Consider the following 114,437-nt stretch of genomic DNA (forward strand, 5'->3'; position numbering starts at 1 on the left):
ACCAACCAGGCGTAGCCGAGAAGATCCTCCCCGGTGGCGGGGCGGGTCGCGGACAGTGCGGCGATCAGCAGCACCGCCGTCACGCCCACCGCGATCGTCCAGTCCCTGACCGCAGCGCGCCTGAGGACCCGCCCGCACCGCTCGCCCATGGGCGCACCCTAGTCGGCCGGCGCGGCCCGGCGACTCCTGCTCACGGAGGACTGGCCGGCTACCACGTACGCGGTAGTGGAGCGGCGGTCGCGGCGTACGTGGCAGCCGGTCACGCCGGCTGCGGCAGCCGAAAGTGCCTACGCCGGCCGGATGAGCGCCGGGTCGCCGGCCGACATGATCGGTGACGTCGAGTTCACGACCCGCGCACCACAAAGGAGACAGACGTGACGATCGCCAGGCTCATACTCACCACCGTCGCCGCCGTCCCGTCCGGGGCGGTCGGACTCGCCGCACCGGTGACCACGCAGATCGCGGCCGATCCGGCTGTCGCACAGGGCGTCAGCATGGGCGCCGGCCGGATCGGATCGACGGTGGCCGCCCTGTTGGCACTCGCGGGGGTGGTCGTCGGTGGGCTGGCGCTCACCCCCGGTCGTTTCCGCACCGGCCGGGCGCGGGCGGGCTGGAGCGCCCTGGCTGCGGGGGCGTTCGGGATGGCGCTCGGTGGTCTGGTCGTGCTCACCTCGGACGGTGGCGTCGGCACCGGCAACGGGCGGGGCGGCGGCTACGTGGCGCTGGTGGTGGGGCTGATCGCCCTGGTCGTCGGCGGGTTCGTGCTGGCCCGCTCCCGGCGTGCTGGTTGACTGACCAGTGCTGGTTCGGCCCCCGTCGGCGCGAAGGTCGCCGCCACTACGCTCGGGGTTGCCGCGGGGACGAAGTCGATGGCCGGGCGAGGTCGTCGAGTCGGGCGAGGTCGTGGAGTCGGGCGAGGTCGGCGGTGTCGTCCCGGACCACGACTGCGGCCAGTGCGGTGGTCGCCGGGTGGGCCCCGACCCGCTGCTCGGCGGTGGCGAGCCGCACCGACTGCGTCAGATGCGCCCGCAGGTGCCCGGCGAGCCGGTGGTGGAACTGCTGCCCGGTGGCCGAGCGCAGCGCGGACAGTTCCGCGGCGGTGATCATGCCGGGCATGTCGTGGCCCTCGTGTGGGTTGACCACCGGTGCACCGGAGTCGGTCAACAGCCGCCGGGACCGGGTCAGGTGCGCCCGCTCGCTGGTCTCGATCCGGGTGGCCAGCCGCCGCCAGGCCGGGTCGGCGGTCCGGTCCGGCACCAGATCGAGCATCGGCAGCAGCCGTTCGGCCATGGCCACCGTCAGCTGGAGCCAGGCGATGTCGGTGGCGCTGAATTGTCCGGTCGTACCGGAAGGCACTGCGGTGGGCGACGCGCCGGCCGGTGGTGCGAGGGCTGTCGGCGGCCCGGTGCTCGGCGGCGCTGGTCCCGTGGTGGTTGGCGTTCCGATGATGGGCGATGTCCGGCGTCGCACCCGGCGACGAGCAGCAGGGCGGCGAACAGCGCGGCGAGTGGGCCTCCTCGCACGCGACCTCCTTCGCGTGCGCCCGGCGGCGGGCCGGTACGACCGGGCCCGCCGTCGGGTGTCGCCTGTCGACTCAGAGCGGCCTGCCGTCGTGGCCGCACTTGATGACCGGACGGATGCAGTCGCGGACGCGTCGCGCCAGCTCCTCCACCGGCCAGGCGTTGAAGAAGTCGCCGTGCATCGTGTAGCCCGGCCCGGAGGCCAGTCGCAGCCGCGACGGGTCACCGTTGACCGGGTACCGCAGCACCTGCCGCAGCTTCGGCACGTGCACCGGGTGGCTGGCCGGGCAGGCCTGGTTCACCGGGTAGGCCAGGTGGCTCTTGTGATCCGGCGAGTCGAGGTCGCGGCCGTTCCAGCACTGCGGGAAGTCGAGGTACGACTCCAGCATGGTGCCGGCCGGGCAGTTGACGAAGTTCTTCGACGGCGGCACGTGCCCGGCGTGCAGGCAGGACCAGCGGGCGATGCTGTCGCCCGGTCCGGCGGCCCGGGCGTTCCCGGCGACGAGGCGCAGGCCCAGCGGGAACGGCTGCGTCTGCGCGACGACGTCGGGACGCACTCCTTCGCCGAGATAATAGAAGGTGGCGATGGACGGCTCCACCGGCACGTTGTCGCGGTAGAGGGTCGGTACCCAGTAGGACGAGACATCCACCCGGGGATTGCAGGTGGTGGCGGAGCCGACCAGGTCGGGCAGCGTGGTGTGGGCGTTGGTCACGGTGCTGCCGAAGAAGCTGTGCATGTGCGAGGCACCGGGCAGCCCGGGCAGGACGATGGGGTCGTCCGGGAGCCGGTGGCTGTACGTGCAGTCGGCCGGGAACTCCGCTACCCGGATGGCGTTGATGCCCGGGGCGGCGTCGGCCGGCGCGGTGCTGGCCACGACGTAGCTGCCGAGCAGCACCAGCAGGGCACCGATCGCGGTGCCGAGGCGTAGCCGGCCGCGGCCGACGGGTTGGGGTGCGGCGCTTTCCATCTCATGGCTCCTGTCGGGGAGGGTCAGGGTCCTTCCGGCGCCGCCGCCGTAGACATCGGAGCTTCCCTGGCCGGACTGGTGGTGGTCGCGGACGCGATCCGAGAGAGCGCTCTCACACCAGCCTCACCCTTAAGTCGATGGTTGTCAATACATGTCGGGTCGGAGTGACGCACAACGACGGCGGGCCGACCCCCTGAGGGTCGGCCCGCCGCGGATGCCGTTGCCGGCGGCGGGGTGCCGGCTGCGGCCGTCACCCCACCTGGTTCACCAGGTCAACTGCTTGAGCAGGTCGCGGTTGGCGTGGTGTTGTTGCCGTTCTTCCAGAGCGTGATGCCGAAGTTGTTGCCGTTACCGTTCGGCCGTGCGGTGATCGTGCCACTGGAGCCGCTGATCGAGGCGTTCCAGCTGTTCTGCAGGCTCTGGCCACCGTTCGTACGGATGGTGACGGTCCAGTTGTTGCTGCCACTGACCGAGAAGATCGTGTTGAACCGGTCGTTCCAGTCCTCGGCGCGCTGCACGTTGACCGAGCAGTTGCCACCACCGGGCGGCGGGTTGCTCGGCGGCGGGTTGCTCGGCGGCGGGTTCGAGCCCCCGCCTTCCCGGACGGTGATGTCCGAGCTGCCCTGGCTCTGGTAACCCTCGGTCGCCATGATCTGGTAGTAGTGGTTGCCCAGGTTCAGACCAACACGCGCCCAGGCGTCGAAGTGGTTGGCAGTGGTGATGGTCCCGCTGCTGCGCTTCTGCTGCCGGACACTCCAGTACTGGTAGAACGTCTGGGTGCCATCGATCGAGGGCTGGTTGACCCGCTGGCTCCGCAGAATGTCGTAGGTGCCCCCGTCGGTGGTGACGCTACCCAGCCGGGTGGCACCGCTGCTCGGGTTGTAGCTGCCGAAGTTCTCGACGATGTAGTACTCGACCAGCGGGTTACGGGTCCACCCGTACAGCGCGAGGTAACTGTTGTTGTTACCCGGGTTGTAGCTACCCGAGTAGGTGATCGTGCGCCGGGTTCCCGGGTTCCAACCCTTGCCACCGACCCAGTTGTTGGTGCTCCTGCTCCACGAACTGGAGTAGCGGCCGTTCTCACGCAACACCATGCAGGCGTCGCCGCTGTCCTTCCAGAACGAGAAGAAGAACCCGTTGTGGGTGCCCTCCGTGTTCGAGCAGACCTGCCGGTCGGCCTCGGCCTGGGCGGGGCTGGCCGAGATCGCGACGGTGCCGGTGGTGGCCAACACTGCGGCGAAGGCGGCGGCAGCCAGCATCCTGACGCGTCCACGCCTGCGACTTCGTGGTGGGACGGGGACGTTGTTCATGCTTCCTCCTCGTGACGGCTGGCCGGTGGCCAGCAGTGCGCTACGAACCGGCGGTCCCGGTGGCTGGTCGGCCACCATCGACTGTCGACGTCGTACCGGGTGGTGGTCTGCCGGTCGTGATGCACCGCGACCGGCGGAGTAGGTAGCGACAATCGACGATCATCCAGATTCGTCGATGGCCACAGTATTGGCGTGCCGCCGCCGAGCCGTCAACAACTTCCGGAAATACTCTCGAAACCTTCTCGTGGCCGCCCGCCCGGCCCAGGGACAGCGTTGGTGCTGGTCAGCGACAACACGCCGGCGGTTACTCCGCAGCATGGGCATGACCATTAACGCCAGGTCAGGGCCAGTGTCAAGCGGAAGTTCCAGAGACCTTCCGGATGCTCGTCGCGAGCTGGCCGGTCAAGACCACCAGGAGCTCGAAGCGGGCGGCGGGGTCGTCCAGGTCGTCACCGTACAGCTCACGCAGCCGCTTGAGGCGGTAGCTGACCGTCTGCGGGTGCACGAACAGCTCGGTGGCGACCTCGGCGCGCGAGCCCCAGTGCCGGAGCCAGGCGTAGAGCGTACCCAGCAGATTCTCCCGCTGCGCCGGACGCAGTTGCGACAACGGTGCCAGGCGGCGCTCGGTGAGCACCGCCAACGCCCGCTGTTCGCCGCGCAGGGTCAGCGCGACCAGGTGGTCGTCGACGAAAACCGGGCCGGGCGCGGGTCCGACCAGCCCGCCGGCCAGTTCGGCGAGCCGGACGGCCGCCGGCACCTGGGGCCAGCCCAGTTCCGGGCCGACCACCACCGACCGGCCGGCGAACGCCTCGGCCAGGTGGACGCGGACCGCCCGGGCACCCGACCGCAGCAGCAGCACGGCGTCGCGGCCACGCTCGATGACCAGCCCGTCCGGACCGAACCGGAACCGCGCGTCGCGGGCCTGGTCCGGTGGCAGCAGGACCGGCACCACCGCGTCCAGGTCGGCCCAGCCGATCCGGGCCGCCGCCGACTCGACGGCGCTGGGCAGCCCGTCGCCGCGCAGCAGCAGCTCGGCCAGGTGGCGACGGCGGTCCCCCTCCCCGGCCTGCTCCCGCAGTTGCAGGGCGTACCCGTCGGTGCTCGCCGCGGCCAGTTCGGCGATGTACGCGCTTACCGCGTCGGAGAGGTCGATCAGTTCCTCCGGCTCGACCGGGCGCAGCCGGGCCAGTGACCGTGACGCCGTACGCAGCAGCAGCCGTGCCGCCATCCGTAGCGCGGCCAGCAGCGCCTCCGGTCCCCGGTCCTCACGGGCCTCGGCGGCCCCCAACCCGACGAACACCTCCCGGAACCGGGGCGGCAGCGCCGGTTCCCCGGTGCCGACGAGATCGAGGAAGCGGTCGAGCGCCACCTGCACGGCGGTGTGTACGTCCCGGGTGAACTTGTCGTCGGCGATGCCGGCGAAGGCCGGCGTGGCCTCGGTGACGGCGCCCGCGACGGCGGCCACCGTGTCCGGCAGCTGCGGGCGCATCGCGGCGGCCAGATCGGCGGGCAGGTGTCGCCAGGGAGTCGCGGAGACAGGCGAACTCACCCGGCGATTTTGTCACGCTGGGATAAGAAGCACGGTGATTCTCGCTGCCGGCGGGACGGTGTTTCGACCGTCGCGCCCACGCGACGATGAACCGAACGGGCCGGACGGGTGCACCGACCGGCGGCCGACGACCCGACGGAGGAGAACGCCGTGCAGCACCGCCTGTCCCGCCAGCACGTCGTCGACATGTGCCGCACCATGCTCGCCCGGGGCTACCTGAAGGCCACCGAGGGCAACGTCTCGGTCCGGGTGCCCGGCCACCGGCGGTACGCGGTGACCCCGAGCAACTACGACTACGACCGGATGCGCGTCGAGGACATCTGCATCGTGGACTTCGACGGCAGGCACCTGCCCGACGACTCCGGTGCCGACCTCAAACCGTCCATCGAGTGCGGGATGCACGCGAACATCTACCGGGAGCGGCCGGACGTCAACGCGATCGTGCACACCCACCAGCCGTACGCCTCGGCGTTGGCCTTCCTGCGCAAGCCGATCCCGGCGCTCACCGACGAGCAGGTGCGCTTCCTGGGCCGGGAGGTGGCGATCATCGACTACGCCCCGTCCGGCACCGGATTCCTGGCCCGCAACGTGCAGAAGAAGGTGGCCAGCGGCGACAACGCCTTCATCATCGCCAATCACGGGGTGGTCGCCGTCGGCACCGACCCCGACCGGGCGGTGTTCAACATGGCGCTGCTGGAGAAGGTGTCCATCGCCTACCTGCTGGCGCTGACCAGCGAGGCGGGAAAGATCCACACCATCCCGACCGCGATCCGGGAGATCGCCTTCAGCAAGCTGCGGGCCGACGAGAAGCGGATCGCCGCGCAGCTCACCGAGGCGGTCGAGCCGCTGCGGGTACCGGCCGACGAGGAACTGCCCAGCGCCGACGCGGCGGCCGCCGTGATCGCCGGCCGGACCGCCAGCAGCATGCCGGCGGCGAGCGCCGACGACGAGATGGCCGGCACGCCGGGTGCCGAGGCGGCCCGGCTCGGCTACGCGATAACCGAGTACCCCGACGTCGACGACGTGATGCGTCGGCTGAAGGCGCTGACCGCCCAGCCGGTGCGCGGTCTGCGCCACGACGCGATGCTCGACGTGCTGAACTACTTCGACACCAAGTGCCGCGCCAGCAAGGAGATCACCGACCGGGCGCGGCGGCGCATCCCCGGCGGGGTGCAGCACAACCTGGCGTTCAACTACCCGTTCCCGCTCGCGGTGGACAAGGCCGACGGCGCGTATCTGGTGGACCGGGACGGCAACACGTACATCGACTTCCTCCAGGCCGGCGGGCCGACGATCCTGGGCAGCAACTACGGCCCGGTGAACGAGCGCGTCGCCGAGGTGGTCCGGGACTCCGGGCCGGTGACCGGGCTGTTCCACGAGTACGAGCTGAAGCTCGCCGAGATCATTCACCGGTTCATGCCGCACGTGGAGATGTACCGGTCGCTGGGTTCGGGCACCGAGGCGGTGATGGCCGCCGTCCGGGGTGCCCGCGCCTTCACCGGCAGGAAGATGGTGATCAAGGTCGGTGGCGCCTACCACGGCTGGTCCGACACGATGGTCTACGGGCTGCGGGTGCCGGGCACGTACCGGATGAACGCCAAGGGCATCCCCTTCGGGGCGACGGCCCGCACCCGGGAGGCCTTCCCGCACGACCTCGGGCAGCTCAAGCGCAAGCTGATCGAGAACCGGCTGCGCGGCGGCACCGCGGCGGTGGTGGTCGAGCCGGTCGGCCCGGAATCCGGCACCCGGCCCGCGCCACGCGACTTCAACGCCCGGGTCCGGGAGCTGTGCGACGAGTTCGGCGCGCTGCTGATCTTCGACGAGGTGGTCACCGGGTTCCGGCTCGGGCTGGGCGGCGCGGCCGGCTACTTCGGTGTCACCCCCGACCTGACCGTGCTGGGCAAGGCGGTCTCCGGCGGCTACCCGATGGCCGGCGGTGTCGGCGGGCGGGCCGACGTGATGGCGGTCTTCGGTTCCGGGCTGGACGGCAGGAGCGGCGCGCACATCCAGGTCGGCGGCACCCTGTCGGCCAACCCGCTGTCCTGCGCGGCCGGCTACTTCGCCATCGAGGAGATGGCCCGCACCAACGCACCGGTGATCGCCGGCCGGGCCGGTGACCGGCTGACCCGGGGCCTGCAACGGCTGGTCGACTCCTACGGACTGCCGTACGTCGCGTACAACCAGGGATCCATCGTGCACCTGGAGTGCAGCGGCGTGATGCTGTTGGACATGCGCAACCCGGTGAAGCTGCTCAAGGAGAACAAGTCCCGCAAGCGGCTGATGGAGCAGATGGGCGCCGCGTACACCGCGCACGGCATCGTCACCCTGGCCGGCTCGCGGATGTACACGTCGATGGCCGACACCGACGCGGTCGTCGACGACGCCCTCGCCCGGTTCGACCAGGTCTTCGCACTTGTCGAGGGGGTCTGATCCGGTGACCGCCAGCCCGCCGCAGGTCTTCGCGATCGACCTGGGCACCTCGGGTCTGAAGGCCGCGCTGGTCGCCGCCGACGGCACGGTCACCGGCTGGGCCGAGCGGCCGGTCCCGCTGCGGGTGCTGCCCGGTGGCGGCGCCGAACAGGACCCGCTCGCCTGGTGGACGGCGCTCGGCCAGGTCGCCGCCGACCTGGGCCGGGATCATCCCGAGCAGATGCGGGCGGTCGAGGCGGTGTGCGCCTCCACCCAGGGCGAGGGAACCATCGCGGTGGACGCCACCGGCGAGCCGCTCACCGCCTGCATCAGCTGGCTCGACATGCGTGGCGCGCCGCACCTGCGACGGCAGTTCGGCGGCTTCCCCGCGTACCAGGGGATGTCGGTGCGCCGGATCGCCCGCTGGCTGCGGCTCACCGGCGGCATGCCCTCACCCACCGGCAAGGACCCCGCCGCCCACATGCTGTTCGTCCGCGACACCCTGCCGCAGGTGTACGCGCGCACCGCGACGTTCCTCAACGTGCTCGACTGGATCAACCTGAGGCTCACCGGACGCACGGTGGCCACCGTCGACTCGATCCTGACCTCGTGGGTGACTGACAACCGGCGTCCCGGCGACATCCGCTACTCCCCCGCCCTGGTCGCCGACAGCGGCGTCGACGCGGACAAGCTGCCACCGATCGTCGCCTGCACCGAGGTGATCGGCACCCTGACCCCGGCCGCCGCCGCGCACCTGGGCCTGCCGACGACGGTGCGGGTGGTCGCCGGGGCGATCGACAACACCGCCGCGGCGATCGGCGCCGGCACCACCGGCGACCGCCAGCCGCACCTGTACGTCGGCACCTCGTCCTGGATCGCCGCCCACGTGCCCCGGAAGAAGACCGACGTCGCCGCCGGCATCGCCTCGGTGCCCTGCGCGATCGGTGACCGCTACCTGATGACCGCCCTGCAGGCCACCGCCGGCGCCAACCTGACGTGGCTGCGGGACAAGATCGTGGAGTACGACGACCCGCTGCTCAGCGCCGGTCACCTAAGCCGCGACGAGGGCACGATCTTCGACGCCTTCGACACCATCATCCCGACGGTGCCGCCGGGCGCGAACGGGGTGCTCTACACCCCCTGGCTCTACGGCGAACGCGCCCCGGTGGACGACGCGAACCTGCGCGCCGGGTTCTTCAACATCTCCCTCGACACCAACCGCTCGGATCTGCTGCGGGCGGTCTTCGAGGGGGTGGCGTTCAACACCCGCTGGCTGCTCGGCGCGGTGAACCGGTTCCTCGGCGCACCGGTCACCTCGATGGCCATCACCGGCGGCGGGGCACTGTCGGACTCGTGGTGTCAGATCTTCGCCGACGTGCTCGGCGTCGAGATCCGCCGCGACGCCCAACCACTCGCGGTGAACGCCCGAGGGGCGGGCTGGATCGGCGCGGTCGGCACCGGGTGGCTCACCTTCGCCGACATCCCGGGTCTGATGCGTACCGACCGGCTCTTCACCCCGGACCCGGCGCATCGAGCGGGCTACGACGAGATCTTCGACGTCTACCGGACGCTGCACCAGCGGCTGACCCCGGTCTACCGCCGGCTCAACCGCCACTGAACCGTCGCCCGGAAGTTTCGGTGGCCATCGACGATGGCTTTTCTCCTTCCTTCGATGCGACGCTAGTGCCGTGACCACGAACGTTCACGGTGTTGGATGACACGCCGCCCGGCCTGTCGGCCGGGCGGCGTTGTGCCGGTCAGGCTGTGGCGGTGGCAGATCTTGTACGTGTGCGGCGGCTGAGTGATCAGGAAGGTCAGCAGCTACTCAGAATCACCCGCCGGGGAACCGGCTCACCGATCCGACTACGACGGGCGATGGTCGTGCTCGCGTCTGCCGGCGGGAACACGGTGCCGGCGATCGCCCGTCTCGTGCAGGCCGACGAGGACACGATCCGGCAGGTCATCCACCGGTTCAATGAGATGGGGATGGCCAGCCTGGACCCTCAGTGGGCGGGTGGCCGTCCCCGCCAGATCAGTAGCGACGAGGAGCAGTTCATCGTCGAGACGGCCAACACCCGCCCCGAGAAACTGGGGCGGCCGTTCATCCGCTGGAGCGTCCGCAAGCTCGCTGACCACCTGCGCGTTCACTCGACTCGACCGGTCCGGGTGGGCCGGGAACGGCTACGGCAGATCCTGCACCGACACCGGATCACCTTCCAACGGACCAAGACGTGGAAGGAGTCCACCGACCCGCACCGCGATGCCAAACTCGCCCGGATCGAGTACGTCAGCAGCCACTTCCCGCAGCGGGTGTTCGCGTTCGACGAGTTCGGTCCCCTGGTGATCCGGCCGCAGGCCGGCACCGGGTGGGCTCCGGCCGGGCACCCACATCGGCTGCCCGCGAACTACCACAAGCTGCACGGTGTCCGGCAGTTCCACGGCTGCTACTGCGTGGGTGACGACCAACTATGGGGCGTCGTCCGACGCCGTAAGAGCGCCGCGAACACCCTCACCGCCTTGAAGTCGATCCGGGCCGCCCGCCCGGACGGGGCACCGATCTACGTGATCCTGGACAACCTGTCCGCGCACAAGGGCTCGAAGATCCGCAGGTGGGCGGCCCGGAACAAGGTCGAGCTCTGCTTCACCCCGACCTACGCCTCCTGGGCCAACCCGATCGAGGCCCAGTTCGGGCCGCTACGCACCTTCGTCATCGCCGGCTCGAACCACCCGAACCACCCGGCGATGACCCGACGGTTCCAGGCCTACCTGCGGTGGCGCAACGCCAACGCTCGCCACCCTGACGTCCTGGCCGCCCAACGCCGCGAACGAGCCCGCATCCGCAGCGAACGCCAACGACGCTGGGGCCAACCCGCCACCAGAGCGGCCTGACCCCAACACCGTAAACATTCGTGGTCAGAGCACTAGACCGTCCGCGTTGGACATCGACAGGAGGACACGTGCAGGCGATACGTCGGGGGCTGGTCGGAACCTCGTCCGCTGATCGCCGCCAGCCCGACCCCGAGCAGGCAGGATCGGAGTCCCAGCCCCGCCGCGGACAGGGCGTCGTGCGGGCGGCCTCGCGTCTGCTGCGGCATGAATGGACGGTGGCGACAATCGCCAGCGTGGTCGTGGCGGTCGTCCTCACCTGGCCGACGCTCAAGCAACCGTGGACGACCATCCCGGGCGACATCGGCGATCCTCCGTTGCAGGCGTGGCAGGTCGCCTGGGCCGGGCACGCGCTGGTCACCGATCCGCTCAACCTCTGGCACTCCAACACGTTCTTCCCGGATCTGTACACGTACGCCTACACCGACATCGTGCTCGGATACGCACCTGCCGGTCTCTTCGTCAACGGCGTGGCGGCGGCCATCTTCCGCTACAACCTGCTCTACGTGTTCGCCCACGCACTCGCCTGCCTCGGGGCGTACGCCCTGGTGCGCCAACTGGGCGGAATCCGGACGGCGGCGGCCGTGGCCGGCGTCGCCTGGGCCTTCGCGCCGTGGCGGCTCGCGCACAGCGGGCACCTGAACATCCTCTCCATCGGCGGCGTCGCACTGTGCCTGGCGATGCTGGCACGCGGCCACGGCTGGTCCCTGCGCGACGGTCACCGACCGGACCTGCACCGCCCCGGATGGATCCTGGCGGGCTGGCTGGTCGCCGCCTGGCAGCTGACCCTGGGCCTGGCGATCGGCCTGCCGCTCGCGTACTTCCTGGCCGGCACCATGATCGTGGTCCTCGTGGCGGTCGGCTGGGCCCGCTGGCGGACCGGCACCTGGTTGTTGGGGCGCCGGGTGGTGCTCGCCAACCTGCTCGGCGGCGTCGTCTTCGGAGCGGTGTTGATCTGGTTGGGGACCACCTTCCTGCGGGTCGTGGAGCTGAACCCGGAGGCGCACCGGGACCTGTCCTGGACGGAGATATTCTCCCCACCCCTGCGGGGATACTTCGTCGCGCCCGCGGACTCGTGGCTGTGGGGCGACCACTTCGCCGCCGCCCGCGCCCAGTTGTCCTGGCCGCCGGAGATGGCGCTGCTGCCGGGCGTCACATTGATCGTGCTGGCCGTGGCCGGGCTGAGCTACTCGACGTTCCGGGTGCGCCACCGCGTGCTGCTCGCGCTCGGCGTGCTGGTCAGCGGCGCGCTCGGGCTCGGCAGCAACCTCGTCGGTCAGGGCGATCCGGGATACCTGACCCTGTCGCGGCTGCTGCCCGGATGGGACGCGTTACGGACCCCGGGGCGGCTGATGGTGTGGACGAGCCTGCTGCTCGCCATACTGGCGGCAGGCGCGGTAAGCGAGTTCGGACGCAATCGCCCCAGGCTCGGGTGGCCGAGGTGGGTGAGCGCGGTGGTGCTCCTGCTGCCCCTGGTGCTGGTCACGGTCGAGGGTGTCAACCGGACGCCGCACCCCACCGTGCCGACCGCCCCACCGGCGCTGCGGGCGGCGACCGAACCGATCCTGGTCCTGCCCAGCAACGGGGTCGCCGAATCCGACATCATGCTCTGGACCACCGACGGGTTTCCCCGCCTCGCCAACGGTTCGGTGACCTTCCTGCCGGCCAGTCAGCAACAGATCCGTGCGGTGACCACGACCTTTCCCGATCCAGTCAGCATCACGTTCCTGCGGCAGGTCGGCATCCGGTCGGTGGTCGTCCTGCCGGACAGGCTCGCCGGAACGCCCTGGGACGGGCTGCCCACCCGACCGGTCGACGGCCTCGGCATCACCCGGGAGGAGGTGGCCGGCGCGTTGGTGTACCGCCTCGACTGAGGCGGGTCGACGCGAGCGTACCGCTCGTCACTCCCGGGTGGCACCCATCGGCTCGCGGACCAGGGCACCGTCGATGTAGCAGTACCGCCAGTCCTCGCCCTCCTCCAGCGACCGGATCAACGGATGGCCGGTCTGCCGGTAGTGCTCCTCCGCGTGGTTGTTCACCGAGTCGCTGCAACAGCCCACCGCGCCGCAGGTCAGACACATCCGCAGCTGCACCCAGTCGTCGCCGCTGTCCACACACTGCGGGCACGCGTCCGCGTCGGACTCGGTGATGTTGATCCGGTCGAGGTGGGTGCAGGCGGTGCTGATGGTCTCCTCCCGCACGTACCGCCAACTGGCGTGCAGCAGCCGGTCCGGGATGATCCGGGCCAGATAGCGCGAGTTCGCCGCGAGCAGGGGACTCGTCACGGCCAGGACCAGCACGTACAGGGCGATGAACGGGCCGAGCCGGTCGTCCAGGCCGGCGGCGATGGCGAGCGTGGCCAGGATCAGCGAGAACTCGCCCCGGCCCAGCACGGTCAGGCCGACGTTCGCGGCCCCGCGCTGGTTGAGCCCGAACAGCCGGCCGGCGATCAGGCCGGCCACCACGTTGGTCACGACGGTCATCAGTACCGCCAGCAGCACCGGCAGCGCCACCGAGCCGAAGTCACCGACGTCGATGGTCAGCCCGAACACCAGGAAGAAGACCGCCGCGAAAACGTCGCGCAGCGGCAGCACCAGGCGTTCGACCCGCTCGCGCAGGGGGGTACGGGCGATCACCAGACCGATCATCAGCGCGCCGATCGCGTCGGAGACCCCGATCTCGGCGGACACACCGGCGACGAGCACGACCAACCCGACCATCAGGATGGCCAGCAGTTCGTCCTCGTTGCTGTCGATCACCTTGCCGACCAGGCGGGCACCGAAGCGGGCGACGGCGAAGAGCACCACCAGGTAGGCGAAGCTCAGGCCGATGCGCAGCACCAGTTCCCCGGCGGACCCGGCACCGGACAGCAGGGGCGACAGCAGCGCCAGGTACAGCGCGAGGAACAGGTCCTCGATCACGATGATGCCGAGGATGACCGGCGTCTCCGCGTTGGCCAACCGGCGGAACTCGATGAGCAGCTTCGTCACGATCGCCGAGGAGGAGATGCCGAGCGCGCCGGCGATCACGAACGCCTCGTACCCGCCCCAACCGAGGGCGAAGCCGAAGAGCAGGCCGGCACCGACATTGAGACCGATGTACGAGCCGGCGGCGACGAACAGCCGCTTGCCGCTGCCGAGTACCTGGTCGACCGGGAACTCGACACCCAGATGGAACAGCAGCAGAATCAGGCCGAGGGAGGCGAGCAGGCTCAGATCCTCGGGATGGGCGACCAGCACCGGACCGGGGGTACCGGGCCCGAGCAGGATGCCCGCGAGCATGAAGAACGGCACGGTGGGCAGGTTGATCCGGCGACCCGCACGGGCCAGCAGGCCCGCGATCAGTACGAGGGCCCCGAAGCCCACGAGGTCAGCATGCACGGTGAGGACTCCTGGAGCGGACTGAACGAGGACGTTCGACGCGGGACGACTACTCGGAGAAGTACGTGCCGGCCAGCAGGGCGCCCACCTTACGCGCCTGCTCCTCCGACATCTCGATCACGGCGACCGGATCGTCCTTGCCGGCGGCGAAGACGTACAGGTCACGGGTGCCGTCCCGGCGTACCACCACCGAGATCCGCTGGGTGTTGCTACCCAGGTCGACGTCGTACCGCTTGCCGATACCCGGTAGTTCCTGCACGTATATCCCTTTTCCCATGGCCCCTCCCGCTGCGCGCTCCGGAATCCCTGCGCAATGGTACGAGGCGTCCGGCAGCCGACGGTCAGATCACCACCTGCTTGGTCTGCGGCAGCGCCGCCCGGCTACGAGGTGAGGCGGAACGTGGCGTCGGCGCGGGCCTGGGCGTCGTTGATCGGGTCGAGTCGCAGCTGGTAGTTGTAGTGCCGGAGGTACCGGTCGGGGTAGTTGTACGACCGGAACGACGACCAGGACGAGTTGGCGAGGCCGGCGACCTGCCGGAACGTCGCGTCCGCCGCGAAGACCGAGCTGCCGTCGTGTGCCGCCAGCACGAAGTCGAAACCGTAGTGCCGCAGGTAGTGACCGGGGTAGTTGACCGACTCGAACGACACCGCGCCGGCGTCGGCCAGCCCCGGCACCACCCGGAACTGGGCGTCCTGCGCCGGGCTGACGTTCGCGTCGATGCGTACGTCGTAGTTGGCGTGGCGCACGTACCGGTCCTGGTGGGTGTACGCCTGGATCCGGTTGGCCGGCGTCGTGGCGCCCCAGCGCCCCAGCACCGCGCTCTCCTCGGCGGCGGTCAGGTTGAGGATCGAGCCGTGCCGTTTGCGGCTGGCACCGAGCTGGTAGTCCGTGCGGGTCCGGAAGTTGGTGACGCTGCCCAGGTTGGTGGAGGTGACCGGCAGGTAGCCACGACCGGTGGCGTACTGGTCGAGCCAGAGCGCCCACTCGTCACGACCGTTGAACTGCATCCACATCGGCCCTTCGACCACGTTGCCGCCGCCGGTGCCGTTGGAGATGCCGAGGTGGGAAAGGTTGCCCAGGGTCGTCCACGAGCCGAGGATCGAGTTGCTGGCCTCGATGGTGATGTGCCCGTCAGCCGACGCCCGGTAGTAACGGTAGCCGCCGACGGCGTTCGGCACCTCGACTATCTGGGTGTCGATGATGCCCTGGCCGCCGCCCGGTCGTTCGATGTAGAGCTGGGGCGCGGTGAAGCTGCGGAAGTCGCTGGTCCGCACGTACCAGATGCGGTGCTTGGTGACGCCGTCGCGCAGCGAGTTCGTCGCCCAGTAGACGACGTAGTCACCGGTCGCCGCGTTGTAGATGGCCTCCGGTGCCCAGGCGTTGCCGGCACCCGGAATGGCGCCCGCGACGTTGATCAGCCAGGGGGCGGACCAGTTCACCAGGTCGCGGGACTCCCACACCACGAGCGACCTGCTGCCCCGGTTCGCCGCGTCGTTCCACGAGGTGCCGCTGGCGATCCGCAGATCGGTGGCGACGATCCAGTACCGGTCGCCGGAGGGCGAACGGACGATGGAGGGATCACGCACTCCCCGGGTGCCGATCGTGGACAGCAGCACGGGTGCGCCGTTGTTCAGGTCGCGCCAGGTCAGACCGTCGCGGCTGTGCGCGAAGTAGACCTGCTCGCCGGTGGCCGACTCGCCGGTGAAGTGCGCCATCAGGTAGCCGGTGAACGGGTCGAGCGCGGCGGCCTGGGCACGCGGTGCCTGCGCCGCCGGCAACACCAGCAGACACAGGGCGGCGAGCAGGGCACTCAGCCTGGTCAGGACTCTGGACATGCGGCTCTCCGTCCGTCCGGCCCGGCCGACGTTAGCGCTAACATCACGCGCCCCGGACGGCCCTGGTCGCTGTTTCGGGGGTGTTACGCAGTCTCCGCTTCGAATCGACACCCGTCAAGACGGTGACCGCCGCGACGGCGACGGCCAGCGCCGGCCGGAATCAGTCTTCGCACCCGCCGTGACCGGAAACCTGGGTGACGCTGCACAGCGGCACCGACAGAATGGTCGGGTGCGGATCCGAGCGGTACGGCAGGACGAGCTGCCCGTCCTGCAGGGCATCGAGCGCGCGGCCGGACAGTGCTTCCGCGACATCGGCATGCCACAGATCGCCGATGATGAACCGCTGCCGCTGGACGTACTCGGCCGCTACCAGGAGGCAGGCCGTGCCTGGGTGGCCACCGACGCCACCGACGGGCCGGTCGGCTACCTCATCGCCGACCTCGTCGACGGCAACTTCCACATCGAACAGGTCTCCGTACATCCCGCCGTCGCCCGTCGCGGGATCGGGCGTCAGCTGATCACTCACCTCGCCGACCGGGCGATGGCCGACGACATCCGCGCCCTGACCCTCACGACGTTCGCTGACGTGCCGTGGAACGCCCCGTACTACGCCCGCTGCGGCTTCCAGACCCTCCGCGAGCGCGACCTCACCAACGGCCTTCGGGCCATCCGGCAACGCGAGGCAGCGCACGGCCTCGACCGCTGGCCCCGCGTCTGCATGCGTCGAACTCTGTACCCGCCTGCCCACCGCTGGCCGAGATACCCATGAGACTGCCGGGATTGCTGGCCGAGATCCTGCGAGAGTCGCTGTACATGGACGTCCTTGACGCACTGCTGCCGCTGAGGCCCGACGCCGCCATCAGGTACCTGGCCAACACCGTCGACCATGTCACCGTCGACCCCGACTGGGTGGCGGTGTGCGGACGAGCCCTTCAAGTACCCGAAGCGACCCCGTCCGGCTCAACCCGGTAGACACCGAGGACTCACCTGCGCGCGCAGCCAGGGCATCGCGCGGCCGACAGGACGGCAGCTTGTGGGCGATGCTCGGCCACCTCGTCCTGGCAGTCAGTCGAGCGGCTGGTCCTCCGACTCCGCGCAGATCGCGGTCATCTCGTCCAGGTAGGCGGCCAGCGGCTGGAGACCTGCCGTGGCGCGCCGGCTGTCGACAGCGGCCTCGTCCCGGATCGGGGTGGCGGGCACCGGTCCGTGCGCACCACACCGCACCTGTGTCCCGTACGTCTGTGGCTCGCCCTGCGCGACCGCGACCCGATCCTCGAGATAGGCCAGATTGCCGGGAGACGCCTGACCGTCCGCGACGGCTGCCCGAAGCAGTTCGAGCGCCTCCCGACCCGGACCCGGGGGCCGGCTCCGGCGCTGGCCCGGAGTGCCGAGGAGCGGGATCAGGTACGACAAGCCGTCGCCGATCCGACCAGCTCGAACCCTGGTTCCTCGGCACCGTCTGAGAGTCCCCGGACGCCGCCGGCGAACATCAACCCAAACAACCCTTGTACTTTATCTGATACAGTATCTGTTGTGGTTGATAAGTCTTCGACCGTGGAGCCCTCCGCCGACGACGTGCTCGCCGCCGACCTGCTGCGCGGTCACACCGACACGATCGTGCTGGGGCTGCTGCGCCGCACCGACAGCTACGGCTTCGAGATCTTCAAGCGGATCCGGGACCGCACGGGCGGCCGCCACGAGATCAAGGAAGCCACCCTGTACGCCAGCTACCGCCGGCTCGCCCGGGACGGGCTGATCGAGTCGTACTGGGGCGACGAAACCCAGGGCGGCCGCCGGAAGTACTACCGGATCACCGACGCCGGACGTGCGGTCTACCGCCGCAACGTGGCGGCCTGGTCTCTGACCCGCGACCTCATCGACACCCTGCTCGACCTGGCCGACGGTGCCGGCCACCCCGACGAAACGACCGGAGGGCAGTCCGCATGACCACCGCACGCTCCACCCACGACACCGCGCTGGACGTCCACCGGCTGCTCGACGAGGCGTTCGCCGGTGCCGAGATGAGCCCCGAACGGCAGGATCTCAAGGAGGAGATCCGGGCCAACCTGGTCGCCCGCGTCGGCGAGCTGGTCGACGCCGGCCGGTCCCCCGCCGCCGCCGCCCGCGCGGCCATGGCCGAGCTGGGCGACCTCGGCCCGCTGTTGGACGCGGTACCGGCAGCCGGGCCGACCTCCAGCCACACCGAATGGGAGCGCCACCGAATCCGTCCGGCGGCCGGATTCCTGATTCGCACGGCGCTGCTCGCCGCGCTCGGCGTCACCGGAGTCGTACTCTTGGTGCTCACCGTGGCCGGCACCGCCGTACCGTCGGGTTGGTTGCTGGTGGCGGTGGCCGCCGTCGCGGTCGCGGCCGGGGCCGGCACCGCCGACGCGCTGTGCCAGGAGACCTCGACCAGCTACCCGATGCCGGCGGGGCGCGCCGGGGGGTATGGCGCCGCCGTCACCCTGGTGCTCGCCGGGCTCGGCGCCGGCTGGCAGTTCCTGACCGACGGCAGCGTTCCGTGGCTGGTCGGCGGGGCGCTCGCGGTGGTCGTGGCGGTGGTGCTCTTCGCCTACCTCGGTGGCACCCAGACCAACCGGCACAAGCCGTGGGTGCTGAGCATGGAGGCGACCCACCGGGAAACGGTCGACGTGTTCACCCGGGACCCGGCCGCCGCCGCCCGGTTCGGGCTCTACGTGGCCACGCTCTGGTTGGTCGCGATCGCCACGTTCGGAGTGCTCAGCTTCACCGTCGGCTGGGCCTGGTCCTGGCTCGCACCGCTCGGCGGTGTCGTGGTCATGCTGCTGATGCTGGCCCGCATGCAGTTCGGCCACCCCGGGCGCTGAACTCCCGCTCCGTTGATCAAGAAGGTGAGATCGCCGACCGTCGAAACACGACGCGAACGTCTTGATCAACAGGGCGAGCGCCACCGCGGTCACAGGTGGTCGGGGGTGGGGATGCCGAGCAGGTGCAGGCCGGTGCGCAGGGTTTCGCCGGTGAGGTGGCACAGGGCCAGGCGGTTGCCGCGCCTCGGTCCGGTGGCACGCAGCACCGGGCAGTGCTCGTAGAACGTGGTGAAGGTCTGCGCCAGCCGGTACAGGTAGCCGCAGAGGCGGTGCGGCTCGTGACCGGCGACCACCTCGACGAGGGTGTCGGCGAAGGCGTCGAGGTCGAGGATGAGCGCACGTTCCGCAGGTTCCAGCGTCGCCGTCACGTCCACGGTGCTGTCGCCGCCGTCGGCGGCGCGGGCCAGGATGGACCGGACGCGGGCGTGCGCGTACTGGAGGTAGACGCCGGTGTTGCCGGCCAGCGCCAGCATCCGCTCCGGGTCGTAGACGTAGTCCCGGGTCCGGTTGGTGGCCAGGTCGGCGTACTTCACCGCGCCGATGCCGACCTGCCACGCCCGCTCGTCCAGGGCCGCCCCGGTCAGCCCGGGATTCTTCGCCGCGACCACCTCGCGGGCGCGGTCGACCGCCTCGGTGAGCAGGTCGACCAGGCGGACGGTGTCACCGGCGCGGGTCTTGAACGGCCGGCCGTCCGGGCCGAGGACGGTACCGAAGGCGACGTGCACGGCGGGCACGGTCGGTGGCAGCCACCCGGCCCGCCGCGCGGTATCGAAGACCATCCGGAAGTGCCGGGCCTGCCGGGCGTCGACCACGTACAGCAGCCGGTCGGCGTGCAGCTCGACGACGCGTTGCCGCAACGCGGCCAGGTCGGTCGCGGCGTAGCCGAAACCACCGTCCCGCTTGCGGACGATAAGCGGCGTCGGTTCGCCGTCCGGGCCACGCAGATCGTCGAAGAAGACGCAGAGCGCGCCGTCGCTGGTCACCGCGACTCCCCCGCGTTCGAGTTCGTCGGCGATCGCGGGCAGCGCGGCGTTGTAGGCGCTCTCCCCCACCGTGTCGGCGTCGGTCAGCCGCACGCCGAGCCGGTCGTAGACGTCGGTGAAGTAGCGGGTCGACTCGTCGACGATGTCCTGCCACGCGGCCACGGTGCTCGGGTCGCCGGCCTGCAACGCCACCACCCGCCGCCGGGCCCGGTCGGCGAACGCGGAGTCGGTGTCGAACTGCGCCCGCGCCAGCCGGTAGAGCGTGGCCAGCCGACCCATGGTGCCGCTGTCGCCCGGCACCGGTTCGGGGTGTTCGACCTGGTACTGGATGAGCATGCCGAACTGGGTTCCCCAGTCGCCGATGTGGTTGCGCCGCACGACGGTGCCACCGAGGTGCTCCAGGACCCGCACCAGGGCGTCGCCGATGACGGTGGAGCGCAGGTGCCCGACGTGCATCTCCTTGGCGATGTTCGGCTGGGAGTAGTCGATGACGGTGGTCACGCCCGCCTCGGGGGTGCCGACGCCGAGCCGGTCATCGCCCACCCGGCGGGCGAGCTGCGCCAGCAGCGCCCGGTCGGCCAGCTCGATGTTGACGAAGCCCGGCCCGGCCACGACCGCCGTGGCCACGAGACCGTCCTCGGGCAGGTGGTCGACCACCTCCGCAGCGACCTGCCGTGGATTGCGGCGCAGCGTCCGTGCCGCCGCCAACACACCGTCGGCCTGGAAGTCGGCGTGCGCGGAGCGGCGGAGCTGCGGCGCGAGGTCCGCCATTCCCCGGCGGGCCGCGGCGGCGGCGACGGAGTCGGACAACGACGAGGCCAGCGAGGGCACGGTCACGGGTACTCCCTGGGACGGGATGAGCGATCGTCACGAGGTGTGCCGGCCGCACAGCGGGTGCGGGCACGGCGGAAGGAACGCGCGGGTGAGCGGGACGACTATCGTCGTCGCAGGCGTGAGCGGCGGACGGTGCCGAGCACCCGTTCCATCTCCACCGCCTCGAACGCCGGGGCCGCGCAGCGGGCGCGGCCAGATGCCGGAAGTGTACGCGCCGGGCGGTGCGGACGGTGACCGGGTTTTGCGCGCCCGCGTCGTCGAGGCGTGGGGAAAACCCTGATTCCCTGGCCATGGCCACTGTCTAGGGTCGATTCCATGGCCCGACCCCTGGTCCGCGTCGGTATGGCCGGGTCTGACGCCGCAGCTCCGGTGCCGGTGGTTGGCGCCGTCCCGATCCGACGAGGAGTCCCGGTGCGCAAGGTTGTCTCGGCTGTCCTCACCGTGGTCCTGGTGCTGGCCGCGCCCGGTTGCGGCGGCCGGTCCCCGGGTGATCCGGCCGCCGACGAGGACCCGTACAGCGAGTCCGCGCTGCGCTACGGCATGGCACCGGTGCCCCATCCCGACCTGACGTACCAGCCGGACGTGGTCCTCGTCGGCGGCGGCGGCCGCTCGGTCCGGTCGGTCACCGCCGACGGGTTGACCTGGCGGCTCGACGGTGACGCGCCCCGGGCCGACGACCTGGCTCCCGGGAAGGTCATGTTCGTCACCGGTCGTGGCGTCGGCCGGGTGCTCGACGTGCGGCGCGACGGGGGCGACCTGCTGGTCACGATCGGCCCGGTCACCGTGACCGACGTGATCCGCGACGGCACCCTGGAGCAGCGCGGCATCGCCATCGAGAACCCGGTCATCTACCAGGCCGGTGAACCGATCTGGGCGATGTCCGAGGAAGAGGCCGACGCCCTGGGCGCCACGCCCACCGGCCGCGCCGGGCGCGCCGGGCCGCCGCGGCTCGCCCCGCCGCCACCCCGGCCGAACCAGCCACCACCCGTACGCGGCGGCGGCGAGGTCAAGACGGTCGTCGCCAACTTCTCCACCGGTGTCAGCCTCAACGACGGCGCGGAGGTCAGCTTCAACTACCACCGCGACGGTACGAAGCTGTTCGGGCGGGCCGCGCTGACCTTCGCCACGCCGGAGGCGGACTTCCACCTGAAGATCAGCGGCGGTTCGGTGACCCGGGCGGAGCTGTCGATCAGCGGCGGCTTCGGCATCCGTTACTCGTTCGAGGCTGGGCTGCGGGACGGGCAGAACATCCAGGCGGTGCTTCCCATCCCGGTGGATTTCAGCATCCCGATGGGCACGGTGCTCGGCGTACCGCTGGCGTTGACCATCAGCCAGACGGTGAAGGTCACCACCGCGTTCGGCGCGAAGGCGGGCACCATCAAGGGCAAGGGTGAGTTCTCCCTCGCCGGTTCGCTGGGCTACGGCTACGCCAACGGCACCTTCGGTCCGCAGGTCAGCAAGAACTTCAAGCGCAAGGAGAGCCTGATCAACTCGCTGACTGGAGTTCCGGTCGGGGTGATGGGCCTGCTCATCGAGCATCAGGTTCGGTTCGACGTCGGGTTCAGCGCGTTCGTGCTCAAGGCCGGTCTGTTCTTCGAGGTGTCGACCGCGTACGGGACGACGCTCGGATCGGCGCTGGGCGCGCCGCTGGCGGTCTGCCGGGGCGTGGGCATCGGCGTGCGGGCCTCGTACGGCGTCGGCTACACCATCCTGGCCCCGGTGGTGAACGTGATCAACAAGTTCCTCAGCCTGGTGAACATCAGTCCGATCGACCCCTCCGGCAAGCTGGGACCACCGCCGTTCGTCATCCACAGCGACGAGGAGATCATCCCGCCCGGTACCAAGCTCTGCGGCACCCCGAAGCCGGCCGCCGGCTGACCGCGGTACCGGCGGTCCGGTCACCGGCCCGCGTCGGTGCCGAACCCGTCGAGGTCGACCCGCTCGTCGAGCGTACGCAGTTCCTGGAACACGGTGATGTGCAGGCCCGCCGGGGCGTCGAGGCGGGCGTTGACCGAGTGCCACGGTGTGGTGGTGGGTGGTGCCACCGGCTCGGCACCGGCGGCGACCAGCCGATCGGTGGTCGCGGCCGTGTCGTCCACCTCGAACGCGACCCGGATACTCGGCGCCACCTGGCGTCCCACCTCGACGTCGTCGATCATGCGCTTCTGCGCCGGGTTGGCGATCTCCAGCGTCGCCCGCCCGGCGTCCAGGATCACCACCTGGGCGTCGTCCGCGCCGGAGTACGCGGCCTGCTCGGGCAGGCCGAGCACGTCGCGATAGAACCGCACCGCCGCCTCGTAGTCGTCGGCCTGCACCACCAGCCGCAGCTGGCGGACCGTCGACGTGGACTTCTCGGATGAATCGGTCACTGCCACTCCCCTGTGCCGTCGGGTGGTGCCGACGCCGGCACCACCGGCAATGCTGCGTCACGCTCAGTCGGGCAGGTCGGCGATCCGGGTCGAGATCGCGCGCAGCATCGCGAGTTCGTCGGCGCTCACGTGCGCCAGAAAGCGAGATCGCACCGACACGACATGGTGCGGCGCCGCCTGTTCCAGGACAGCGAAGCCGTCATCGGTCAGGTGCAGCAGACAACCACGGGCGTCCTGCGGATCCGGCTCCTTGTCGATGAGTCCCCGGACCTGCATCCGCGCGGCGTGGTGGGACAGGCGGCTGCGCGACCACTCCATCTTGGCAGCCAGCTCCCGGAGTTCCCAGCGGCGGTCGGGTTTCTCCGACAGCGTGCTCAGCACCTCGTAGTCCGCGGCGGACAGTCCCGAGTCGCGGGCCAGGTCGCGGCCGATCCGGGCGGGCAATGCGACGAGCAGCCGCCGGAAGGCTCGCCACGCCTGCTCCTCGTCCGCGCTCAGCCAGGCGGTGTCCATGTCGGTCACCCTACCCTTCGTTGACGTGTCACTGAAACCGACCTACTGTCGTTGAAATGTCATCGAATGACTCCACCCCGCTCCAGGTCCTCGTCATCACCGCCAGCACCCGCCCCGGCCGGCTCGGGCCCGCGATCACCGACTGGTTCGTGCGGACCGTGCGGTCGGACGCCGCGTCCGACGCGATCACCGTCGACGTCGCCGACCTGGCCGACATCGCGCTGCCGTTGCTCGACGAACCGGAGCATCCCGCCAGCGGCAGCTACCGACACGAGCACACCCGCCGCTGGAGCCGCACCGTCGCTGCGGCCGACGCTTTCGTGGTGGTGACGCCCGAGTACAACTTCGGCATGCCGGCGGTGCTCAAGAACGCCTTCGACTTCCTCTATCACGAGTGGGCGTGGAAGCCGGTGGCCTTCGTCAGCTACGGCAACACCTCGGCCGGCACCCGGTCGGCGCAGATGGCGAAGCAGGTCGTCACGACGCTGCGGATGATGCCGATCGGCGCGACAGTCGCCCTGCGCATCGCGGACAGCGTTCACGCCGGTCAGGTGGCCGGATCCGCAGCGCTCGACGACGCCGCCCGCGCGCTGCTGATCGAGCTGAGCCGGGTGGCCCGCGCGCTGCGTCCCCTGCGCGGTGGAAACGACCCGACGGACGTCGACGGGCCGGTCGCCGGTCTCACGCTCCGCGAGGCCCGCCCCGACGACATGGCGGAACTGCTCGTCCTGCAACGGTGCTGCTGGGTCCAGGAAGCCATCGCCAACGACACCCTCGACCTGGCACCGCTGCGGGAGAACCTCGCCGACCTACGGGCGTCGATGGCGACGTGGCGGTGGTGGTGCGTACGCCACGACGGTCGCCTCGTCGCGGCGGTGCGCGCCCGGGCGCACCAGGGTGCCTGGCTGATCGGTCGCCTGATGGTGGCACCCGACCAGGCGGGCAACGGCATCGGCTCCTGGCTGCTGTCCTACGTCGAAGGACAGGCTCCCGGGGAGACCACCCACTGCACCCTCTTCACCGGCCACCGCAGCACCCGCAACATCGGCCTGTACGAGCGCGCCGGCTACACCCGCGCCGCGACCGACGACACCCCACCGGACAGCGTGCGCCTGACCAAGCCACGCTCCGGTCAGCCGACCGGCGCTGTCCACCATGACGCGGGTGTGGTGTGATCTCCAGACATGAGGGTCCGGGTGGTCGGTGCCGGCGTCGTCGGTCTGACCAGCGCACTGCGCCTGGCGCGCGACGGCCATCACGTCGACCTGGTCGCCGCCCGGTTGGGCGACGACACGACGTCGGCGGTCGCCGCGGCGCTCTGGTATCCCTACCGCGCCTATCCGGCGGCGGACGTGACCCGCTGGTCGGCGTCCAGCTACGCGACCCTGCGCGGCCTGGCCGCCGATCCGCGCACCGGTGTGCGGATGCGCCTGGGGCGGGAGCTGTTCCGCCGGCCCGCACCCGAGCCGTGGTGGCGGGACGCGGTGCCGGAGCTGGCCCGGGTAACCGCGGCGAGGCTACCGACCGGCTACGCCGACGGTTTCGAGCTGACCGTCCCGGTGGCGGACATGGCGGTGCACCTGCCCTGGCTGCTCGGCGAGGTGATCGCCGCCGGGGTCGCGGTCCGCTCCGGGCGGTTCGAGAAGCTGGCCGACGCCCTCGTCGGCGTGGACGTCGTGGTCAACTGCACCGGTCTCGGAGCCCGGGAGCTGGTCGGCGACGCCCACCTCACCCCGGTGCGGGGACAGGTGGTCGTCGTCGCCCAGTTCGGCCTGCGCGAGTGGGTGATCGACCAGTCCGATCCCGAGCAGCTGCGATACGTCGTACCCCGCGAGGACACCGTGCTGCTCGGTGGCACCGCCGACGACGGCGACGAGGACCTGACCGTCCGGGCGGACACGGCCAGCGGCATCCTCGATCGCTGCGCCGACCTCGTACCCGCGCTGCGCGACGCGCGAGTCCTCGGTCACCGGGTCGGCCTACGGCCCGGTCGGCCGAGTGTGCGGCTGGAGGCCGAGGTCACCGATCGCGGTCCGGTGGTGCACTGTTACGGCCACGGCGGAGCCGGCGTGACGCTCTCCTACGGCTGCGCCGAGGACGTGGCCCACCTGGTGTCCGGGCTGCGCTGACCGGCTGGTCGTCGCGGCGGGGTCATCGGGTCGGTGCCGACGGCGGCAGTGTCACCGTGACGGTGAGGCCACCGTCAGGGCGTGGTGCTGCCTCGGCGGCGCCACCGTGCGCCCGGGCCACCGCCCGCACGATCGACAACCCGAGCCCGAAGCCCCTCGTGCCCGCCACCCGCTCCCGGCTGAGCCGCCGAAACGGCTGGAACATCGTCTCCACGTCGTAGCTCGGGACCACCGGACCGGTGTTGACCACGACCAGCATGGGGCGTCCGGCCACCTGTCCGGTACGTATCCGCACCCAGCCGTCCGCCGGCACGTTGTGCCGCAGGGCGTTCTCCACCAGGTTGAACGCCAGCCGCTCCAGCAGCACCGGATCGCCGACCGTACGGGCCGGCTCCAGCGAGCGGTGTACCGGAACATCCGGGTACGCCGGGGCGACCTGATCGACCACGTGGGCGGCGATCTCGGCGAGGTCGACCGTCGCGCGCTCGGTCACCTCGCTCTCCGAGTCGGCGAGGGTGAGCAGCCCGTCGATCAGCCGCTCGTGTCGTTCGTTCACCGACAGCAACGCCTCGCCGAGCCGACGAACCTCGGCCGGGGCGTCCGGCCGGCTGACCGCCAGTTCCACGAGCGCCCGGTTCAGCGCGAGCGGTGTCCGCAGCTCGTGGGAGGCGTTCGCCACGAACCGCCGTTGCCCGTCGAAGGAACGGTCGAGCCGCTCCAGCATCTGGTCGAACGTGTCGGCCAGCTCCCGCACCTCGTCGCGGGGGCCGGTCAACGCGATCCGTTCGTGCAGACCACGTCCGGCGGAGTCGGCCCCGGCGATCCGGCGGGCCGTCCCGGTGATCTGGTGCAGCGGTTGCAGCGCCCGGCCGGCGACCAGCCAACCGATCACCACGGCTGCCGCGGAGACCACCACCAGCGCGATGCCGCCCTGGGTGAGCAGCGACTCCAGGGCGTTGCGCTTGGCCTCGCTCTGCACGTCCTGGATCAACATGCGGATCTTGTCGAGGTCCTCCGCCGACGTGGGCAGCCGGGTCACCACGGCGGTGCGGTCCGGCAGGTCGGCGCGCATCGGCTGCGGCATCCGCTGGTCCACCAGCACGTACGTGACGCCGAGCAGGACGATGCCGGCGAGCAGGAGGAGGCCGCCGTAGACCAGGGTGAGGCGGGCCCGCAGAGTCAGGCGCTTCACCGGATCGTGTACCCCGTGCCGGGCACCGTCTCGATCACCGAGGGATCGCCGAGCTTGCGCCGCAGCTTCATCACCGTGACCCGGACCACGTTGGTGAACGGGTCGATGTGCTCGTCCCACGCCCGCTCCAGCAGCTCCTCCGCGGAGACCACCGCGCCGTCGGCGCGCAGCAACTCGGCCAGCACCGCGAACTCCTTGCGCGACAGCGACACGTACCGACCGTCGCGGTACACCTCGCGGCGGCCCGGGTCCACCACGATGCCCGCCCGACGCAACGTCGGTGGCGCGGCGGGCCGGGTCCGCCGGGTCAGCGCGTGCACCCGGGCAGCCAGTTCCACGAGCGCGAACGGTTTCACCAGGTAGTCGTCGGCGCCGAGGGCCAGACCCGCCACCCGGTCACGCACCGCCGCGGCCGCGGTGAGCATCAGCACCCGGGTGTCACCCCCGGAGTCGACGATCGCCCGACACACGTCGTCGCCGTGCACGACCGGCAGGTCACGGTCGAGCACCACCACGGAGTACTCGTTGACCCCGAGCCGTTCCAGCGCGGCGTCGCCGTCGTACGCGACGTCGACCGCGAAGGCCTCCCGGCGCAGCCACTCCGCGATGGCGTCGGCCAACACGTCCTCATCCTCGACCACCAGCACTCGCACCGGTCCATGGTGCCGCGAGCGCGGATAACGCCGCCGTAAACGTGATCGGTTACGCCCCCGATACGTCACCCCGGATGCACTTGTCCGGTGTCCGGCGACCGTCGTCGGACATCGGAGAGGACACCAACGATGCGACGGAGCACACTCACGCTGCCCGTACTGCTGATCCTGGCACTCGCCGGGTGTGCCGGCCAGGACGGCGACCGGACCGGGGTGGCCACCGCCGGCGGCGCCGCGCCCACCGCCTCCGCCACCGGTGACGGTGCGGGCGGCAGCGACGCCGAACGAAGACTGGACTTCGCCCGCTGCATGCGGGAGAACGGGGTGGAGATGCCCGATCCGGAGGCCGGCAACGGACCGATGTTCCGGTTCGACGACAGTGTCGACCCGGAACAGGTCGAGGCCGGCATGGAGAAGTGCCGCCAGCTGTTGCCCAACGGCGGGCAGGCGGCGCAGCTCGACCCAGAGCAGCTCGAACAGATGCGGGTCATGGCCCGCTGCATGCGGCAGAACGGTGTGCCGGACTTCCCCGACCCGGCGGCGGACGGCCGGATCCAGATCCAGCGGGAGGCCCTGGGCATCGACCCGGACGACCCGACGTTCCGCGCCGCCCTGGAGGCCTGTCGTCAGCACGCTCCGCAGTTCGGGGGCGGCCGGTGACCCGTCGAACCCGCCTGCCCGCCGCCGGTGGCGCGGCGCTGATCCTCGTCGCCGGAGCCGGCGTGGCCGCGGCGGTCGGCTTCGGTGGTGGCTCCGGCGACGGGAGCGCCGAGGCCCGCACCGCCGCGCCCGGCAGCGCCGCCGTCACCCGACAGACCCTCGCCGATGCCAGGACCGTCGACGGGGAGCTGGGACACGGGCCCAGTCGGACCGCGACCAGCCGGCTGCCCGGCACCCTCACCACGCTGCCCGACGCTGGCACCACCGTCGCGCGCGGTAAGGCCCTCTACGCCGTCGACAACGACCCGGTGGTCCTGTTCTACGGGCGGCTGCCCGCCTACCGGACCCTGCAACCCGGCGCCGAGGGCTCCGACGTCAGACAGGTGGAACGGAATCTGGAGGCCCTCGGCTACTCCGGCTTCACCGTCGACGACGAGTACACCTGGGCCACCGCCGAGGCGGTCCGTGCCTGGCAGGACGACCTCGGCGTGCCGGAGACCGGCCGCGTCGAGCTGGGTCGCGTCACGTTCGCCGACGGTGCCGTCCGGGTGGAGGGTCACCAGCTGGACGTGGGCGCCGCCATCCAGCCAGGGCAGGCGGTGCTCACCTACACCGGCACCAGCCGGCTGGTCACCGCCGAACTCGACATCGACGACCAGCGCCTCGCCGAACCTGGCACCACGGTGCGGGTCACCCTGCCCGACGGCCGGCGGGTGACGGGAAAGGTCGACACGGTCGAGACGGTGATCCACAACGGATCGGCGGACGCCGGTGGCGACACCAGCGCCGAGACGAGGATCGAGGTGACGGTCGCCGTCGACGACCAGAAGGCGCTCGCCGAGTTCGACCGGGCGTCCGCCGAGATCACCTTCACTGTCAGCGAGCGCGCGGACGTGCTGACCGTGCCGGTGGCCGCGCTGTTGGCGCTCGCCGAGGGCGGCTACGGCGTGGAGGTCCTCGACGAGGGTTCCAGCCGGATCGTCGCGGTGACCACCGGGCTGTTCGCCGACGGGCGGGTCGAGGTCACCGGCGACGGGATCGTCGAAGGCACCACCGTCGGGGTGCCCCGGTGAGCGGCGACGTGGTCGTGCTCGACCAGGTCGCCAAGCGGTACGCCGGCGACGTGGTCGCGCTCGACCAGGTGTCGCTGCGGATCGGGTACGGCGAGTTGGTGGCCATCGTCGGGCCGTCCGGCTCCGGCAAGTCGACGATGCTGAACGTGATCGGCACGCTGGACGAGCCGACCTCGGGCACGGTGGTGATCGACGGTCACGACGTGGCGCGACTGTCCGACCGGCAACTCTCCGCGTTGCGCGCCACCCGGATCGGTTTCGTGTTCCAGCAGTTCCACCTGGCCCCGGGCGTACCGGTGGTGGACAACGTGGCCGACGGGCTGCTCTACGCCGGCGTACCCCGGCGGGAGCGGCGGCGGCGTGCGGAGGCCGCGCTGGATCGGGTCGGTCTCGGGCACCGCCTCGGGCACCGGCCGCACGAGCTCTCCGGCGGCGAACGGCAACGGGTCGCGGTGGCCCGTGCGGTCGTCGGTGAGCCCGCCGTGCTGCTCGCCGACGAACCCACCGGCAACCTCGACACCGGCTCCGGGACGGCCGTGCTCGACCTGCTGTACGAGTTGCACCGGGCCGGCACCACGGTCGTCGTCATCACCCATGACCGGGAGATCGCCGCCGCGCTGCCTCGGCAGGTGCGGATGCGCGACGGGCGGATCCGCGCGGACTCCCGCCTCGTGCCGAGCGGGGTGAGCTGACATGCCGGTGACGTCACAGAACCGGCCGGGCGAGCAACTGACTCCGGCCCGGATGCCGGCCGCCGACGTGGTACGGGTCGGTGGCGTCGGGCTCCGGACCCGTCCGCTGCGGGCATTTCTCTCCGCGTTGGGCATCGCCATCGGCATCGCCGCGATGATCGCCGTCGTCGGTATCTCCTCGTCGTCGCGGGCCGAACTGGATCGGACCCTGGCCACGCTCGGCACCAACCTGCTCACCGTGTCGCCGGGCCGGACCCTCTTCGGTGCCGACGCCCAACTGCCCGACGACTCGGTGGCGATGATCGGTCGGATCGGTCCGGTGACCCAGGTGGCGGCCACCGGGCAGGTCGTCGACGCGAACGTCTACCGCACCGACCACATCCCGTCGGCGGAGACCGGCGGATTGGCCGTGCGGGCGACGCAGCTCGGGCTCCTGGAAACCGTCGGCGGCGAGGTGGCCAGCGGTACCTGGTTGAACGAGGCCACTGCCCGGTATCCGGCGGTGGTGCTCGGCGCGACCGCCGCCGAGCGGCTCGGGCTGGGTGCCGCCGGCGCGGACGTGCAGGTGTGGCTCGGTGCTCGTTGGTTCACCGTGGTGGGCATCCTCGCTCCGGCGCCGTTGGCACCGGAGCTGGACAGCTCGGCCCTGGTGGGCTGGCCGGTCGCCGCGAGCCATCTGGGCTTCGACGGTCACCCGACCACCGTCTACACCAGGACCGAGGCCGACCAGGTTGAGGCGGTCCGCGCGGTGCTCGGGGCGACCGCCAACCCGCAGGCGCCGAACGAGGTCGACGTCTCCCGTCCTTCGGACGCGTTGGCCGCCGCGCAGGCCACCGACGAGACGTTCACCGCGCTGCTGCTGGGGCTGGGCGCGGTGGCCCTGCTCGTCGGTGGTGTCGGGGTGGCCAACACCATGGTCATTTCGGTGCTGGAGCGCCGGGCGGAGATCGGACTGCGTCGGTCACTCGGTGCCACCCGGGGGCAGATCCGCAGCCAGTTCCTCGCCGAGTCACTGCTGCTGTCGGCCCTGGGCGGAGCCGGCGGTGTGCTGCTGGGCATCCTGGTGACCTCCGGGTACGCGCTGTCGCAGGGTTGGCCGACCGTGGTCCCGGCCTGGGCGACGACCGGGGGTGTGCTGGCGACGCTGCTGATCGGTGGCCTGGCTGGCCTGTATCCGGCGATCCGCGCCTCGCGCCTGTCCCCCACCGAGGCGCTGGCGACGACGTGAGGCGGCGGACGACCGGCCCGCCACCTGTCACGGCGGGCACCGACCGGGCGGCAGGAGGCGCCGGCGGCGCGGATCCGTGACCTACGCGGGTGGTCCGTGCTCGGCGGCTGCCTCGGTGAGTCGACGGGCCATCGCGGTGCGGGAGTGCACGTGGAGCTTGGCGAAGACCCGGTTCAGGTGGGACTCGATGGTCCGCGGGCTGAGATGGAGTCGCGCGGCGATCTCCTTGTTGGTCAGGCCGGTCGTCGCCAGGCCCGCGATCTCCCGCTCCCGGGCGGTGAGGGCGCCGTCCCCGGCCGGCCGCCCGGCGCCCGCCGCACCGGCGGCGCGGTGTCCGGAACGCGGGCAGCCGGCGGCGCGGTGCCCGGCGAGCACGGCTGCGGCCCAGACCGCACCACAGGCCCGGTAACCGGTGTCGGCGCGGTCGAACGCGGCGGCACCGGGTCCCGGCCTTCCCGCGCCGAGGTACGCGACACCGGCGAGGTGCCGGGACAGCGCCTCCTCCATCGGGGTTCCGGCCGTCACGAAGCTGGCCGCTGCGTGCTCGGCCAGCACCGTCGCCCGGTCCGGATCCGCCGTCCGGTACGCGGCGAAGGCCCGGGCGAACCGGGCCAGTCCGATCTCGTACGGCAGATCGGCGGCCGCGGCCCGGCGTTCCGCCCGCCTACCGACCCGGGCGGCCGTGGCGTGATCACCCTGCCCGGCCGCGACGACGGTCGCGACCACGTCCCGGGCCACCAGCACCGGTGGATGCCTCGACGGCGGTGTCGCCGGCTCGGTGAGCAGGTCGGCACCGCCGCCCCAGTCGCCCGCGACCGCCCTGGCCAGGGCCAGTTCCACCCGGTTGATCCGCCACCATGCTCGGGAGCGGGGCTGCCCGACGATCACCTCGGTACCCACACTGCCCGGGTCGCCGCCGAGGCGGGCCGGCGCAGGGTCGACCAGGGCAGCGGCCGGGCCGGCGGTCCACAACACCGGGCGCAGGCGGACCGCCGCCGCCATCGCGGCCATCTCCGTGCTGCCCACCCGCTCGGCGGCGGCCCGCGCCTGCTCCGCCGCCCGCACCGCCCGGGTCAGCCGGCCAGCACGGGCGTGCACCAGCGACTCCATGACGAGCAGGTACGGCGAGGCGCTGCTCGGCCCGAGGCCGTCCAGGATCCGTCGCGCCCGGGCGAGATGTCGGTCGGCGTCGGCGTAGTTGCCCAGCTGGATCTCGACAAGCGCCAGTGGTGAGACGATTTCGACGTACGGGCGCAGATCGGCGTCGCCGGTGGCGTCCACGGCGACGACGGCGTCGGCGAGCTGCTCGCGGGCCGACCTGGCGCAGCCGAGGTACAGGGTGGCGAGCGCCCGCAGCGTCAGCGCCGCCGCCACGAGCGCCGACCGGTGCTCGTCCAGCAGTTCGAGGGCCCGCTGCGCGTGGTGCACCGCCGAGGTCGGCTCCTCCCGGAACGCGTCCACCGCCGCCAGTTCCACGTGCAGTTTCGCCTCCTCGACCGGGTCGAGCCCGCCCCGACGCAGTTGTGTGCCGAGCGTCGCGGCCGCCTCGGCGAAGTCGCCGAGCTGCCGGGCCACCGCCACACTGAACGTCTCGGCACGCCGCCGCACCGGCCCGTCGGCACGCCGCAGCCGTTGGAGCACCTCACGGCTGCGGGCCAACTCGCCGCTGCGGCCGAGGGCCCGGGCGTACCACATCGCCACCTCGGCACGCCGCCGGTCGCCCGGACCGGCGTCCGGCATGATGCGCAGCGCGGCGCCGAGCCAGCGGGCCGCCTGGGCGGGGGCCTCGTGCGTGAACGCGACACCCGCGTCGACCAGTGTGGCCACCGCGACCTCGTCGCCGTCGCGGGCGGACCGTTCCGTGTGGTGCGCCACCAGTTGCCGGGACGCTCGGCGGCCACGCAGGTAGTCGGCGGTGCGGGTGTGCGCCTCGAACCGCCAGGCCGCGCCGGTCAACGCGTACGCCGCGGCCCGCATCAGCGGGTGTCGATAGCGCAGCCGCCCGCCGTCCGCGTCGAGCAGGCCGAGCCGCCCGAGCTGGTCCACCGCCGCGGTGACCATGGACATCGGCAGGCCGGCGACGTGTCTGACGAGATCGATGGTGGTGTGGTCGCCGACCACCGCGGCGATGTGGGCGACCCGCTGCACCGGCGGTTGCTGGGCGGTGATCTCGGCGGCGAGTCCGGCCAGCACGGATCGCCGCGATCCGGCGAGGCGGTCGGCGTCGACCGGGTCGTGCCGGTGGGCCAGCCTCGCCAGGGAGTCCAGCTCATCGTCGTCCAGCCGGGACAACGCCTGGATGTACAGCGGATTGCCGAGGCTGGCCCGCAGGATCAGCTCCCGGCGACGACGCGGCACGCCGACCAGCAGCACGTCCAGGCTGGCCGCGTCCAACGGCGGAAGGTCGATCAGGGTGGCGGCCGGGCCGAGCCGCGCGATGGCGTTGACCAGCCGTGCCGGTGGGCAGGCGCTGCGGAACGCCACCGCGAGCAGCACCGGCACCGGTGGTGGACTGCCGAGCAGGTGCTCGGTCAGCTCCAGCGACGCCGAGTCGGCCCAGTGCACGTCGTCGAGCAGCAGTGCGGCGCCCGGTGCCGGTGTCCGGGTGAGCATCCGCCGCACCGCCGCCGGCACCGATGACGCCGCGTCGTCCGGACCCCCGTCGGCCGCCTCCACCATCTCGGCGAAGAGCCCGAACGGCACGCCCTGCTCGTACTGGGTGGCCCGGCCGGTGCGAACCAGCAGCCCCGCGTCGGCGGCCCGTCGCGCCAACTCGCGGAGAATCCGGGTCTTGCCCAGGCCCGCCTCGCCGCACACCTCGACCGCCACGGATCGTCCGGCGCGTACGGTAGCCACCGCCGCGTCCAGCGACTCCACCGCGGCCGCCCGGCCCACCAGCACCGGATCGAGCCGGAATCCCACCTCTCGGCTGGCCGTCATCACGCCTCCCCACGGGGAGTGTCACAGCGACAGCCATCGGTGACCATCAACTATCGGCCGGTTCGTCGGCGGCGGCGCCGGTGCCGGATCGTCGCCGGATCGTCGAGGTCGTCGGTGCGGCCCCGGGCTCGCCGCTTCACTGGATGTCGACCTCGATCTGGGGCGTGTGCAGCAGCGTGTTGTGCACCGTGCAGTGGCTCGCCACGGCACGCAACGCGGGCCACTTGTCCGGTGGCAGGTCGGTCGGTGGTCGTACGGTGATCCGGATGGCGGCGACCCGGGCCGGTCGGTCGGTGGCCAGATCGAACGACGCGGTCACCACCAGACCGGCCCGATCGTGTCCGTGCCGGCTCAGGTAGCGCCCGGCGTAGAACGCGACGCAGGCGGCGAGCGAGGCGGCGAACAGCTCCGTGGGGCTCGGTGCGGTGTCGGCACCACCCGCGTCGACTGGTTGATCGGCGAGCAGTCGGTGATCGCGTACCCGGATCTCGTACGCTTCTCCGGCTCGAAACCGCACGTCGATCGGGTCCAGGCCGACCCTGCCGTCCGTGGTTGTCATGGCTCCTCCTCGGGACGTCGTCACTCCCATCCCATCCCCGAGGAGGCAGGATCGGCAGGGCCGTTGGGCCCGGCGTGACCCGCCGGTGGACAGCCGTCCGACCGGACCGACACGGTGCCGCCTGGTCAGGCGTTGCCCCACTGGCCACGGTGGATGACCGTGCTGGCGGCGCGGCGGCGAGCGGCGACGGCGGGATTCTGCGGTGGCAGGTCGTCGGCGCGGTAACCGACGCAGATGCCGCCGATCGGCGCGTACTCGTCGGGGATGCCGAACTCGGCCTTGAAGGCGGCCGTGTGCGCGGGGACGTCGACCTCGGGCGTGGAGTACTCACCGGTGACCGGCATGATGCCGAAGAAGCAGGCGTCAAGTCCCTCGTCGACGGCCGTGAGCAGCATCATCAGCGCCGCCATGCCGGTGTCGATGTACCAGTAGGGTGCCGGCCAGCGGGCCTCCGACCGGTCGGCCCAGCCCTTGTCGGCCTCGGCGTACCGGGCGAGGTAGGCCGCCTTGTGCGCGAGCGGTACGACCACCAGGGGCGCGTTCTGCATCGTGGGGGTCTGCGCGACACGGGTCGGCACGAAGGGCCAGAATCTGGCCCGGTCGGCCGGATCGGTGAGGGCGAGGAAGGCCCAGCCCTGCGAGAAGCCGGCTGACGGTGCCCGCAACGCGCTGGCCAGGATCGTCTCGATGACCTCGGGACTGAGCGGCCGATCGGCGTAGTGCCGCACCATCCGGCGGCGACGGATAACCTCTGCGAACTGCATGCGGGCGATCCTGCCACCCTTTTCCGGGCACCGCCGCCGCTGGTGGTCGAGGTTCGGCCGGCCGTACGATCGGCTGGTGCGGGAGCTGCTGCGGTCGTGGTGGCACGAGCCGCGGCCCACGGGTCCGGCGCGCGGATGGCGGGACTGGTCACTGGTCGTCGTGTTCATGGCGACGGCTCTGCTGGAGGGTGTCGTACGCGCGGACCTGCCGGCACCGACGGTCGTACCGGTCCTGATCGGCGTCGGTCTCGCCCCGGTGCTGCTCTGGCGACGGACCAGGCCGTTGCTCATGGCGGCGGTCGCCTTCCCGGTCTGCGCCACCGGCGAGGCCGTGGTGGGCGGCGATCTCGGTCTGCACACGCTGGCCTTCCTGCTGATCCTGGTGTTCTCGCTGTCGCGGTGGGGCTCGGGACGCGAGGCGGTACTCGGAGGGGCCGTCGTCGCCGCGAAGATCACGCTGTCCGTGGCGGCCGATCACCTCGGCCCGGGCGACGCGCTGGCCGGGGCCGGGGTGGTGTCGGCCGCGCTCGCGCTCGGGGCCGCGCTGCGTTACCGGGCCCGCGCCCGTCAACGCGAGTTCGAGCAGGTCAAGCTGCTGGAACGGGAGCGGCTGGCCCGCGACCTGCACGACACCGTCGCCCATCACGTGTCCGCGATGGCCGTGCGGGCCCAGGCGGGGCTGGCGGTGCTCGACACGCAACCGGACGCCGCCGCCGACGCGCTACGGATCATCGAGGCCGAGGCGACCCGGGCGCTTGTCGAGATGCGCGCGATGGTGCGGGTGTTGCGCCGCGACGAGCCGGCGGACCGCGCACCGGCTCCCCGCATCACCGATCTGGAACGGCTGGCCAGCCGGTCCGCGCACGGCCTGGCCGTCGAGGTGGAGTTGTCCGGCGACCTCGACGGGTTGCCGGCGCCGGTGGCCACCGCGATCTACCGGCTGGCCCAGGAATCCGTCACCAACGCCCGCCGACACGCCCGGCGTGCGACGCGCGTCGTGGTGCGGGTCGCCCGCGACGCCGAGGTGGTGCGGCTACGGGTGAGCGACGACGGAGAGGTGCCGAGTCCTCGCGGGTTCGGACCGACCGGTTTCGGGCTGATCGGCATGCGCGAGCGGGCCCATCTGCTCGGCGGCTCCGTCGACGCCGGACCGGACGTCGAGCGCGGCTGGACGGTCACCGCGACGCTGCCGTGCACCGTGCCGGCCTGACGCGCCGCGCGCGAGAGCCCTCGGGCCGAACCCGGCATCCAGCCGACCGGGTCAGCTGGGCCGGGGCCCGACCGTCACCTCGTCGCAGTCCACGGCGGAGTCCGGTGTCTCCCATTCGGCTGGTGGTGCGCTCGCCGCCGAGGTGGTGCCGGCGGCACCGCGAACCCCGGCGATCAGGTCGGCGGTGGTGTGGGCCCGGACGCCGAGCGGTGTGCTGTCGGTGAACCGCCCGACGACCGCTCGGACGTGCTGTTCGGCCGGGTGCGCGAGACCGTCGTACACGGCCGCGAACAGATCGCGGGCCGGCTGCCTGAGCCAGCCGGCCGGCAGCAGTTCCACCGGCAGCTGCGGGTCGAGGGTGGGAAAGCGGCGGAAGGTGTCCATCACCTCGGTGCGTGCCCGCACCGCTGCGGCACCGTCCACCTGCCCGGCGCTGACCAGCGGCAACAACGATGTCCAGCGGTCCAGGAACGCCGCGTACTGCCGGGTGATGGCGTCGATGTCCCAGGCCTCGATGGGCGCACGGTCGCTGGTCGACCCCAGCGCGTTCTGGCGACCGCGGAAGACCGTGACGGTGCCGAGGGTCAACTGTTCCAGCTGCGCCCGCGCCCGGGGCGTCAGTTCGGACGGCGAGACCCACAGGCCGTCGTACAGCGGCGCGTATCCGAGCCAGCGGAGCTGGCTGCGCAGCGCCCGGCGCTGGGTGCTGTGATCCTGGGGCAGCGAGAAGGCCACGATCGTCCAGCACCCGTCCCACGGCGCCGCGGTGGTGGTGGAGGTGAGGATCCAGTTGCCTCCGCTGGAGAGGTTGGCGGCGGCGGCGCGGCTGAGTCGGTACGAGCTGCGGCGTCCGTGGCGACTGCCTTCGAGCACACCACGGCGGGCCAGCCGGCTGATCGCGGTACGGGCGCCGGCGGTGGTCACCCCGGACTCGATGAGCAGCGCGACGATGGCGGCGGACGGCAGCGCGGCACGGGTCCGCAGGGTGTAGTCCGCCAGCAGCGTCATGGCGAAACCCTGGGGCGAGTTGCCCACCTGTCGCCGGGGCATCCGCAGCGCGTTGCTCCCGTCGTCGGAATAGATCTCCTCGATGTGGAACGGGCTGTTCACGGGCGCTCCGGAGTCGACTCGGGGACGGGGTTATCGACTGTAGATGGACGCCGATGAACCAGTCCGTCGACCGGGCCGGGAACCACGGCACAGTTGATCGAGGTTCGTCGATTGACACTTCCTGGGCCCAGGAGAACAATATCTGCTACACGACGCCACTCGGAGCCGGGCAGGGCAAGCCAGACGTGGTGGACGAGCGGGGGACTTGGGCGCACCCGCGAGCACACGCGGCGGGCACACGTCACCGCCGCCGTCGCACCGACCGATCCCAGCCTGCATTCAGGCGTTCGAAGGAGTCGTCCGTGAAAATCAGAAGGAAACTACTGCTCGGCGTGGCCATGTCGCTGGTCGCGGCCGGCCTGGTGGTGCCCACGTTCAGCCCCGCGTACGCGGCCTCGCTGACCGAGGTGACCAGTTTCGGTGACAACCCCGGCCGGATGCGCATGCACATCTACGTGCCGGACAACCGACCGGCGCGGCCGGCGACGGTGGTGGCCATGCACGGCTGCGGCGGTTCCGGCCCCGGCTTCTACTCCGGAAGTGAGTTCGCCAGCCAGGCCGACCGGTACGGCTTCATCGTGATCTACCCGTCCGCGACCCAGCAGGCCGGCTTCGGCAACTGCTTCGACGTGTGGTCGGACGCCGCCAAGCGCCGCGGCGGCGGCAGCGACCCGGTCTCGATCATGTCGATGATCCGGTACGCGCAACAGCAGCACAACGCCGACCCCGACCGGGTCTACGCGACGGGCAGTTCCTCCGGCGGCATGATGACCAACCACATGCTGGCCCTCTACCCCGACGTGTTCAAGGCCGGCGCCGCGTTCATGGGAGTGCCGTTCAACTGCTTCGCCAACGCGGCGGACTACCCGCCCGGCAGCAGCCAGTGCACCGGCGGCAACATGAACCGGACCCCGCAGCAGTGGGGTGACGCGGTGCGCCAGGCGTACCCCGGTTACTCCGGTCCGCGTCCCCGGGTGCAGCTGTGGCACGGCACCAATGACACGCTGGTGCCGTTCTCACTGCTCCAGGAGGCCGTCGAGCAGTGGACCAACGTGTTCGGCCTCAGCCAGACGCCCACCTCCACCGACACGCCGCAGGCCAACTGGAACCGCCGCCGGTTCGCCGACAGCGGTGGCACCGTCCAGGTCGAGGCGTACAGCATCCAGGGCGCCGGGCACAGCCTGCCCTCCGGCGGCATGGCCGCGGCCGCCGTCCAGTTCTTCGGTCTGACCAACCCGAACCCGACCACCCCGCCGCCGAACCCCACCACCCCGCCACCCAACCCGACCACGCCGCCGCCGAGCCCGACCACGCCGCCGCCGGGTTCCGGTGCCTGCCGGGTGACCGTCGCCGTGAACGCGTGGAACACCGGGCTCACCGAGAACATCACCATCACCAACACCGGCACCAGCGCGATAAACGGCTGGTCGCTGGTGTTCACCCTGCCCGGTGGGCAGACCATCACCGGCGGTTGGAACGCCACCTACTCCCCCAGCTCGGGGCAGGTGACGGCGCGCAACGTCTCGTACAACGCCAGCATCGCGCCCAACGGATCGCTGACGATCGGCTTCCAGGCCACCCACACCGGTAACACCGCCAGGCCCAGCTCGTTCACCCTCAACGGGGCGTCCTGCACGGTCGCCTGACCCCGTCGGTGCTCCGGGGACGGTACGTTTCGCGTACCTCCCCGGAGCACCCACGCCGACCCGGCGCGTCTACGGCCGCACCCGGGCACCCTGGGCGAGCAGCCCGTCGACGAGGGCCCGGAGGCCGTCGACATAGGTGTCACGGGGGGCCAGCACCGCCCAGCGGTCACCCAGCGCGGCGAGGTGCGGCAGCTTCCCGGCGTCGATGGTGCCGAAGAACGCCCCTTGACGGGTGACGGCGTCGCCCTGACCCCGACGCGCGGTGTGCGACCGGACGAGAATCTCCCCGACGGTGTAGTACCAGATGCTGCGAAAGACGTAGACGGCGTGCTCGGGAGTGCAGCCGTGGTCGACGGCGCCGGCCACGACCGCCTCGACCAGCCCCAGGGGCGAGTCACCGAGCCGGGCGATGAATCCGTCGGTGGTGAGGACCTCGGCGGCCCACGGCCACGCCGCCAGCGCATCGTGGATCGTCGCCGCCGCGACGATGACGCGCTCCCGTGGCTCATCGGGCAGCCGAGGGCGGGAGACCTGTTCCCCGTACTCGTTGATCAGAAGAAGCAGCAGGTCCTCTTTGTCCTGGACATGGTGATAGAGAGTGGTCGCTCCCACACCGATCTCGGCGGCCAGCTTGCGGATGGTCAGCCGCTCCCACCCGTCGCGATCGATGAGGCCACGCGCGGCGGCCAGGATCTGGGCACGAGAGGTCGTCGGCGGTCTGCCAGGCCTGGGGCGCGGCGCATCGGCGTGGGGCACCGCCCCATCATGCCCCTTCGCCGTCCGAGGCCCGTCGAGGTGACGGCGCCGCACCAGGCACGCCCGACGCGGTGGACAGGCTCCAGAAGTCGGCGTAGCGACCGCCACGACGCAGCAGTTCCTCGTGGCTGCCCTCCTCGACGACCCGTCCGTCGTCGAGGAAGACGACCCGGTCGGCGCGCCGGACGGTCCGCATCCGGTGCGTGACCATGATCACCGTCCGTCCCGGCATCAGCCGTTCGATGCCCTCGTGAACGGCCGCCTCGTTGACCGGATCGAGCGCCGAGGTCACCTCGTCGAGCAGGACGATCGGTGCGTCCCTCAGCAGTGCCCGCGCGATCGAGACCCGCTGGCGCTCACCGCCGGACAGCGACGCGCCGCCTTCGCCGACGTTCGCCCCCCAGCCGCCGGGCAGCCGCTCGACGACCTCGTCCAACCGCGCGGCGGTCGCCGCCGCCCGCACCTCGGCGTCGCCGGCGTCGGGGCGACCGAGCCGGACGTTCTCCTCGATGGTGCCGTCGAAGAGATAGACGTCCTGGAACACGATGGCGATCTGTGCCAGCAACACGCCCGGGTCGATCCGCCGCACGTCGACACCGCCCACCCGTACCGCTCCCGACTCCACGTCGTAGAAACGGGCGATCAGCTGGAGCAGGGTGCTCTTGCCCGCGCCGGACGGACCGACGACGGCCATCCGCTGCCCCTGCGGCACCGACAGCGACACACCGTCGAGCACCGTGCGATCACCGTGGCGGAAGGTGACCGCGTCGAACTCCAGATCGAACCGCCGCGGCCGTACCGGCCGATCCGGTTCCGGCAGCGGCTCGGTGCGCAGCACCGTGTCGAGCCGCGCCAGCTCGGCGCGGGCGGCGCGTAGCTTGCCGCCGGTGTCCGACAGGGACAGCAGCGGGTCCGCAGCTCGGGCGGCGAGCACCAGAACGGCCAGGATCTCCGCGCTCCCGATGTCGCCGCCGAGCGCGAGATGGCTTCCCAGGACCAGAAGGGCGGTGAAGACGGCCTGCACGGTCAGGGTCAGACCCACCACGGCGGGCAGCACCGAGATCGTCTGCCGGCGGGCGGCCCGCTCCACGTCCCGCAGCGCGTCGTCGAGCAGGGCGAACCGCTCGCCACCGCGGCCACCGGCCCGCAGCACCGGCTGGGCCTGGAGGTACTCGATGACCCGGGCGCTGGCCTCGTGGTCCCGCGCGGCGTGGTCGGCGTCGTTGGCCGTCATCAGCCGCGCGGTCCACCGCTGGGTGAGTACCACAAGTGGTGCCGCCACCAGCGCGGCCAGCCCGAGTTGCCAGTTGAACACGGCGATCACGGCCACGATCGTCAGCGGTGTCACGCAGGCGGAGATGAACGGCCCGAGCAGGTGCGCCGACACACCCATCGCCGTCAGCAGCCCCCGGCTGGCCAGCACGGACACCTCGCCCACCCGGGCGGCGTCGTACCAGCCGACGGGCAGCCGGGCCAGGTGTTCACCGAGGCCGTGGTACATGCCCCGCAGCATCGTGGTCCCGACGCGCATGCCGGACAGGTCGCTGGTGTAGCGCAGCACCGCGTAGGCCGCGACGGAGGCCGCGAACGCGACCAGCCACGGCCCGGCATCCGACGGGTTGTCCCCGAACAGCGCCCGCAACACCGGCACCAGCAACGCGTAGAGCAGGCCCTCCAGCACCGCGGTCACCGTCATCAGGGCGACCGTACGACGCATCGGCGTGGCGTACTCGTCGCCGAGCACCCGCAACAGCAGACTGATCATCGGGAGAGGTCCTCCTGCCGGGTCCGCCAGAACGCGGCGAACGTTCCGTCCCGGGCGAGCAGGTCGGTCGGTCTGCCCCGCGCCGCGACCACCCCGTTCTCGAGCAGCACGACCTGGTCGGCGTCGGCGACGGTCTCCAGGCGGTGGGCGATGACCAGGACGGTCCGGTCGCGCAGCGTCGACAGGGTCTGCCGGACGGCCTGATCGGTCCTCGGGTCGGCGAAGGCGGTCGCCTCGTCGAGCACCAGGACGGGCGGGTCGGCGGCCAGGGCACGCGCGATGGCGATGCGTTGCGCCTCGCCGCCGGAGAGCGTGGCGTCCTGGCCGAGTACGGTCTCGTAGCCGTTCGGCAACGCGAGGATGCGTTCGTGGATGTGCGCCAGCCGGGCGGCGCGCGTGATCTGCTCGGCGGTCGCGTGCGGGACCGCCAGCGCGATGTTGTCCGCGACCGACGCGCGCAGCAGCCGGACGTCCTGGAGGACGAAGGAAACCCGGCGGTAGAGCTCCCTGGCGTCGATGTCACGCAGGTCGACACCGCCGAGGCGCACCGAACCGTGCGTCGGGTCGAAGAACCGGGGCAGCAGTTGCCCGAGCGTGGACTTTCCGCTGCCGGACGGTCCGACCACCGCGGTGAGCGTGCCCGGCTCCAGCGTCAGGTCGATCCCGCGCAGCACCTCGGGGCCGTCGTCGTAGCCGAACCGGACGTCGCGCAGCTCCACCCGGTTGTCCTGCGGGGTGGCCGGGCACGCGGGCTGCGGCAGCACCCCCACCCCGAGGACCTCGCGGATGCGGCCGACCGCGCGGCCGGCGGCCTGCATGTCGTCGAAGCCGTGGCCGAGGGCCGCGACCGGTGCGGTGAGTCCCAGCCCGAGCAGCAGGAAGGGCAGCAGGTCCACCGGCACCAGGTCACCGGAGGTGATCCGCATCGTGCCGCCGATCAACACCACCAGCAGCACGAAGGGCGGCGACAACGCCAACTGCATGCCGGCGGCGACGGCGGAGACACCGCGTACCCAGTGGGTGAAGATGTCGACGAACTCGTCGGCGGCGGTGCGGAACCGGTGGTGCGCACGCTCGGCGCCACCGAACGCCTTCACCACGGCGATGCCCTGCACGAACTCGACGACGGAGGTGGCGATCCGGCCCATCGCCGCGTCGAAGTCCCGCTGCTCCCGGGTACGGGCCGCGGTCATCAGCAGCGGCACGTGAGCGAGGGCCAGCGCCACCGGGATCAGGGTGATCAGAGTGAGTCGCCAGTCGACGGTGAGCAGGTAGGCGAGCGACACCAACGGCACGACGAAGGCGGAGACCAGTTCGCCGGGAGCATGGGCGATGAACGGGTGCACGGCGGCGACGTCGTCACCGACCACTCTCGCCAGTTCGCCGCTGCGGCGGCGGGCGAGCCAACCGATGGGTGCCTGCCCGAGGCTACGGGCCAGTGCCCGGCGCAGCGAGAGCTGCACCCTGCCGTCGAGGACGTGACCGAGCCCGGACGAGGCACCCGTGAACACCAGCCGGACGAACAGACCGGTCGCACCGAGGGCCACGGCGGTCCACACCCGTTCGGTGTCGACCGGGCCGGGTGACACCAGGGCACGGCCCAGCTCGATCACCGCGAACAGCGGTGCCAGTCCGGCGACGGCGCCGACGACCTGCAGGACCACGACGGCCGCGAAGCTCGGGGCGTGAGGGCCCAGCAGAGCCGCCGTGCTCGCCGGCTGCCGCCCGGTGGGATCGCCGCCCGGTGACGGCGATGACCGCTTCGCGTCCGCAATGGAGTGAGTCGCGCCCATCGCCGTCCCCCGTCCACATTTTCAAACGTGTTCGAGAATACGGTACCCCGAGCCCGCCCACCGTGTGGTCCGGCTGTTGTGGACTCGCTGTCCGCGGCACGGGCGCTGGCACGGGGAACTCCCCCGCCCCCCCGCCGTCAGGGGCGGGCAGCCCGGTCGGCCGAGCCCTCCTCGGGGCCGGCGAGCAGCCGGTCGGGCACGCGCATCCGCCACGCGTCCGTGATCAACTCGTCCAGCCGCTCGACGGTGACCGCCGCCAGACGCACCATCACCAGCGGCAGCCCGTGGTAGGCGGGCGTGGTGAAGAACAGCGACGGTTCGCCGAGCAGCAGTGCCTGTTTCTCGGCCTCGTCGCCGACGTACAACACGGCGATGTCGGTCCGGATGACGCGGGGCTTGCCCGGTCGGCGCTCGGGATAGGACCAGACGAAGCCCTGGTCCGCGACCCGGAAGTCGAAACCGTCACTGTCGATCTCCACGGCGTGCGGTAGCGCCAGGGCCAACCGGCGGACGTCGGCGGCGTCAGCCATCGTCCACCCCTGAGATCACCGATCGCGGCATGCCGAGAGGTTAGCCGCCGGCTCCGACAGCGACGCCGCGTCGGGGCGACGGCCCACCCCGTTCTCGTACGTGGCGGGCCGTCGGCTCAGCGGGCCGTCGCGTCAGCGGGACAGGGCCCGCTCCAGTTCCGCCTTCGACATCGACGAGCGGCCCTTGACGCCACGCTTCTTCGCCTCGTTGTACAGCTGTTCCTTGGTGCGCCCGCCGGCGCCTTGATGCGAACGCTTGCCGCCTCGGTGGCCCGACGAGACATCGTCGATCGACGATCGGCTCGCGGTCCGCGCCTCACCGGAACGGGCCCGCTCCTTGTTCACCGTACGTGCCGCGATCTCCTCGGCCCGGCCGGTGGACACGCCGCGCTTCTTGGCGCTGGCCTTGATGTGTTCGTACTGCCGTTCTCTCTTCGGACTGGATCCCGCAGGCATGGAGTGCCTCCCTCCACCGACAGTGGTCAGTGGTCAGATGCCCCACCGTCGGCCACCGAAACACCCGGCGCGCGAACCCGCCCCGCAACCGGGCGGCGGGGCGGACACGGCCCGCCCCGCCGCCGCGGGTGCCGGTGACTCAGGAGGTGAACTTGTCCAGCGCCAGCTCGATGGCGCCGCTGTCCGGCTGGGCGTACGCCCGCATGGTCTCCTTGTTGTAGGAGATGAAGCTCGGGCAGCGCACCGCCGGGGCGTTGACCCGCCCACCCTCACCGATCTTCTCGCCGGTCCTGGCGGCGTAGAAGGTGAGCGTGTAACGCGAGGAGACGTAGTCGACGGTGACCTGCTTGTCGTCGCGGTCCTTGTACTGGCACTTGCGGGGCGTACCCTCGCTGCCCTGCTCGAAGGTGAGGCAGCCGACGACGGAGACCGACGCCCACTCGGAGGTCTTGGCGTAGTACTGCTTGTCGAAGCCCACCGACTTGCTCAGCCAGGACTCCGGACGCTCCGGCGAGTTGGCGAACGTGTAGACCTTGGTGCCCTTCGCCCCGGTGTAGGGCGCGGCGTTGAGGATCGGGCTACCTTCGCACACGGCGGACATGTCGCTGGAGTTGCGGGCGGTCACCGCGTTGTTGTTGTCGGGCTGCTGCTCGGCGGGGGGAACGATCGACGGCGCGTCGGTCGGGACGACGGGCGCCTCGCTGCGCTGCCCGGCGACCGGCTCCCCCTCGTCGTCGCCGGCCAGCACGAAGAAACCGATCACTCCGCCACAGGCGACGAGCACCGCCATCACGGCGGCACCGATGCCCAGACCGAGCCAGAGGCCCTTGTTCGAGGACTTCGTCGGCTGCGGCCCGTAGGACGGTGGCGGCGGCACCGGCGCCCCGTACGGCGAGGGGTAGCCGGCCGGGGCGACCGGCGAGCCCGGCGGGCCGACCGGAGAGCCGGGTGGTGTGCCCCAGGGGGCGGCGTTCGGATCCGGCTGTTGCCCACCGTACGGAGGGTGGCTGTCACTCATCTGATGCCCTTGTCGAAGTCGAGAGGTTACCTGGCCGATGATCAGGGTCAGGTTAGTGAGCAGCGCAAGTCCGGACGCCATCGACTCCCCGGCCATCCAGTTGACGGACCTCGTGCGTGGGTTGACCGGTGTGCCGACGTCGCGCGGCGGGTACCTGTCGGAGACGCAGAGGAGGACGAGATGACGACCGACCCGAGGTACACGCCGATCGCAATGACCGGGACCGGCAAGCTGGTCGACGAAGACGGCGACACCGGCACCGAGTTGGTCAGCGCGGACGACGCGGCGGCCGACGCCGCACGAGCCGGCGCCGACATCGATCTGACCCCGGCAGACCGGGACTCCGATCCGACCCCCGTCGGCGCGGCCGATGCCGAGGCGGACCGGCGACGCGCCGCTGGCGAGGACTGAGTCGGACCCCGCCCATCTGTGGCCCCGGAACGTGTTCCGGGGCCACAGTTGATCGATCGTTTCGATGTATCGAAATATTGCGTTCTGGTTTCGACCCGTCGTAGGCTGCTGTGGGAGCGCTCCCGGCCTCCTCGTCCACTGCCGCCGGAGTGCCGTACCACCACCACGACCAGATTGCGACGGTCCACCATGAAGCAACCTCCACGCCGCCTGCGGCGCCTGCTGGTCGCGGCCGGCGCCGTCGGCGCGTTGACCCTCGGCGCGTTGACGGTCCTGCCCACCGCCAACGCGATGGCCGCGACCGGCTGCTCCGTGACCTACACGACGAACAGCTGGTCCGGCGGGTTCACCGCGAGCGTCAGCGTCACCAACCTCGGCGACCCGGTCAACGGCTGGACACTCGGCTTCAGCTTCCCCGACAGCGGCCAACGGCTCACCCAGGGCTGGTCGGCCACCTGGAGCCAGAGCGGCAGCTCCGTCACCGCACGGAGCGCGAGCTGGAACGGTTCGCTCGGCACCGGAGCCAGCACCAACATCGGCTTCAACGGCAGTTTCACCGGCGCCAACCCGGCACCGAGTTCGTTCACGCTCAACGGCACGGTGTGCACGGGCTCGACCACGCCGACCACTCCCCCGCCCACGACGCCGCCGCCCACCACGCCCCCGCCCACCACGCCCCCGCCCGCCGGTCAGACTCCGGTGGCCATCAACGGGCAGCTGCGGGTGTGCGGTGTCAACCTCTGCAACCAGTACGGCCGGCCGATCCAACTGCGCGGCATGAGCAGCCACGGCATCCAGTGGTTCGGGAACTGTTACAACAACGCCTCCCTCGACGCGCTCGCCACCGACTGGCGCGCCGACCTGTTCCGCATCGCGATGTACGTGCAGGAGCAGGGCTACGAGACCGACCCCGCGGGCTTCACCAACCGGGTCAACAACCTGGTCGAGGAGGCCACCCGGCGCGGCATGTACGCGATGATCGACTTCCACCTGCTCACCCCGGGTGACCCGATGTTCAATCTGGAGCGGGCCAAGACCTTCTTCGCCGCCGTCTCCGCCCGGCACGCCGCGAAGAACAACGTGATCTATGAGATCGCCAACGAACCCAACGGGGTGAGCTGGTCGACCATCAAGAACTACGCCGACCAGGTGATCCCGGTGATCCGGGCCAACGACCCGGACGCGGTGGTCATCGTGGGCACCCGCGCCTGGTCTTCGCTGGGTGTCTCCGAGGGCGCCAACCACACCGAGATCGTCAACAACCCGGTGAACGCCAGCAACGTCATGTACGCGTTCCACTTCTACGCCGCGTCGCACAAGGACAACTACCGCGCCGAGGTGGAGCGGGCCGCCGCCAGGCTGCCGCTGTTCGTCACGGAGTTCGGCACGGTGGACTACACCGGTGACGGGGGTGTCGACCTGACCAGCAGCGCCCAGTGGCTCGACCTGCTCGACCGGCTGAAGATCGGCTACGCGAACTGGACCTTCTCCGACAAGGCCGAGGGCAGCGCCGCGTTGCGGCCGGGCACCTGCAACGGCAGCTCCTACACCGGCACCTCGGTGCTCACCGCCTCCGGGGCCTTCATGCGCGAGCGCATCCGCACCCCGGACAACTTCCCCACCAGCTGATCCGAGCGCACCACCACCACGCGGCCCCGGCGGTGAACCGCCGGGGCCGCACCAGGTGCGGGGTCGGGCTCAGCTTTCGTCGGGCACCGGACCGATGAGCGAGTCGGCCGGCCCGGTGGAGCCCGCCCGGTACTCCTGCAGCGGCACCGCACCGGCCTTCCAGGCAGCCAGCACCGGCTCCACGATGCGCCAGCACTCCTCGGCGACGTCGGCGCGGACCGACAGGGTCGGATCACCCTCGAAGGCGCCGCGCAGCACCTCGCCGTACGCGGGCAGGTCGCCGGGGCCGAACGCCGCCGTCAGGTTCACCTGTTCCAGTTCGAAGGGATTCCCCGGACCGTTGATGTTGAGGTCCAGGCCGAGCCGGTCCGGTCCGAAGCCGATCCGGAGCCGGTCCGGCCGGTCGTAGCCGGTCAGGCCGTCGGGTACCCGGGTCGGCTGCTTGAAGGTGATGATCGCCTCCTTGCGTACCGCGTCCATCGCCTTTCCCGAGCGCAGCCGGAACGGCACTCCCGCCCAGCGCCAGGTGTCCACCGTGACCGCCAGTTCCGCGAGCGTCTCCGTGCCCCGCGCCGGGTCGACGCCGGGCTCGTCGGCGTAGTTCGGCAGCCGCCGACCGTCGATCTCCCCTGCGGTGTACCTCCCCCGCCGGCTGGCGGCCACCGGATCGTCACGCCACAGCCGGGTGGCCCGCAGCACCTGCGCCTTGCGTCCCCGCACCTCCTCGGACCGCAGGGTCGGCGGCGGGTCCATGGCCAGCAGGGCCAGCACCTGGAGCAGGTGCGACTGCACCATGTCCACCAACGCGCCGGCACCGTCGTAGTAGCCCGCCCGTCCTTCCAGGCCGAGGGTCTCGTCGAAGACGATGTCCACGCAGGCCACGTGTGCGGAGTTGAGCACCGGCTCGAAGATGCGGTTGGCGAAGCGCAGGCCGAGCAGGTTGAGCACCGTCGACTTGCCGAGGAAGTGGTCGATCCGGTGGACCTGGTTCTCCGGCACCAGAGTGGCCAGCAGTTCGTTGAGCGAGCGGGCCGAGATCCGATCGACGCCGAAGGGCTTCTCCAGCATCAGCCGGGTGCCGGGTGGCACCCCGATCCGGGCCAGCGCGGCGGCCGACCGGGCGGTCACCAGCGGCGGCAGCGCGAAGAAGATCACCAACGGCCCGGTGCAGCAGCTCAGCAGCGACCGCAGGTCCTCCTCGCGCGTCACGTCGGCGGGCACGTAGCGCGACTCGCGGATCACCTCCGACTCCAGCGGCCCGACCGCGCCGACGGCGCCGAAGGAGTCGGTCACCCGGCGCCGCCAGCGCTCGTCGTCCCAGCCGTCCATGCCGCTGCCGATCAGCCGCAATCCGGGCACGGAACCGGTGGCCAGCAGCCGGCCCAGGCCGGGCAGCAGCAGGCGTCCGGTCAGGTCGCCGCTGGCGCCGAGCACCAGCAGTGTCTGCCGTACGCCGGAGGCGGCGGTCGCTGCGGGGACAACAGCTGCGGGGGCGCTCGATGCCGGTGTCGTCATGCCACCACCATGCCCTGTCCCGGCGATCGGCAAGCACCGGACCCCGGGGACTCGCCGGCCGTTCGCCCACCGCACCCGGGTACGTGCGGATCGTCACCCTGTGGCGCCGGAGTCGCACCGGTCGTGGTGTCGGGCGGGCGAGCCGATCTTCGTGTGGCAGTCTGGTCACCGTCGGCCGGGACGAGGCCGGCGACGTGCCCGATCCTGCGAGGAGACGATCGATCCGATGGCTGCGGACGTCACCAGCACCGACGAGTGGCAGGCCCTGCGCAAGCACGCCGACGAGCTCCGCGGGACCCACCTGCGTGAGCTGTTCGCCACCGATCACGACCGGGGCCGACGGTTGACCGTCGAGGTGGCCGACCTCTACGTCGACTACAGCAAGAACCTGGTCACCGACGAGACGCTGCGCCTGCTGATCGCGCTGGCCGAGCGGGTCGGGCTGACCGATCGGATCGCCGCGATGTTCGCCGGAGCCCACATCAACGGCACCGAGGATCGCGCGGTGCTGCACACCGCGCTGCGCCTGCCGTCGGACGCCGCCCTCACCGTGGACGGGCAGGACGTGGCGACGGACGTCCACGCGGTACGGCGCCGGATGGCCGAGTTCGCCGAGAAGGTGCGCTCCGGTCAGTGGCGCGGGCACACCGGCGAGCGGATCCGCACCGTGGTCAACATCGGCATCGGCGGCTCCGACCTGGGGCCGGTGATGGCGTACGAGGCGTTGAAGGCGTACCGCGACGTCGGTCTGAGTTGCCGATTCGTCTCGAACATCGACCCCACCGACATCCACGACACGGTCGCCGACCTGGACCCGGCGAGCACGTTGTTCGTGGTGGTGTCGAAGACCTTCTCCACCCAGGAGACCCTGGCCAACGCCGAGCAGGCCCGGCACTGGCTGCTGGCCGGCCTCGACGCCGACGCCGACGCGGTGGCCCGTCACTTCGTCGCGGTCAGCACCAACGCCCAGCGGGTGTCGGACTTCGGCATCGATCCGGCCAACATGTTCGGCTTCTGGGACTGGGTGGGCGGTCGGTACTCGCTGCCCTCGGCGGTGGGCCTGTCGGTGATGCTGTCGATCGGGCCGGCCGGCTTCGACGAGATGCTGGCCGGCTACCACGCCGTGGACGAGCACTTCCGCACCGCACCGCCGGCCGCCAACGCGCCGGTGCTGCTCGGCCTGCTGAACGTCTGGTACACCAACTTCCTGGGCGCGCAGACCCACGCGGTGCTGCCGTACTCGCAGTACCTGCACCGGTTCCCCGCCTACCTGCAACAGCTCACCATGGAGAGCAACGGCAAGTCGGTACGCACCGACGGTCGCCAGGTGTCCTACGACACCGGGGAGATCTTCTGGGGCGAGCCCGGCACCAACGGCCAGCACGCCTTCTACCAGCTGCTGCACCAGGGCACCCGGCTGGTGCCGGCGGACTTCATCGGGTTCAGCGAACCCAACCACGACATCGGCGACATGCACGACCTGTTCATGTCGAACTTCTTCGCCCAGACCGCGGCGCTGGCCTTCGGCCGGACCGCCGAGCAGGTGGCGGCCGAGGGTACCGCCGCCGACCTCGTGCCCCACAAGGTGATGGCCGGCAACCACCCGACCACGTCGATCGTGGCCGACCGCCTCACTCCGGCCACGCTCGGCCAACTGGTCGCCCTCTACGAGCACATCGTGTTCACCGAGGGTGCGATCTGGGACATCAACCCGTTCGACCAGTGGGGTGTCGAGCTGGGCAAGGTGATGGCCAATCAGCTCGCGCCGCTGCTCACCGGCGAGGCGGCCGACCTGACCGAACTGGACTCGTCCACCGCAGCCCTGATCTCCCGCTACCGCGCCCAGCGCAACCGCCCCTGACCGGCGACAGACGTCCGCTCATGGCGGCCACTGCCGCGAAGGGCGTGGTCCGGCGAGGAGACAGTTCCTCGTTCGGGTCTCGCGCTTCGAAAACAGCTTGGACTCCGCTGGCGCGCGTCGGGCACAGTCAGAGCGTGACGAACTCCATCACCGTACGCCACCGCTCCATGGATGAGATCGTGGCAGGTCTGCACCTCGTGCGGCGCTCCCCCCGAGGCGTCGGCACCCTGGCACTGGCCGTCCGCCGGCCGGCCGTCGACGTCCGGGAGGTGCTGTCCCAGGCCGAGCTGGACACCACCGTCGGGCTGGTCGGCGACAGCTGGAGTCAACGGCCCAGCTCACGGACGACCGACCGATCACCGCACCCCGACATGCAGCTGAACGTCATCAACTCCCGATTCGTCGAGCTGATCGCCGGTCCCGACCGGGACTCCTGGGCACTCGCCGGTGATCAGCTCTACGTCGATCTCGACCTGAGCTTCGACGCCCTGCCAGCCGGTACCCGCCTGGCGATCGGTGACCAGGCCGTCATCGAGGTGACCGACCAGCCGCACAACGGTTGTGCCAAGTTCGCCGCCCGGTTCGGGCGCGACGCCCACAAGATCGTCTGGAGCGAGGAGGGCCAGCAACTGCGCCTTCGCGGTCTCAACGCCCGGGTGGTCGTCGGTGCGACGATCAAGGAAGGCGACACCGTACGACAACTGCCCGCCGACCCCGGCCCGCCGGCCACCCGGCTGCCGTGACGGGATCCTGCGGGACGGTGCCGAACGGCGTGGCCGTTCGTGGAGTTGCGTCCGAGCACTGGGTGAGCCGTGCCCGGTCTGCCCGTTGAGCAGGCGATCACCCGTGCCCACCGGGAGGAGTGGGCGCGGGTGGTCGCCGGCCTCGCCCGCCGTTTCGGTGACCTCGATGTCGCCGAGGAAGCGGCGGCCGAGGCGTTCGTGGCGGCCGTGGAGCGGTGGCCGCGCGACGGCGTACCACCCAATCCCGGCGGTTGGCTCGTCACCACCGCGACCCGCAAGGCGATCGATCGACTCCGGCGGGACTCGCAGCGCGACGCCAGGCACCGGGCGGCCAGGATCGCGTACGACGACACCCCGGCCGAGCCGACCGGCCCGGTCGAGGACGACCGGCTCCGGCTGGTCTTCACCTGCTGCCACCCGGCGCTGGCGATGGAGGCTCGGGTGGCGCTCACCCTGCGCCTGCTCGGCGGCCTCACCGTCGGCGAGATCGCCCGTGCCTTCCTGGTGCAGGAGCCCGCGATGGCCCGACGGATCACCCGCGCCAAGGCGAAGATCAAGGCGGCGGGCATTCCCTACCGGGTGCCCTCGGCCGACGACATCCACGAGCGGCTCGCCGGTGTGCTCGCCGTCGTCTATCTCGTCTTCAACGAGGGCTACCTGCCCGGGCAGGGAACCGAGCCGCTGCGCGTCGACCTCACCGACGAGGCGATCCGCCTGGGCCGGCTGCTGCGGACCCTCCTGCCGGACGACGGCGAGGTGGCCGGCCTGCTCGCGCTGATGCTGCTCACCGATGCCCGGCGACCGGCGCGTGTGTCCGCCACCGGGGAACTGGTGACCCTCGACGAGCAGGACCGCAGCGTCTGGGATCGCATCCGGATCGCCGAGGGCAACGCGCTGCTCGGCGAACGGATCAAGGTGATGACGGCCGGCGGTGCCGCACCCGGGCGCTACCAGGTGCAGGCGGCGATCAACGCGGTCCACACGAACGCGCCCACCAGCCGCGACACCGACTGGTCCACCCTGGTGGCGCTCTACGGCAGCCTGGCGCAGCTCGATCCCTCGCCGGTCGTGTGGCTCAACCGGGCCGTCGCGGTCGCCGAGGTCCACGGCCCCGAGGTCGGGCTCGCGGAGATCGACGCGCTCGGCGAGGCCCTCGACGGCTACCACGCCTTCCACGCCGTCCGCGCCGACCTGCTGCGGCGGCTCGGACGTGACGGCGACTCACGGACGGCGTACGACCGGGCCATCGGTCTCGCCGGCAACCCCGCCGAGCAGGCCTATCTCACCCGCCGTCGCGACCAGCTCGCCGGCTGACCGGTGGGAAAATCGTCCGGCACCTTGTCCGATGGGCGGCGGGTCGCTCGTGGATCAGGTGAGAGGCGGCCGGAGGGGCCGCCGGGACAAGGGAGTTCTGCGATGGCCCGGTACTTGATCTCGTTCAACGACGGCGCGATGGACCACATCCCCGACGAGGACTGGCCCGACGTGGGCAGGGCGGCGCACGCGGTGACCCAGGAGGCCGTGAACGCCGGGGTGTTCGTGTTCGGCGCCGGACTACAGCGGCAGCGGGCCAGCGTCGTGGGCACGGACGGGCTGGTGACCGACGGCCCGTACCCGGAGACCAAGGAGGTCATCGGCGGATTCGTGGTCGTCGACGTGGCAGAACGCGAGGAGGCGCTGGCCTGGGCCGCCAAGATCGCCGTCGCCTGCCGGTGCGCGCAGGAGGTTCGGCAGCTCATGCCGGACCCCGAAACCGACGAGATGCTCCGCCAGGCTGGCCGACCAGGCTGAGCTTCCACCGTTCGGTGGTGACTGTCATCCAACTGTCATCCAACCGTGCGGTCGACTCCAAGGTCGTTGCGCAAGGTGGTGGTCGATCGGGACGGCGCGTCGGGTCGCCGGCGTCAACGACGAAGGAGACCGCTGTGGTGATGCCGTGGCCCTGGCCGATGCCCGACGATCACTCCTTCCGCGCGCTGTGGGACGAGCCGCAGCACCACGACGAGGATGTCCGGCTCGCCGCTCTGGTCGCCCAGCGGCTCAGCGCGGACTGGTCGACCCGCCGGCAGCAGATCACGGTGATGGTGCAGAACCGGGTCGTGATCCTCACCGGCCTGGTCGCCAGCGCCGAGACCCGACGGGCGGCCGGCGAGTTGGCGTGGGACGTCGAGGGTGTGACGGACGTCTGCAACGCGCTACGGCTGGCCGGTCACCGGCGCGGGCGCCACTGAGCCTCGGCTCGTCCACGGTGCCCGGCACCGGCGCCGTGGACGAGCCGAACCCGACGAACCGTTTGCGCGTCGTCGACAACGAACTGACCGCCCGAATCACGCACGGGCCGGGCCCGGCATCGTCGGCTACTCGGCGGCGTCCGCACCCGCCGCGCGGCCCTGGAGCCGGGCGAGCGCGTCGGCGCGGGTGTCCGCGACCGGGAACACCTCGTCCAGCCGGGTGACCCGGAGCACCTGACGGATCAGCGGTGACCTCGACGCCACGCAGAGCAGTGCGCCGCGCTCGGCGGCGTGCCGGTGGGCGCGGACGAGCAGCCCGAGTGCGGTGGAGTCGAGCAGGTCGGTCCGACCGAGGTCCACCAGGACATGCCCGCCCATGTCAGCGGCGTGCCGCAACGCGATGCCCAGGGTGTCACCGGTGTCGACGTCGACGTCGCCGGCGACGGTCACCACGGTGACGGCTCCGAGGTGCTCGATGCCGAGGATGCCACCGGGCACACCGGCAGCGGCGGGACCGAGCTCGGTGCAGTGCGCGCAGCGGTGCGGTCCGTGAGCCAACGGGGAACCGCTCCAGCCGTGCTCGGACACCAACGGCCAGACCACCTCCGCGTCGGAGGCCATCCGCGGCCCGGCGACCGTGTCACCGCAGTTGTCACAGGTCAGGGTGACCAGATGGTCATCCAGTACGACGGCCATGGCGTGCTCCTTCCCAGGTCGGAGGGGTCGGGGTCCCACCCTGCCGGGGGCAGGTGGCGGGCACCGCGCGGACACATGACGGTTGGGTGACGAATGGCCCTCCCACCGCTTGCGGGTCGGATGGGCGACGACCCTGTCGCGTACGTCGTCCGCTTTGAGACGATAGACGTAGAGAGATCAGTTGATCCCTGTGTGCGACGGGAGGTCGAAGGATGCGAAAGGCACTACCCACCGACGAACCGGTCGGCACGCTGGAAGTGGTACACCGGTTTTGGGGCCCGATGCCCACCGGGGTGACCGTCTCGCACCGTGGCCGGATCTTCGTCAACTTCCCCCGATGGGGTGACGAGGTGCCCGCGACAGTGGTGGAGCTGCGGCGCGGGCGCGAGGTCCCCTTCCCCGACCTGGCGTGGAACACACCGTCCGGCGACGACGACCCGTCGGCGTTCGTGTCGGTGCAGAGCGTGGTGGTCGACCCGGCCGACCGGCTCTGGGTGCTCGACACGGGCAGCCCGATGTTCCAGCCGACCTCTCCCGGCGGGCCGAAACTGGTCCGGGTGGACCTGAGAACCGACACCGTCGCCCAGGTCATCACCTTCCCGCCCGACGTGGTGCTGCCCACCTCGTACCTCAACGACGTGCGCTTCGACCTGCGTCGCGGGGAAGCCGGCATCGCGTACCTCACCGACTCCGCCGATGGTGCCCCCAACGCCATCATCGTGGTCGACCTGGCCAGCGGGTCCTCATGGCGGCGCCTCAACGACCACCCGTCCACCAAGGCCGCACCGCTGGCGGACTTCCGGCCGGTGGTCGAGGGACGCCCGTTCCTGGTCCGCCCTCCGGACGCTCCCCCGCAGCCGGTGGGCGTAGGTGCCGACGGCATCGCGATCTCCGCCGACGGCGCCCGGCTGTACTACTGCGCCCTCGCCACCCGCCGCTGGTACAGCGTCGCCACGGACGCGCTGGCCGACCGTGCGCTGGATGACGCGGCGGTCGCCGCGACGGTGATCGACGAGGGCGACAAGGGCGGCGGTGCCGACGGCCTGGAGTCCGACGACGCCGGCCGGCTCTACCTGACCAACTACGAGCACAACGCGGTGCTGCGGCGGCGCCCCGACGGCGAGTACGAGACCGTGGTGCACGACGCCCGGCTGCTCTGGCCCGACACGCTCAGCGTGGCCACCAGTCGGCACCTCTACATCATCGCCAACCAGGTGCACCGGCAGCCGCCGTTCAACCGCGGCCGGGACCTGCGTCGCAAGCCGTACGCCCTGTTCCGGACCCGGATCGACGCGGGCCCCGTGCTGCTGCGACCGTGACGCCGACCAGCCCCGATCGGGTGGAAGTGCCGCCCGGTCGGGGCCGGGTGCGTCCCGCCGCACGTAGCGTCGGAGGGCAGTGACCCCGAGGTGAGGAGCCGGTCGTGACCGAGCCGGAGGAAGAGCGCGAGAAGAGCGCGAAGACCGACCCGGTGCTGTTCTCCCCGGACGGCGACCCGCATCACAATCCGGCGCAGACCCCGCTGCCGGACGAGCACCCGCCGGTGACGTACACCCACGACGGCGACACCGACGTGATCGACGGCGAGCAGTAGGACGTAGGTCCGGCGGCAGCGGGGGCCTGCCGGGTGGTCAGGCGGCGACGAGGGCCGGGGTGGGATGGTCGGCGGAGTCGTCGAGCGGGGTGACCGGCGGTGCCGGCTGGCGGCGGTTCGGCAGGGCGAGCCGGAAGACCTTCCGCCATGCGGAGAAGACCTGCCGGGGCAGCGAGCCGGTGGTGTACTTCAGCCCGTACCTGTCGAACAGCGCCCGCACCTCCGGCGCGATCTCCTGGTAGCGGTTGCTCGGCAGGTCGGGAAAGAGGTGGTGCTCGATCTGGAAGGACAGATTGCCGGTCATGATGTGCATCAGCCGGCTGCCGCTGATGTTGGCCGAGCCGAGCATCTGCCGCACGTACCACTCCCCCCGGGTCTCCCCCTCGATCGAGGTCTTCTCGAAGGTCTCCACCCCCTCCGGGAAGTGCCCACACATGATGACCGAGTGGCTCCACAGGTTGCGGACCAGGTTCGCGGTGAAGTTGGCGGCCAGGGTGTGCAGGACCGACGGGCCGGACAGCACCGGGAACAGCAGGTAGTCCTTGAGGAACTGGCGGCGGATCTTCCGGCCGACCGCGCGGACCCGGCGCCGGAACTCGGGATCCTTGTGCCCGCCGTTCTTCAGCTTGTTGCCCAGGTCGAGGTCGTACGCGGCGATGCCGTACTCGAAGAAGCAGGCGTTGAGGAAGTTGTAGAGCGGCTGCCCCAGGTGGGCCGGGTGCCAGGGCTGGTCCTCGTCGACCCGCATGATGCCGTAGCCGAGGTCGTTGTCCTTGCCGACCACGTTCGTGAACCGGTGGTGCAGCTCGTTGTGCGACTGCTTCCACTGGTCGGCCGGGGCGACGTGGTCCCACTCCCAGCTGGTCGAGTGGATCTTCGGATCGCGCATCCAGTCCCACTGACCGTGCAGGACGTTGTGCCCGATCTCCATGTTCTCCAGGATCTTCGCCACCGACAGCCCGGCGGTGCCGACGATCCACGCCGGGGGAAACAGCGAGAACAGCAGCACCACCCGGCTGCCGATCTCCAACTTCCGCTGGGTCGAGATGACCTTGCGGATGTACGCGGCGTCCCGCTCGCCCCGGGAGGCGATGACCCGTTCCCGGATGGCGTCGAGTTCCTTGCCGAGGGTCTCGATGTCCTCGGCGGTGAGGTGGGCGATCGGGTTTACGGCCTTCTTCTGGATCACGGTCACGTCGGTCGGTCTCCGATCAGATCTCGAGTTCACACGGGCCGGCGGCGGCAGACACGCAGGTCTGCACGCGTACGCCGTCGCCCGGCAGGGCGGTGGTGAGCTGGCCGTTGCGCAGGTCGCGCACCGCGCCCTGGCGCAGCGGCAGCACGCAGCCGAAGCAGATGCCCATCCGGCAGCCCGACGGCATCAGCACCCCGGCGTTCTCGCCGGCATCCAGCAGCGGAGTGGCGCCGGCGGCCTCGACGGTCACCGACGAACGGGTGAAGGTGACGGTGCCGCCGTCACCGGCGGTGATCACCGTGGGGCGGAACCGCTCGGTGTGCAACCGCGCGGCGTGGCCGCGGGCCGACCAGTGCTCCTCCGCTGCGTCGAGCAGCCCGAGCGGGCCGCACGCCCAGGTCTGGCGCTCCAGGTGGTCCGGGACCAGGGTGTCGAGTTCGGCCACGTTCAGCAGGCCCTCGACCTCGGTGTGCCGCTCGACCAGGCGGATGGCACCGCGCTCGGCGAGGCCGCGCAGCTCCGCGCCGAAGACCACGTCCGCGGCGGTGGGCGCCGAGTGCACGAGCACCACGTCGCTGCCGGCCAGGGCCCCCGAGCGCAACATCCCGGCCACCGGGGTGATGCCGCTGCCCGCGGTGAGGAACAGCACCCGCGACGGCGCCCGCTCCGGCAGCACGAAGTCGCCGCGCGCCTGGTCGAGCTGCACGATCGTGCCCGGCCGCAGCCGGCGGACCAGATGGTTGCTGACCACGCCGTCGGGGATCGCCTTCACCGTCACCGAGATGGGGTCGGTGCGCCGGCCGGGGGCCGAGGTGACCGAGTAGGCGCGCCACTGGCGCACCCCGTCGACGTCGACACCGAGCCGGACGTACTGGCCGGGGACATGCCCGCGCCAGCTGCGGCCGGGCTGGATCACCAGGGTCGCCGCGTCCGGGGTTTCCGGGTGCACGGCGACGATACGGCCGCGCAGTTCGGCACCGGCGCGTAGCGGCGCGACCAGGTCGAGGTAGTCGCTGGGCAGCACCGGCGTGGTCACCGTCTCGGCGAGCCGCCACAGGCGGCGCCGAAAAGATCTCGTGTCCGGTGGCGGGACGGTGGCGGTCATAAGACGATGGTCGCGGCCCGCTGGCATAAACTCTTGGTCTGCGAAGGTAAAGCGATCCACCCCTTTTGTGCGGAGAGAACAACCGTGGCGGAACCATCCGGAACGACCAATCGGGCGGCCCGCATCGAACTGGACCAGCGGGTGGCCCGCGAACTGCGCGACCGGCTACCGCTGGTCGCCGGGCAGACCGTCACCGCGATCACCGGCGAGGTGCCCAGCTACTCCGGCACCCTGACCGGCCAGATGCGGGACAAGATAGAGAACGCGGTGCAGATCGCGCTGGGCACCTTCCTGCAACTGCTCGAACAGTCCCAGACCGCCGACCGTACGCAGGCCAGCGATCCGAGCACCCCGCTGGTCCCGGCGCTGGAGGCCGCGTACGCGCTGGGTAGCGGCGAGGCCCGGTCGGGCCGCAGCGTGGACGCGCTGCTGGCCGCGTACCGGGTGGGTGCCCGGGTCTCCTGGCGGGAGCTGGCCGCCGCCACCGTGGCGACCGGGCTGCCCGCCGCCACGGTGGCCGAGTTCGCCGAGTTGATGTTCGCCTACATCGACGAGTTGTCCGCCGCGAGTGTCGCCGGGCACGCCGACGAGTTGGCGAGCGTGGGCCGGGCCCGGCGGCGGAACCTGGAACGGCTCACCCAGCAGTTGCTCGCCGGTGAGGCGGAGGACGTGCTGCTGCGCAGCGCCGAGCGGGCCGACTGGCCGGTGCCGCAGACCCTCACCGTGGTGCTGCTGCCGCAGGCGAAGCTGCGCGGGGCGCTCGCCCTGCTGGCCGAACACACCCTGGAGAGCAGCGAGGAGCTGCCGGCCGGGGAGCCCGGCGAGGAGACGGCGGTGCTGCTCGTACCGGACATGCACGGCGACCGGCGGCGGCAGCTCGCCCGGGTGCTGCACGGCCGCCGCGCGGTGCTGGGGCCCTGTCGTCCCTGGGCCCGGGTCACTTCCTCGTACCGGCGGGTGGTCCGGGTGGTCGCCCTCGGTATCGCCCAGCCCACCGACGGCGAGCCCCTGGACACCGAGGCGCATCTGGCCGAGTTGCTGCTCAGCGCCGACGTCGAGGCGCTCGCCGACCTGCGCACCAGGGTGCTGCAACCCCTCGCCGCGCTGCCCGCCGCCACCGCCGAGCGGCTCACCGAGACGCTGCGGTCCTGGCTGCTGCACCAGGGACGGCGCGACGACGTCGCCGCCGACCTCTTCGTCCACCCGCAGACCGTGCGCTACCGGATGGGTCAGCTGCGTCAGATCTACGGTGACCGGCTCACCGATCCGCGTAGTCTGCTCGACCTCACGGTCGCGCTCGCGCTGCCCGCCGGCGGCGCGGCCACCGCCACCGGGTGAGCGGTGCCGGCGTCGGCGTCGAGCCGCCGTTCCACCGTCACTCGGACGGCATCGGGCCGAGCAGGCGGATCTCCTCGACGTCGAGGCGGGCCTGCAACTCCTGCAACACGGTGTCGTCGATCTCCCGCCGGTCACGCATCGCGGTGATCTCACGTCGCTTGTGTTCGAGGGCGGCCAGCCGCAGTTGACGCTCGACCTCCCGGGCGGTCAACGATTCGTCCTCCGGCTCGGCCTGCATCGCGTTCAGATGACCCGCGTACTCGGCCCGGAGCCGGTGCAGGATCTCCGCCTCCGCACCCACCCGGTCGGCGAGGTCGGGCAACGCGTCGAGGGTGGCCTGGGTGGCGGTCACCTGCGCCTGCCGTGACTCCGCGACCCGTTCCGGGTCGCCGCGCAACCCGGCCCAGGTCAGCAGGAACGGCAGGGTGGTGCCCTGCACCAGCATGGTCACCAGGATCACCGTGGCGACACCAAAGATGATCAGGTCACGTTCCGGTACCGGGCTGCCGTCCCGCGCGGTCAACGGCACGGCGAGCGCCGCCGCCAGGGAGACGGCCCCTCGGAAACCGGCCCAGCCGGCCACCGTACGCACCCGCCAGTTGACCTGGCGGGCGAGCTGTGACTCGCGCCGATCGAGCCGGGCCACGGCGGCGATCATGTGCAGCCAGAGCATCCGCACCAGCACCAGCACCCCGGCCACCACCAGCGCGATCACGACGGCCCGGCCCAGGGAGACGCTCGTGACGTTCCGCACCGCCCGGGGGATCTGCATGCCCACCAGCACGAAGAGTCCCCCGTTGATGAGGAAGGTGGTCAGGTCCCAGAACGACAGCGCGAGGATCCGGGACCGGGCCCGGATCACCCGAGGGCTGGCGTAGGAGAGCATCAGGCCGGCCACCACCACCGCGAGCACTCCGCTCTCGTGGATGCTGTCGGCGAGGAAGAAGGCGGTGAACGGGGTGAGCACACTCAGTGCGCCCTCTCGCAGCGGGTCGTCGATGCGCTTGCGGATCAGGATCACCACCGTGCCGACCACCATGCCGGCGGCGATGCCACCGAGGAAGGACAGGCCGATCCGCTCGACGAGTTCGAAGGCGCTCGGTGCGGCACCCCCGCCCAGCAGACCGAGCGCGATGGCGAACAGCACCAGGGCGGTGCCGTCGTTGACCAGGCTCTCCGCGCGCAGGGTGGTCAGCAGGCGACGGGGCATCCGCTTGGCCAGCCCGGCCACCGCCGCGGCGTCGGTCGGGGCGAGCACCGCGCCGAGCACCCAGGCCACCGCCGGGTCCACACCGAAGCGCTGCACGACCAGCGACACCGTGACCATCGTGACCCCGACCAGACCGATCGCCAGCAACGCGATGACCACGATGTTCGCCCTGATCTCCCGCAGGCTGACGACCAGGCTCTCCCGGTAGAGGATCGCCGGCAGGAACAGCAGCAGGACCACCTCGGGCGCGAGGACCACGTGCGAGAACGGGGGCAGCAGCGCCACCAGGGCACCCAGGCAGATGAGCAGCACCGGCGGGGCGACCCGGTAGCGGCCGCCGACGGTGGTGCCGACCACCACGACGACGCCCAGCGTGATGACCAGCAGCAGCTCGCGCACCCCGCCCCCCGTTCGTCGCCCCCCACATGGTGGTACGCCGACGGACCGTCCCGGGCCGATTCGCGCAGGCCGCGAAGCCGGGCTCAGCGGCCGGGACCGGCGCCCAGGTCCTCCTCGATGCGCCTGGCGGTGGCCAGCAACGGCGGCAGCAGCTCCTTGCGGATCATCTCGAACGAGCCGCGGCTGGCGTGGGCGGAGACGTTCACCGCGGCCACCACCGAACCGTTGTCGCCGTGGATCGGCGCGGCCAGTGACCGCAGCCCCTCCTCCAACTCCTGGTCGACCAGGGCGTACCCCTGGCTGGCGATCTTCGTCAGGAGGCCGCGCAGCTTGGCCGGGTCGGTCACGGTTCGTCGGGTCAGCGGGCGTAGCTGCGCCGTGGCGAGATAGTCGTCGAGCCATCGGGCCGGCTGCGCGGCGAGCAGCACCCGACCCATCGATGTCGCGTACGCGGGGAACCGGGTGCCGACACTGATCCCCACCGTCATGATCCGCTTGGTGGGCACCCGGGCGACGTAGACGACCTCGTCGCCGTCGAGCACCGACACGGAGCAGGACTCGTGCACCTGCGCCACCAGCGCCTCCATGTGCGGCTGCGCCACCTCCGGCAGGCTCAGGCTGGACAGGTAGGCGTAGCCGAGGTCGAGGATGCGCGGACGCAGCGAGAACAGCCGCCCGTCGGTGCGTACGTAGCCGAGTTCGACGAGGGTGAGCAGGAAGCGTCGAGCCGCGGCCCGGGTCAGCCCGGTGTTGCGGGCCACCTCGCTGAGGGTGAGCTGCGGGTGTTCGGCGTCGAAGGCCCGGATCACCGCGAGCCCGCGTTCCAGCGACTGGACGAACTCGCCGGGTCGAGCCGTCGCCTCGTCGGTCACCGGCCCTCCTGCCGCAGCGTCTCCTGGGCCACCTTGAACGCCCGGTTCGCCGCCGGGACGCCGGCGTAGACGGCCACCTGGAGCAGCACCTCCTTCACCTCGTCGGGGGTGAGGCCGTTGCGCAGGGCGGCGCGTACGTGCATGGCCAGTTCCTCGTCGTGGTGCAGGGTGGCCAGCACGGCGAGGGTGACGCAGCTGCGGGTCCGTCGGTCCAGCCCTTCCCGGGTCCAGATCTCACCCCAGGCGTAGCGGGTGATCAGGTCCTGGAAGTCGGTGGTGAACCCGTCGGTGCCGGCGACGGCCCGGTCGACGTGCGCGTCGCCGAGCACCTGCCGGCGTACCGCCATGCCGGCCTCGTACCGCTGCTGGTCGGTCATCTGGGCACCACGCCTTCCGGATCGAGGTGTTCCGCGAGCAGTCGGGCGACGGCCTCGGGTTGCTCGACGTTGGCCAGGTGCGCCGCGCCGTCGAGCACCACCAGGCGGGCCGAGGGGATCCGCTCGGCGATGGCGGCGGCCTGCTCCGGCGGGGTCGCCGGATCGTCGGCGGCCCCGATCACCAGCGTCGGGGCGCGCACGGCGGCCAGGTCCGGACGCAGGTCCATCGCGGCGATCGCCTCGCAACAGCCGGCGTACCCGGCGGCGGGGGTGCCCACCAGCATGTTCCGGTACGCGGCGACGGTGTCCGGATTCCTCGCGGCGAAGGCGGGGGTGAACCAGCGTTCGACGATCGCGTCGGCGATGCTGTCCAGCCGACCGGCCCGGACGGTGGCGGCCCGGGCCCGCCAGCCCTCGGCCGGCCCGAGCGACGCGGAGGTGCACAGCAGGGCGAGGCGGTCGATCCGCTCGCCGGCGTGCGCGGCCAGCCACATGCCGACCATCCCGCCGAGGGAGAGGCCGGCGTAGTGGACCCGGGCCACGCCCAGGGCGTCCAGCAGTCGCAGCACCTTCCGGCCGAGCAGGTCGATGGTGTACGGCCCGGCCGGCACCGCGGAACCGCCGTGGCCGAGATGGTCGTAGCGGACCACGCGGTAGCGCTCGGTCAGCGCCGCCACCTGCGGCTGCCACATCGCGCCCGTGGTGCCCAGGGAACTACCGAGCAGCAGCACCGGCGCGTCCGGCGGACCGTCGACGGTGACGTGCAGGCCGCCGGTCACCGCTGCGCCTCACGGTCCGGTCCGGTGGTCGCGGCCGGGCCACGCGTCGCCTCACGGTGCAGGTCAAGGGCGCGGTCGATGAGCTGCCCGGCGCTGCCGAGCCAGCCGGCCGGGTCGAGGGCGGCGTCGACGTCCGATTCCGACAGGTGGGCGCGCAGGTCCGCCTCGGCCAGCAGCGCCGCCCGGAAGTCGGGCCGGGCGGCGGCACGGCGGACCAGGTCGTGGGCGGCGGCACGGCCGAGGGCCGGTGCCAGCCGGGCGGCGACCGCCTCGGCGAGCAGCAGACCGCCGCTGGCGTCCAGGTTGGCACGCATCCGCCGCGGACGTACGTCGAGGCCGGCGAGCATCCGGGCGGTACGGGCGGTCGCCCCTCCCACCAGGTGCGTCAGGTCGAGCAGGGGCTCCCACTCGGCGTGCCAGCCGCCGGTGGCCCGCTCGTGTTCCTGGCCGGCGGCGGCGAACAGCGTGCCGACGAGCCCGGGGCCGCGCCGGGCCGCGGCGGTGACCAGCACCGAGTCCACCGGGTTGCGCTTGTGCGGCATCGCCGAGGAGCCGCCTCGCTCCGCGCCCCCCTCGGCCACCTCGCCGAACTCGGTCTGCGCCAGCAGGCCCACGTCGAGGGCGATCTTGCCGGTGGCGGCGAGCAGCCCACCGAGGGCCGCGGCCAGGTCGAGCAGGGGCTGACGGCGGGTGTGCCAGGGCAACGGGCTCGCCGCCAGGCCCAGGTGTGCGGCGAACCTGTCGACCATCACCGGCCCGGCCGCGCCGTAGCCGGCGAGGGTGCCCACCGCCCCGCCGAGTTGTGCGGGCAGGTCGGCGCACGCCCGGGTCAGCCGGGTCCGCGCCTCGACCAGGCCGACCAGCCAGCCGGCGGCCTTGAGCCCGAAGGTTGTCGGTGCGGCCTGCTGGCCGAGCGTGCGGGCGGCCATCAGGGTGTCGCGGTGGGCCCGGGCCAGCCGGGCGGCGGCGTCGGCGGCGTCGGCGAGGTGCCGCAGCAGCGGACCGGCGGCGCGGACCGCCACCAGTGACAGGGCGGTGTCGAGCACGTCCTGGCTGGTGGCGCCGTGATGCACCCACGGCCGGGCCGGTTCGGCGACCGCGGCGGTCAGCTCCCGCACCAGCGGGACCACGGGGTTGCCGGCCGCCTCGGCCGCGGCACCGAGAGCTGCCGGGTCGTACCGCTCGACGCGGCACTGCCGGACGATCTCCTCGGCGGCCTCGGCGGGCAGCAGCCCGACGTCGGCGCCGGCCCGGGCCAGGGCGGCCTCCGCGTCCAGCAGCGCCCGCAGCAGGGCGTGGTCGCCGAGTTCGGCGTCGACGTCGGGGGTGCCGGAGAGCCCGCGCAGCAGTGCCTCAGACGGCGAAGAAGACGGTCTCATGCTCTCCCTGAAGGCGGATGTCGAACTGGAACCCGTCCGTGGCCGGCCGGGCCAGCAGCGTGTCACGCCGCTGCGGGTCGACGGTACGCAGCACCGGGTCGGTGGCGTTGGCCGCCTCGCCGGAGAAGTAGACCCGGGTGACGAGGCGGTGCAGCAGCCCTCGGCCGAACACCGACAGGGTCAGGTGCGGTGCCTCGGTGTCGCCGTCGAAGGTGGGCAGCGGCCCCGGCTTGACGATGTGCAACGCGTACCGGCCCTCGGTGTCGGTCTCGGACCGGCCGAAACCCCGGAACCCGGGGACCGCCGACGGCCGGGCGCCACGCGGATCGTCGGGGTGGTCGAAGCGCCCGTCGGGGTCGGCCTGCCAGCTCTCCACCATCGCGTCGACCACGGCCGCGCCGGTGCCGTCGACAATCCGGCCCCGCAGCCAGAACGCCCCCGGCGTGCCCTCCGGCACCACGTACGGCCCGTCCGGCCAGCTCAGCCCGATGTGCAGGTACGGCCCGACGGTCTGGGCGGGCGTGACGCCCAGCGGCTCACTCATCGTCGTCCTCGTCCTCGAACACGGTGGCCTCCCGGCCCCGCAGCACGATGTCGAACTCGTAGGCCAGCGCCCACTCGGGGCGGGTCGCGGCGTGGTCGTAGCGGGCCACCATCCGCTGTCTGGCCCGCTCGTCGCGGACCGAGTTGAAGATCGGATCCTGGGAGAACAGCGGATCGCCCGGGAAGTACATCTGGGTCACCAGCCGCTGGGTGAACGCCCGGCCGAAGAGGGAGAAGTGGATGTGCGCGGGCCGCCAGGCGTTGTCGTGGTTACGCCATGGGTAGGCGCCAGGCTGCACGGTGACGAAGTGGTACCGCCCGTCGGCGTCGGTCAGGGCCCGCCCGACGCCGGTGAAGTTCGGGTCCAGCGGCGCCGGCCAGGTGTCGGCGGCGTGCTGGTAGCGGCCGGCGGCGTTGGCCTGCCAGATCTCGACCAGGGTGTGCGGCACCGCGCGGCCGTCGCCGTCGACGACCCGGCCGTGCACGATGATCCGCTGCCCGAGCGGCTCACCGTCGTGCTGGCGGGTCAGGTCGTGGTCCAGTTCGCCGAGGCGGCCCTCGCCGAGCAGCGGGCCGGTGACCTCGGTGAGCCGCTGCGGCAGGTAGGTCAACGGCTGCTGCGGTGCCCGCGCCACGGTCGAGCGGTAGCCGGGACTCAGCAGCGGCGGATGGGCGTCGACGTCGTCGCGTCGGTAGCTCGGCAGGATCAGTTTCCGCTCGGCGTCGTGGGTCACGGCCGCTCCTCCCCGTCAGTCGTTCCGACTATCCGCGCCCCGAAGGAGCCGAGCGTAAGCCGGAGGGTGATCGCGTCTCCCCCGGTGGCCGGACTGCGCCAGTTCACGCCGCCGCCCGCATGGTCGCTTCGAGGGCGCGCAGCACGGCGAGTTCCTCGGCGGTGGGTGGCTCGACGGTGCTCAGATCCCGGGCGACGGCGAGCGGCCAGCCGGTGGCCTCGCGGGCCCGCTCGACGGTCACGCCCGGATGCAGCCGGGTGAGGGTGAGTTCGCAGCTGTCCGGGTCGGCCTCGAGGATGCCGAGGTCGGTGATGACGGTACGGGGTCCACCGCCGCGCAGGCCGAGCCGGGCCCGATCGCCGGGGCCGGCGCCATAGCCGACCGAGGTGACGAAGTCGACGCGTTCGGTGAAGGTACGTCGGCTCTGCCGGACGATCACCACCACCTCGCCGCAGGAGGCGGCGATCTCGGGAGCGCCACCGGCACCGGGCAGGCGCACCTTCGGGTCGGTGTAGTCGCCACCGATGACCGTGGTGTTGATGTTGCCGTACCGGTCGAGCTGCGCGGCGCCGAGGAAGCCGACGTCGATGCGCCCGGGTTGCAGCCAGTAGTTGAACACCTCGGGCACCGGGATCACCGCGTCGGCGGTGTCGGCCAGGACACCATCACCGATGGACAGCGGTAGCCGGTCGGGCTTGGCACCGAGACAACCGGACTCGTAGATCAGCACCAGTTCGGGCGCGTGGGTGGCGCGGGCCAGGTTCGCCGCGGTGCTGGGCAGGCCGATCCCGACGAAGCAGGCGGTGCCGTCGCGCAGCTGTCGGGCGGCCGCCACCGTCATCATCTCGTCGGCGGTGTACTGACGCTCGCTCATGCCTGCACCTCCGCCTTGTGCACGTGCTGGTCGATCCACCGCTGGAACGTGTCCCGGTCCCGGCTGATCTCGTCCCAGGCCACGTAGAAGGCGTTGTCCCGCACCGAGTAGCCCTGGGCGTAGGAGGGATGGGCGCCGCCGGGAACGTGCGCCACGGCGGTCACCGCCCAGCCCGGCAGCACGACCTGGCCCGGTACCGGGGTCAGCTCGTCGACGATCTCCTCGACGGTGACCAGGGACCGGCGGGCGGCCAGCACCGCCTCCTTCTGCACGCCGGTGATGCCCCACATCTGCACGTTGCCGGCGCGGTCGGCACGCTGGGCGTGCACCACCGTCACGTCGGGGTTCAGCGCGGGGACCGCGGTCAGCGTCTCCCCGGTGAACGGGCAGTCGATGCTGCGGATGTTGCCGGTGTGCCGGGGCAGGTCGGTGCCGGTGTAGCCACGCAGCACGGCGAAGGGCAGGCCGGAGGCACCGGCGACATAGCGGTTGGCCATCCCGGCGTGGCTGTGTTCCTCCAACTCGAGCGGGACGGGCCAGGAGTTCTGTACGGCGTCGCGGAAGCGGTGCAGGGAGCCCACGCCGGGGTTACCGCCCCAGGAGAAGACCAGGCGGCGGGCGCAGCCGGCGCCGATGAGCTGGTCGTAGATGACGTCGGGGGTCATCCGCACCAGGGTCAGGTCGCGCCGCTCCTGCCGGATGATCTCGTGGCCGGCGGCGAACGGGATCAGGTGGGTGAATCCCTCCAGGGCCACCGTGTCCCCGTCGCGGACCAGCTCCGCGACGCCGTCGGCAAGCGAGACGAGCTTCGCCATGAGCCTCCCTGCCTCCTGTGTCGAAAGCCTACCGACATGTGTTCGGTATGCGGACCGGCGTACTTATCTCGAACGTAATCGGCATCGGTGACGTTCGTCAACGAGTCCCGGGGCGACCCGCCCCCGGGCCCGCCCCGATTGCAGAAATGTTGCGGCGATCCGTTGACGCGGATCGGGTACCGTGCAAATGTCCTTGATGAGAACGCTTGTTCGGCAGGCGAACAAGCGACGCGCGACCGGCCCGGGTCACCGCCGGGGCCGCCGCACGTGTCAGGCGTGGCCGGACCATCCGCCGGCCACCCGCCCGTGGCTGTCCCACCTGCGGCGCAAGGAGGATCACCATGCCCCTGCTCGACACCGACACCTGGCACGGCCGGATCTACAGCGACGGCTGGGTACGGTCGGCCGGCGGCACCGCTGCCGTCCGCGCTCCAGCCACCGGCGAGGAGATCGGCCAGATCGGCGTGGCGGACGCCGACGACGTCGCGCGGGCCAGCATCCGGGCCGCCGCCGCGCAGCGGGCCTGGGCCGCCACCAGCTACACCGAGCGGGCCGCCGTGCTGCGCCGGGCCGGTGCGTTGTGGGAGCAGCACGCCGCCGAGGTCGGCGACTGGGTGGTCCGCGAGTCCGGGTCGATCCCGCCGAAGGGCGACCTGGAGACCGGCACCGCCGCGCAGGAGTGCTACGAGGCCGCGACGCTGCCCTCACAGTCGCTCGGTGAGATCATCCCGAGCGCTCAGCCCCGACTGAGCCTGGCCCGCCGGCTGCCCGTCGGCGTGGTGGGCGTCATCTCGCCGTTCAACGCTCCGCTGATCCTGGCGATCCGCTCGGTCGCCCCGGCGCTGGCGCTGGGCAACGCGGTGGTGCTCAAGCCGGACCTGCGTACGGCGGTCTGCGGTGGGCTGTCCATCGCCCGGGTCTTCGAGGAGGCGGGGCTGCCCGAGGGACTGCTGCACGTGCTGCCGGGCGGAGTCGCCACCGGCGAGGCGCTGGTGGCCGACCCACGGGTACGGGTGATCAGCTTCACCGGGTCGTCCGCCGCGGGCCGCAAGGTCGGTGCGGCCGCCGCCCGGCACCTGAAGCGGGCGCATCTGGAGCTGGGCGGCAACTCCGCCCTGGTGGTGCTCGACGACGCGGACCTCGACCTCGCCGTCTCGGCCGGGGCCTGGGGTTCCTTCCTGCACCAGGGGCAGATCTGCATGACCACCGGCCGGCACCTGGTGCACGAGAGCCTCGCCGAGCGGTACGTCACCGAGCTGGCCGCCAAGGCCGACCACCTGCCGGTCGGCGACCCCGCCAAGGAGCAGGTGGCGCTCGGGCCGATCATCGACGAGACACAACGCGACAAGATTCACTCGCTGGTCACGTCGAGCGTGGACGCGGGCGCCCGGTTGGCCGCCGGCGGCAGCTACGACGGGTTGTTCTACCGGCCCACCGTGCTCGCCGACGTCACCCCGGACACCCCGGCGTACGCGCAGGAGGTCTTCGGCCCGGTCGCCCCGGTGCTCAGCTTCTCCGACCTGGACGAGGCGGCGGCACTCGCCGGCGCCAGCGAGTACGGCCTGTCGCTGGGCATCCTCAGCCGCGACGTGATGAAGGCGATGGCGTTGGCCGAGCGCATCCCCAGCGGCATCGTGCACATCAACGACCAGACCGTCAGCGACGAGGCGGTGGCGCCGTTCGGCGGGGTCGGCGCCTCCGGCACCGGCTCCCGGTTCGGTGGGCCGGCGGCGAACATCGAGGCGTTCACCGAGACGCAGTGGCTCACCGTGCAGGGTGACATCACCCGCTACCCGTTCTAGGGCCCCAAGGAGGCATGGATGCGTACCCAGGTCGGCATCATCGGAGCGGGACCGGCCGGTCTCATGCTGTCGCACCTGCTGCACCGGCACGGCATCGACTCGGTGGTGCTGGAGAGCCGCAGCCGGAAGTACGTGGAGCAACGGCTACGCGCGGGCGTGCTCGAACAGGGCTCGGTCGACCTGCTGCGCGACACCGGCCTGGGGGCCCGCCTGGACCGGGAAGGGCTGCGGCACGAGGGCATCGAGCTGCGCTTCGACGGCGAGTCGCACCGGGTGCCGATGACCGAGCTGACCGGCCGGGCGATCACCGTGTACGGCCAGCAGGAGGTGGTCAAGGACATGATCGCCGCCCGGCTGGCGGCCGGCGGGACGATCCTGTTCGAGGCACCCGCCGACCGGTTGTCCGGACTGGACACCGCCCCGGTGATCCATTTTCGGCACCAGGGCCGGGCCGAGGAGCTGCACTGCGACTTCGTCGTCGGCTGCGACGGCTACCACGGGATCAGTCGGCCGGCCGTGCCCGAGGGGGTGCTGACCACCTACGAGCGCACCTATCCGTTCGCCTGGCTGGGCGTCCTCGCCGCCGCCCCGCCTGCCGTGGAGGAGCTGATCTACGCCCACCACGAACGCGGTTTCGCCCTGTACAGCATGCGCTCGCCGCAGATCTCCCGGCTGTACCTCCAGGTGCCGGCCGACGAGGACATCGCCGACTGGCCGGACGAGCGGATCTGGGCCGAGTTGCGTACCCGGTTGGAGACGGTGCCGAACTGGACGCTCAACGAGGGTCCGGTGCTGGAGAAGTCGATCACTCCGCTGCGCAGCCTGGTGGTCGAGCCGATGCAGTGGCAGCGGCTGTACCTGGCCGGCGACGCGGTGCACATCGTGCCGCCGACCGGGGCCAAGGGCATGAACCTGGCGCTTGCCGACGTCGCGCTGCTCGGTGACGCCTTCGCCGCCTGGTACGCCGACGGCAGCACCGACCTGCTGGACGGCTACTCGCGTACCGCGCTGCGCCGGGTGTGGCGGGCACAGCAGTTCTCCTGGTGGATGACCTCGATGCTGCACCGGCTCAACGCCGACGACCCGTACGAGGCGAAGCTCCAATCGGCGACCCTGCGCTACGTCACCACCTCCCCGGCGTACGCGACAAGCCTCGCCGAGAACTACGTCGGCCTGCCCGAGGTCTGAACGCCGGAGGCGACGGAGGTCAGCGCTTGCGCGCGAGGATGAGCCGGAACCGTGGGCTGCCGCCGGGGTGCTGACCCAGACCGGTCAGGGCGGTGTCGGTCACGGTGAAGCCGACCGCCGTCAGGTCGTCACGCAGCGCCGACAGGCTGGTGGTGTGGTAGTACATCACGAACGGTGGACGCCACACGGCGTTGCGGACCCGCATGGTCAGGTCGAACCCGCGGGTGACCCAGTGCGAGACCGAGGTACGCGGCGACGGCGTGCCGATCGGAATGGCGAACAGCCCACCCGGCCGCAGCGCCCGGTGGACCCCGGCGAAGAGCGTGGGCCGCTCCTCCGGCAGGAAATGCCCGAGCGCGCCGGCGCTGACCGCGAGATCGAACCCCTCGGTGAACGGCAGCGCCCGAGCGTCGGCCCGCACCCAGCTGGCGTCCGGGAATGCGCGGCGCGCCTGCGCGAGCATCCCGGCGCTGAAGTCCACGCCCGTGATCCGATCCCGACACAGGGAGCTGAGGACCTGCATTCCCGCGCCGGTGCCGCAGCACACGTCCAGCCCGTGGTCGAACGACCCGACATCGGACAGCGCTTGCGTGGTCGCGCGGAGAACGCTGTCCGGCGTACGGAACGGCGTGTGATCGAACTTCGGCGCCAGGAGGTCGTAGCCACGCTCCACCGAGGAGAGCGCCTGGACGCACAGCTCCCGTAGCGACGGGCCGTGAGGCGAGAACACCGGCCGAGGGTACCTCCCGGACCGCCGGCACCCGGCCGACGTCGGGGCGAGTCGGCCGCGAGCGGACGATCGCGCGGAGTCGCCGGTCCCGGGAACCAGCACGGTCCGTCGTCCGACTAGGTGATCGAGCGGCGGGCATCCGGGCGACGGCCGGCAGCACTGACCCGAAGGGCACGGGCCAGGTCCGCAGCATGACCTCCTCACCCGATCGGAACACGCATGTCTCTGACCGAATTGTCCGGCGAGTCCGCGCCGGAGTCCCTCCCCGGCCCGGTACCCGCGGCGCCCGCCCGATCATCACGACGCGGCGCGCCGCTGGCGGCGTTGCTGCTGCGCCTGCACTTCTACGCCGGTGTCCTGATCGCCCCGTTCCTGGTGGTCGCCGCGCTGACCGGCCTGGCGTACACCGTCACGCCGCAGCTGGACCAGCTTCTCTACGGCGACCAGCTCACCGTCGCCAGCGTCGGCGACCAGCCCCGACCGCTGGCCGAGCAGGTGGCCGCCGCCCGGACCGCCCACCCCGACGGCGACCTGGTGACGGTCGCGCCGGGCGCGGGCGACCAGACGACCCGGGTGGTCTTCGCGCTGGAGGAGTTGGGCGAGAAGCAGCACACCGTCTACGTCGACCCGTACACGGGCGCGGTACAGGGGCAGCTCACCACCTGGTTCGGTTCCACCCCGGCCACCACCTGGCTCGACGACCTGCACCGCAACCTGCACCTGGGCGACCTCGGACGGCACTATTCCGAGATCGCCGCCAGTTGGCTCTGGGTGCTGGCGCTCGGCGGGGTCATCCTGTGGTGGCGTCGCCGGCAGAACGGACGCGCTCGCGCCAAGCACCTGCTGGTGCCGGACCTCTCCACCAGCAGGGGCGTCCGGCGGACCCGGGGCTGGCACGCCACCACAGGCGTCTGGCTCACCATCGGCCTGCTGTTCCTCGCCGCCACCGGGCTGACCTGGTCCCGCTTCGCCGGTGCGAACTTCGGCGCCGGGTTGGACGCGCTCGACGCCCGCAGGCCGGTGCTGTCCACCACGTTGGACGGTGCGCCGAGCCCCGGTGGCGGCGAGCACCAGCACGGCGGCGCGGCACCGTCGGCGGCAGCCGATCCGGCCACCTTCGACCAGGTCCTGGCGGTGGCCCGCGACGCGGGCCTGTCCGGGCCGGTCGAGATCAGCCCGGGCACGCCCGGCACCGCCTGGGCGGTCGCCCAGACCGACAACGTCTGGCCGGTGCGGTTCGACCAGGTCGCCGTCGACCCGGGCACCAACACGGTGACCGCCCGCAACGACTACGCCGACTGGTCGCTGCTGGCCAAGCTCAGCGCCCTGGGCGTACAGGCTCACATGGGGCTGCTCTTCGGCGTGGTCAACCAGATCCTGCTGGCCGCGCTGGCCGTCGGTCTGCTCTGCGTCATCGTGTGGGGCTACCGGATGTGGTGGCAGCGCCGCCCGACCCGGGCTGACCGGCGGGCCCCGGTGGGCGCGCCACCGGCGCGTGGTGGCCTGCGCGGTCTGCCCTGGTGGGCAGTGCTGCTCGGCGTGCCGGTGATCGTCGCGGTCGGCTGGGCGCTGCCCTGGTTCGGCATCCCGCTGCTCGGCTTCCTCGTGGCCGACGTCGTCGTCGGCGCGTTCGCCCGCCGACGTGCCGGCCGCCGAGGCGATCCCGCCCCGACCTCGGCCGGGTGACCTCGATGCCGTTCCGGCGGGACGCTCGCCCTCCGGACGTCGACGTTCCGCCGGAACGGTGTCGATCGTGGATTCACCCGCTTCGGGGCATGGCGCACGGCGGCGTTACGGGGTAGAAACATCTCGTCCCCGTTTCTTCACACCGTGATACAAGTCAGCCTGATGAGAGAGCGCTCTCACACGCCCTGGTCCATCGTGTCGTCGGGTCCGCCATTGACCGGCCCGACGGGAAGGACGAACGCATGCCGACCCCACCACCACAGCGGCGACTCGGTCGAGCACTGGCCTTCGGGTTGGTGCTGACCACCGCCGCGGTCGCCACGAACACCCCGGTCAGCGCAGGCTCGCCCCGACCGACCGGCCCCACCTTCGGTCCCAACGTCACGATCTTCGACCCGAGCATGCCGGTCAGCCAGATCCAGGCGACCCTCGACGCGGCGCACGCCGCACAGGTCGACAACGAGATGGGCACCACCCGGCACGCCTACCTGTTCCGGCCCGGCCATTACGGCACGGCCGACCAGCCACTCCAGATCAAGGTGGGCTACTACACCGAGATCTCCGGCCTCGGGGCCTCCCCCACCGACGTGGTCATCAACGGCAAGGTCGAGGCGTACAACCGGTGCCTCACCGAGGGCGGCACCGCCAACTGCATCGCGCTGGTCAACTTCTGGCGCACGCTGAGCAACCTGTCGCTGCGGATCAACGCCGCCGGCCAGGACGACTGCCGTGCCTCGGCCAACTTCTGGGCGGTGTCCCAGGCGGTGTCGATGCGTCGGCTCGACATCAGCGGCGGCGGCCTGTCGCTGATGGACTACTGCACCAACGGGCCGCAGTACGCAAGTGGCGGCTTCATCGCCGACTCCCGGCTGCCGGCCACCACCAACGGCTCGCAGCAGCAGTGGCTAACCCGCAACAGCGAGGTCGAGAGCTGGTCCAACGCCGTGTGGAACCAGGTGTTCGCCGGGGTGGTCGGCGCGCCTGACGACGCCGGGTTCCCCGACCCGCCGTACACCACGCTGGACACCACCCCGCTGAGCCGGGAGAAGCCGTACCTGTTCGTCGACGCCAGGGGCAAGTACCAGGTCCGGGTGCCGGCCGTACGCCGGGACACGCGCGGCATCACCTGGGGTGACCGGATGACGCCGGGGCGGACCATCCCGATCAGCGACTTCTTCGTCGCCCGGCCGTCCGACCCGGTGCACGTCATCAACCGGGAACTCGCCCGGGGCCGGCACCTGCTGCTCACCCCCGGGGTGTACGACGTGGCCCGCAGCATCGAGGTCCGCCGGCCCGACACGATCGTGCTCGGCATCGGGCACGCCACCCTGACCGCGGTCAACGGCGCGGTACCGCTCGACGTCGCCGGGGTGCCCGGCGTGGTCGTCGCCGGGGTCACCATCGACGCGGGCCTGAAGGAATCACCGGTGCTGCTGCGGGTCGGCCGCAAGCACGGCCGCAACCACAGCACCCCGCGCAACCCGATCACGCTGTCCGACGTGTACTTCCGGGTCGGCGGACCGCACATCGGCAAGACGGACACCGCCCTGGAGGTCAACAGCGACCACGTGCTGATCGACCACACCTGGGTGTGGCGGGGCGACCACGGTGTCGAGGGCTTCACCGAAGGCGTCAACGACGACACCGACCGCTGGCGGACCAACACCGGTCGCTACGGCGTCGTCGTCAACGGCGACCACGTCACCGCCACCGGCCTGTTCGTCGAGCACTTCCAGCGGTACAACACCGTGTGGAACGGTGAGCACGGCACCACGATCCTCTACCAGAACGAGCTGCCCTACGACCCGCCCACCCAGGCGGACTGGCACAACGGCACGGTCAACGGGTGGGCCGGCTACAAGGTCGGCGACCGGGTCCGCCACCACACCCTGCACGGTGGCGGGGTGTACGTGTTCAACCAGAACAACCCGTCGATCCGCACCGAGAACGGCTTCGAGGTGCCGGTACGCCCCGGCATCCGGCTGCACCACATCATGACGGTGAACCTCAGCGCCGGCACCATCGACCACGTGGTCAACGGCGTCGGCGAGGCGGCCGGCATGGACCGGGTCGGCGCTCCGGTCTACCTGGAGCAGTACCCGTAGCACCACCGGCGGGGGCCGGCGGCTCGCCGGTCCCCGCGGACGCGGTTCAGTCCACCACCGGGCTGCGGCGTTCCAGCAGGACGACGTCGCGCCAGCGGCCGTGGTGGCGGCCCACCCGCTCGCGGGTGCCGACCACCCGGAAACCGGCCCGCCGGTGCAGCGCCAGGCTGGCGGTGTTCTCCGGGAAGACACCGGACTGGATCGTCCAGATGCCCGCCGCGTCGGTCGACTCGATAAGCGCGTCGAGCAGCAGCCGGGCCACTCCCCGCCCCTGCGCGGCCGGGTCGACGTAGACGGAGTGCTCCACCACCCCGGCGTAGACCGCCCGCGCCGAGGTGGGCGACACGGCGATCCACCCGATGACCGGCCCGTCCCCGTCGACCGCGACCAGCCGGTGCGCCGGCAGCCGGCCGGCGTCGAAGTCGCCCCAGGTCGGTGCGACGATCTCGAAGCTCGCGTTCCCGCCGTCCAGCCCGGCCTGGTAGATCGCCAGTACCCGCTCGGCGTCGTCCGCCGTCATCGGGCGCAGCCGCACCTCGGCCCCCGCCGGCTCGTCTCGGATCATGGGCGAATCGTAGGCGATGGCGCCGGGACGGCCCGCACGGCGATCGGAACCGCACCGCAGCACCGACACCTCGGCCGTTTCGGTCGCGGATCGAAGCACCACTCGCCGTCGGGCCCGACCCCGGCGACCGCTGCGGGCCACCGCACTAGCTTCCGGGCCCCCGCCGGTGCCGCTCACCGCGGCAGCCCAGTCGACGCGAGCGGAGCCGCCGGGCGGTACGCCCCCGGCCGGTGGACGCATCCGGCCTCCCGGACGAGTCGCGCTCCCCCTCCGCCACGTGGACGACCGTGTCGAAGGTGCTGGTGAAGCGCTGGCGCAGGGACGGTGGCAGGGGTGCCCGGCTGACCCAGCGGCGCAGCCGGGGCAGCGAATCCCGGCCCCGGGCCGCGTCGAGCAGCGCCGCGTACATCGCCGACGTGCCGTGGAAGACGGTGACCTGTTCGCGCAGCATGAGATCCAGCGCCGCCGGGCCGGTGAAGCGGCCCAGCAGCACCAGGGTCGCTCCCGCCCGGAAGGTGCCGGTCAGCGTGATGGCCTGACCGAACCGGCCGCCCAGCGGCAGACAACCGAGCACCACGTCGGTGTCGTCCAAGTCCACCTCAGGTCGGCCGGCCGGGTTGACGTCGGCGAACCCGCTGGTCTGGCCCGGTGGCGTGACGCCGAGATCCTCCAACCGGGGCACGTCGGACGGGCCCCGGCTCGGACCGACCGTGAGCAGCGGGACGCCGGCCCGTGCGCTGATCCGCCGCCCGGCGGCCAGGTGCGAGGTGTGGCAGACCAGCAGCCGCGCCTCCCGGGCCAGCTGGACGGCCTGCGGACCGACCGGTACGCCGACCGGTACGGCGACCGCACCGGCGGCGAGGGCACCGAAGTAGACGCGGGGGAAATCCACCACGTTCGGCGCGAGCAGGGCCACCGCGTCACCGCCGCGCACCCCGGCGGCCCGCAGCCCGGCGCCGTAACAGCGGGCCTCCAACCACAGTTCGGCGTACGTGACCCGGACCCGGCCGTCGATCACGGCGACCGTGTCGGCGTGCCGGTCGGCGGAACCGGCCAGCACGGTCGCCGGGGAGAGCGCGGTCATCGGGGCGGGTCCGTGTACAGCCGGCTGACCGTCTCGGCCACGCAGACCGGCTTGCCACCGCCGTCGCCCGCCACGGTCACCGTGGCCACCAGCTGCGCCCCGCCCTCGAACGGGCTGACCTGGTCGATCGTCGCGACGACCCGCACCGAGCTGCCGACGCGTACCGGTGCGGGGAAGCGGACCCGGTTGAGGCCGTAGTTGACCCCCATCCGCACCCCGTCCACCCGGTACAGGCGGCCGACCAGCGCGGGCAGCAGGGCGAGGGTCAGGTAGCCGTGGGCGATGGTGCCGCCGAACGGCCCGGCCGCCGCCCGTTCCTGGTCGAGGTGGATCCACTGGTGGTCGTCGGTGGCGTCGGCGAACAGGTTCACCCGACGCTGGTCGATGGGGAACCACGGACCGGGGCCGAGTCGTTCGCCGACCGCGGCGGCCAACTCGTCGAGGCTGGCGAAGCTTCTCATCCCAGGTGCCCTCCGAGCTTCGTGTAACCGCGCAGCAGGTCGCGGGCGATGATCAGGCGCTGCATCTCGTCGGTCCCCTCGAAGATCCGATACAGCCGCACCTGCCGGTACCAGCGTTCGATCGGCAGCTCGCGGGTGTAGCCCATCCCGCCGTGGATCTGCATGACCCGGTCGACCACCCGGTTGACCATCCCGGCGCCGTAGAGCTTCGCCATCGAGGAGGCGTGCCTCGGGTCCAGACCGGCGTCGACCGTCCAGGCGGCGCGCAGGATGAGCCAGCGGGCCGCCTCAAGTTCGGTCTCCGAGTCGGCGATCATCCACTGGATGGCCTGGTTGGTGCCGATCTTGGACCCGAAGGTCTCCCGGGTGTTGGCGTGGTCGATGGCCATCCGCAGCGCGCGTTCGGCGATGCCGACGGCGTGCGAGGGGATGGTGTAGCGCCCCTTGCCGATCCACTGCATGGCCAGGGTGAAGCCCTGCCCGACCTCGCCGAGGATGTTGCGGTTCGGCACCCGTACGTCGTCGAAGAACAGCGAGGCGGGCCCGCCCTCGCCCATGGTGGGGATGAACTCCGACCGCCAGCCCATCGCCCGGTCCACCAGGAACGCGGTCGCCCCGCCGTTGCGGGCTCCGCGCTCGGGGTCGGTGACCGCGATGACGATGGCGAAGTCGGCCTCGTTGCCGCCGGTGATGAAGGTCTTCTCGCCGTTGAGGATCCAGTCGTCGCCGTCGCGGCGGGCCCGGAACCGGATGTTGGCGGCGTCGGAGCCGGCACCCGGCTCGGTGATGGCGAAGCAGGAGTTCCGCTCCCCCTCGATGGTGGGCAGCAGGAACTCCTGCCGCTGGTCCTCGGTGGCGTGGAAGAGGATGTTGTCCGCCTCGCCGCCGAAACGGAACGGCACGAAGGTGCGGCCGATCTCCGTCCAGATCAGCGACTGGACGACGGCCGGCAGGTCCATGCCGCCGTACTCCGCTGGCGTGGCCAGCCCCCAGAAGCCGAACTTGCGGGCCTTGAGCTGCAACTCCCTCAGCTCGGAGCGTTCCAGGCCGGGCTGGTGGGCTCGCTCGCGGCGCAGCAGCTCCTGCTCCAGCGGCATGACCTCGCGGGTGATGAAGTCGCGGGCGGTGTCGCGGATCGCCCGTTCCTCGTCGGACAGCCCGAAGTCCATGTGCTCACGGTTCCTCTCCCGAATTCAGAAGGCGTTGACGCCGGTGAGCGCCCGCCCGATGAGTAACTGTTGGATCTGGCTGGTGCCCTCGTAGAGGGTGGCGACGCGGGCGTCGCGCAGGTACTTGCCGACCGGGTACTCGTCGATGTAGCCGTACCCGCCGAAGACCTGGATGGCGTCGTTGGCCGCGCGGACGGCGGCCTCGCTGGCGAACAGCTTGGCCATCGACGCTTCGGTGGCGAACGGCTGGCCCCGGTCGATCAGGTCGGCGACCCGCCAGACCAGCAGCCGCGCGGCGGCGGTGTCGACCGCGATACCGGCGAGCAGTTGCTGCACGAGCTGGTGGCCGGCGATCGGCTTGCCGAACTGCGTGCGGGTTCCGGCGTAGTCGACGGCGGCGTCCAGGCAGCCCTGGGCGATGCCGACGCAGCCGGCGGCGACCGACATGCGTCCCTTGGCGAGGGTGGCCAGCGCCAGCTTGAAGCCGGCGCCGCACTCGCCGAGCCGGGCGGTGTCGGGCACCCGGACGGCGTCGAGAACGAGTTCGGCGGTGGCCTGCCCGCGCAGGCCCAGCTTGCCCTTGATCTCCGACCGGCTCAGGCCGGGGCTGTCGGTCGGCACCAGGAACGCGGTGATGCCCCGGTGGCCCGGGCCGCCGGTACGGGCGAAGAGCAGCGCCACGTCGGCGGTGGTGCCGTTGGTGATGAACGTCTTGCGACCGGAGAGCAGCCAGTCGTCACCGTCGCGGACCGCCCGGGTGGTCAGCGCCGCCGCGTCCGAGCCGCTGTCCGGTTCGGTGAGCGCGAAGCAGCCGAGCGCGGCACCGGAGCAGAGCGGCGGCAGCCACCGTTCGCGCTGCTGCGGGGTGCCGTGGGCGGCGATCGACTTGGCGACCAGGCCGAGCGAGACCGACACGATGCCCCGGACAGCGGAGTCACCCCGGCCGAGTTCCTCAAGCACCAGGCAGTACGCGAGGTGGTCGCCGCCGGATCCGCCGTACTCCTCGGCGATGGTGAGGCCGAGGAAGCCGACCTCGCCGAGCTTGCCGACGATCCCGGGGTCGACCGCCTCGCGTCGGTCCCAGGCCGTCGCGTGCGGCACCACCTCGCGGTTGACGAAGTCGGCGGCGAGCGAACGGACCGCGACCTGCTCGGCCGAGAGGTGAAGGTCCATGGCAATAAACTAGCGGTGCAAGTTTTATGCTGTCCAGACCCCGGTGTGGCAAAGTTCCCCGCGAGCCACCCACCAGAAGGAGGACGCCCATGCCCCGGCCGCGACAGGCCCTGCTCAGCCGGGAGCGGATCGTCGAGGCCGCCGCCGCGTTGATCGACGCCGAAGGGCTCGACGCGTTCTCCACCCGCCGGCTCGCCGCCGCGCTCGGCGTACGCGGACCCTCGCTGTACAACCACTTCGCCACCAAGGACGAGATCCTCGACGCGGTCGCGGACAGCATCACCGGCCAGGTCGACGTGTCGTACTTCGGCGAGGTCGACTGGCGTGAGGCGCTGCGCCGCTGGGGTCACTCCTACCGGGCCGCCCTCGCCGCCCACCCGAACATCGTGCCGCACCTGGCCCAGGGCCCGGGCCGACGCCCGGCGGCCCTGGCGATGGCCGACGCCGTCTACGGCGGGCTGGTCGCGGCGGGTTGGCCACCCGCCCGGGCGACGCACATCGGCGCGCTGATGCGCTACTTCGTGATGGGTTCCGCGCTCAGTTCCTTCGCCCAGGGCTTCGTGAAGGATCCGGGGCTCTACGCGGAGCAGTACCCGCACCTGAGTCAGGCCCACCGCCTGGCCGAGCACCAGCACCAGGTCGACGAGGGCGCCTTCGCGCTGGGTCTGGAAGCGCTGCTCGACGGGCTGTCGCACACCTACGAACGCGTCGTCGGCCCGCTGCCGCCCCTCCCGCCGAACGGCCCGGCGTACTAGAGTCCAAACTTGCACCGCTAGTTTTGGTTGAGGTGAGGAGCCCATGGAATCCGTACGGACCGACTTCTACCTCGACGGACGCTGGGTGCGCGCTGCCGGCGGTGAGCCGTTGGAGGTGCACAACCCGACGACCGAGCAGGTCATCGGCACCGTCCCGGCCGGCACGGCCGAAGATGTCGACCGGGCCGTGGCCGCCGCGCGGGCCGCCTTCGAGGGCTGGGCGGCGACCGACCCCGCCGACCGGGCCGCCCACCTCGACCGGCTGCACGCCGCCCTGACCGCCCGCGCCGACGACATCGCCCACACCGTCGCCGCCGAACTCGGCACCCCGCTGAAGGTCGCCACCCGCGTCCAGGCCGGGCTGCCGCTGACCGTGCTGCGCAGCTACGTCGACCTGGCCGCGCACCCGCCCGCGCCGCAGACCGTGGGCAACTCCCTGGTGGTACGCGAACCCGTCGGCGTGGTCGGCGCGATCACCCCGTGGAACTATCCGCTGCACCAGATCGTCGCCAAGCTCGCGCCCGCCCTGGCCGCCGGCTGCACGCTGGTGCTGAAGCCGAGCGAGCTGACCCCGCTGACCGCCTACCTGCTCTTCGACGCCATCGCCGAGGCCGGCCTGCCGCCCGGCGTGGTCAACCTGGTCACCGGCACCGGGCCGGTGGTCGGCGAGGCGCTCGCCGGCCACCCCGGCGTGGACCTGGTCTCCTTCACCGGGTCCACCGCCACCGGCCGGCGGATCACCCACCTGGCCGCCGACCGGATCGCCCGGGTGGCGCTGGAGCTGGGCGGCAAGTCGGCGAACGTGATCCTCGACGACGCCGACCTGGCCGGCGCGGTCAAGGTGGGCGTCGGCAACGCGTTCCTCAACTCGGGGCAGACCTGCACCGCGTGGACCCGGATGCTGGTGCACCGGGACCGTTACGACGAGGCCCTCGACCTGGCCGCCAAGGCCACCGACGGCTACCGGCTCGGTGACCCGCTCGACCCGGCCACCCGGCTCGGCCCGCTGGTCTCCGCCCAGCAACGGGACCGGGTACGCGACCACATCGCGCGGGGCCTGGCCGACGGCGGCCGGCTGGTGGCCGGCGGCCCCGACGCCCCCGTCCCGCAGCGGGGCTGGTTCGTCGCACCGACCGTCATCGCCGACGTCGACCCGGACAGCGCCCTCGCTCAGGAGGAGGTCTTCGGGCCGGTCCTGGCGGTCATCCCGGTGGACGACGACGACCACGCGGTGCGGGTCGCCAACAACTCCCGCTACGGGCTGGCCGGCGCGGTCTGGTCCGGCGACGAGGAGCGGGCGTTGCGGGTGGCGCGCCGGCTGCGTACCGGTGCCGTCGACATCAACGGCGCACCGTTCAACCCGCTCGCCCCGTTCGGCGGCTACAAGCAGTCCGGCCTCGGCCGCGAGCTGGGCGTACACGGGCTGGAGGAGTTCTGCGAAGTGAAGGCGATCCAACGGTGAGGGGCCTGGTGGTCCGGGGCGTCGGCACGCCGCCCCGGGTGGAAAAGGTCGAGCTGCCCGCCACCGGCCCCGGGCAGGTACGAGTCGCGGTCCGGGCGGCCGGCGTCTGCCACTCCGACCTGTCCATGGTCGACGGCACCATCGCCGCGCCGTACCCGCTGCTGCTCGGCCACGAGGCCGCGGGCGTGGTGGTCGAGGTCGGCGCCGACGTCGACCGGATCGCCGTCGGCGACCACGTGGTGCTCGACTGGGCTCCCCCGTGCCGGGTCTGCTGGTACTGCGGGCACGGCGAACCGTGGCTCTGCGAACGCTCCGGCACCCCCGCCGCCACCGTCGGGCACACCATCGACGGCGAGCCACTGCACGTCACCCTCGGCCTCGGCGCACTGGCCGAGCAGGTGGTGGTGCCGCAACAGGCCGTGGTCGCCGTGCCGCCGGACCTGCCCTTTGCCACCGCCGCGTTGCTCGGCTGCGCGGTGCTCACCGGCGTCGGCGCGATCCGCCGTACCGCCGACGTCCGGCCCGGCGACTCGGTCGCCGTCATCGGTCTGGGTGGCGTCGGCCTCTCCGCGGTCGCCGCCGCCCGCGCCGCCGGTGCCGCCCGCGTCATCGCCGTCGACGTCGCACCCGCCAAGGCCGAGCTGGCGCACGCCGCCGGTGCCACGGACTTCCTGCTCGCCGACGACACCCTCAGCCGCGCGGTACGGACACTCACCGACGGCCGGGGCGTCGACCACGCGGTCGAGTGCGTCGGCCGGGCCGCCACCATCCGCGCCGCCTGGCGGGCCACCCGCCGCGGCGGGCAGGTCATCGTGGTCGGCATGGGCGGCAAGGACGACATGGTCGCCCTCAGCGCCCTGGAGATCTTCCACTCCGCCCGGACGCTGCGCTCCTCGGTGTACGGCTCCTCCGACCCGGACCGGGACGTCCCCGAGCTGGCCCGCGCGGTGCTCGACGGCACCCTCGACCTCGATTTCCTGGTCACCGACCGGATCACCCTCGACGCGGCACCGGAGGCGCTGGCCCGGATGGCCCGGGGCGAGGGCGCCCGCACAGTGGTCCTGTTCGACTGAAGTGGGCCAGGACCGTCTCCGGTCAGCCCACCCCAAGGGAGACGGCGAGCTGCGTGACCGTGGTCGGGGCGCGCGGGTCACGGATGATCTCGGCGAGTACTTCCCGTGCGGCGGGCCGATGCAAGACCTCGGCCGGTGCGGTGCGCTCGGCTTCGATCAGCATCCGGGCAGCGTTGGTCGCATCGTCGGCGTGAAGGTAGGCGCGGGCGACGTCGAGCAGGTGCGCGGCGCGGTGTTCAGGAGGTAGCCACCGCCAACCGGGCCGCCTGGTGGCCTTCTCGTGCCAGGCGATCGCAGCACGGGCGTCGCCGGATTCGACGGCGACGGCGGTACGCGCCAAGTCGACGGCGGTGGGTCCGAACCCGGTGTGGTGATGGTCGTGCCCGTCGCCGACCCGTTCGGCCATGCTGGCGGCCTCGTGGATCAGTTCGGTGGCAGCCGTCTCGTTTCCGTGCTGTGCGGCTGCCAGAGCGGCCTGGATGAGCAGGGTTCCACACAGTGACAGCTCCGCCGGCGTGCCGGACTCGATCACCGGCGGGGCGATCCGGTACGCGGCGGCGAGCATCACCGACTTCGCCTCCCGTGCCCGCCCCGACATGCGTAGCACCTGACCGAGTTGAACGGCTGCGGCTGCCACCAGGTGCCGGTCACCGGTGGCCGCGAGCATCGCCCGGTCGGTGGCCAGCCACGCCAACTCGGCGTCGCCGAGCTTGACCAGCAGGGCGGCGGTAATCCGGTACGCCTCCACCAGCGCTGTTCGACCCGGGACCGGGGCTTGGGCGTGAGTGCGCTGTGCATTGGTGAGCAGACCCGGTGCCATGTCGATCACCTGCTGGTAGCGGGCGTACTGAAACGTCGTCCACGCGTGCCCCACCTCCCGCAGCATCCGGTCCACCGGAAGCACCGGCCGCAGGCCCGCCGGCATGCCCAACGGAATCTCATACCGGGACAGCGCAGCCCTGATCCGATCGACACCCTCGGCGCTATGCGTCGCCGCGACAGGTTCGGCGTTCCCGCTGAGCAGGGCGGCGGTGTCGATACGCAGCACCCGGGCGATCTGCTGGAGAGTGGACAGTCTGTCCAACGATCGGGCTCCGCGCTCAACCTTGTCGACCCAGCTCTTCGACTTGCCGAGCCGGTCTGCGAACATCTGCTGCGACAGCTTCCGCCGCCCCCGCCAATACGCCACTCGCCGCCCGACCGGCAACAGCTCAACGCTGTCCACGACGCCACCGCCGGTCCGGTATCGCCCGGGTGATCTCCTCCGCCGGGATCCGCTCCGCCTCAGCCTCGGCGAGAAGCCGCCGCTTGGCCGCCTCTCGCTCGGCTGCCTGGATCTGCTCGCCCCAGCTCACCCCTGGCTCGTCGCCGTCACCCTGCATCCCCACCTCCATCGGCAGACGCGCGGCGGCAAGCCGGCCGTCGCAGGTCTACAGTGACGTCCAGACGTCACCGACTGCGACGGCACAAAGCCCGACAACTAGGCCACATTGGTGGCGACATAAAGGCGACACAGCGCTATCGTGTCGGTCATGGACGCCCCCAACACCGCCCTGCGAGCCATCCGCATCGGCATGCGCATGAGTCAGGACGACTTCGCCCGCGCGCTCCAGGCGGCCGGCCATCGCGTCGGCGAGCCCAACGACGCCAACAAGAGGCTTGTGCAGCGATGGGAGTCCGGCGCGATCGCCGCACCCCGGCCCGTGTACGCCCGCGCGCTGGAGGTCGTCACCGGCCTACCCATCTCGCTGCTAGGTTTCGCCGCTGTTCCCGGTGGACAGATCACAGATGACTCGCACGGCGGCCACGACCTGACATCTCCCATGTCCAGCCTGGCCACGCCGACGCCGAGGTCGACTACGGTTCACCAGTCATACGAGGGGGTCTGGCTCAGCCGCTACCAGTACTACTCCAGCGGCCGGGGGGACTCCTTCGCCGGACAGCACTTCGTCGTGGTGCTTCAACACAGCGACCGACTGACCGCACGCAGCCTGCCCGGCTCGGCAGCCTCATCTCTCTCGATGGACCTGACCATGGACGGCTCTGTCGTCACCGGCACCTGGGTCGAGCAGACCGACCCGGACGGCTACTACCGGGGTGCCCGCTATCACGGCGCGATCCAACTCCTGGCGGAGCCGACGGGTCGACGGATGGCCGGCAAGTGGGTCGGGTTCGGCAAGGACATGGACGTCAACACCGGCCCGTGGGAACTCATCTTCCGCGACGCCTCGACATCCAAAGCAACCCTCGACCGATACAACACGACTGCGACGATTGACGCTGCGAGGTGACGGTGCGCGAGGCCGAGGAAGGCTCCCATCCGCAGGGTTGGGCGGTCCGAGGGCTTCTCCTGCCGACGACGTTGGTCACCTTGCTGGAACAGGGCCTTTGGCGGCATCCCGGAGCCAAGAGGCTCCAGGACGTCATCCCTTGGTTCCGGGATCCCCTGATGTTTCCCGGCACTCTTGACCGGATGCGTTTCGAGAACGAATCCATGGATCTCTTCGCCGACGACGCCCCGTTGTCGCAGCTGTTTCGGGTGACCCGCGGCAGTCGAGCGGATCGTGCTGTCGATCTACCGTGGCTCGACGCTGAGCGAGCAGTCTTCATCGCGGTCAACCGAGACCCCGGAGCCGACGTCGCCCTAGCACTGGACTACCGCACCGATCTCGCCGATCCGAGGGTCGTCGCCAGTGACTTCTGGACCACCCCCAGCCAATGCTCGTGGCGGCTGGTGGCACCCACGTTCACGCACTTCCTCACGGTGCTCCACCTCAACCGACCTGGCGCTGCCGCCCTGGGCGGGACGCTTGGCTGAGCATGAGAGCAACTTCCCTGTTGCTGTCGTCTCCGGGCCTTCCGAGGCGACAACTTCCCTGTTGTTGTCGTCTGCGATCGCGCCGAGGGGACGTTGTGCCATCCGCAGGCACGTTGATAGGCGGCATCATCAGCCGGGCCACCCGTCGAGGTACTCGGCGAAGGAAACGTCGCCCCGCTCGTCGCCGCCGATTTCCCGGAACTGGTCCAGGTCGTCGTAGCCCGGAGTGTCGGGCAGCAGCACCCGCAGGGGGTGCGTGGCGTGATCGGCCAGGAACTTCCACAACGCTCGGGTCAACTCCGGCTGGCCGGAGTTGGCGGTGTAACCGTCCTGGAAATAGCCGATCCGCTGATCCCCCAGCCGGTAAGCGGTGCCCAGCGCCATACACGAGGCGCACTGCGGACAGGCCAACCAGCCGGTGAGCGACACCCGAGAACCCCTCAATCACATCGTCATGCCACGCAGTCCCAGCATGCCAGCTCCGATCCGCTTGCCGTCCGGATCATGCACGGTCACCCAGACACCCCGGTATTTCGCCAGGTCTGCATCGGTGCGGCCGCCCCAGAACCGCTGCAGCAGGCGGCCCACGTCGGTGCCGGCCGGCATCTGCACGAAGACCTCGCCGTCGTACTCAACTTGACGGGCGGCGCGGGACATCTCACCGCTGAAATTGCCCCCCTTGAGACACTTGACCTCCCGCCGGAACGCCGCAGTGCCGCCGGCTCCGAGGAAGGTGACGTCCGCCCCTTCGCCGCCCGGCCCCGCCACCTGCGGTCGGGTGTCCTGTGGGCCGCGCAACGCGGCGTCGGCGTTGGCTTCGCTGAGTCGGAAGTTCTCGTTCGAATCGTCGATGAGCCGCCGGATCGCCGCCGTTCGTTCTGCGGGCGTCAGGTTGATGCTTCTCTGGCCCCGGCAGGTGCCACAAGACTCGGCAGCCAACGTGACATTGCGTTTGAAGACCTCGAGCGGATCGATCGGCAGGGAGGAGGGCCCATCCAACGCGGCCGTGCTCTGCATCGGAACGGAGACGGTAGGTGGGCCAGCGGGCGAATTGGTGGAGCCGCCGACCCCGGCCCCGCCCGCACCACAGCCGGCCAGCGCCGCTGCGACGGCCAAGATCAACACGACCGTCTTGCGCCGCGACATCCCGTGACCCCCCGATCCCTGTGAGTGCAGGGGATCATACCGAGCTGACAGTTCGCACGGGGGGCGACGAACTGCGGCAACAGTGTCTGCACTAGACGTTCCGGGGCGCGATTGTTGGCACGGTGATGCAGATCAGACCACATCGGCGCTCGGATCGTGTGACACTCCAGGCTCGATATCCGATGCAACGTATACCTGGGGGTGCGGCATCATCAGCGGATGAGGGAGGAAACGATCGCCGTGCGGGCGCGGGTTCGCCACGAGCCGGACCGCTCATATGCGGTACTGGTTGACGGACCGGACGGTGAGGTGGAGATCGGTCGGACCTCCAAGACCAGCGAGGTGCTGGCGTTGGCCCGCGCCGGTGCGGCCCGCCTGTTCGGTGTGCCGGCGGACAGCATCCGAGTGGACGCCGGCATCGAGTTCCCTCGACCACCCTACGGGCGGGACGGACAGTGGGTGCGCATCGTTGCAGCGACAGACCCGGACGACCCGTCGGAGGCTGAGCAGGTCGGCCGTCTGGGGCAGGCGCACTGGTTCGGTGCTGAGGGTGCCTGGTTCGTGACAGTGACCGGTTCCGGCACCGGCATACATCCCAGCGAGCACCTCGATTTCGCACCGACCATGCGGGACGAAGAAGTCGCGGCGTTCCATGCCTACATCTCCGCGTCCACCGGGCGGGACAGCTAGCGGCCGTCCCCCAAGCGGTCAGTTGCTCGCGTCTCTCTCGGCGGCGTCGATGTTGACGTCGGTGACCACGAACATGCCGAGCAGCAGGGTCAACGTCAGCAGGCCCAGGATGGCGAAGACCGCGCGGAGGCCGAAGACCTCGGCCAGCAGACCGCCGACCAGCGCGCCGGCCGGCATGCTTCCCCAGGCCAGCATTCGGTAGCCGCTGTTGACCCGGCCGAGCAGCCGGTCCGGGGTGATCCGCTGGCGTAGCGAGATGGTGATGACGTTCCAGGTGGCGAGCAGGATTCCGCCGACGAAGAAGACCGCGCCGATCACGTACGGGTTGATGCTCAGCGCCGGTACGCCGACGACGGCGGCCATCGCCAGCACGGAAAGCGCCAGGGTGCGGGACCGCCCGAGCCGTTGTTCGATCCGTGCGGTGGCGATCGAGCCGAGCACGATGCCGGCGGCGATGGTGGTGAGCAGGAGGCCGTACCCGGGTTCGGTGAGGCCGATGGCCGAGTCGGGGCCGACCGCGTAGAGCACCAGCACGGCGAAGATGCCGCTGGTGATGAAGTTGCTGGTCCCGACCATCGTGGCCAGGGTGCGCAGCAGCCGGTGCCGCCAGAGGAAACGTAGCCCTTCGGCGATGTCGGCGCGCATCGTCGTCGGGGTGTCGCGTTCGATCCGGAACCGGCCGGTGACCAGGAGCAGCGCGGCGACGGCCAGCGCCCACAGCACCGCCGGCCCGGCGAGCGCGAGGGCCACCCCGGCGGCGACCAGGAAGCCGGCGAGTGGTGGGCCGACGAACTGGTTGGCGGCGAGTTCCACGGCGGCCAGTCGGCCGTTGGCCCGGGGTAGCTGGTCGCGGGTGACCACCTGCGGCAGGATCGACTGGGCGGAGGTGTCGTAGAGGGTCTCGGCCATGCCGAGACCGAGCGCCACCAGGTAGAGCAGCCAGATTGACCCGGCGTCGAAGGCCACCGCGAGCGCCAGCCCGCCGACGACAACCGCGCGCAGGGCGTTGGCGGCGAGCATCACCTGACGCCGGTCGAGCCGGTCGGCGAGGGCGCCGGCCGGCAGCGCGAACAGCAGCCAGGGCAGGCTGAACGCGGTGGCGACCCCGGCCACCAGCACCGGTGAGCGGGTGTAGCCGACGGCGACCAACGGCAGCGCGATCTTGACGATCCCGTCCGCCAGGTTGGACACCGCCGACGCGGACCAGAGCCGCCAGAACCGGCCCCCCAGCCCGCCCTCGTCCGGGCGGGGTGATGCATCCGTACGCACTGGTTCCTCGACCCCCGTCACGCCGACGATCATCGCAGCGTCGCGGCGACCGGCGAAAGGCCGCACGGCCTTTCACTGAGTGAAATAGACGCTGCCGATCAGCGGTCGGATCACGGGATCATCCGACCGCACCCCGCTCCCGTCCCGAGAGAGGTTGGGTCACGATGGCGTTCGCCCGCAACCAGTGGTACGTGACGGCCTACAGCAGCGAGGTGGGGCGGGATCTGCTCGCCCGCACCGTGCTGGGTGAGCCGCTGGTGCTCTACCGCACCGAGTCCGGGGAGGCCGTGGCGCTGGCCGACAGGTGCGTGCACCGCCGCTATCCGCTCTCCGAGAGCCGACTGGACGGCGACACCATCGTCTGCGGCTACCACGGTTTCACCTACGACCAGACCGGCACCTGCGTCTTCGTACCCGGTCAGCAACGTATCCCGCGTACCGCGCGGGTCGCCTCGTACCCGGTGGTGGAGCAGGATTCGCTGATCTGGGTGTGGATCGGCGACCGGGACCGCGCGGACCCGACCACCATTCCCCGCGCGCCCTGGCTGGACAACCCCCGGTACGCGGTCGTCCGCGGGATGGAGCCGCTGAACGCCCGTTACAGCCTGCTGGTGGACAACCTGATGGACCTGTCCCACGAGACCTACCTGCACGGCGGCTACATCGGCACGCCGGAGGTGGCGAACACGCCGATCACCACCGAGGTCGACGAGGAGCGGGGCATCGTCTACGTCAGCCGGCACATGGACGACGCCGAGTGCCCGCCGTTCTACGCCAAGTCGACAGGGATCCAGGGCCGAATCACCCGCTGGCAGGACATCGAGTACCACCCGCCGTGCCTGTACCTGCTGCACAGCCGGATCGCGCCGCAGGGCCTCTACCCGCCGGCCGAGGGCGAGGACAGCGACGCCTTCCACGCCGAGATCGTGTACGCCATCACGCCGTCGACGGAGCACACCACCTACGACTTCTGGGCGGTGGCCCGGGACTTCGCCATCGACGACGAGTCGGTGAGCGAGTACCTGCACCAGAGCAACCGCACGGTGGTCATGCAGGACGTGACGGCGCTGAACATCCTGGAGCAGGTGATCGCCTCCGAGCCGGACAAGTACCAGGAACTCAGCATCAACATCGACACCGGCGGGCTCGCCGCCCGACGGCTGATCGCGCGGATGGTCGAGGCGGGGACGGTGGGGGCACCCCGATGACCGAGCCGGCCAGCATGCTCACCGGCGACCGGATCTACCGGATCCACTGGATGCCGGGCACCGACACACTGCGCGGGATCTGCCACTGCGGTGCCGAGCGCGTCGCCGAGGAACCGGTCGAGCTGTGGGAGTGGCTGCTCGCCCACCCGTACGGTCATCAACCGCCGGAGGTGGTCGCGCCGAGCCCGCACGCCGCACCGACCCGGACGCCGGTGGCGGCATGACCGCCGACGACCTGGACGGCGTGGAGCTGGTGGTGGCCGAGCGGGACCGGGCGGCGACGGGTGTCGACGTGTTGGGCCTGTGTCGCCCCGACGGCGGGGACCTACCCGCCTGGTCGCCGGGTGCCCACCTCGACCTGGAACTCGGGCCCGGGCTGGTGCGCCAGTACTCGCTCTGCGGCGACCCGGCCGACCGGGCCACCCTGCGGGTCGCGGTCCAGTTGGAGCCGCAGGGGCGCGGTGGCTCACGGCACGTGCACGAGCGTCTCACCCCGGGCGCGACCGTCCGGGTGCGCGGGCCGAGGAACAACTTCCCGCTGGTGGCGGCGCCGCGCTACCTGTTCATCGCCGGTGGCATCGGCATCACCCCGATCAGGCCGATGGTCGCCGCCGCCGACGCCGCCGGCGCCGACTGGCGCCTGGTGTACGGCGGACGCAGCCGCGCCACAATGGCCTTCGCCGACGCCCTGCGGGAGAAGTACGGCGACCGGGTGGGCCTGTATCCGCAAGACGAGACCGGCCTGCTCGACCTGGACGAGCTGCTCGGGCGGCCGGCGGACGGGCTGGTCTACTGCTGTGGGCCGGAGGCGTTGATCGCGGCGGTGGAGCAACGTTGCCGGACCTGGCCTCCCGGGGCCCTGCACGTAGAGCGCTTCACTCCGCTGGCCCCCACCGAGGCCGTGGACGCCCCCGTCGAGGTGGAACTCACTCTCAGCGGCCGGACGCTTACCGTGCCGCCGGGCACGTCGATCCTGGAGGCGGTGGAGGCGGCCGGCGTGCGGGTGCTCTCCTCGTGCCGGGAGGGCACCTGCGGCACCTGCGAGACCCCGGTGTTGGACGGGGTGCCGGAGCACCGGGACAGCTTGCTCACCGAGGCGGAACGGGCCGCCGGCGACACCATGATGATCTGTGTGTCGCGGTCCGTCACGCCCCGGCTCACGCTGGAGCTGTGACCGGCGGGGCCGGGGTCGGCATGATGGCGGGGTGGACGCGCAGCCCGGACGGTCGGTCACCAGCAAGGTGCTGGCCCTGCTCGACGCGTTCACCCCGGCCAGCCCGGCGCTGACCCTCAGCGAGCTGGCCCGGCGGGCCGAACTGCCGCTGCCCACCGCGTCCCGCCGGGTCGCCGAGCTGGTCGCCTGGGGCGCGTTGGAGCGCGGTGACGACGGGCGGTACCGGATCGGGTTGCGGCTGTGGGAGGTCGGTTCCCTCGCTCCCCGTGGGCTCGGGCTGCGCGAACTGGCACTGCCGACCATGGAGGACCTGTACGAGGTCACCCACGAGAACGTCCAGCTCGCCGTCCGGCAGGACGTCGAACTCGTCTTCATCGAGCGGATCGCCGGGCGGCACGCGGTGCCGGTGCTCACCCGGGTCGGTGGCCGCTTCGCGCTGCACGCCACCGGCGTCGGGCTGGTGCTGCTCGCGTACGCGCCGGCCGAGGTGCAGGAACAGGTGCTGGCAGCGCCGTTGGAGCGGTACACCCCGCTGACCATCACCGATCCCGGGCGGCTGCGACGCGGGCTGGCCGAGGTGCGCCGCACCGGGTACGCGATCAGCGACCGGCAGGTCACCATGGACGCCCTCTCGGTCGCCGCGCCGATCTACGGGCCCGAGGGCGCGGTGGTCGCCGCGATCTCACTCGTGGTCGCCCAGCACCGGGCGGACCCGGTCGCGCTGGCACCGCTGGTTCAGGCGGCCGGTCGGACGATCTCCCGATCCCTCGGCGGCCTGGACGTGGAGGGCAACCGCACGCCGCAACGCACCTCGGTGAGCGTCGCGGCGCTGAACCGGGCATACGCGACCGGCCGGGTCAACCAGTTCGACGGCGGGCTGCGCTGGACCCCGGTCATCGAGACCCGTGGCTACACCGATCCCACCGGAGACTTCCATGACCGGTTCCGCTCCTGGACGATGCGGGAACGCCTGGTGCGGGCCAACGGCAACGCCGACAACCACGTCAGCGTGACCGGCCCGGCAGGAGCGGCCAGCGCAAAGCTCCAGGAGCGGGCGCTGGCCGACATGGACGCCTGGCTGACGGCCCGGACCCGGCTCGCGGCGACCCGGCCGCACCTGCGCGCCGAAGCGCTCACCCGGCTGTCGCGACCGCGCGGCGTGGCCGACGGCTGTGTCACGCCCGAGGGGGAACGGATCGTGGAGCGGCTGACGCTCGACCCGGACGCCCGGTGCAACCAGCTCTACCCGTACCACCGCAATCCGCGGGTGGTGGCGGGCGGGCCGACGACCTCGGCGGTGCTCAAGTGTCAGCTCCAGCCGCTGCGCAAGTCCGGGTACGGGGTGCGCTTCACCGCCGAGCAGTGGGACCGGCTGCGTACGGTCTTCCCCGACGGTGTCTGTGACTGGTCGAAACCCGGCGTCGGGCAGCGCCCGCTCGCCGGCACCTGGATCCGCTTCTGACGCGCAGCGTGGGCGGGGAGGATCGCCCGTCGCGCGCAGCCTCCCGCCCGCGCTCAGTCGGGAAAGGCGAGCAGGCGCAGCAGGCCGGCCAGCCGCTCGTGCTCCTCGGGGGTGACCGTGGCCAGCAGGCCCAACTCGACGGCACGGGCGGCCTGCTGGGCGCGGGCGAAGAGGTCCCGGCCGGCGTCGGTCGCGACGAGGACGTTGGCCCGCCGGTCGGCCGGGTCGGTGCGACGCTCCACCAGGTGACGCTTCTCCAGCCCGTCGACCAGCGCGACGACCTGGCTCGGGTCGAGGCGGAGGAACTCGGCCAGCTCCCGCTGAGTGGGTCGGGCCCCGTCGGCGGCCAGCGCGAGCACGGAGTAGGAGCGGGCCTTGAGGCCGTGCTCGGCGAGGGCGGCGTTGGCCGCCGCGAGCGTGAGCGCGTTGGCGCGGGCCAGCAGGAAGACCAGGTCACCGCCGAGCACGCTGTCCCGCAGAACGTCGCGCCCCGGCGTCCGGGTCTTCCCGCTAGCGGACATGGCGACGATGGTAGCAAGTTTCCTCAATGATTGACATTTTCAACGGTTCGTGTTCAGATCGGGCGGACACGAAGGAGTTCTCCATGTCCCTGGACGGCAAGGTCGCCATCGTCACCGGATCCGGACGCGGTCTCGGCCTCGCGTACGCGCAGGAACTCGCCCGGCAGGGCGCCGCCGTGGTGGTCAACGACGTCGACGCGCAGACCGCCGCCGACGCCGTCGCCTCGATCGAGGCGCTCGGCGGTCGGGCCGCCGCGGTGGTCGCTCCGGTCGGCCCGACCGAGACCGCCGAGCAGCTGGTCACCACCGCCGTCGAGACCTTCGGTCGACTCGACATCCTGGTCACCAACGCCGGCGTGCTGCGCGACACCGTGCTGTGGAAGATGACCGACGAGGACTTCGACACCGTCATCAACGTGCACCTGCGCGGCACCTTCACCACCGTGCGCGCGGCGGTGCAACACATGCGGGCGGCCGGCGAGGGTGGCCGCATCATCTGCATCGGCTCCCCCACCGGCCAGCGCGGCAACTTCGGCCAGACCAACTACGCCGCCGCCAAGGCGGGCATCGTCGGCATGACGCGCACCTGGGCGCTGGAGCTCAAGCGCGCCGGCATCACCGCCAACACCGTGGTTCCGGTGGCCGCGACCGCCATGACCGCCACGGTTCCCTACTTCGCCGCCGCCGTGCGGGCGGCCGAGCAGGGCGAGCCGATGCCGGCGTTCTTCCGGCACGATCTCGGCTTCGGCACGGCGGACGACGTCGCCGGTCTCATCGCGTTCCTCGGCTCCGACGCGGCCGGCGGCGTCACCGGGCAGGTGATCGGGGTGGGCGGCGACCGACTCCAGGTCTGGACCCACCCGGAGGCGGCGCTGACCGCCCACCGCGAGGGCGGCTGGACGTACGATGCTCTGCTCGAAGCCTGGCCGGCGACGTTCGCCGGGGCGCTGCAGAGCGTCGGCGAGCGGTTCCCGGAACTCCCCGAGGAGTTCAAGACCGCAGGCTCCTGACCCGCCGGAAGAAAGTTCCCCATCGTGTACCAGCCCGCCATCGACCTCGACGCCGTCACCGCGATCGACGTGCACGTGCACATCGAGATCGACGAGCACGGCCACAACTCGCTGCCCGACGACCTGGTGGCGGCGGTGTCGAAGTACTTCAAGGCCGACGGGCCGCGCCCGGCGATCGAGGCGGTGGCGCGGTACTACCGGGAACGCCAGATGGCCGCGGTCGTGTTCACCGTGGACGCCCGCACCCAGCTGGCGCACCAGCCGCTGTCGAGCGTCGAGATCGCCCGTGCCGCGGCCGAGCACGCCGACGTGCTGATCCCGTTCGGCTCCGTCGACCCACGCACCGGGGCGGCGGCGCTCGACCTCGCCGGCCGGCTGATCGAGGACGAGGGCGTACGCGGCTTCAAGTTCCATCCCACCGTGCAGGGCTTCGATCCGAGCGACGAGCAGTACGCCCCGCTGTGGGGTCTGCTGGAGAAGGCCGGCGTGCCGGCGCTGTTCCACACCGGACAGACCGGCATCGGTGCCGGCATGCCGGGCGGCTACGGCTTCCGGCTCGGCCTGTCGAACCCGATGCTGCTCGACCCCGTCGCGGCCGAGTTCCCCGACCTCCAGATCATCATGGCCCATCCGTCGGTGCCCTGGCAGGACGAGGCGCTGTCGGTGGCCACGCACAAGCCGAACACCTGGATCGACCTGTCCGGCTGGAGCCCGAAGTACTTCCCGGCCGAGCTGGTACGGTACGCCAACTCACTGCTCAAGCGCCGGGTGCTGTTCGGCACCGACTACCCGCTGCTCACCCCCGACCGCTGGCTACGGGACGTACGCGGCACCGACCTCAAGCCCGAGGTGCTCCCCGGCATTCTGAAGGACAACGCCGTCCGGCTGTTGGGCCTGTCCAGCTGACGACGAGAGGACGCTCATGACGACGACGATCACCTACGAACAGCTCGCCGACCTGGCCGGCACCGACCTCGGCTACACCGACTACCGGACGGTCACCCAGGATCAGGTGAACCTCTTCGCCGACGCCGCCGACGACCACCAGTGGATCCACGTCGACCCCGAGCGGGCGAAGAACGGGCCGTTCGGCGCACCCATCGCGCACGGCTTCCTCACGCTCTCCCTGGCGGTGCCCTTTTGGACCGAGCTGCTCGACGTGAAGGGGGTCACCACGAAGGTCAACTACGGCCTCGACAAGGTGCGCTTCCCGGCCCCGGTCAAGGTCGGCTCGCGGGTCCGCATGACCGCGACGGTCGCCGAGGTCGTCGAGGTGACCGGCGGCTACCAGATCGCCGTCGACCAGACGATCGAGATCGACGGCGGCACCAAGCCCGCCGTGGTGGCGCGCGGCCTGTACCGCTTCTACGCCTGACGGTCACCGGACCGGCCGGCCACGCATCGACGCACCATCCTCCACCACCGGGAGTCCGCTGATGCACGAACAGGGAATCGGCGCCTGGCTGGCCAAGCGCCGACTCAAGTCCCCCGACAAGGTCGCCCTCGTCCACGGCGAGGGCGCCACCGTGACGTACCGCCAGTTCGCCGACGGCACCGACCGGGTCGCGGCGCTGCTGCGCGGCCTCGGCGTCGGCAGGGGCGACGCGGTGGCCTATCTGGGCGAGAACAGTCCGGACTTCCTCCGGGTGATGTTCGGCGCGGCGCGGCTGGGCGCGGTCTTCGTGCCGGTCAACACCCGGTTGGCACCGCCCGAGGTCACCCACGTGCTCACCGACTGCGGCGCGCGGGTGCTGATCCACGATCCCGAGTTCGACGATCGGGTGGCCGCCGCCATCGGCACCGGGCCGTCCCCCCGCGTCGTCGTCACCGGGGAGGGCACCGCCGACCAGCCGGGACTGACCCGGCTGCTGGGCACGACCGCCGCGGACGCCAGCGCCGCTGTCGCGGTGAGCCTGGACGACCCGGCCGCGATCATCTACACCTCGGGCACGACGGGGCGGGCCAAGGGTGCCGTGCTTACCCACGGCAACCTCACCTGGGTCGCGCTCAACTGCGTGGTCGACTACGACGTCGTCTCGACCGACGTCGCGCTGATGATCTCGCCGTTGTTCCACGTCGCGTCCCTCGGCATGGGAGCACTGCCGGTCATCCTCAAAGGCGCCACGCTGGTGCTGGAGAAGGGTTTCGAGCCGGGACGCGCGCTCGCCCAGATCGAGCGGCACGGCGTCACCATGCTCAGCGGCGTACCGACCACCTACCAGCTGATGGCCGACCATCCGAACTGGAGCGCCACCGACCTGTCGACGTTGCGCAAGCTCACCTGCGGCGGCTCGGCGGTGCCGACCCGCATCCTCAACGCCTACGAGGAGCGCGGCCTGTCGTTCTCGCAGGGCTACGGCATGACCGAGGCGTCGCCGGGCGCGACGTCACTGCCCCCCGCGATGACCCGCGCCAAGCAGGGCAGCGTGGGCCTGCCGCACTTCTTCACCAGCGTGCGGATCGCCGACGAATACGGCGCACCGATCGCCGACGACGGCATCGGTGAGATCCAGATCTGCGGCCCGAACGTCTTCCCCGGCTATCACCAACTGCCGGAGGCGACGGCCGAGGCGTTCACCCCGGACGGCTGGTTCCGCTCCGGCGACCTCGGATACCTCGACGCCGACGGCTACCTCTACATCTCGGGCCGACTCAAGGACATGATCATCTCGGGGGGCGAGAACATCTACCCGGCCGAGATCGAGGTCCTGCTCGGCGAGATCGACGGGGTGACCGGGGTGGCGGTCATCGGCGTACCGGACGCGCGGTGGGGCGAGGTGCCGTGGGCGATCATGACGGTGCGCGAGGACGCCACCGTCGACGTGGCGACGGTGCGCCAGTTCCTCGACGGCCGGGTGGCCCGCTACAAGGTGCCGAAGAACGTGGTCGTCGTCGACGAGCTGCCCCGCACGGCGTCGGGGAAGGTGCGCAAGGCCGACCTGCGGAGCCGGTTCGCGCGTTAGGCCCGACCGCGTCGGGCCGGGTCGCCGCCCGCCCGCGCCGCCACACCACCGATGTTCCTGGACACCGCACCGGTGCTGCTACCGCCGACGAGAGCGGCGAACTCCTCGGCGGAGGCCGCGGCCAGCCGCTGGTGCATCCGCCGGTAGACCTGGGTCGACCGCTCGGCCGGCCACTGCGCGTCCATGAACTCGCGGGGCAGCCTCGGGTCCGCGCGCAGCAACGCCAGCCAGTCGGCCACCAGCATCGTGCGTACGGTGAGCGCGCTCGCCGCCTGGGTCGCGGCGCCAGGGTCGCCCCACACCTCGATGAACGCCAGGTGCTCGCGCCGGATCGCCTCGATGTCCCACGCCGCGCGGACGCTGTCGGCGATCGGGAAGCCGGCTAGTTCCCGGGCGTGGAAGGCGATGACCGTCTGGGGAGGAAGGTCCTGGCACAGCGGCTCCAACGAACCGGCGAGGTCGACCTCGCCGGGTGCCAGCCAGAGCCCGTCGCGCAGCGGCGCGAAACCCTCCCAGGTGAGGGTGGAACGCAACCGGTGGCGCAGGGTCCGCTGCCCCTCGGGGATCGTGAACGTGACGAGGGTCCAGCCGGTGCCCTGCGGATCGAACGGGCGCGGGCCACGGACGCGGGCGGTGGCCTCCCGCAGCACCGCCACCCCGTGCTCGGTGAGCGAGAACTGGATCTCCCGACCGCTCTTGCTCCGGTCGAGCATGCCGGTCTGCACCAACCGGTCGAGGGTCGCCCGCGTCGCCGGTGCGGCGACGCCGGCTCCTTCGAGCACACCGATCAGGACGCTGGCGCGGATCGGGCCAGGGTCATCGTCGACGACGTGCTCGCCGAAGAACGCGAGCAGCAGCTGCTTCGGCTGACGACTGCGCACAGCCCTCCCCCTCGGGCGGATCCGCCCCTCGGCACCGTCACGGGGCGACGGTCTGCCCGCGCTTCGCACGCTGGATCTGGTCGTAGACATGCGTGCGCAGCTCGGTGAAGCGCGGCAGCGCCCGGGTGGTGATCTGGTCGCGCTCCGGCGGCAGGTCGACGGTCAGATCCTCCTGTACCCAGGTCGGCGACGCGGACAACACCAGCACCCGTTCCCCCAGGTACACCGATTCGTCGATGTCGTGGGTGACGAAGAGAACCGAGATCTTCCGGGTCGTGTGCAGCTCGCGGACGAGATCCTCCAGGTCCGCGCGGGTCTGCGCGTCGACCGCGGCGAACGGCTCGTCCATGATCAGCACTTCGGGTTGGTACGCGATGGCCCGCGCGATCGCCACCCGCTGCTGCATGCCACCGGAGAGCTGCCACGGGTGACTGCGGGCCGCGTGCGCCAGCCCGACCGCCTCGATGGCGTCGGTGACGAGCTTGTCCCGGGCGGGGCGGGACAGCCGCTTGTGCCGCAGCGGCAGCTCGACGTTGCCCCGGACGGTCAACCACGGATAGAGGCTGCGGCCGTACTCCTGGAAGACGACGGCCATCGCCGGACTCGGACCGGTCACCGGCGTCCCGTCCATCTCGACCAGACCGCTGGTGGGCCGGAGCAGACCGGCGAGACACTTCAGCAGGGTGGTCTTGCCGCAGCCCGACGGCCCGACGATGCAGACGAGTTCACCGGAGCGCATGGTGAAGCTGATGTCACCGATCGCCTCGACATCGCCGTTCGTGGACTCGTAGACCTTGCGCAGGTGCTCCACCCGCAGCAGGGTGCTCTGGTCAGGCACGGTTGACCTCCCTGATTCCGTGGTACCAGCGCAGCACCCGTCGCTCGACGACCCCGAAGGTCGCGGCGAGGAGCACGCCGACGAGGCCGAGCAGGAGAATGCCACTCCACATCTCGGCGATGAGGTAGTTACGTTGGAAGTAGGCGATCCGGTAGCCGAGTCCGGCGGACGAGGCGAACATCTCCGAGATGACCATCAGGATCAGCGCGACCGAGAGCCCCTGCCGGACCCCGGTCATGATCCGCGGGCTGGCCGCCGGAAGCACGAGGAACCGGAGCCGCTCCCACCAGGTGATCTGGAACGAGTCGGCGGTCTCGGACATCACGCTGTCGGTGGCCCGGACACCGTCGATCGTGTTCAGCAGGATGGGCCAGACCGCGCCGGAGACGATCACGACCACCTTCATCGTGTCGGTGATGCCGAGCAGCAGCATCACGACCGGGATGAGCACCGGTGGCGGGATGGCCCGGAAGAACTCCAGCAGCGGTTCGAGCAGTTCCCGTAGCCACTGGAACAGTCCGATGAGCGTGCCGGCGGCGATGCCGATCACGATCGAGGCCGCGATGCCGAGGGCGAGCCGGTAGAGGCTCGGTAGCACGTCGTCGACGAACGCGGGGCCGACCCAGGTCTCCCGGAAGGCTTCGAAGATCGTGACAGGTCCGGGGAAGAACCGGTTCGTCGACGAACTCGACGCCAGCCCCCAGATCACCAGCAGCAGGAAGGGCAGCCCGAGGGGGTAGAGGAAACCCGCGGCGACCCGGCGTCCGAGGCGCCACCCGGGCGACGACCGGTAGCCGATCCGGCCGGTGTGCGTGGTCACAGGACCTCCTCACCGCGTACGGACTGGTGCCACGACAACGAACGTCGTTCGATGAACCGGAAGACGAGATTCACCAGCAGCCCGAGCAGCCCGGTGACCACCACGAAGGCGTACAGCCCGACCGCGTCACCGGCGGAGCGGGACAGCTCGATCATCCGCCCCAGACCGGGGTTGCCGATCACCATCTCGGCGGTGATGGCGAGGATCAGGGCGACCGCCGCGGCGAGCCTGACGCCCGTCATCAGATACGGCAGCGCGGTCGGCAGCACCAGGTACGACAACCGCTCGCGGCGGGTGAGTCCGAAGCTGCGGGCGGTGTCCCGGGCGACCGCGTCGACGTCGGCGACACCGTAGATCACCTGCACGAAGACCTGCCAGAACGACGCGTAGATGATGATGAGCAGGGCGGCCTGCATCTGGATGCCGAACAACAGCACGGCGAGGGGAATGAGCGCCACCGACGGGATGGGCCGCAGGAACTCCACCACCGTGTGGGTGGCGCGGCGCAGGAAGGGCACCAGGCCGACGATCGTGCCGAGGACGACCGCGGCGGCCGTGGCCACGGCCAGACCGATCGCCCAGGAGGTCATGGTGTATCCGAGCCGCCGCCAGAAGGCGAGGTCACGGAACTCCTCGGCGAGCCGGGCGAACACGTCGGTCACGTACGGCAGGTACTGCGAGTTGATCAGGCCCAGGGTCGGGACGAGTTGCCAGACGACGAGGAACCCGGTCAGCCCGACAACGCCCAGCATCACCTTGCGCAGCGAACGGGGACGTCGGAGGGACAAGACGTGCATGTTGCTCCCGTGGTCGGCGGCGACGCCCTTCCCGGCCGGTGACCGGGAAGGGCGGGACCGCGCCGGCTACTACTGCTGTTGGATGAGGCGGTCGAAGTTGGGCTGCTGATCGAGCACCTTGTACTTGCCGGCGAGCGTGGCCAGCGACTCCAGGCTCGCCCGGTCCAGCTCCCAACCGAAGCGCGGCAGCTTCACCGAGTCCGCGACCGGCTCCGGGAGTTCCAGGTTGTCCTTGATCGCCTGGCGGACGGCCGCCTCGTTGGCGGAGTCCTGCGCCCACGCGAGGGTCTCCTTCATCGCCGCGGTGAAGTCGGCGACCAGCTCGGCCTCGGAGTCCATCTGCTCCTTGGTCGTGATGGCGGTGAGCGTCGCGAGCCCGGGGGCGACGGCCTGGTAGGGCGCGACGACGAACGTGTCGCCACGGTTGCGCAGCTGGGTGACGAAGGGTTCCGGCACCCAGGCGGCGTCGATGTTGTCGGCTTCGAGCTGCGCCGGGACGTCGGGGAAGGCGACCTCGACGAACTTGATCGTGGACGGGTCACCGCCGTCCTTCTCCACCGCGGCCATGATCGTCACGTCGCCGGCCGCACCGAGGCTGTTGACCGCCACTCGCTTGCCCGCGAGCTCCGCCGGCCGGGTGATGCCCGACTTGGCCGAGGCCACCACGGCGTTGATGTCGTCGCCTTCGGCGTAGGACGACGCGTAGTTGCCGATGATCACCACGCCGAGGTCCTGCAGGTCGGCTCGGAACGGGCCGAACGGCTGACCGATGGCGAAGTCGATGTCGCCGTTGATCAGCGCGGGGATGGCCTGGGCCCCGCCCTGGGCGGGCAGCACCTCGACCGAGAGTCCGTGCTTTTCGAAGATGCCGGCCTTCATGCCGCCCCACAACGCGGCGGTCTCGGTGATCGGCAGGGCCGCGACACGAACCTGGCGGAGTTCGCCGCTGTCCTCTCCCGAGGGGGTGGCATCCGAGTCCGTACATCCAGCGAGCGCGATCGCGACGCTGGCGATCAGCCCGAGCGTGAATACCTTCTTCATCGACAAGGCCCTTCCTGGGGCGGGGGTGGTGGGCGCGTCAACACCTACGGGCGCCTTCAGACCTACGGCGGGCTCGATGTGAGTGAGATCACCCGGCCGTGTTGGCCATCGTCGGCCACCGACCTTCGAATGTCAAGAAATTCTGACGCCCGTCATGAATCGATTGAATATCGGTTTGGGTACGTCAACCCAACGCGCGGGCCAGCTCGGTGCGGGACCGGATGCCGAGCCGATGGTAGATGTTGCGCAGGTGATGGTCGATGGTTCGGGTGGACAGGAACATCTGCCGGGCCACTTCCCGGTTGGTGGCGCCGGCGGCGACCAGGTGGGCGATCCGCAGTTGCTGGCCGGTGAGCAGCCGCACGGCGTGTGGGTCCGGCGGGCCGACGGACTCCCCCGCCGCGCGCAGTTCCACTGTCGTCTGCCGGGCCCACGCCTGCGCACCGAGCAGGATGAAGGTCTGCCGGGCCCGGTGCAGGTGATCGCGGGCCTCCCGGGGGCGGCGGGCGCGGCGAAGTTCCCGGCCGAAGAGCAGCTCGGTGCGCGCCCGCTCGAAGGTGGCGGCATCGATCGGGTGCAGCGACAGCGCGGCCCGGAAATGCTGCTCGGCCTCGGTGCTGCCGCGCGGGGCCAGCAGGGCGTGGCAGCGGGCCGACAGCGCCCGGCGCAGCGGGCTGGCGGTGCTGCCGGCCCACCTGTCGAAGACAGCGAGCGCCGCGCTGGCCCGGGCGTGCCGACCGTCGTGCGCGGCGGCCTCCACCAGGTGGGGCGTGGCCATCACCTGGACGAGCACCTGACCGCGCCCGGTACCGGGGCGAGCCAGCGCGGCCAGCCGGTCGGCGGCGTCGGCGTACCTGGCCTCGGCCAGGTCCAGCAACGCGAGGGCCCATTGGGCGAGGGCGTGCGGACGACTGCCCGGCACGGCGGCGTCGCCCAGCTCGGCGACGTGACCCAGGCTGGTGTCGCGGTCGGACCGTACGGCCGCGAGCACGGCGAGCAGACCGAGGTGTACGCCGACGCTCGTGTGCTGGCCGGCGGCCCGCGCCACCCGCAGCCCTTCCCGGCAGCTGCTCGTCGCGGCCTCGTGGCGGCCCAGCCAGTACTCGCTCATCGCCCGCAGTTCGAGCGCCCTGGGCAGCATGGACACCTCACCCCGGTCGAGGGCACGTTCGACGGCGTGGTCGGCGAGCCGGTACGCCGCGGCGTCCACCGCGACCAGCAGACCGGCCACGGCCGCGCCGGTCAACGCGGTAGGGGTTGCCGCGGCACCGGTCAGCCGGCCACCGAGCACCACCGCCCGACGCAGCAGCGGCCCACCGTGGGCGTGCTCGCCACGCAGCGTCGCGGCGACTCCGGCGACCAGGGTGGTCAGCAGCTCTACCCACGGCGGATCCCCCTCGTGCCGAAGCGCCGCCGTCCGGCGGGCCACCTCCGCGTAGCGGTACTGGTCACCGCAGTAGCAGACGGCCTCACCGGCACGGACCAACGCGACAAGCGCCGACTCGCGGTCGACGTCGGCAAGCGTGCTCGCGGCGGCCAGCAGGTTCGGCAGCGCGGCCGGCACGGGTCCGCAGCGCAGCCGCATCTCGCCACGCAGCAGTTCGGCGAGGCCCCGGATGGCGGCGATCCCCCGATCGCACACCACGTCGCCGCCGGCACCCGGTCCGGCCGGTGCGGGCGACACCTCGTGCCGCGACGCACCGGTTCCGTTGCCACGTCCGTCCGGCGATACGGCAGGCGGACCGATGGGTGCATCCGCGACGTGGTGCAGCAGCGCGCGGGCCCGGTCGGGTTCGCCCGCCTGCCAGGCGTGTCGGGCGGCGCTGATCCGCCGGCCGGCGGCGAGCACCGGATCGTCGCTGAGTTCGGCGGCCCGGGCCAGCGCCGTCGCCGCGGCGGAGGGGTCCACACGGTCGCCGGCAGCGTCCGCCAACTCCGTGGCCAGCGCCGGTGCCGGTCCGTCGGTCGCCGCCGACAGGTGCAGCGCCCGACGCAACCGGGCTCCGGTGCCCTCGAACGCGGCGGCGAGCAACAGATGGGCGTCGCGCCGTGCGGCAACGGAGGCGGTGGCCTCGACCATGGCGCGGACCAGCGGTCGGGGGAAGGCGGCGCCACCCGCCGCCGTGAGCCGGATCAGGCCGGCGGCCTCGGCCGGTGCGAGCGTCTCGACACTGCCGCCGGCCGTGCCCAGCACCCGGCCCAGCGTCACCGGATCCACGACGTGAGCCTGGTCGGCCGGGCTCGGGTGGGTTGGGGCGGTGGCGGCGAGCGCGGCCAGCAGCAGCGCGTGCCGCGTGTCGCCGGGCAGGCGGCAGAGCAGTCCACGGTACGCCCGACCCAGGTCGCCGTCGGCCGGCACAGCCGCGGGCAGGGGCTCGGCACCCTGCCACTGGCCGGGTGTCAGCGAGTCCGCGAGGTCGACGAGGGCCTGCGGGTTCCCGGCGGCGAGGGCGCTCAGCCCGGCCAGCACCGGGCCCGGTGGTGGCGACCCCGGGCGGCGAGCGGCCAGCAGGGCGTGACTGTCCGGTTCGTCGAGCGGCAACAGCCGGTGGTGGGGTATCGCGTCCGCCCCGCTGTCGCTGCCGGCGACGAGCAGCAGGACGACGGGCAGGTGCGGCAGGCGTCGAGCCACCAGGGTCAGCAACCGGGCGGTGGGAGCGTCGCCCGCGTCGAGGTCGTCCATGGTGCACAGCAGCGGACCGTCGTGGGCGGCCTCGGTGAGCAGACCGAGCACGGCGTGGGAGAGCACGAGCTGGTCCTGGTCGCGACAGCCTTCGCCGGCCATCGCCCGGCCCAGCACCTGCCGGTGCCGTTCGGGCAGCGCGCCCGCGCCGTCGAGCACCGGACCGAGCAGCCGCTGCAACCCGGCGTAGGGCAGCGTGGCCTCGTCGGGCAGGCCGGTGGCGGCGAGCAGGCGACGATCCCGACCGTGCCGGTGGGCGTACGCCAGCAGCGTGCTGCGCCCGGAGCCGGGCTCGCCGTGCAGCAGCAGCGCTCCCCCGGCCGATGCCGCGAGCAGCCTGCGGATCTCCCGACACTCCGCCTGCCGGCCCCGTAGCACATCTATTTGCACCGTTGATGCATTAACCATGCATCGAGTCTCGCCTAAGCGTCGGCGCTTGAGAAGAGGGAATTGTCGGGTGGCGGGAGCCCGGGGTCAGCGGTCGGCCGGCTCGGCGAGCAGCGCGCCGACGGTGCGGGCCATCACCGCCCGGGCCGCGTCCACGCCCAGCCCGAGGCCGTCGCGCAGGGTTGACCACGCCGGCCAGGTGCACGCCGCCACCACGGCGTTGACCAGCTGGTCCCGGGCCGATCCGGCGCGGTCCAGTTCGTCGGCGAACAACTGCTCGACCTCGTCGCGTACCCGGGCGATGTGCTTGAGCCGGTTGCGGCGCAGTTGCGCGGAAACCGGCTCACGCATCTGCGCGGCCCGGGCCGACGGCGCGATCAGTTGCAGCAGTTTCGCCCGCTGCCGGCAGAACGCGTCGACCCGCTTGGTCAGCGGCAACGTGGGTGAGATCGGCCGCCAGGCGGCGTCCTGCTGGCGCAGCAGTTCCGCCCCGCTGGCCTCGAACAGGGTCTCCATGTCCTTGAAGTTCGTCCAGAGCGTACGCAGGGAGATGCCGGCCCGCTCGGCGATGCGCTCACCGGTCGGGCGCAGGTCGCCCTCGGAGATGAGGGCGAGATGCGCCTCGACGATCGCCGCCCGGGTGCGCTCGGCCCGGGCGGTGCGCCCGTCCACCCGGCCGGCCGCCTCGGCACTGACCATCCCCGCCGTCCCCCTCACCCTGGCGTCGCATGCGTGCGTGCCGAGTCTAGGCGTTGACCGGACCCGGCCCGGACGAGCCTCGTGGGACCCGGCCGGGCCGCCGCGCTCGCGGTGACCGGTTCGCTCACCGCGCCCGGTGTGCGCCGCCCGGGCGGCGCACACCGGGTGAGCGGATCAGGCGCTCGGCACGCCGTTGGCCGGTGGCGGTACCGGCGGTGCGGCGTACTCGTTGACCGGCCCGTCGGCCTCGTCGGTCTCGTAGGTGGGGCCGAAGTAGCGCTGTTCTCCCCCCTCGACCCGGCTCAGCCGGCCACCGCCGTAGCCGGAGTGGTCGGTGGCGGAGAACCGCAACGGCGCCACACCCGGCCCCTGGTAACCACCCTTGCGGACGGCTTCGACGAGCGACTCCCGGGTGAGGTCCTTGCCGGCGGCCTGGAGCACCTGCACGAACAGGTAGCCCACCGCCATGCCGTAGACGGTGTTGCCGTCGAACTCCGCACCGCCGTTGTGCTCCGCGTTCACCTTGGTGAACAGCTGGATCCACGGGTCGTCGCTGTCGCCCTGCATCGGCAGGTAGTTCAGGCCGATCAGCCCCTCCAGCAGTCCGGCGGCGTCGCCGAGCTGCCGGGACAGCGTCGGCAGGTCGGCGCCCACGTTCGACACCACCCACTGCGGCTTGAAGTCCAGTCGGGCGGCGGTGCCGACCGACAGAGCGGTAAAGCCGGGCACGGTGGCGAGGATGACCACCTCGCAGCCGGCCGCCTTGAACGCGCCGATCTGCGGCGCGACGTTGGTGTTGCTGGTGACGTACGTCTGACGGGCCGCCACGCCGTCGGCACCGAGCACCTTCTCCACGCCGGCCAACGCGTCGCGGCCGAAGTCGTCGTCCTGCCCGAGGAAGCACACCTTACGGCCGGGCAGGGCGCTCTTCACGTGGTTCGCCAGGATCTTGCCCTCGACCGTGTAGTCCGGGTTGAAGCCGAAGGTGTTCGGGTAGCGGTCGGGCTGGTCCCAGTTGCGGCTGCCGGAGGCGACGAAGAGGTCGGGCACCCGGTTGGTGTGCAGGAAGTCCAGCACGCCGGTGTGGGTCGGTGTGCCGAGGCCGTTCAGGATGGCGAAGACCTTGTCCTGCAACACGAGCTGCCGGACGACCTGCTGGGTGGTGGCTGGGTTGTAGCCGTCATCCACGATCTTGTAGGTGAGCTTGCGGCCGTGCACACCGCCGTTGGCGTTGACGTAGTCGAAGTACGCCTTCGTCGCCGGGGCGATCTTCGAGTAGCCGGCGGACGCCGGACCGGTGAGCGGCATGTGGGTGCCGACGACGATCTCCGTGTCGGTGACCCCGGGCACCGCCGCCCCCGCACCGGGATCGTCGTCGGCGCCGCAGGCGGCGGAGGTGAGCAGCAGGGTGAGGGTGGTGGCGATCACGAGACCGCGTCGTGCCGTGCTTCGCATGGGACACCGACCTTTCATCGGTCCGGTTGTGCGATATGGGTGGTTGCGGTGAGCGGGTGGAACGGTTACGACCGCCCGACTGGCCAGCGGGCGCGCAGCGCCCGGGTCAGCCGGGACAACAACCCCTGCACGCCGCCGGGCGCGGCGATCATGACCACGATCAACGTGGCGCCGAAGATCGCCAGCGGCAGGTTGCCCTCCAGCCGCTGTGCCGCCGCCGGTGAGAGGGTGAACAGGTTGGTCAGGGAGTGGGTCAGGTCGGGCAGGGCGACCAGCAGGACGGCGCCCCAGGCCGCCCCGGCGAGTCGACCGAGACCGCCGATGACCACCGCCATCAGCAGGAACAGCGACAGCGTCAGGCCGAACGCGCCGGGTGACACGCTCTGCGCGAGCACCGCCAGCAGGGCGCCGCCGAGGCCGGCACTGGCCGCGCTCACCACGAACGCGACGACCTGGGTACGCGCCACGTGGATACCGGCCAGGCGGGCCGCTACCTCGTCGTCGCGTACCGCCCGGAAGGCCCGGCCGTAGCGGCTGCGGACCAGGTTCGCCAACAGCACCAGGCAGCTCAGGGTCGCCGCGGCGGCCACCCAGAGCTGCCACCGCTCATGCGGGAAGTAGCTGCCCAGCCCGGCCGGGGCGGGGGCCACCGGCACCGCCAGACCCTGCTCGCCGTTGAAGACCCCGTCGAAGGTGACGGTCAACGCCGGCACCACCACGGCCACCGCGAGGGTGAGCCCGGCCAGGTACGGCCCGCGCAGTCGGGCGGCGGCGACCCCGACGACCGCGCCGACGACGACGGTGGCCAGCACCGCCACCACCAGCGACACGATCAGCCACCCGCCGGCGGTGAGGCCCCGCTCGGCGAAGGCGTTCTGCACCAGGGCGAGGGTGTACGCGCCGGTGGCCATCAGCGCGCCGTGTCCCAGCGAGAGCTGCCCGCATAGCCCGGTCAGCACGGTCAGCCCGGCGGTGGCGCAGAGGTACGCCGCCACGGTGGCCAGCTGGAAGTTGCGGAACGAGTCGAGCTGGTAGCTGACCAGCAGCACCAGCAGCGCGACGCCGGCCGCGACGGCGAGATGGCGTACCACGGTCGGCAGCGACCGACCGGGCCGGGCGGAATCGGCGGCGGCGTGCCGGGCCTGCGGCGCCGCCGCGCGGGTGGCGCTCACACCCGCCTCGCGGTGACCGGGGCGAACAACCCGCCGGGACGCAGCAGCAGCACCGTCAGCAGCAACGCGAGCACCGCGAGCGGGATGAGATCCCCGCCGGCGTAACCGCTGACGTAGGACAGCAGCAGGCCGACCCCCAGACCGCCGACGACCGCGCCGGGCGGACTGTCCAGCCCGCCGAGCACCGCGGCGGTGAACGCGGAGACGAAGACCAGGTCCATCGCGTGCGGATGCAGCCCCAACTCGGTGGGGATGACGAGCATCGCGGCCAGGGCACCGACACCCGAGGCGAGCGCCCAGCCCAGGGTGAGCATGCCGCCCACGTTCACGCCGAGCAGTCGGGACACCTCGGGGGCGAACGCGGCGGCGCGCATCCGCAACCCGATCGCGGTCCGGGTGAAGACCCAGACGAGGGCCGCGCCGACCACCCCGACGGTGGCGAAGACGAACAGGTCGTACGGGGACAGCACGGCGGTGCCACCGACCGTCAACGCGGTCCGGCTGAACGGTGTTTGAGCGGGCAGGTACTCGTTGCCGTACACCATGCCGAGGACCGCCTGGATCAGCAGGACCAGCCCGAGCGCGACGATCACCGGATTGAGTGGTGACCGGTGGTCCACCAGCCGCATCACGGCGATGTCCACGACCGCGCCGAGCAGCAGGCCGGCGAGCAGCGCGGCGCCGAAGCCGAGCCAGTACGAGCCGGTCGCGGCGGTGACGCTGTACGCGACGTACGCGGCGGCCACCGCCATCGCGCCCTGGGCGAAGTTGACGATCCGACCGGCCCGCCAGATGAGCACCAGGGCGAGTGCGAACGCGGCGTAGACCGCGCCCCTCGACAGGCCGTCGAGGGTGAGGAACAGGAAGCGGTCCACGGTCCTCCTTGCGCTCTTCAGAATCCGAGGTAGGCGTGGCGCAGGTCGGCGTCGTCGCGCAGCCGGGCGGCCGGTGCGGCCAGGGCGACCCGTCCGAGCGACATCACGATGCCCTGGTCGGCGACGGCCAAGGCGCTGCGCACGTTCTGCTCGACCAGCAGCACGGTCAGCCCGGTGTCGTCGCGCAGCCGGCGCAGCAACGCCATGGTCTGGGCCACCACGCGGGGAGCCAGGCCGAGCGACGGTTCGTCCAGCAGCAGCAGGCGGGGCCGGCCGACCAGGGCCCGGCCGAGGGCCAGCATCTGCCGTTCGCCACCGGAGAGCTGGTGGCCGAGGTGTCGCCGCCGTCGGGCCAGGGGCTCGAACAGCTGGTAGACCTCGTCGAGGGCGTGCCCGGCGGCGGTGCGGTCCCGCCGCCACAACGCGCCGAGGCGCAGGTTCTCCTCCACCGTGAGTTCGCCGATCACGCCGCGCCCCTCCGGCACGTGCGCCATGCCCCGCCGGACGAGTTGCTCGACCGGGGTGCCGCGCAGGTCACGGCCGTCGAGGAGGATCCGACCGGCGGTCGGGCGCAGCATGCCCGACAGGGTGCGCAGCAGCGTGGTCTTGCCGGCACCGTTGGCGCCGATGACCGCGGCGATGGTGCCGGTGGGCACCCGCAGGTCGACGTCGTGCAGCACCGGCACCGGCCCGTAGCCGGCGGCCAGGGCCTCGACGGTGAGCAGGTCCCCGCCCACTACGCGGCCTCGTCGACGGCCGCACCGAGGTAGGCGTCCACCACGGCCGGATCCTCGCGGACCGCCTCGGGCGACCCGGTGGCGACGACCCGTCCGAAGTCGAGCACCACGATCCGGTCACAGACCGCCATGACCAGGTCCATGTGGTGCTCGACGAGCAGCACCGCGCAGGGGTCGGTGGCCCGGTGCGGCAGTTGCCGGATCAGCTCCGCGAGGGTGTCCACGTCCTCGGCGCCGAGGCCGCCGGCCGGCTCGTCGAGCAGCAGCAGCCGGGGGCGGGCGGCCAACGCACGGGCGAGCGCGACCCGCTGGCGTACCGCGAACGGAAGGGTGTCCGGCGCGGCGTCGGCGTACTCCGTGATGCCCAGGTCGGCCAGGACGGCGTGGGCGTGCTCGCGCAACCGGCGTTCGTCGCGGTCGCTGCGGGGCAGCCCGAGCAGCGCCGGCAGCAGCCCGGTGCGGGCGGTGTGGCTGGCCCCGGCCATCACGTTCTCCAGGACGGTGAGCCCGGCGAACAGTCCGGTGCCCTGCAGTGTCCGGGCGATGCCCAGCCGGGTCAGCCGGTGTGGTCGCGGTCGCAGCGGTCGGCCGTCGAGGGTCAGCGTGCCGGTGTGCGCGGTGACGAAGCCGCACACGACGTTGAACAGGGTGGTCTTGCCGGCCCCGTTGGGGCCGATCACCCCGACCACCTCGCCCGGTCCGACCGTCAGCGAGACGTCGTCGAGGGCGGTCAGGCCGCCGAAGCGGACGCCGACCTGGTGCAGTGCGAGACCGTCCGCCATCAACCCGCCCCTCGCCGCACGACCAAACTTATTACACTCGGAGTGTACGTTTCTCGCGTGTTTCGTCAACACCCTCGATGCCTGGTTGTTACCTACCGGTACAGCGATTCGTGACGCCGTCGGCGGTGCCCGGTCCGGGCAGGTCGACCAGCCGGGCCAGGGCCTCCCGGTGCCGGTCGGCCGTGCCGAAGGCGATCGCGGTGCTCTTGGCCCGCTTGAGGTAGAGATGGGCCGGGTGTTCCCAGGTGAAGCCCAACCCACCGTGCAACTGGACGCAGGTCTCCGCCGCCCGGACCGCCACCGGACCGCAGTACGCCTGTGCCAGCGCGGCGGCCAGCGCCGCCTCCGAACCGACCGCCCGCCCGTCGGCTGGCGCGGCGCCGAGGAGGTCGGCCGCGTACCGGGCCACCGCCCGGGCCTCGGTCAGCTCCACCCAGAGATCGGCCAACCGGTGCTTGACCGCCTGGAACGAGCCGACCGGCCGGCCGAACTGGTGGCGCTGCCGCACGTAGTCCACCGTCGTGTCCAGACACCACTGCGCCACCCCGACCTGCTCGGAGGCGAGCAGCGCCGCGCCCGCCGTCAACGCCGCCGTGATCGCCGTCGCGGCCACCGCGCCCCGGGCGACCGGGTGGGTGGGTGCGGCGGTGAACTCGAGGTCGACGAGCGGTCGGGTGGCGTCCAGCGACACCACGGGAGTCCGGCGTACCGCCGGGTCGGCGCCGTCGACGGCGTACAACCCGTCGGCGGCCGGAACCAGCAGCAGGCCGTGCGGGACGGTGTCGGCCACCCCGAGCACCCGGCCGGACAGCGTCGGACCGGGCCCCAGCGTGACCGGCCCCGGATCCGCGTCGGGCGCGGTGGCCAGGCCGACGGCCAACGCCACGTCGCGTTCGGCGGCGGCGACCTGGCGCAGCAGGGTGGACTCACCGCAGGCGAGCAGCGCGCGGGTGGCCACCACGGTGCCCAGGAAGGGCACCGGCGCGACCGCCCGGCCCAGTTCCTCCAGCACCACCGCGACCTCGCGGAAACCGGCCCCGGCGCCACCGTGCTCGACGGGCACCGCCAGGCCGGTCACCCCGGTCTGGTCGACCAGCCGGCGCCACAGCGCCCCGTCGTACGGCTCGTCCACGTCGACGGCCGCGAGGATCCGCTGCCACGGCGCGTGCGCGGCCAGCAGCGCGCGGACGCTGTCGCGCAGCGCCTCCTCGTCGGCGTCGTAGAGCAGGTCGGTCATCGGTCCACCCGAGGCTCGGCGGGCAGCCCGAGCACCCGCTCGGCGATGATGGTGCGCAGGATCTCCGACGTGCCACCCTCGATGGAGTTGCCCCGGGCGCGCAGGTAGCGGTAGGTGGCGGTGCGGCCGAGCAGGTCCGGGGCCGACGGACGACGCATCGTCCAGTCGTCGTGCCGCAGCCCCTCGGCGCCGCGCAACTCCACCTCCAGACCGCTGATCCGCTGGCTCAGCTCGGCGAAGGAGAGCTTCACCGCCGAGCCTTCGGGTCCGGGCTGGCCGGCGGCGATCAACTGCCGCAGCCGCAGTGCGGCCAGCCGGGCGGCCTCGGCGCGTACCCACGCGCGCAGCACCTGCGTGTGCAGGCCGCCGGTGCGCAGGTCCGGTCGTTCCCGCCACAACCGGGCCAGCACCCCGACCATCCCGCCCTCCCGGGGCAGCGGCCGCCCGCCGATGGCGACGCGTTCGTTCATCAGGGTGGTGCGGGCGATCCGCCAACCGTGCCCGACCTCCCCGATCCGGTGGGCGTCGGGTACCCGGACCCCGGTCAGGAAGACCTCGTTGAACTCCGCCTCGCCGGTGGCCTGCCGCAGTGGCCGCACCCGCACCCCCGGCGCCGTCATGTCGCAGACGAAGTAGGTCAGCCCGTGATGCTTCGGTGCCGCCGGGTCGGTGCGGGCCAGCAGGATCGCCCAGCGCGCCTCGTGGGCCAGGGACGTCCACACCTTCTGGCCGTCGACCACCCAGTCGTCACCGTCGCGCACCGCCCGGGTACGCAGGCTTGCCAGGTCGCTACCGGCGTCGGGCTCGCTGAACAGCTGGCACCACACCTCCTCGCCGGTCCACAGCGGTCGCAGCCAGCGCTGGCACTGCGCCTCGGTGGCGTGCCGCAGCAGGGTGGGCGCGGCCATGCCGAGCCCGATGCTGTTGCGCCGGGGATGGTTGTCCGGCGCGCCGGCCTCGGCGAAGGCGTCGTCCACCACGGTCTGCAGGTGCGGCGGCGCGCCCAGGCCACCGCGACCGGGCGGGTGGTGCACCCAGCCCAGTCCGGCGTCGAAGCGGGCGCGCAGGAAATCGGTGCGATCACCGCTCGGGTCGTGCGTCCGCAGGAACGCGGCGACCAGCCGGCGCAGCCCGTCGGCCGTGTGGTCGGACACTCACCACCTCCAAATTCTTGCACTGCCAATGCAATATACGACCGCCGGTCCACGGGACGGAAGACCGGCGGCCGGATGGAGCCCGGGGCGGGCGCGACGCGACCGCCCCGGTCAACCTCAGTGCGGGCAGGTGTTGCGGTACTCCTCGATCGCCAGGCCACTCGGACCCGGGCAGAGGAACTGCTCGTACCGGGTGTCGTCGTCGACGAACCGCTTCAGCCAGGCCACCATCTGCTTGGCGGTGGGGGTGTTGACCGTGTTGGGGAAGAAGTGACCCTCACCGTTGAGTTCGAGGTACGCCTTCTCCGCCGAGGCCGGGATGCTGTTGTAGAACGGCTCGGAGTGCGACGAGACCGAGGCCACGGTGTCGTTCTCGCCGCCGACGATGAGCGTCGGCACCCGCAGGTTCGACCAGTTCTTGTCCAGGTTCCACGGCGCCAGTGGCACTGCGGCCTGCAACGACGGCCGGCTCGCCGCGGCCTCCAGGCTGCCGCCGCCGCCCATCGAGTGTCCGGCCACGGCGAGCCGGCTGGCGTCGATCCGGCCGCGCACCGAACTGCGCTCGGTCAGGTAGTCCAGCGCGGCCAGCAACTGCCGGCCCCGGCTGCTCGGCTGGTCGAACCGGGTGATGGTGTCGATGCCGATGACCACGAAGCCGTGCGAGGCGATCCGTGGGCCCAGCCAGTCCAGGCTCGACCAGGAGGCGGTGTAGCCGGGCGAGATGGCCACCGCGCCGAAGGTGCCGGCCGTGGTGGTGGTCGGGTAGTAGATGACGCCGCCGCCGAAGCCGCTGACCAGCGAGGAGACGCTCGTCGACGAGGTGGCGAAGGGGCCGCGGCTGGCCTCCAGGATGGCGTTGGTCGGCGCCGGGCCCCGCTCGTACGGGTTGGCGGCCTGGGCCGGGGACGAGGTGGCGACGACGCCACCGGTGGCCAGGACGGCGGCCATCGCCAGCCGGGCCAGGAGGGAGACGGAACGGGGACGGGTGGTGGTGGTAGATCGCACGTCGGATACTCCCTTGGGTTGGAGTGGTATCGACTGCGATCAGTGTTTGGGGCGCTCCGCCAGCACCGCATCGGCAAAATCACCAGTCCCGGCGCCGTCGGTGGAGCGCGATGCGTCCACCGACGACGCCGGTGGCCTCACAGCACGGTGCAGAGGGTGCCGTTGAGCCGGAAGGCGGTCGGTGTCACGTTCGGCCCGCTGTACTCGCCGACGAAGCCGGCGCTCGTGCCACCCTCGGCGGGTATCCGACGGTTGTCGTCGGTGCCGGTGACCCGGACGGTGGTGCCGACCTGTTCCCAGGTCGCGCTCCAGCCGCTGCCCACCCGCTGCCACGTCGTCGGCCAGGTCCAGGTCAGCGTCCAGCCGTCGATCGCGGTGTCCGAGTTGTTGACGATGTCGACGTTCGCCACGTAGCCGTTGCCCCAGTCCGTGGTCCGGGTGAAGCGGACGCCGCAGCTGCTGGTGGCCGGGCTGCCGGTGGTG

Annotated in this window: 111 protein-coding genes (2 of these 111 running past the window's edge); 46 read left to right on the forward strand and 65 right to left on the reverse strand. The window is 71.7% G+C overall.

What is annotated here, in order from left to right; translation table 11 throughout:
- On the reverse strand, positions 1-149 hold the 5' end (the start) of the coding sequence (locus O3597_RS11370; RefSeq protein ID WP_281604116.1) for a histidine kinase. Its footprint begins 985 nt before the window's first position; 149 of the gene's 1,134 nt are visible here — the first part of the coding sequence; its start codon is at positions 147-149; its stop codon lies beyond the left edge, outside the window.
- A gap of 225 nt (positions 150-374) precedes the next feature.
- Here O3597_RS11370 and O3597_RS11375 point away from each other — a divergent pair, with 225 nt between their 5' ends.
- Positions 375-791 (forward strand): DUF6223 family protein, encoded by a 417-nt coding sequence (locus tag O3597_RS11375; protein WP_281604117.1) that lies wholly within the window; start codon positions 375-377, stop codon positions 789-791.
- Positions 792-837: 46 nt separating this feature from the next.
- On the opposite strand, the gene O3597_RS11380 is transcribed toward O3597_RS11375, so the two are convergent.
- From O3597_RS11380 to O3597_RS11395, 4 genes are all read right to left on the reverse strand, one after another.
- Positions 838-1,356: a DUF305 domain-containing protein gene (locus O3597_RS11380; protein ID WP_281604118.1), complete on the reverse strand. Its 519-nt coding sequence runs from the start codon at positions 1,354-1,356 to the stop codon at positions 838-840.
- Positions 1,357-1,594: 238 nt separating this feature from the next.
- On the reverse strand, positions 1,595-2,488 hold the full coding sequence (locus tag O3597_RS11385) for a DUF1996 domain-containing protein (protein ID WP_164447003.1): 894 nt from the start codon (positions 2,486-2,488) through the stop codon (positions 1,595-1,597).
- A 272-nt stretch (positions 2,489-2,760) separates the two neighbouring features.
- Positions 2,761-3,747: a glycoside hydrolase family 11 protein gene (locus O3597_RS11390; RefSeq protein ID WP_281604119.1), complete on the reverse strand. Its 987-nt coding sequence runs from the start codon at positions 3,745-3,747 to the stop codon at positions 2,761-2,763.
- 403 nt (positions 3,748-4,150) lie between these two features.
- Positions 4,151-5,347, reverse strand: a complete 1,197-nt coding sequence (locus O3597_RS11395; protein ID WP_281604120.1) for a helix-turn-helix domain-containing protein — start codon at positions 5,345-5,347, stop codon at positions 4,151-4,153.
- 150 nt (positions 5,348-5,497) lie between these two features.
- Between O3597_RS11395 and O3597_RS11400 the strand changes: the two genes are divergently transcribed.
- The 4 genes from O3597_RS11400 (at position 5,498) to O3597_RS11415 (ending at position 12,516) form a co-directional block, all read left to right on the forward strand.
- A complete protein-coding gene (locus O3597_RS11400) occupies positions 5,498-7,777 on the forward strand; it encodes an aminotransferase class III-fold pyridoxal phosphate-dependent enzyme (RefSeq protein ID WP_281604121.1) in 2,280 nt (759 codons plus the stop codon).
- A gap of 4 nt (positions 7,778-7,781) precedes the next feature.
- Entirely contained in the window at positions 7,782-9,374 is a 1,593-nt protein-coding gene (locus tag O3597_RS11405; protein ID WP_164447006.1) for an FGGY-family carbohydrate kinase, read from the forward strand.
- Between the two features lie 152 nt (positions 9,375-9,526).
- A complete protein-coding gene (locus tag O3597_RS11410; protein ID WP_281604122.1) occupies positions 9,527-10,645 on the forward strand; it encodes an IS630 family transposase in 1,119 nt (372 codons plus the stop codon).
- 176 nt (positions 10,646-10,821) lie between these two features.
- On the forward strand, positions 10,822-12,516 hold the full coding sequence (locus O3597_RS11415) for a hypothetical protein (protein ID WP_348650361.1): 1,695 nt from the start codon (positions 10,822-10,824) through the stop codon (positions 12,514-12,516).
- A gap of 27 nt (positions 12,517-12,543) precedes the next feature.
- Here O3597_RS11415 and O3597_RS11420 read toward each other — a convergent pair whose 3' ends face one another.
- The 3 genes from O3597_RS11420 to O3597_RS11430 all read right to left on the reverse strand — a co-directional run bounded on the left by O3597_RS11420 (position 12,544) and on the right by O3597_RS11430 (position 15,858).
- A complete protein-coding gene (locus tag O3597_RS11420) occupies positions 12,544-14,022 on the reverse strand; it encodes a cation:proton antiporter (RefSeq protein ID WP_164447008.1) in 1,479 nt (492 codons plus the stop codon).
- 49 nt (positions 14,023-14,071) lie between these two features.
- Complete coding sequence (locus O3597_RS11425) at positions 14,072-14,299, reverse strand: potassium transporter TrkA (protein WP_164447009.1); 228 nt, start codon at positions 14,297-14,299, stop codon at positions 14,072-14,074.
- Between the two features lie 104 nt (positions 14,300-14,403).
- Positions 14,404-15,858 (reverse strand): glycoside hydrolase family 43 protein, encoded by a 1,455-nt coding sequence (locus tag O3597_RS11430; RefSeq protein ID WP_164447010.1) that lies wholly within the window; start codon positions 15,856-15,858, stop codon positions 14,404-14,406.
- Positions 15,859-16,087: 229 nt separating this feature from the next.
- Here O3597_RS11430 and O3597_RS11435 point away from each other — a divergent pair, with 229 nt between their 5' ends.
- Together O3597_RS11435 and O3597_RS11440 are read left to right on the forward strand one after the other, a co-directional pair.
- Positions 16,088-16,627 carry a GNAT family N-acetyltransferase gene (locus O3597_RS11435; RefSeq protein ID WP_281604124.1) on the forward strand — a complete coding sequence of 180 codons (540 nt, stop codon included), beginning with the start codon at positions 16,088-16,090 and terminating at the stop codon, positions 16,625-16,627.
- Positions 16,624-16,830: a hypothetical protein gene (locus O3597_RS11440; RefSeq protein ID WP_281604125.1), complete on the forward strand. Its 207-nt coding sequence runs from the start codon at positions 16,624-16,626 to the stop codon at positions 16,828-16,830. Before O3597_RS11435 ends, O3597_RS11440 begins: the two co-directional genes overlap by 4 nt.
- A gap of 93 nt (positions 16,831-16,923) precedes the next feature.
- Here O3597_RS11440 and O3597_RS11445 read toward each other — a convergent pair whose 3' ends face one another.
- Positions 16,924-17,271 carry a DUF6624 domain-containing protein gene (locus tag O3597_RS11445; protein WP_281604126.1) on the reverse strand — a complete coding sequence of 116 codons (348 nt, stop codon included), beginning with the start codon at positions 17,269-17,271 and terminating at the stop codon, positions 16,924-16,926.
- A gap of 120 nt (positions 17,272-17,391) precedes the next feature.
- Between O3597_RS11445 and O3597_RS11450 the strand changes: the two genes are divergently transcribed.
- Entirely contained in the window at positions 17,392-17,805 is a 414-nt protein-coding gene (locus O3597_RS11450) for a PadR family transcriptional regulator (protein ID WP_281604127.1), read from the forward strand.
- Positions 17,802-18,704 carry a permease prefix domain 1-containing protein gene (locus O3597_RS11455; RefSeq protein ID WP_281604128.1) on the forward strand — a complete coding sequence of 301 codons (903 nt, stop codon included), beginning with the start codon at positions 17,802-17,804 and terminating at the stop codon, positions 18,702-18,704. Before O3597_RS11450 ends, O3597_RS11455 begins: the two co-directional genes overlap by 4 nt.
- A gap of 89 nt (positions 18,705-18,793) precedes the next feature.
- On the opposite strand, the gene argS is transcribed toward O3597_RS11455, so the two are convergent.
- On the reverse strand, positions 18,794-20,458 hold the full coding sequence (argS, locus tag O3597_RS11460) for an arginine--tRNA ligase (RefSeq protein ID WP_281604516.1): 1,665 nt from the start codon (positions 20,456-20,458) through the stop codon (positions 18,794-18,796).
- Between the two features lie 474 nt (positions 20,459-20,932).
- Between argS and O3597_RS11465 the strand changes: the two genes are divergently transcribed.
- On the forward strand, positions 20,933-22,399 hold the full coding sequence (locus tag O3597_RS11465) for a hypothetical protein (RefSeq protein ID WP_164447015.1): 1,467 nt from the start codon (positions 20,933-20,935) through the stop codon (positions 22,397-22,399).
- Between the two features lie 20 nt (positions 22,400-22,419).
- Here O3597_RS11465 and O3597_RS11470 read toward each other — a convergent pair whose 3' ends face one another.
- Positions 22,420-22,890, reverse strand: coding sequence for a VOC family protein (locus O3597_RS11470; RefSeq protein ID WP_281604129.1), 471 nt, complete (start codon positions 22,888-22,890; stop codon positions 22,420-22,422).
- Positions 22,891-22,953: 63 nt separating this feature from the next.
- Entirely contained in the window at positions 22,954-23,403 is a 450-nt protein-coding gene (locus O3597_RS11475) for a MarR family transcriptional regulator (RefSeq protein ID WP_281604130.1), read from the reverse strand.
- A 56-nt stretch (positions 23,404-23,459) separates the two neighbouring features.
- Between O3597_RS11475 and O3597_RS11480 the strand changes: the two genes are divergently transcribed.
- Entirely contained in the window at positions 23,460-24,578 is a 1,119-nt protein-coding gene (locus tag O3597_RS11480; protein ID WP_281604131.1) for a GNAT family N-acetyltransferase, read from the forward strand.
- 9 nt (positions 24,579-24,587) lie between these two features.
- Positions 24,588-25,532, forward strand: a complete 945-nt coding sequence (locus tag O3597_RS11485) for an FAD-dependent oxidoreductase (RefSeq protein WP_281604132.1) — start codon at positions 24,588-24,590, stop codon at positions 25,530-25,532.
- 22 nt (positions 25,533-25,554) lie between these two features.
- Here O3597_RS11485 and O3597_RS11490 read toward each other — a convergent pair whose 3' ends face one another.
- Together O3597_RS11490 and O3597_RS11495 are read right to left on the reverse strand one after the other, a co-directional pair.
- Positions 25,555-26,724: a HAMP domain-containing sensor histidine kinase gene (locus tag O3597_RS11490; RefSeq protein WP_281604133.1), complete on the reverse strand. Its 1,170-nt coding sequence runs from the start codon at positions 26,722-26,724 to the stop codon at positions 25,555-25,557.
- A complete protein-coding gene (locus O3597_RS11495; protein WP_216592394.1) occupies positions 26,721-27,377 on the reverse strand; it encodes a response regulator transcription factor in 657 nt (218 codons plus the stop codon). The genes O3597_RS11490 and O3597_RS11495 overlap by 4 nt, the downstream gene beginning before the upstream one ends.
- A gap of 129 nt (positions 27,378-27,506) precedes the next feature.
- On the opposite strand from O3597_RS11495, the gene O3597_RS11500 reads away from it, so the two are divergent.
- Genes O3597_RS11500 through O3597_RS11515 form a run of 4 tightly spaced genes read left to right on the forward strand, consistent with a single transcriptional unit; the run spans position 27,507 to position 31,030 of the window.
- Positions 27,507-28,037, forward strand: a complete 531-nt coding sequence (locus O3597_RS11500) for a hypothetical protein (RefSeq protein WP_164447020.1) — start codon at positions 27,507-27,509, stop codon at positions 28,035-28,037.
- Complete coding sequence (locus tag O3597_RS11505) at positions 28,034-29,110, forward strand: peptidoglycan-binding protein (protein WP_281604134.1); 1,077 nt, start codon at positions 28,034-28,036, stop codon at positions 29,108-29,110. Before O3597_RS11500 ends, O3597_RS11505 begins: the two co-directional genes overlap by 4 nt.
- Before the next feature lie 8 nt (positions 29,111-29,118).
- Complete coding sequence (locus O3597_RS11510; RefSeq protein ID WP_216592473.1) at positions 29,119-29,802, forward strand: ABC transporter ATP-binding protein; 684 nt, start codon at positions 29,119-29,121, stop codon at positions 29,800-29,802.
- Between the two features lies 1 nt (position 29,803).
- Complete coding sequence (locus tag O3597_RS11515; RefSeq protein WP_281604135.1) at positions 29,804-31,030, forward strand: ABC transporter permease; 1,227 nt, start codon at positions 29,804-29,806, stop codon at positions 31,028-31,030.
- 81 nt (positions 31,031-31,111) lie between these two features.
- Here O3597_RS11515 and O3597_RS11520 read toward each other — a convergent pair whose 3' ends face one another.
- The 3 genes from O3597_RS11520 to O3597_RS11530 form a co-directional block, all read right to left on the reverse strand.
- Entirely contained in the window at positions 31,112-33,970 is a 2,859-nt protein-coding gene (locus tag O3597_RS11520; RefSeq protein ID WP_281604136.1) for a LuxR family transcriptional regulator, read from the reverse strand.
- A gap of 136 nt (positions 33,971-34,106) precedes the next feature.
- A complete protein-coding gene (locus O3597_RS11525; protein ID WP_164447028.1) occupies positions 34,107-34,529 on the reverse strand; it encodes an OsmC family protein in 423 nt (140 codons plus the stop codon).
- 125 nt (positions 34,530-34,654) lie between these two features.
- Entirely contained in the window at positions 34,655-35,293 is a 639-nt protein-coding gene (locus tag O3597_RS11530) for a nitroreductase family protein (RefSeq protein ID WP_164447029.1), read from the reverse strand.
- A gap of 76 nt (positions 35,294-35,369) precedes the next feature.
- On the opposite strand from O3597_RS11530, the gene O3597_RS11535 reads away from it, so the two are divergent.
- The gene (locus O3597_RS11535) at positions 35,370-36,503 is read left to right on the forward strand and encodes a histidine kinase (RefSeq protein ID WP_281604137.1); all 1,134 of its coding nucleotides are present in this window, start codon (positions 35,370-35,372) and stop codon (positions 36,501-36,503) included.
- A 51-nt stretch (positions 36,504-36,554) separates the two neighbouring features.
- Here O3597_RS11535 and O3597_RS11540 read toward each other — a convergent pair whose 3' ends face one another.
- Entirely contained in the window at positions 36,555-37,613 is a 1,059-nt protein-coding gene (locus O3597_RS11540) for a PaaX family transcriptional regulator C-terminal domain-containing protein (RefSeq protein WP_281604138.1), read from the reverse strand.
- 302 nt (positions 37,614-37,915) lie between these two features.
- On the opposite strand from O3597_RS11540, the gene O3597_RS11545 reads away from it, so the two are divergent.
- The gene (locus tag O3597_RS11545; protein ID WP_281604139.1) at positions 37,916-39,259 is read left to right on the forward strand and encodes a PHB depolymerase family esterase; all 1,344 of its coding nucleotides are present in this window, start codon (positions 37,916-37,918) and stop codon (positions 39,257-39,259) included.
- A gap of 69 nt (positions 39,260-39,328) precedes the next feature.
- On the opposite strand, the gene O3597_RS11550 is transcribed toward O3597_RS11545, so the two are convergent.
- The 6 genes from O3597_RS11550 to O3597_RS11575 form a co-directional block, all read right to left on the reverse strand.
- A complete protein-coding gene (locus O3597_RS11550; RefSeq protein WP_164447032.1) occupies positions 39,329-40,015 on the reverse strand; it encodes a TetR/AcrR family transcriptional regulator in 687 nt (228 codons plus the stop codon).
- A gap of 7 nt (positions 40,016-40,022) precedes the next feature.
- Entirely contained in the window at positions 40,023-41,780 is a 1,758-nt protein-coding gene (locus O3597_RS11555; RefSeq protein WP_281604140.1) for an ABC transporter ATP-binding protein, read from the reverse strand.
- A complete protein-coding gene (locus tag O3597_RS11560) occupies positions 41,777-43,444 on the reverse strand; it encodes an ABC transporter ATP-binding protein (RefSeq protein WP_281604141.1) in 1,668 nt (555 codons plus the stop codon). Before O3597_RS11560 ends, O3597_RS11555 begins: the two co-directional genes overlap by 4 nt.
- A gap of 266 nt (positions 43,445-43,710) precedes the next feature.
- Positions 43,711-44,103 carry a hypothetical protein gene (locus O3597_RS11565; RefSeq protein WP_164447035.1) on the reverse strand — a complete coding sequence of 131 codons (393 nt, stop codon included), beginning with the start codon at positions 44,101-44,103 and terminating at the stop codon, positions 43,711-43,713.
- Positions 44,104-44,235: 132 nt separating this feature from the next.
- Positions 44,236-44,559 (reverse strand): plasmid stabilization protein, encoded by a 324-nt coding sequence (locus O3597_RS11570; RefSeq protein ID WP_164447036.1) that lies wholly within the window; start codon positions 44,557-44,559, stop codon positions 44,236-44,238.
- A 139-nt stretch (positions 44,560-44,698) separates the two neighbouring features.
- Complete coding sequence (locus O3597_RS11575; protein WP_164447037.1) at positions 44,699-45,577, reverse strand: hypothetical protein; 879 nt, start codon at positions 45,575-45,577, stop codon at positions 44,699-44,701.
- A 180-nt stretch (positions 45,578-45,757) separates the two neighbouring features.
- On the opposite strand from O3597_RS11575, the gene O3597_RS11580 reads away from it, so the two are divergent.
- Both O3597_RS11580 and O3597_RS11585 read left to right on the forward strand, forming a co-directional pair.
- On the forward strand, positions 45,758-45,988 hold the full coding sequence (locus O3597_RS11580) for a hypothetical protein (RefSeq protein ID WP_281604142.1): 231 nt from the start codon (positions 45,758-45,760) through the stop codon (positions 45,986-45,988).
- 189 nt (positions 45,989-46,177) lie between these two features.
- Positions 46,178-47,617: a cellulase family glycosylhydrolase gene (locus O3597_RS11585; protein ID WP_281604143.1), complete on the forward strand. Its 1,440-nt coding sequence runs from the start codon at positions 46,178-46,180 to the stop codon at positions 47,615-47,617.
- Positions 47,618-47,686: 69 nt separating this feature from the next.
- Here O3597_RS11585 and O3597_RS11590 read toward each other — a convergent pair whose 3' ends face one another.
- Entirely contained in the window at positions 47,687-49,132 is a 1,446-nt protein-coding gene (locus O3597_RS11590; protein WP_281604144.1) for a glucose-6-phosphate dehydrogenase, read from the reverse strand.
- 226 nt (positions 49,133-49,358) lie between these two features.
- On the opposite strand from O3597_RS11590, the gene pgi reads away from it, so the two are divergent.
- The 5 genes from pgi (at position 49,359) to O3597_RS11615 (ending at position 53,967) form a co-directional block, all read left to right on the forward strand.
- Entirely contained in the window at positions 49,359-50,993 is a 1,635-nt protein-coding gene (gene pgi / locus O3597_RS11595; RefSeq protein WP_281604145.1) for a glucose-6-phosphate isomerase, read from the forward strand.
- A 134-nt stretch (positions 50,994-51,127) separates the two neighbouring features.
- Entirely contained in the window at positions 51,128-51,736 is a 609-nt protein-coding gene (locus tag O3597_RS11600) for an MOSC domain-containing protein (RefSeq protein WP_164447041.1), read from the forward strand.
- A gap of 69 nt (positions 51,737-51,805) precedes the next feature.
- The gene (locus O3597_RS11605) at positions 51,806-53,050 is read left to right on the forward strand and encodes a DUF6596 domain-containing protein (RefSeq protein WP_281604146.1); all 1,245 of its coding nucleotides are present in this window, start codon (positions 51,806-51,808) and stop codon (positions 53,048-53,050) included.
- A gap of 102 nt (positions 53,051-53,152) precedes the next feature.
- Positions 53,153-53,527, forward strand: coding sequence for a YciI family protein (locus O3597_RS11610; RefSeq protein ID WP_164447043.1), 375 nt, complete (start codon positions 53,153-53,155; stop codon positions 53,525-53,527).
- 140 nt (positions 53,528-53,667) lie between these two features.
- The gene (locus O3597_RS11615; RefSeq protein ID WP_164447375.1) at positions 53,668-53,967 is read left to right on the forward strand and encodes a BON domain-containing protein; all 300 of its coding nucleotides are present in this window, start codon (positions 53,668-53,670) and stop codon (positions 53,965-53,967) included.
- A gap of 126 nt (positions 53,968-54,093) precedes the next feature.
- Here O3597_RS11615 and O3597_RS11620 read toward each other — a convergent pair whose 3' ends face one another.
- The gene (locus tag O3597_RS11620) at positions 54,094-54,663 is read right to left on the reverse strand and encodes an STAS domain-containing protein (RefSeq protein WP_164447044.1); all 570 of its coding nucleotides are present in this window, start codon (positions 54,661-54,663) and stop codon (positions 54,094-54,096) included.
- Between the two features lie 212 nt (positions 54,664-54,875).
- Here O3597_RS11620 and O3597_RS11625 point away from each other — a divergent pair, with 212 nt between their 5' ends.
- On the forward strand, positions 54,876-55,982 hold the full coding sequence (locus tag O3597_RS11625; RefSeq protein ID WP_164447045.1) for an L-dopachrome tautomerase-related protein: 1,107 nt from the start codon (positions 54,876-54,878) through the stop codon (positions 55,980-55,982).
- 104 nt (positions 55,983-56,086) lie between these two features.
- A complete protein-coding gene (locus tag O3597_RS11630; protein ID WP_166458379.1) occupies positions 56,087-56,257 on the forward strand; it encodes a hypothetical protein in 171 nt (56 codons plus the stop codon).
- A 37-nt stretch (positions 56,258-56,294) separates the two neighbouring features.
- Here O3597_RS11630 and O3597_RS11635 read toward each other — a convergent pair whose 3' ends face one another.
- A complete protein-coding gene (locus tag O3597_RS11635) occupies positions 56,295-57,452 on the reverse strand; it encodes an acyl-CoA desaturase (RefSeq protein ID WP_164447046.1) in 1,158 nt (385 codons plus the stop codon).
- Positions 57,453-57,468: 16 nt separating this feature from the next.
- Complete coding sequence (locus tag O3597_RS11640) at positions 57,469-58,557, reverse strand: ferredoxin reductase (RefSeq protein WP_164447047.1); 1,089 nt, start codon at positions 58,555-58,557, stop codon at positions 57,469-57,471.
- An 84-nt stretch (positions 58,558-58,641) separates the two neighbouring features.
- Here O3597_RS11640 and O3597_RS11645 point away from each other — a divergent pair, with 84 nt between their 5' ends.
- On the forward strand, positions 58,642-59,895 hold the full coding sequence (locus tag O3597_RS11645; RefSeq protein WP_281604147.1) for a helix-turn-helix domain-containing protein: 1,254 nt from the start codon (positions 58,642-58,644) through the stop codon (positions 59,893-59,895).
- A 37-nt stretch (positions 59,896-59,932) separates the two neighbouring features.
- On the opposite strand, the gene O3597_RS11650 is transcribed toward O3597_RS11645, so the two are convergent.
- The 9 genes from O3597_RS11650 to O3597_RS11690 all read right to left on the reverse strand — a co-directional run bounded on the left by O3597_RS11650 (position 59,933) and on the right by O3597_RS11690 (position 67,877).
- Complete coding sequence (locus tag O3597_RS11650; protein ID WP_281604148.1) at positions 59,933-61,504, reverse strand: Na+/H+ antiporter; 1,572 nt, start codon at positions 61,502-61,504, stop codon at positions 59,933-59,935.
- An 83-nt stretch (positions 61,505-61,587) separates the two neighbouring features.
- Positions 61,588-62,376, reverse strand: a complete 789-nt coding sequence (locus O3597_RS11655) for an IclR family transcriptional regulator (RefSeq protein WP_281604149.1) — start codon at positions 62,374-62,376, stop codon at positions 61,588-61,590.
- Positions 62,373-62,753 carry a 4-carboxymuconolactone decarboxylase gene (gene pcaC / locus O3597_RS11660; protein WP_281604150.1) on the reverse strand — a complete coding sequence of 127 codons (381 nt, stop codon included), beginning with the start codon at positions 62,751-62,753 and terminating at the stop codon, positions 62,373-62,375. Before pcaC ends, O3597_RS11655 begins: the two co-directional genes overlap by 4 nt.
- Positions 62,750-63,532, reverse strand: coding sequence for a 3-oxoadipate enol-lactonase (gene pcaD / locus O3597_RS11665; protein WP_281604151.1), 783 nt, complete (start codon positions 63,530-63,532; stop codon positions 62,750-62,752). Before pcaD ends, pcaC begins: the two co-directional genes overlap by 4 nt.
- Entirely contained in the window at positions 63,529-64,911 is a 1,383-nt protein-coding gene (pcaB, locus tag O3597_RS11670) for a 3-carboxy-cis,cis-muconate cycloisomerase (protein ID WP_281604152.1), read from the reverse strand. Before pcaB ends, pcaD begins: the two co-directional genes overlap by 4 nt.
- Positions 64,886-65,455, reverse strand: a complete 570-nt coding sequence (gene pcaG, locus O3597_RS11675; protein WP_281604153.1) for a protocatechuate 3,4-dioxygenase subunit alpha — start codon at positions 65,453-65,455, stop codon at positions 64,886-64,888. The genes pcaB and pcaG overlap by 26 nt, the downstream gene beginning before the upstream one ends.
- Complete coding sequence (gene pcaH / locus O3597_RS11680; protein WP_281604517.1) at positions 65,448-66,164, reverse strand: protocatechuate 3,4-dioxygenase subunit beta; 717 nt, start codon at positions 66,162-66,164, stop codon at positions 65,448-65,450. Before pcaH ends, pcaG begins: the two co-directional genes overlap by 8 nt.
- A 127-nt stretch (positions 66,165-66,291) precedes the next feature.
- Complete coding sequence (locus O3597_RS11685; RefSeq protein ID WP_164447054.1) at positions 66,292-67,062, reverse strand: CoA-transferase; 771 nt, start codon at positions 67,060-67,062, stop codon at positions 66,292-66,294.
- Positions 67,059-67,877 carry a CoA transferase subunit A gene (locus O3597_RS11690; protein ID WP_281604154.1) on the reverse strand — a complete coding sequence of 273 codons (819 nt, stop codon included), beginning with the start codon at positions 67,875-67,877 and terminating at the stop codon, positions 67,059-67,061. The genes O3597_RS11685 and O3597_RS11690 overlap by 4 nt, the downstream gene beginning before the upstream one ends.
- Before the next feature lie 341 nt (positions 67,878-68,218).
- On the opposite strand from O3597_RS11690, the gene O3597_RS11695 reads away from it, so the two are divergent.
- Together O3597_RS11695 and O3597_RS11700 are read left to right on the forward strand one after the other, a co-directional pair.
- Positions 68,219-69,679 carry a benzaldehyde dehydrogenase gene (locus tag O3597_RS11695; protein WP_164447056.1) on the forward strand — a complete coding sequence of 487 codons (1,461 nt, stop codon included), beginning with the start codon at positions 68,219-68,221 and terminating at the stop codon, positions 69,677-69,679.
- A gap of 18 nt (positions 69,680-69,697) precedes the next feature.
- Complete coding sequence (locus O3597_RS11700) at positions 69,698-70,867, forward strand: 4-hydroxybenzoate 3-monooxygenase (protein ID WP_164447057.1); 1,170 nt, start codon at positions 69,698-69,700, stop codon at positions 70,865-70,867.
- 19 nt (positions 70,868-70,886) lie between these two features.
- Here O3597_RS11700 and O3597_RS11705 read toward each other — a convergent pair whose 3' ends face one another.
- A complete protein-coding gene (locus tag O3597_RS11705) occupies positions 70,887-71,597 on the reverse strand; it encodes a class I SAM-dependent methyltransferase (RefSeq protein ID WP_164447058.1) in 711 nt (236 codons plus the stop codon).
- A gap of 219 nt (positions 71,598-71,816) precedes the next feature.
- Here O3597_RS11705 and O3597_RS11710 point away from each other — a divergent pair, with 219 nt between their 5' ends.
- Entirely contained in the window at positions 71,817-73,283 is a 1,467-nt protein-coding gene (locus tag O3597_RS11710; protein ID WP_281604155.1) for a PepSY domain-containing protein, read from the forward strand.
- 242 nt (positions 73,284-73,525) lie between these two features.
- Positions 73,526-75,388, forward strand: coding sequence for an adenylyl cyclase (locus O3597_RS11715; RefSeq protein ID WP_281604156.1), 1,863 nt, complete (start codon positions 73,526-73,528; stop codon positions 75,386-75,388).
- A gap of 46 nt (positions 75,389-75,434) precedes the next feature.
- Here the strand turns inward: O3597_RS11715 and O3597_RS11720 are convergent, their stop codons facing one another.
- From O3597_RS11720 to O3597_RS11740, 5 genes are all read right to left on the reverse strand, one after another.
- Positions 75,435-75,953 (reverse strand): GNAT family N-acetyltransferase, encoded by a 519-nt coding sequence (locus tag O3597_RS11720; RefSeq protein ID WP_281604157.1) that lies wholly within the window; start codon positions 75,951-75,953, stop codon positions 75,435-75,437.
- A 145-nt stretch (positions 75,954-76,098) separates the two neighbouring features.
- Positions 76,099-77,037: an AMP-binding protein gene (locus O3597_RS11725; RefSeq protein ID WP_281604158.1), complete on the reverse strand. Its 939-nt coding sequence runs from the start codon at positions 77,035-77,037 to the stop codon at positions 76,099-76,101.
- A complete protein-coding gene (locus O3597_RS11730; protein ID WP_281604159.1) occupies positions 77,034-77,498 on the reverse strand; it encodes a MaoC family dehydratase in 465 nt (154 codons plus the stop codon). Before O3597_RS11730 ends, O3597_RS11725 begins: the two co-directional genes overlap by 4 nt.
- Positions 77,495-78,667 (reverse strand): acyl-CoA dehydrogenase family protein, encoded by a 1,173-nt coding sequence (locus tag O3597_RS11735; RefSeq protein WP_281604160.1) that lies wholly within the window; start codon positions 78,665-78,667, stop codon positions 77,495-77,497. Before O3597_RS11735 ends, O3597_RS11730 begins: the two co-directional genes overlap by 4 nt.
- 24 nt (positions 78,668-78,691) lie before the next feature.
- A complete protein-coding gene (locus O3597_RS11740) occupies positions 78,692-79,840 on the reverse strand; it encodes an acyl-CoA dehydrogenase family protein (protein ID WP_281604161.1) in 1,149 nt (382 codons plus the stop codon).
- A gap of 89 nt (positions 79,841-79,929) precedes the next feature.
- On the opposite strand from O3597_RS11740, the gene O3597_RS11745 reads away from it, so the two are divergent.
- The 3 genes from O3597_RS11745 to O3597_RS11755 are packed head-to-tail and all read left to right on the forward strand — an operon-like array spanning position 79,930 to position 83,130.
- Positions 79,930-80,595 carry a TetR/AcrR family transcriptional regulator gene (locus O3597_RS11745; RefSeq protein ID WP_281604162.1) on the forward strand — a complete coding sequence of 222 codons (666 nt, stop codon included), beginning with the start codon at positions 79,930-79,932 and terminating at the stop codon, positions 80,593-80,595.
- 43 nt (positions 80,596-80,638) lie between these two features.
- Entirely contained in the window at positions 80,639-82,057 is a 1,419-nt protein-coding gene (locus O3597_RS11750; RefSeq protein WP_281604163.1) for an aldehyde dehydrogenase family protein, read from the forward strand.
- Complete coding sequence (locus tag O3597_RS11755; RefSeq protein WP_281604164.1) at positions 82,054-83,130, forward strand: zinc-binding dehydrogenase; 1,077 nt, start codon at positions 82,054-82,056, stop codon at positions 83,128-83,130. Before O3597_RS11750 ends, O3597_RS11755 begins: the two co-directional genes overlap by 4 nt.
- Before the next feature lie 22 nt (positions 83,131-83,152).
- Here the strand turns inward: O3597_RS11755 and O3597_RS11760 are convergent, their stop codons facing one another.
- Positions 83,153-84,355, reverse strand: coding sequence for a helix-turn-helix domain-containing protein (locus tag O3597_RS11760; protein WP_281604165.1), 1,203 nt, complete (start codon positions 84,353-84,355; stop codon positions 83,153-83,155).
- Entirely contained in the window at positions 84,342-84,512 is a 171-nt protein-coding gene (locus tag O3597_RS11765; protein WP_281604166.1) for a hypothetical protein, read from the reverse strand. The genes O3597_RS11760 and O3597_RS11765 overlap by 14 nt, the downstream gene beginning before the upstream one ends.
- A gap of 150 nt (positions 84,513-84,662) precedes the next feature.
- On the opposite strand from O3597_RS11765, the gene O3597_RS11770 reads away from it, so the two are divergent.
- Together O3597_RS11770 and O3597_RS11775 are read left to right on the forward strand one after the other, a co-directional pair.
- Positions 84,663-85,421: an XRE family transcriptional regulator gene (locus O3597_RS11770; RefSeq protein ID WP_281604167.1), complete on the forward strand. Its 759-nt coding sequence runs from the start codon at positions 84,663-84,665 to the stop codon at positions 85,419-85,421.
- The gene (locus tag O3597_RS11775; protein ID WP_281604168.1) at positions 85,418-85,948 is read left to right on the forward strand and encodes a hypothetical protein; all 531 of its coding nucleotides are present in this window, start codon (positions 85,418-85,420) and stop codon (positions 85,946-85,948) included. The genes O3597_RS11770 and O3597_RS11775 overlap by 4 nt, the downstream gene beginning before the upstream one ends.
- Positions 85,949-86,077: 129 nt before the next feature.
- Here O3597_RS11775 and O3597_RS11780 read toward each other — a convergent pair whose 3' ends face one another.
- Positions 86,078-86,377: a hypothetical protein gene (locus tag O3597_RS11780; RefSeq protein WP_281604169.1), complete on the reverse strand. Its 300-nt coding sequence runs from the start codon at positions 86,375-86,377 to the stop codon at positions 86,078-86,080.
- A gap of 15 nt (positions 86,378-86,392) precedes the next feature.
- Entirely contained in the window at positions 86,393-87,094 is a 702-nt protein-coding gene (locus O3597_RS11785) for a hypothetical protein (protein WP_281604170.1), read from the reverse strand.
- A 219-nt stretch (positions 87,095-87,313) separates the two neighbouring features.
- On the opposite strand from O3597_RS11785, the gene O3597_RS11790 reads away from it, so the two are divergent.
- The gene (locus O3597_RS11790; RefSeq protein WP_281604171.1) at positions 87,314-87,784 is read left to right on the forward strand and encodes a hypothetical protein; all 471 of its coding nucleotides are present in this window, start codon (positions 87,314-87,316) and stop codon (positions 87,782-87,784) included.
- A gap of 18 nt (positions 87,785-87,802) precedes the next feature.
- Here the strand turns inward: O3597_RS11790 and O3597_RS11795 are convergent, their stop codons facing one another.
- Positions 87,803-89,074, reverse strand: a complete 1,272-nt coding sequence (locus tag O3597_RS11795) for an MFS transporter (RefSeq protein ID WP_281604172.1) — start codon at positions 89,072-89,074, stop codon at positions 87,803-87,805.
- Between the two features lie 143 nt (positions 89,075-89,217).
- Here O3597_RS11795 and O3597_RS11800 point away from each other — a divergent pair, with 143 nt between their 5' ends.
- From O3597_RS11800 to O3597_RS11815, 4 genes are read left to right on the forward strand one after another with little or no spacing between them, the layout of a single operon-like run.
- Positions 89,218-90,261 carry an aromatic ring-hydroxylating dioxygenase subunit alpha gene (locus tag O3597_RS11800; RefSeq protein WP_281604173.1) on the forward strand — a complete coding sequence of 348 codons (1,044 nt, stop codon included), beginning with the start codon at positions 89,218-89,220 and terminating at the stop codon, positions 90,259-90,261.
- A complete protein-coding gene (locus O3597_RS11805) occupies positions 90,258-90,485 on the forward strand; it encodes a hypothetical protein (protein ID WP_164447074.1) in 228 nt (75 codons plus the stop codon). The genes O3597_RS11800 and O3597_RS11805 overlap by 4 nt, the downstream gene beginning before the upstream one ends.
- The gene (locus O3597_RS11810; protein WP_281604174.1) at positions 90,482-91,435 is read left to right on the forward strand and encodes a PDR/VanB family oxidoreductase; all 954 of its coding nucleotides are present in this window, start codon (positions 90,482-90,484) and stop codon (positions 91,433-91,435) included. Before O3597_RS11805 ends, O3597_RS11810 begins: the two co-directional genes overlap by 4 nt.
- A 31-nt stretch (positions 91,436-91,466) precedes the next feature.
- Positions 91,467-92,897: a DUF6351 family protein gene (locus O3597_RS11815; protein WP_281604175.1), complete on the forward strand. Its 1,431-nt coding sequence runs from the start codon at positions 91,467-91,469 to the stop codon at positions 92,895-92,897.
- Between the two features lie 53 nt (positions 92,898-92,950).
- Here O3597_RS11815 and O3597_RS11820 read toward each other — a convergent pair whose 3' ends face one another.
- A complete protein-coding gene (locus O3597_RS11820) occupies positions 92,951-93,418 on the reverse strand; it encodes a MarR family winged helix-turn-helix transcriptional regulator (RefSeq protein ID WP_164447079.1) in 468 nt (155 codons plus the stop codon).
- An 83-nt stretch (positions 93,419-93,501) separates the two neighbouring features.
- Between O3597_RS11820 and O3597_RS11825 the strand changes: the two genes are divergently transcribed.
- From O3597_RS11825 to O3597_RS11840, 4 genes are all read left to right on the forward strand, one after another.
- Complete coding sequence (locus O3597_RS11825) at positions 93,502-94,428, forward strand: SDR family NAD(P)-dependent oxidoreductase (RefSeq protein ID WP_164447080.1); 927 nt, start codon at positions 93,502-93,504, stop codon at positions 94,426-94,428.
- Between the two features lie 24 nt (positions 94,429-94,452).
- Entirely contained in the window at positions 94,453-95,334 is an 882-nt protein-coding gene (locus tag O3597_RS11830) for an amidohydrolase family protein (RefSeq protein WP_281604176.1), read from the forward strand.
- 16 nt (positions 95,335-95,350) lie between these two features.
- The gene (locus tag O3597_RS11835) at positions 95,351-95,803 is read left to right on the forward strand and encodes a MaoC family dehydratase (RefSeq protein ID WP_164447081.1); all 453 of its coding nucleotides are present in this window, start codon (positions 95,351-95,353) and stop codon (positions 95,801-95,803) included.
- A 61-nt stretch (positions 95,804-95,864) separates the two neighbouring features.
- On the forward strand, positions 95,865-97,391 hold the full coding sequence (locus tag O3597_RS11840; RefSeq protein ID WP_164447082.1) for a long-chain fatty acid--CoA ligase: 1,527 nt from the start codon (positions 95,865-95,867) through the stop codon (positions 97,389-97,391).
- On the opposite strand, the gene O3597_RS11845 is transcribed toward O3597_RS11840, so the two are convergent.
- From O3597_RS11845 to O3597_RS11920, 16 genes are all read right to left on the reverse strand, one after another.
- Positions 97,388-98,272 carry a PaaX family transcriptional regulator C-terminal domain-containing protein gene (locus O3597_RS11845; RefSeq protein WP_281604177.1) on the reverse strand — a complete coding sequence of 295 codons (885 nt, stop codon included), beginning with the start codon at positions 98,270-98,272 and terminating at the stop codon, positions 97,388-97,390. The two genes, O3597_RS11840 and O3597_RS11845, sit on opposite strands and share 4 nt — an antisense overlap.
- 37 nt (positions 98,273-98,309) lie before the next feature.
- Positions 98,310-99,110, reverse strand: a complete 801-nt coding sequence (locus O3597_RS11850; protein ID WP_281604178.1) for an ABC transporter ATP-binding protein — start codon at positions 99,108-99,110, stop codon at positions 98,310-98,312.
- Positions 99,103-99,930 (reverse strand): ABC transporter permease, encoded by an 828-nt coding sequence (locus tag O3597_RS11855; RefSeq protein WP_281604179.1) that lies wholly within the window; start codon positions 99,928-99,930, stop codon positions 99,103-99,105. The genes O3597_RS11850 and O3597_RS11855 overlap by 8 nt, the downstream gene beginning before the upstream one ends.
- Positions 99,927-100,718: an ABC transporter permease gene (locus O3597_RS11860; RefSeq protein ID WP_235944652.1), complete on the reverse strand. Its 792-nt coding sequence runs from the start codon at positions 100,716-100,718 to the stop codon at positions 99,927-99,929. Before O3597_RS11860 ends, O3597_RS11855 begins: the two co-directional genes overlap by 4 nt.
- Positions 100,719-100,796: 78 nt before the next feature.
- The gene (locus O3597_RS11865; RefSeq protein ID WP_164447085.1) at positions 100,797-101,768 is read right to left on the reverse strand and encodes an ABC transporter substrate-binding protein; all 972 of its coding nucleotides are present in this window, start codon (positions 101,766-101,768) and stop codon (positions 100,797-100,799) included.
- Positions 101,769-101,952: 184 nt separating this feature from the next.
- Entirely contained in the window at positions 101,953-104,859 is a 2,907-nt protein-coding gene (locus tag O3597_RS11870) for a LuxR family transcriptional regulator (RefSeq protein ID WP_281604180.1), read from the reverse strand.
- Between the two features lie 66 nt (positions 104,860-104,925).
- Positions 104,926-105,537 carry a TetR/AcrR family transcriptional regulator gene (locus O3597_RS11875; protein ID WP_216592413.1) on the reverse strand — a complete coding sequence of 204 codons (612 nt, stop codon included), beginning with the start codon at positions 105,535-105,537 and terminating at the stop codon, positions 104,926-104,928.
- A 174-nt stretch (positions 105,538-105,711) separates the two neighbouring features.
- Entirely contained in the window at positions 105,712-106,992 is a 1,281-nt protein-coding gene (locus tag O3597_RS11880) for an ABC transporter substrate-binding protein (RefSeq protein WP_281604181.1), read from the reverse strand.
- 65 nt (positions 106,993-107,057) lie between these two features.
- Entirely contained in the window at positions 107,058-108,164 is a 1,107-nt protein-coding gene (locus tag O3597_RS11885) for a branched-chain amino acid ABC transporter permease (RefSeq protein ID WP_164447089.1), read from the reverse strand.
- A complete protein-coding gene (locus O3597_RS11890) occupies positions 108,161-109,039 on the reverse strand; it encodes a branched-chain amino acid ABC transporter permease (protein WP_164447090.1) in 879 nt (292 codons plus the stop codon). Before O3597_RS11890 ends, O3597_RS11885 begins: the two co-directional genes overlap by 4 nt.
- 17 nt (positions 109,040-109,056) lie before the next feature.
- Positions 109,057-109,776 (reverse strand): ABC transporter ATP-binding protein, encoded by a 720-nt coding sequence (locus tag O3597_RS11895; protein WP_164447091.1) that lies wholly within the window; start codon positions 109,774-109,776, stop codon positions 109,057-109,059.
- Positions 109,776-110,558 carry an ATP-binding cassette domain-containing protein gene (locus O3597_RS11900; RefSeq protein ID WP_164447092.1) on the reverse strand — a complete coding sequence of 261 codons (783 nt, stop codon included), beginning with the start codon at positions 110,556-110,558 and terminating at the stop codon, positions 109,776-109,778. The genes O3597_RS11895 and O3597_RS11900 overlap by 1 nt, the downstream gene beginning before the upstream one ends.
- An 88-nt stretch (positions 110,559-110,646) precedes the next feature.
- Positions 110,647-111,795, reverse strand: coding sequence for an acyl-CoA dehydrogenase family protein (locus O3597_RS11905; RefSeq protein WP_281604182.1), 1,149 nt, complete (start codon positions 111,793-111,795; stop codon positions 110,647-110,649).
- On the reverse strand, positions 111,792-112,949 hold the full coding sequence (locus O3597_RS11910; protein ID WP_281604183.1) for an acyl-CoA dehydrogenase family protein: 1,158 nt from the start codon (positions 112,947-112,949) through the stop codon (positions 111,792-111,794). The genes O3597_RS11905 and O3597_RS11910 overlap by 4 nt, the downstream gene beginning before the upstream one ends.
- A 117-nt stretch (positions 112,950-113,066) precedes the next feature.
- Complete coding sequence (locus O3597_RS11915) at positions 113,067-113,897, reverse strand: alpha/beta hydrolase (RefSeq protein WP_164447383.1); 831 nt, start codon at positions 113,895-113,897, stop codon at positions 113,067-113,069.
- Positions 113,898-114,091: 194 nt separating this feature from the next.
- On the reverse strand, positions 114,092-114,437 hold the final stretch of the coding sequence (locus tag O3597_RS11920; RefSeq protein ID WP_281604184.1) for a cellulose binding domain-containing protein. The gene runs 1,754 nt beyond the window's last position; only the last 346 of its 2,100 coding nucleotides appear in the window; its start codon lies beyond the right edge, outside the window; it ends in the stop codon at positions 114,092-114,094.

It is taken from the genome of Verrucosispora sp. WMMA2044 (assembly GCF_027497155.1).
Lineage (GTDB): Bacteria > Actinomycetota > Actinomycetes > Mycobacteriales > Micromonosporaceae > Micromonospora > Micromonospora palythoicola.

Coding starts and splice junctions, on each gene's coding strand:
- O3597_RS11385 (WP_164447003.1), bottom strand. CDS start 2,488: ATGGAAAGCGCCGCACCCCAACCCGTCGGCCGCGGCCGGCTACGCCTC.
- O3597_RS11390 (WP_281604119.1), bottom strand. CDS start 3,747: ATGCTGGCTGCCGCCGCCTTCGCCGCAGTGTTGGCCACCACCGGCACC.
- O3597_RS11425 (WP_164447009.1), bottom strand. CDS start 14,299: ATGGGAAAAGGGATATACGTGCAGGAACTACCGGGTATCGGCAAGCGG.
- O3597_RS11430 (WP_164447010.1), bottom strand. CDS start 15,858: ATGTCCAGAGTCCTGACCAGGCTGAGTGCCCTGCTCGCCGCCCTGTGT.
- O3597_RS11440 (WP_281604125.1), top strand. CDS start 16,624: ATGAGACTGCCGGGATTGCTGGCCGAGATCCTGCGAGAGTCGCTGTAC.
- O3597_RS11455 (WP_281604128.1), top strand. CDS start 17,802: ATGACCACCGCACGCTCCACCCACGACACCGCGCTGGACGTCCACCGG.
- argS (WP_281604516.1), bottom strand. CDS start 20,458: ATGGCGGACCTCGCGCCGCAGCTCCGCCGCTCCGCGCACGCCGACTTC.
- O3597_RS11475 (WP_281604130.1), bottom strand. CDS start 23,403: ATGGACACCGCCTGGCTGAGCGCGGACGAGGAGCAGGCGTGGCGAGCC.
- O3597_RS11480 (WP_281604131.1), top strand. CDS start 23,460: ATGTCATCGAATGACTCCACCCCGCTCCAGGTCCTCGTCATCACCGCC.
- O3597_RS11485 (WP_281604132.1), top strand. CDS start 24,588: ATGAGGGTCCGGGTGGTCGGTGCCGGCGTCGTCGGTCTGACCAGCGCA.
- O3597_RS11500 (WP_164447020.1), top strand. CDS start 27,507: ATGCGACGGAGCACACTCACGCTGCCCGTACTGCTGATCCTGGCACTC.
- O3597_RS11515 (WP_281604135.1), top strand. CDS start 29,804: ATGCCGGTGACGTCACAGAACCGGCCGGGCGAGCAACTGACTCCGGCC.
- O3597_RS11520 (WP_281604136.1), bottom strand. CDS start 33,970: ATGACGGCCAGCCGAGAGGTGGGATTCCGGCTCGATCCGGTGCTGGTG.
- O3597_RS11525 (WP_164447028.1), bottom strand. CDS start 34,529: ATGACAACCACGGACGGCAGGGTCGGCCTGGACCCGATCGACGTGCGG.
- O3597_RS11530 (WP_164447029.1), bottom strand. CDS start 35,293: ATGCAGTTCGCAGAGGTTATCCGTCGCCGCCGGATGGTGCGGCACTAC.
- O3597_RS11555 (WP_281604140.1), bottom strand. CDS start 41,780: ATGATCAGTCTGCTGTTGCGGGTGCTCGGCGACGAGTACGCCACGCCG.
- O3597_RS11565 (WP_164447035.1), bottom strand. CDS start 44,103: ATGGCTGACGCCGCCGACGTCCGCCGGTTGGCCCTGGCGCTACCGCAC.
- O3597_RS11570 (WP_164447036.1), bottom strand. CDS start 44,559: ATGCCTGCGGGATCCAGTCCGAAGAGAGAACGGCAGTACGAACACATC.
- O3597_RS11575 (WP_164447037.1), bottom strand. CDS start 45,577: ATGAGTGACAGCCACCCTCCGTACGGTGGGCAACAGCCGGATCCGAAC.
- O3597_RS11580 (WP_281604142.1), top strand. CDS start 45,758: ATGACGACCGACCCGAGGTACACGCCGATCGCAATGACCGGGACCGGC.
- O3597_RS11585 (WP_281604143.1), top strand. CDS start 46,178: ATGAAGCAACCTCCACGCCGCCTGCGGCGCCTGCTGGTCGCGGCCGGC.
- O3597_RS11590 (WP_281604144.1), bottom strand. CDS start 49,132: ATGACGACACCGGCATCGAGCGCCCCCGCAGCTGTTGTCCCCGCAGCG.
- pgi (WP_281604145.1), top strand. CDS start 49,359: ATGGCTGCGGACGTCACCAGCACCGACGAGTGGCAGGCCCTGCGCAAG.
- O3597_RS11610 (WP_164447043.1), top strand. CDS start 53,153: ATGGCCCGGTACTTGATCTCGTTCAACGACGGCGCGATGGACCACATC.
- O3597_RS11615 (WP_164447375.1), top strand. CDS start 53,668: ATGCCGTGGCCCTGGCCGATGCCCGACGATCACTCCTTCCGCGCGCTG.
- O3597_RS11620 (WP_164447044.1), bottom strand. CDS start 54,663: ATGGCCGTCGTACTGGATGACCATCTGGTCACCCTGACCTGTGACAAC.
- O3597_RS11625 (WP_164447045.1), top strand. CDS start 54,876: ATGCGAAAGGCACTACCCACCGACGAACCGGTCGGCACGCTGGAAGTG.
- O3597_RS11640 (WP_164447047.1), bottom strand. CDS start 58,557: ATGACCGCCACCGTCCCGCCACCGGACACGAGATCTTTTCGGCGCCGC.
- pcaC (WP_281604150.1), bottom strand. CDS start 62,753: ATGACCGACCAGCAGCGGTACGAGGCCGGCATGGCGGTACGCCGGCAG.
- pcaB (WP_281604152.1), bottom strand. CDS start 64,911: ATGAGACCGTCTTCTTCGCCGTCTGAGGCACTGCTGCGCGGGCTCTCC.
- pcaG (WP_281604153.1), bottom strand. CDS start 65,455: ATGAGTGAGCCGCTGGGCGTCACGCCCGCCCAGACCGTCGGGCCGTAC.
- O3597_RS11685 (WP_164447054.1), bottom strand. CDS start 67,062: ATGAGCGAGCGTCAGTACACCGCCGACGAGATGATGACGGTGGCGGCC.
- O3597_RS11690 (WP_281604154.1), bottom strand. CDS start 67,877: ATGGCGAAGCTCGTCTCGCTTGCCGACGGCGTCGCGGAGCTGGTCCGC.
- O3597_RS11695 (WP_164447056.1), top strand. CDS start 68,219: ATGCCCCTGCTCGACACCGACACCTGGCACGGCCGGATCTACAGCGAC.
- O3597_RS11700 (WP_164447057.1), top strand. CDS start 69,698: ATGCGTACCCAGGTCGGCATCATCGGAGCGGGACCGGCCGGTCTCATG.
- O3597_RS11710 (WP_281604155.1), top strand. CDS start 71,817: ATGTCTCTGACCGAATTGTCCGGCGAGTCCGCGCCGGAGTCCCTCCCC.
- O3597_RS11715 (WP_281604156.1), top strand. CDS start 73,526: ATGCCGACCCCACCACCACAGCGGCGACTCGGTCGAGCACTGGCCTTC.
- O3597_RS11720 (WP_281604157.1), bottom strand. CDS start 75,953: ATGATCCGAGACGAGCCGGCGGGGGCCGAGGTGCGGCTGCGCCCGATG.
- O3597_RS11725 (WP_281604158.1), bottom strand. CDS start 77,037: ATGACCGCGCTCTCCCCGGCGACCGTGCTGGCCGGTTCCGCCGACCGG.
- O3597_RS11730 (WP_281604159.1), bottom strand. CDS start 77,498: ATGAGAAGCTTCGCCAGCCTCGACGAGTTGGCCGCCGCGGTCGGCGAA.
- O3597_RS11735 (WP_281604160.1), bottom strand. CDS start 78,667: ATGGACTTCGGGCTGTCCGACGAGGAACGGGCGATCCGCGACACCGCC.
- O3597_RS11740 (WP_281604161.1), bottom strand. CDS start 79,840: ATGGACCTTCACCTCTCGGCCGAGCAGGTCGCGGTCCGTTCGCTCGCC.
- O3597_RS11745 (WP_281604162.1), top strand. CDS start 79,930: ATGCCCCGGCCGCGACAGGCCCTGCTCAGCCGGGAGCGGATCGTCGAG.
- O3597_RS11750 (WP_281604163.1), top strand. CDS start 80,639: ATGGAATCCGTACGGACCGACTTCTACCTCGACGGACGCTGGGTGCGC.
- O3597_RS11765 (WP_281604166.1), bottom strand. CDS start 84,512: ATGCAGGGTGACGGCGACGAGCCAGGGGTGAGCTGGGGCGAGCAGATC.
- O3597_RS11770 (WP_281604167.1), top strand. CDS start 84,663: ATGGACGCCCCCAACACCGCCCTGCGAGCCATCCGCATCGGCATGCGC.
- O3597_RS11785 (WP_281604170.1), bottom strand. CDS start 87,094: ATGTCGCGGCGCAAGACGGTCGTGTTGATCTTGGCCGTCGCAGCGGCG.
- O3597_RS11790 (WP_281604171.1), top strand. CDS start 87,314: ATGAGGGAGGAAACGATCGCCGTGCGGGCGCGGGTTCGCCACGAGCCG.
- O3597_RS11800 (WP_281604173.1), top strand. CDS start 89,218: ATGGCGTTCGCCCGCAACCAGTGGTACGTGACGGCCTACAGCAGCGAG.
- O3597_RS11805 (WP_164447074.1), top strand. CDS start 90,258: ATGACCGAGCCGGCCAGCATGCTCACCGGCGACCGGATCTACCGGATC.
- O3597_RS11810 (WP_281604174.1), top strand. CDS start 90,482: ATGACCGCCGACGACCTGGACGGCGTGGAGCTGGTGGTGGCCGAGCGG.
- O3597_RS11820 (WP_164447079.1), bottom strand. CDS start 93,418: ATGTCCGCTAGCGGGAAGACCCGGACGCCGGGGCGCGACGTTCTGCGG.
- O3597_RS11825 (WP_164447080.1), top strand. CDS start 93,502: ATGTCCCTGGACGGCAAGGTCGCCATCGTCACCGGATCCGGACGCGGT.
- O3597_RS11835 (WP_164447081.1), top strand. CDS start 95,351: ATGACGACGACGATCACCTACGAACAGCTCGCCGACCTGGCCGGCACC.
- O3597_RS11840 (WP_164447082.1), top strand. CDS start 95,865: ATGCACGAACAGGGAATCGGCGCCTGGCTGGCCAAGCGCCGACTCAAG.
- O3597_RS11865 (WP_164447085.1), bottom strand. CDS start 101,768: ATGAAGAAGGTATTCACGCTCGGGCTGATCGCCAGCGTCGCGATCGCG.
- O3597_RS11870 (WP_281604180.1), bottom strand. CDS start 104,859: ATGGTTAATGCATCAACGGTGCAAATAGATGTGCTACGGGGCCGGCAG.
- O3597_RS11875 (WP_216592413.1), bottom strand. CDS start 105,537: ATGGTCAGTGCCGAGGCGGCCGGCCGGGTGGACGGGCGCACCGCCCGG.
- O3597_RS11880 (WP_281604181.1), bottom strand. CDS start 106,992: ATGCGAAGCACGGCACGACGCGGTCTCGTGATCGCCACCACCCTCACC.
- O3597_RS11900 (WP_164447092.1), bottom strand. CDS start 110,558: ATGGCGGACGGTCTCGCACTGCACCAGGTCGGCGTCCGCTTCGGCGGC.
- O3597_RS11905 (WP_281604182.1), bottom strand. CDS start 111,795: ATGACCGACCTGCTCTACGACGCCGACGAGGAGGCGCTGCGCGACAGC.
- O3597_RS11915 (WP_164447383.1), bottom strand. CDS start 113,897: ATGGCCGCCGTCCTGGCCACCGGTGGCGTCGTCGCCACCTCGTCCCCG.